Source organism: Klebsiella sp. PK01, from assembly GCF_057624675.1.
On sequence record NZ_JBYEZM010000007.1, the window covers coordinates 57,352 to 172,694 of the forward strand.

At 55.4% G+C, this 115,343-nt stretch carries 97 protein-coding genes and 1 pseudogene (2 of these 98 only partly in view); 44 read left to right on the plus strand and 54 right to left on the minus strand.

What is annotated here, in order from left to right; genetic code table 11:
* The 4 genes in view from AC22LX_RS20595 to ssuB are tightly spaced (at most 10 nt apart) and all read left to right on the plus strand, a layout consistent with a single transcriptional unit that may run on beyond the window.
* A protein-coding gene (locus tag AC22LX_RS20595) for a sulfonate ABC transporter substrate-binding protein (protein WP_045395665.1) crosses the window boundary here: on the plus strand, window positions 1-80 show its 3' portion. 883 nt of this gene lie to the left of the window's left edge; only the last 80 of its 963 coding nucleotides appear in the window; its start codon lies beyond the left edge, outside the window; the stop codon is at window positions 78-80.
* Window positions 77-1,222: an FMNH2-dependent alkanesulfonate monooxygenase gene (gene ssuD / locus AC22LX_RS20600; RefSeq protein ID WP_487334182.1), complete on the plus strand. Its 1,146-nt coding sequence runs from the start codon at window positions 77-79 to the stop codon at window positions 1,220-1,222. Before AC22LX_RS20595 ends, ssuD begins: the two co-directional genes overlap by 4 nt.
* A gap of 10 nt (window positions 1,223-1,232) precedes the next feature.
* Entirely contained in the window at window positions 1,233-2,024 is a 792-nt protein-coding gene (ssuC, locus tag AC22LX_RS20605) for an aliphatic sulfonate ABC transporter permease SsuC (RefSeq protein WP_015367447.1), read from the plus strand.
* On the plus strand, window positions 2,021-2,794 hold the full coding sequence (gene ssuB, locus AC22LX_RS20610) for an aliphatic sulfonates ABC transporter ATP-binding protein (RefSeq protein ID WP_047045623.1): 774 nt from the start codon (window positions 2,021-2,023) through the stop codon (window positions 2,792-2,794). The genes ssuC and ssuB overlap by 4 nt, the downstream gene beginning before the upstream one ends.
* A 173-nt stretch (window positions 2,795-2,967) precedes the next feature.
* Here the strand turns inward: ssuB and pepN are convergent, their stop codons facing one another.
* On the minus strand, window positions 2,968-5,583 hold the full coding sequence (gene pepN / locus AC22LX_RS20615; RefSeq protein WP_047065518.1) for an aminopeptidase N: 2,616 nt from the start codon (window positions 5,581-5,583) through the stop codon (window positions 2,968-2,970).
* Between the two features lie 328 nt (window positions 5,584-5,911).
* Here pepN and pncB point away from each other — a divergent pair, with 328 nt between their 5' ends.
* The 4 genes from pncB to AC22LX_RS20635 all read left to right on the plus strand — a co-directional run bounded on the left by pncB (window position 5,912) and on the right by AC22LX_RS20635 (window position 11,728).
* Entirely contained in the window at window positions 5,912-7,114 is a 1,203-nt protein-coding gene (pncB, locus tag AC22LX_RS20620) for a nicotinate phosphoribosyltransferase (RefSeq protein WP_047045657.1), read from the plus strand.
* Window positions 7,115-7,278: 164 nt separating this feature from the next.
* Entirely contained in the window at window positions 7,279-8,679 is a 1,401-nt protein-coding gene (gene asnS, locus AC22LX_RS20625; protein ID WP_045395701.1) for an asparagine--tRNA ligase, read from the plus strand.
* 592 nt (window positions 8,680-9,271) lie between these two features.
* Window positions 9,272-10,351, plus strand: coding sequence for a porin OmpK35 (gene ompK35, locus AC22LX_RS20630; protein ID WP_063447558.1), 1,080 nt, complete (start codon window positions 9,272-9,274; stop codon window positions 10,349-10,351).
* A 186-nt stretch (window positions 10,352-10,537) separates the two neighbouring features.
* The gene (locus tag AC22LX_RS20635) at window positions 10,538-11,728 is read left to right on the plus strand and encodes an amino acid aminotransferase (RefSeq protein ID WP_045395708.1); all 1,191 of its coding nucleotides are present in this window, start codon (window positions 10,538-10,540) and stop codon (window positions 11,726-11,728) included.
* A gap of 67 nt (window positions 11,729-11,795) precedes the next feature.
* On the opposite strand, the gene AC22LX_RS20640 is transcribed toward AC22LX_RS20635, so the two are convergent.
* From AC22LX_RS20640 to cmoM, 7 genes and pseudogenes are all read right to left on the minus strand, one after another.
* Window positions 11,796-12,443 carry an MBL fold metallo-hydrolase gene (locus AC22LX_RS20640; RefSeq protein ID WP_015367455.1) on the minus strand — a complete coding sequence of 216 codons (648 nt, stop codon included), beginning with the start codon at window positions 12,441-12,443 and terminating at the stop codon, window positions 11,796-11,798.
* Window positions 12,444-12,456: 13 nt separating this feature from the next.
* Window positions 12,457-13,008 (minus strand): peptidoglycan L,D-endopeptidase MepK, encoded by a 552-nt coding sequence (gene mepK / locus AC22LX_RS20645; RefSeq protein ID WP_015367456.1) that lies wholly within the window; start codon window positions 13,006-13,008, stop codon window positions 12,457-12,459.
* Between the two features lie 302 nt (window positions 13,009-13,310).
* On the minus strand, window positions 13,311-15,107 hold the full coding sequence (ldtD, locus tag AC22LX_RS20650; protein WP_063447559.1) for a L,D-transpeptidase: 1,797 nt from the start codon (window positions 15,105-15,107) through the stop codon (window positions 13,311-13,313).
* 184 nt (window positions 15,108-15,291) lie between these two features.
* Window positions 15,292-19,740: a chromosome partition protein MukB gene (gene mukB, locus AC22LX_RS20655; RefSeq protein WP_047045610.1), complete on the minus strand. Its 4,449-nt coding sequence runs from the start codon at window positions 19,738-19,740 to the stop codon at window positions 15,292-15,294.
* Window positions 19,740-20,444 (minus strand): chromosome partition protein MukE, encoded by a 705-nt coding sequence (mukE, locus tag AC22LX_RS20660; RefSeq protein ID WP_015367459.1) that lies wholly within the window; start codon window positions 20,442-20,444, stop codon window positions 19,740-19,742. Before mukE ends, mukB begins: the two co-directional genes overlap by 1 nt.
* Window positions 20,425-21,747 (minus strand): chromosome partition protein MukF, encoded by a 1,323-nt coding sequence (gene mukF / locus AC22LX_RS20665; RefSeq protein WP_015367460.1) that lies wholly within the window; start codon window positions 21,745-21,747, stop codon window positions 20,425-20,427. The genes mukE and mukF overlap by 20 nt, the downstream gene beginning before the upstream one ends.
* Window positions 21,744-22,548: pseudogene (gene cmoM, locus AC22LX_RS20670) on the minus strand (tRNA uridine 5-oxyacetic acid(34) methyltransferase CmoM). The gene mukF and the pseudogene cmoM overlap by 4 nt, the downstream one beginning before the upstream one ends.
* Before the next feature lie 121 nt (window positions 22,549-22,669).
* Here cmoM and elyC point away from each other — a divergent pair.
* A complete protein-coding gene (gene elyC, locus AC22LX_RS20675) occupies window positions 22,670-23,449 on the plus strand; it encodes an envelope biogenesis factor ElyC (RefSeq protein ID WP_047077864.1) in 780 nt (259 codons plus the stop codon).
* Here elyC and AC22LX_RS20680 read toward each other — a convergent pair.
* The 12 genes from AC22LX_RS20680 to serC form a co-directional block, all read right to left on the minus strand.
* Window positions 23,426-24,319, minus strand: a complete 894-nt coding sequence (locus AC22LX_RS20680) for a YcbJ family phosphotransferase (protein ID WP_045395760.1) — start codon at window positions 24,317-24,319, stop codon at window positions 23,426-23,428. The genes elyC and AC22LX_RS20680 overlap by 24 nt on opposite strands.
* Before the next feature lie 130 nt (window positions 24,320-24,449).
* A complete protein-coding gene (gene kdsB / locus AC22LX_RS20685; RefSeq protein WP_045395726.1) occupies window positions 24,450-25,196 on the minus strand; it encodes a 3-deoxy-manno-octulosonate cytidylyltransferase in 747 nt (248 codons plus the stop codon).
* Window positions 25,193-25,375: a protein YcaR gene (gene ycaR / locus AC22LX_RS20690; RefSeq protein ID WP_042892909.1), complete on the minus strand. Its 183-nt coding sequence runs from the start codon at window positions 25,373-25,375 to the stop codon at window positions 25,193-25,195. The genes kdsB and ycaR overlap by 4 nt, the downstream gene beginning before the upstream one ends.
* A 62-nt stretch (window positions 25,376-25,437) precedes the next feature.
* Window positions 25,438-26,667: a winged helix-turn-helix domain-containing protein gene (locus AC22LX_RS20695; protein ID WP_045395729.1), complete on the minus strand. Its 1,230-nt coding sequence runs from the start codon at window positions 26,665-26,667 to the stop codon at window positions 25,438-25,440.
* 54 nt (window positions 26,668-26,721) lie between these two features.
* Window positions 26,722-27,702: a tetraacyldisaccharide 4'-kinase gene (gene lpxK / locus AC22LX_RS20700; RefSeq protein WP_063447561.1), complete on the minus strand. Its 981-nt coding sequence runs from the start codon at window positions 27,700-27,702 to the stop codon at window positions 26,722-26,724.
* Window positions 27,699-29,447: a lipid A ABC transporter ATP-binding protein/permease MsbA gene (gene msbA / locus AC22LX_RS20705; protein WP_032707692.1), complete on the minus strand. Its 1,749-nt coding sequence runs from the start codon at window positions 29,445-29,447 to the stop codon at window positions 27,699-27,701. The genes lpxK and msbA overlap by 4 nt, the downstream gene beginning before the upstream one ends.
* 36 nt (window positions 29,448-29,483) lie before the next feature.
* Window positions 29,484-31,748 (minus strand): ComEC family protein, encoded by a 2,265-nt coding sequence (locus AC22LX_RS20710; RefSeq protein ID WP_049060240.1) that lies wholly within the window; start codon window positions 31,746-31,748, stop codon window positions 29,484-29,486.
* Window positions 31,749-31,953: 205 nt separating this feature from the next.
* Window positions 31,954-32,241, minus strand: a complete 288-nt coding sequence (gene ihfB, locus AC22LX_RS20715; RefSeq protein ID WP_004100704.1) for an integration host factor subunit beta — start codon at window positions 32,239-32,241, stop codon at window positions 31,954-31,956.
* 150 nt (window positions 32,242-32,391) lie between these two features.
* Window positions 32,392-34,065, minus strand: a complete 1,674-nt coding sequence (gene rpsA / locus AC22LX_RS20720) for a 30S ribosomal protein S1 (RefSeq protein WP_015367470.1) — start codon at window positions 34,063-34,065, stop codon at window positions 32,392-32,394.
* Between the two features lie 137 nt (window positions 34,066-34,202).
* The gene (gene cmk, locus AC22LX_RS20725) at window positions 34,203-34,886 is read right to left on the minus strand and encodes a (d)CMP kinase (protein ID WP_045395738.1); all 684 of its coding nucleotides are present in this window, start codon (window positions 34,884-34,886) and stop codon (window positions 34,203-34,205) included.
* A gap of 194 nt (window positions 34,887-35,080) precedes the next feature.
* Window positions 35,081-36,364, minus strand: a complete 1,284-nt coding sequence (aroA, locus tag AC22LX_RS20730) for a 3-phosphoshikimate 1-carboxyvinyltransferase (protein ID WP_045395741.1) — start codon at window positions 36,362-36,364, stop codon at window positions 35,081-35,083.
* Window positions 36,365-36,439: 75 nt separating this feature from the next.
* Complete coding sequence (gene serC, locus AC22LX_RS20735) at window positions 36,440-37,528, minus strand: 3-phosphoserine/phosphohydroxythreonine transaminase (RefSeq protein ID WP_045395743.1); 1,089 nt, start codon at window positions 37,526-37,528, stop codon at window positions 36,440-36,442.
* A gap of 448 nt (window positions 37,529-37,976) precedes the next feature.
* On the opposite strand from serC, the gene AC22LX_RS20740 reads away from it, so the two are divergent.
* The 5 genes from AC22LX_RS20740 to pflA all read left to right on the plus strand — a co-directional run bounded on the left by AC22LX_RS20740 (window position 37,977) and on the right by pflA (window position 44,607).
* The gene (locus AC22LX_RS20740) at window positions 37,977-38,204 is read left to right on the plus strand and encodes a hypothetical protein (protein ID WP_045395746.1); all 228 of its coding nucleotides are present in this window, start codon (window positions 37,977-37,979) and stop codon (window positions 38,202-38,204) included.
* Window positions 38,205-38,341: 137 nt separating this feature from the next.
* Window positions 38,342-40,102 (plus strand): 30S ribosomal protein S12 methylthiotransferase accessory factor YcaO, encoded by a 1,761-nt coding sequence (gene ycaO / locus AC22LX_RS20745; RefSeq protein ID WP_045395749.1) that lies wholly within the window; start codon window positions 38,342-38,344, stop codon window positions 40,100-40,102.
* A gap of 381 nt (window positions 40,103-40,483) precedes the next feature.
* Window positions 40,484-41,341, plus strand: a complete 858-nt coding sequence (gene focA, locus AC22LX_RS20750) for a formate transporter FocA (RefSeq protein ID WP_015367477.1) — start codon at window positions 40,484-40,486, stop codon at window positions 41,339-41,341.
* Window positions 41,342-41,392: 51 nt separating this feature from the next.
* The gene (pflB, locus tag AC22LX_RS20755; protein WP_015367478.1) at window positions 41,393-43,675 is read left to right on the plus strand and encodes a formate C-acetyltransferase; all 2,283 of its coding nucleotides are present in this window, start codon (window positions 41,393-41,395) and stop codon (window positions 43,673-43,675) included.
* 191 nt (window positions 43,676-43,866) lie between these two features.
* Window positions 43,867-44,607: a pyruvate formate lyase 1-activating protein gene (gene pflA, locus AC22LX_RS20760; protein ID WP_015367479.1), complete on the plus strand. Its 741-nt coding sequence runs from the start codon at window positions 43,867-43,869 to the stop codon at window positions 44,605-44,607.
* Between the two features lie 156 nt (window positions 44,608-44,763).
* On the opposite strand, the gene AC22LX_RS20765 is transcribed toward pflA, so the two are convergent.
* From AC22LX_RS20765 to lrp, 9 genes are all read right to left on the minus strand, one after another.
* Entirely contained in the window at window positions 44,764-45,912 is a 1,149-nt protein-coding gene (locus AC22LX_RS20765) for an MFS transporter (protein WP_045389472.1), read from the minus strand.
* 273 nt (window positions 45,913-46,185) lie between these two features.
* Window positions 46,186-47,049: a dimethyl sulfoxide reductase anchor subunit family protein gene (locus AC22LX_RS20770; RefSeq protein WP_045395752.1), complete on the minus strand. Its 864-nt coding sequence runs from the start codon at window positions 47,047-47,049 to the stop codon at window positions 46,186-46,188.
* A 1-nt stretch (window position 47,050) separates the two neighbouring features.
* Complete coding sequence (locus AC22LX_RS20775; RefSeq protein WP_487334183.1) at window positions 47,051-47,668, minus strand: DMSO/selenate family reductase complex B subunit; 618 nt, start codon at window positions 47,666-47,668, stop codon at window positions 47,051-47,053.
* A gap of 10 nt (window positions 47,669-47,678) precedes the next feature.
* Window positions 47,679-50,117 (minus strand): dimethylsulfoxide reductase subunit A, encoded by a 2,439-nt coding sequence (gene dmsA, locus AC22LX_RS20780; protein WP_487334184.1) that lies wholly within the window; start codon window positions 50,115-50,117, stop codon window positions 47,679-47,681.
* Between the two features lie 194 nt (window positions 50,118-50,311).
* Window positions 50,312-51,604, minus strand: a complete 1,293-nt coding sequence (serS, locus tag AC22LX_RS20785) for a serine--tRNA ligase (RefSeq protein WP_015367484.1) — start codon at window positions 51,602-51,604, stop codon at window positions 50,312-50,314.
* Between the two features lie 92 nt (window positions 51,605-51,696).
* Window positions 51,697-53,040 (minus strand): replication-associated recombination protein RarA, encoded by a 1,344-nt coding sequence (gene rarA, locus AC22LX_RS20790; RefSeq protein WP_045396235.1) that lies wholly within the window; start codon window positions 53,038-53,040, stop codon window positions 51,697-51,699.
* An 8-nt stretch (window positions 53,041-53,048) separates the two neighbouring features.
* A complete protein-coding gene (lolA, locus tag AC22LX_RS20795) occupies window positions 53,049-53,660 on the minus strand; it encodes an outer membrane lipoprotein periplasmic chaperone LolA (RefSeq protein WP_015367486.1) in 612 nt (203 codons plus the stop codon).
* A 122-nt stretch (window positions 53,661-53,782) separates the two neighbouring features.
* Window positions 53,783-57,826 (minus strand): DNA translocase FtsK, encoded by a 4,044-nt coding sequence (ftsK, locus tag AC22LX_RS20800; protein ID WP_487334185.1) that lies wholly within the window; start codon window positions 57,824-57,826, stop codon window positions 53,783-53,785.
* Window positions 57,827-57,961: 135 nt separating this feature from the next.
* Entirely contained in the window at window positions 57,962-58,456 is a 495-nt protein-coding gene (gene lrp, locus AC22LX_RS20805; RefSeq protein ID WP_000228469.1) for a leucine-responsive transcriptional regulator Lrp, read from the minus strand.
* 532 nt (window positions 58,457-58,988) lie between these two features.
* Here lrp and trxB point away from each other — a divergent pair.
* The 5 genes from trxB to infA all read left to right on the plus strand — a co-directional run bounded on the left by trxB (window position 58,989) and on the right by infA (window position 64,885).
* Window positions 58,989-59,957, plus strand: a complete 969-nt coding sequence (gene trxB, locus AC22LX_RS20810; protein ID WP_045396241.1) for a thioredoxin-disulfide reductase — start codon at window positions 58,989-58,991, stop codon at window positions 59,955-59,957.
* A gap of 114 nt (window positions 59,958-60,071) precedes the next feature.
* Complete coding sequence (gene cydD, locus AC22LX_RS20815) at window positions 60,072-61,838, plus strand: heme ABC transporter permease/ATP-binding protein CydD (RefSeq protein ID WP_487334186.1); 1,767 nt, start codon at window positions 60,072-60,074, stop codon at window positions 61,836-61,838.
* Window positions 61,839-63,560, plus strand: coding sequence for a heme ABC transporter ATP-binding protein/permease CydC (gene cydC / locus AC22LX_RS20820; RefSeq protein WP_045396247.1), 1,722 nt, complete (start codon window positions 61,839-61,841; stop codon window positions 63,558-63,560).
* Window positions 63,561-63,602: 42 nt separating this feature from the next.
* Entirely contained in the window at window positions 63,603-64,307 is a 705-nt protein-coding gene (gene aat / locus AC22LX_RS20825; RefSeq protein WP_045396250.1) for a leucyl/phenylalanyl-tRNA--protein transferase, read from the plus strand.
* 359 nt (window positions 64,308-64,666) lie between these two features.
* Complete coding sequence (gene infA / locus AC22LX_RS20830; RefSeq protein ID WP_001040187.1) at window positions 64,667-64,885, plus strand: translation initiation factor IF-1; 219 nt, start codon at window positions 64,667-64,669, stop codon at window positions 64,883-64,885.
* Between the two features lie 77 nt (window positions 64,886-64,962).
* Here infA and AC22LX_RS20835 read toward each other — a convergent pair whose 3' ends face one another.
* From AC22LX_RS20835 to clpS, 3 genes are read right to left on the minus strand one after another with little or no spacing between them, the layout of a single operon-like run.
* On the minus strand, window positions 64,963-65,523 hold the full coding sequence (locus AC22LX_RS20835; protein ID WP_213292667.1) for a hypothetical protein: 561 nt from the start codon (window positions 65,521-65,523) through the stop codon (window positions 64,963-64,965).
* Window positions 65,524-65,542: 19 nt separating this feature from the next.
* Window positions 65,543-67,822, minus strand: coding sequence for an ATP-dependent Clp protease ATP-binding subunit ClpA (gene clpA, locus AC22LX_RS20840; protein WP_015367493.1), 2,280 nt, complete (start codon window positions 67,820-67,822; stop codon window positions 65,543-65,545).
* Window positions 67,823-67,852: 30 nt separating this feature from the next.
* Window positions 67,853-68,170: an ATP-dependent Clp protease adapter ClpS gene (clpS, locus tag AC22LX_RS20845; RefSeq protein ID WP_015367494.1), complete on the minus strand. Its 318-nt coding sequence runs from the start codon at window positions 68,168-68,170 to the stop codon at window positions 67,853-67,855.
* A 325-nt stretch (window positions 68,171-68,495) separates the two neighbouring features.
* Here clpS and cspD point away from each other — a divergent pair, with 325 nt between their 5' ends.
* A complete protein-coding gene (gene cspD / locus AC22LX_RS20850; RefSeq protein WP_015367495.1) occupies window positions 68,496-68,717 on the plus strand; it encodes a cold shock-like protein CspD in 222 nt (73 codons plus the stop codon).
* A gap of 68 nt (window positions 68,718-68,785) precedes the next feature.
* Here the strand turns inward: cspD and macB are convergent, their stop codons facing one another.
* The 3 genes from macB to AC22LX_RS20865 form a co-directional block, all read right to left on the minus strand.
* The gene (gene macB, locus AC22LX_RS20855; RefSeq protein ID WP_487334187.1) at window positions 68,786-70,732 is read right to left on the minus strand and encodes a macrolide ABC transporter ATP-binding protein/permease MacB; all 1,947 of its coding nucleotides are present in this window, start codon (window positions 70,730-70,732) and stop codon (window positions 68,786-68,788) included.
* Window positions 70,729-71,844, minus strand: coding sequence for a macrolide transporter subunit MacA (gene macA / locus AC22LX_RS20860; protein ID WP_487334188.1), 1,116 nt, complete (start codon window positions 71,842-71,844; stop codon window positions 70,729-70,731). Before macA ends, macB begins: the two co-directional genes overlap by 4 nt.
* 154 nt (window positions 71,845-71,998) lie before the next feature.
* Window positions 71,999-73,657 (minus strand): ATP-dependent endonuclease, encoded by a 1,659-nt coding sequence (locus tag AC22LX_RS20865; protein ID WP_045396265.1) that lies wholly within the window; start codon window positions 73,655-73,657, stop codon window positions 71,999-72,001.
* A gap of 395 nt (window positions 73,658-74,052) precedes the next feature.
* Here AC22LX_RS20865 and aqpZ point away from each other — a divergent pair, with 395 nt between their 5' ends.
* The 4 genes from aqpZ (at window position 74,053) to hcr (ending at window position 78,541) form a co-directional block, all read left to right on the plus strand.
* Window positions 74,053-74,748: an aquaporin Z gene (aqpZ, locus tag AC22LX_RS20870; RefSeq protein WP_015367500.1), complete on the plus strand. Its 696-nt coding sequence runs from the start codon at window positions 74,053-74,055 to the stop codon at window positions 74,746-74,748.
* Window positions 74,749-74,865: 117 nt separating this feature from the next.
* Window positions 74,866-75,765: a LysO family transporter gene (locus AC22LX_RS20875; RefSeq protein WP_045396267.1), complete on the plus strand. Its 900-nt coding sequence runs from the start codon at window positions 74,866-74,868 to the stop codon at window positions 75,763-75,765.
* 143 nt (window positions 75,766-75,908) lie between these two features.
* A complete protein-coding gene (gene hcp / locus AC22LX_RS20880) occupies window positions 75,909-77,561 on the plus strand; it encodes a hydroxylamine reductase (RefSeq protein WP_045396269.1) in 1,653 nt (550 codons plus the stop codon).
* A gap of 11 nt (window positions 77,562-77,572) precedes the next feature.
* Window positions 77,573-78,541, plus strand: a complete 969-nt coding sequence (gene hcr, locus AC22LX_RS20885; RefSeq protein ID WP_063447685.1) for an NADH oxidoreductase — start codon at window positions 77,573-77,575, stop codon at window positions 78,539-78,541.
* Window positions 78,542-79,186: 645 nt separating this feature from the next.
* Here the strand turns inward: hcr and AC22LX_RS20890 are convergent.
* Window positions 79,187-79,621: a DoxX family protein gene (locus AC22LX_RS20890; RefSeq protein WP_289577042.1), complete on the minus strand. Its 435-nt coding sequence runs from the start codon at window positions 79,619-79,621 to the stop codon at window positions 79,187-79,189.
* Between the two features lie 152 nt (window positions 79,622-79,773).
* Between AC22LX_RS20890 and poxB the strand changes: the two genes are divergently transcribed.
* The 4 genes from poxB to AC22LX_RS20910 all read left to right on the plus strand — a co-directional run bounded on the left by poxB (window position 79,774) and on the right by AC22LX_RS20910 (window position 85,086).
* A complete protein-coding gene (gene poxB, locus AC22LX_RS20895; RefSeq protein ID WP_045396281.1) occupies window positions 79,774-81,492 on the plus strand; it encodes a ubiquinone-dependent pyruvate dehydrogenase in 1,719 nt (572 codons plus the stop codon).
* A gap of 38 nt (window positions 81,493-81,530) precedes the next feature.
* Window positions 81,531-82,532 carry a low-specificity L-threonine aldolase gene (gene ltaE, locus AC22LX_RS20900; protein ID WP_049060066.1) on the plus strand — a complete coding sequence of 334 codons (1,002 nt, stop codon included), beginning with the start codon at window positions 81,531-81,533 and terminating at the stop codon, window positions 82,530-82,532.
* A 10-nt stretch (window positions 82,533-82,542) separates the two neighbouring features.
* Window positions 82,543-83,985 (plus strand): SDR family oxidoreductase, encoded by a 1,443-nt coding sequence (locus tag AC22LX_RS20905; RefSeq protein WP_487334189.1) that lies wholly within the window; start codon window positions 82,543-82,545, stop codon window positions 83,983-83,985.
* An 87-nt stretch (window positions 83,986-84,072) separates the two neighbouring features.
* Window positions 84,073-85,086 carry an NAD-dependent epimerase/dehydratase family protein gene (locus AC22LX_RS20910; protein ID WP_045396289.1) on the plus strand — a complete coding sequence of 338 codons (1,014 nt, stop codon included), beginning with the start codon at window positions 84,073-84,075 and terminating at the stop codon, window positions 85,084-85,086.
* A gap of 45 nt (window positions 85,087-85,131) precedes the next feature.
* Here the strand turns inward: AC22LX_RS20910 and AC22LX_RS20915 are convergent, their stop codons facing one another.
* Together AC22LX_RS20915 and AC22LX_RS20920 are read right to left on the minus strand one after the other, a co-directional pair.
* Window positions 85,132-85,974: an N-acetylmuramoyl-L-alanine amidase gene (locus AC22LX_RS20915; RefSeq protein ID WP_045396293.1), complete on the minus strand. Its 843-nt coding sequence runs from the start codon at window positions 85,972-85,974 to the stop codon at window positions 85,132-85,134.
* Window positions 85,962-87,101 (minus strand): membrane-associated sensor domain-containing protein, encoded by a 1,140-nt coding sequence (locus AC22LX_RS20920; protein WP_487334190.1) that lies wholly within the window; start codon window positions 87,099-87,101, stop codon window positions 85,962-85,964. The genes AC22LX_RS20915 and AC22LX_RS20920 overlap by 13 nt, the downstream gene beginning before the upstream one ends.
* Before the next feature lie 364 nt (window positions 87,102-87,465).
* Between AC22LX_RS20920 and yahO the strand changes: the two genes are divergently transcribed.
* The 8 genes from yahO (at window position 87,466) to artJ (ending at window position 93,895) form a co-directional block, all read left to right on the plus strand.
* Window positions 87,466-87,738: a DUF1471 family periplasmic protein YahO gene (gene yahO / locus AC22LX_RS20925; RefSeq protein ID WP_045396302.1), complete on the plus strand. Its 273-nt coding sequence runs from the start codon at window positions 87,466-87,468 to the stop codon at window positions 87,736-87,738.
* 299 nt (window positions 87,739-88,037) lie between these two features.
* Window positions 88,038-89,225 (plus strand): OmpP1/FadL family transporter, encoded by a 1,188-nt coding sequence (locus AC22LX_RS20930; protein ID WP_045396305.1) that lies wholly within the window; start codon window positions 88,038-88,040, stop codon window positions 89,223-89,225.
* Between the two features lie 146 nt (window positions 89,226-89,371).
* Window positions 89,372-89,887, plus strand: coding sequence for a lipoprotein (locus tag AC22LX_RS20935; RefSeq protein ID WP_487334191.1), 516 nt, complete (start codon window positions 89,372-89,374; stop codon window positions 89,885-89,887).
* A gap of 226 nt (window positions 89,888-90,113) precedes the next feature.
* Complete coding sequence (artP, locus tag AC22LX_RS20940; protein ID WP_045396312.1) at window positions 90,114-90,842, plus strand: arginine ABC transporter ATP-binding protein ArtP; 729 nt, start codon at window positions 90,114-90,116, stop codon at window positions 90,840-90,842.
* 19 nt (window positions 90,843-90,861) lie between these two features.
* On the plus strand, window positions 90,862-91,593 hold the full coding sequence (artI, locus tag AC22LX_RS20945) for an arginine ABC transporter substrate-binding protein ArtI (RefSeq protein ID WP_015367516.1): 732 nt from the start codon (window positions 90,862-90,864) through the stop codon (window positions 91,591-91,593).
* Window positions 91,594-91,599: 6 nt separating this feature from the next.
* Window positions 91,600-92,316: an arginine ABC transporter permease ArtQ gene (gene artQ / locus AC22LX_RS20950; protein WP_015367517.1), complete on the plus strand. Its 717-nt coding sequence runs from the start codon at window positions 91,600-91,602 to the stop codon at window positions 92,314-92,316.
* Window positions 92,316-92,984, plus strand: a complete 669-nt coding sequence (gene artM, locus AC22LX_RS20955; RefSeq protein WP_015704859.1) for an arginine ABC transporter permease ArtM — start codon at window positions 92,316-92,318, stop codon at window positions 92,982-92,984. The genes artQ and artM overlap by 1 nt, the downstream gene beginning before the upstream one ends.
* A gap of 179 nt (window positions 92,985-93,163) precedes the next feature.
* Window positions 93,164-93,895 (plus strand): arginine ABC transporter substrate-binding protein ArtJ, encoded by a 732-nt coding sequence (gene artJ / locus AC22LX_RS20960; protein ID WP_015367519.1) that lies wholly within the window; start codon window positions 93,164-93,166, stop codon window positions 93,893-93,895.
* Between the two features lie 62 nt (window positions 93,896-93,957).
* Here artJ and AC22LX_RS20965 read toward each other — a convergent pair whose 3' ends face one another.
* The 12 genes from AC22LX_RS20965 to AC22LX_RS21020 form a co-directional block, all read right to left on the minus strand.
* Entirely contained in the window at window positions 93,958-95,430 is a 1,473-nt protein-coding gene (locus AC22LX_RS20965; RefSeq protein ID WP_045396315.1) for a sensor histidine kinase, read from the minus strand.
* Window positions 95,427-96,143: a response regulator transcription factor gene (locus tag AC22LX_RS20970; RefSeq protein WP_015704857.1), complete on the minus strand. Its 717-nt coding sequence runs from the start codon at window positions 96,141-96,143 to the stop codon at window positions 95,427-95,429. Before AC22LX_RS20970 ends, AC22LX_RS20965 begins: the two co-directional genes overlap by 4 nt.
* 77 nt (window positions 96,144-96,220) lie before the next feature.
* The gene (gene rlmC, locus AC22LX_RS20975) at window positions 96,221-97,348 is read right to left on the minus strand and encodes a 23S rRNA (uracil(747)-C(5))-methyltransferase RlmC (RefSeq protein WP_045396317.1); all 1,128 of its coding nucleotides are present in this window, start codon (window positions 97,346-97,348) and stop codon (window positions 96,221-96,223) included.
* A 42-nt stretch (window positions 97,349-97,390) separates the two neighbouring features.
* Complete coding sequence (locus AC22LX_RS20980; protein ID WP_045396319.1) at window positions 97,391-97,879, minus strand: YbjO family protein; 489 nt, start codon at window positions 97,877-97,879, stop codon at window positions 97,391-97,393.
* Between the two features lie 58 nt (window positions 97,880-97,937).
* Complete coding sequence (gene potI, locus AC22LX_RS20985) at window positions 97,938-98,783, minus strand: putrescine ABC transporter permease PotI (protein ID WP_015367524.1); 846 nt, start codon at window positions 98,781-98,783, stop codon at window positions 97,938-97,940.
* Window positions 98,780-99,733: a putrescine ABC transporter permease PotH gene (gene potH, locus AC22LX_RS20990; protein ID WP_015367525.1), complete on the minus strand. Its 954-nt coding sequence runs from the start codon at window positions 99,731-99,733 to the stop codon at window positions 98,780-98,782. Before potH ends, potI begins: the two co-directional genes overlap by 4 nt.
* 10 nt (window positions 99,734-99,743) lie before the next feature.
* The gene (potG, locus tag AC22LX_RS20995) at window positions 99,744-100,877 is read right to left on the minus strand and encodes a putrescine ABC transporter ATP-binding subunit PotG (RefSeq protein WP_015367526.1); all 1,134 of its coding nucleotides are present in this window, start codon (window positions 100,875-100,877) and stop codon (window positions 99,744-99,746) included.
* A 123-nt stretch (window positions 100,878-101,000) separates the two neighbouring features.
* On the minus strand, window positions 101,001-102,113 hold the full coding sequence (gene potF / locus AC22LX_RS21000; RefSeq protein WP_032711260.1) for a spermidine/putrescine ABC transporter substrate-binding protein PotF: 1,113 nt from the start codon (window positions 102,111-102,113) through the stop codon (window positions 101,001-101,003).
* Between the two features lie 330 nt (window positions 102,114-102,443).
* Entirely contained in the window at window positions 102,444-102,929 is a 486-nt protein-coding gene (locus AC22LX_RS21005; RefSeq protein ID WP_015367528.1) for a type III secretion system chaperone family protein, read from the minus strand.
* Between the two features lie 88 nt (window positions 102,930-103,017).
* Complete coding sequence (rimK, locus tag AC22LX_RS21010) at window positions 103,018-103,920, minus strand: 30S ribosomal protein S6--L-glutamate ligase (protein ID WP_015367529.1); 903 nt, start codon at window positions 103,918-103,920, stop codon at window positions 103,018-103,020.
* 66 nt (window positions 103,921-103,986) lie between these two features.
* Window positions 103,987-104,709, minus strand: a complete 723-nt coding sequence (gene nfsA / locus AC22LX_RS21015; protein WP_047049066.1) for a nitroreductase NfsA — start codon at window positions 104,707-104,709, stop codon at window positions 103,987-103,989.
* On the minus strand, window positions 104,693-104,983 hold the full coding sequence (locus AC22LX_RS21020) for a YbjC family protein (RefSeq protein WP_045396326.1): 291 nt from the start codon (window positions 104,981-104,983) through the stop codon (window positions 104,693-104,695). The genes nfsA and AC22LX_RS21020 overlap by 17 nt, the downstream gene beginning before the upstream one ends.
* Window positions 104,984-105,169: 186 nt before the next feature.
* Between AC22LX_RS21020 and AC22LX_RS21025 the strand changes: the two genes are divergently transcribed.
* A complete protein-coding gene (locus AC22LX_RS21025; RefSeq protein WP_045396328.1) occupies window positions 105,170-105,433 on the plus strand; it encodes a GrxA family glutaredoxin in 264 nt (87 codons plus the stop codon).
* Between the two features lie 6 nt (window positions 105,434-105,439).
* On the opposite strand, the gene AC22LX_RS21030 is transcribed toward AC22LX_RS21025, so the two are convergent.
* On the minus strand, window positions 105,440-105,823 hold the full coding sequence (locus tag AC22LX_RS21030) for an inner membrane protein YbjM (protein WP_015367534.1): 384 nt from the start codon (window positions 105,821-105,823) through the stop codon (window positions 105,440-105,442).
* Window positions 105,824-106,089: 266 nt separating this feature from the next.
* On the opposite strand from AC22LX_RS21030, the gene AC22LX_RS21035 reads away from it, so the two are divergent.
* The 3 genes from AC22LX_RS21035 (at window position 106,090) to AC22LX_RS21045 (ending at window position 109,380) form a co-directional block, all read left to right on the plus strand.
* On the plus strand, window positions 106,090-107,775 hold the full coding sequence (locus AC22LX_RS21035; RefSeq protein WP_045374103.1) for an aspartate:alanine antiporter: 1,686 nt from the start codon (window positions 106,090-106,092) through the stop codon (window positions 107,773-107,775).
* A 397-nt stretch (window positions 107,776-108,172) separates the two neighbouring features.
* A complete protein-coding gene (locus AC22LX_RS21040) occupies window positions 108,173-108,871 on the plus strand; it encodes a DUF6216 family protein (protein WP_045396331.1) in 699 nt (232 codons plus the stop codon).
* 173 nt (window positions 108,872-109,044) lie between these two features.
* Complete coding sequence (locus AC22LX_RS21045; RefSeq protein WP_049061529.1) at window positions 109,045-109,380, plus strand: hypothetical protein; 336 nt, start codon at window positions 109,045-109,047, stop codon at window positions 109,378-109,380.
* A 75-nt stretch (window positions 109,381-109,455) separates the two neighbouring features.
* On the opposite strand, the gene AC22LX_RS21050 is transcribed toward AC22LX_RS21045, so the two are convergent.
* The gene (locus tag AC22LX_RS21050; protein ID WP_049061528.1) at window positions 109,456-109,677 is read right to left on the minus strand and encodes a hypothetical protein; all 222 of its coding nucleotides are present in this window, start codon (window positions 109,675-109,677) and stop codon (window positions 109,456-109,458) included.
* 211 nt (window positions 109,678-109,888) lie between these two features.
* Here AC22LX_RS21050 and AC22LX_RS21055 point away from each other — a divergent pair, with 211 nt between their 5' ends.
* Complete coding sequence (locus tag AC22LX_RS21055; protein WP_487334192.1) at window positions 109,889-110,686, plus strand: SDR family NAD(P)-dependent oxidoreductase; 798 nt, start codon at window positions 109,889-109,891, stop codon at window positions 110,684-110,686.
* Here the strand turns inward: AC22LX_RS21055 and AC22LX_RS21060 are convergent.
* On the minus strand, window positions 110,679-111,233 hold the full coding sequence (locus AC22LX_RS21060; RefSeq protein WP_045396344.1) for a TetR/AcrR family transcriptional regulator: 555 nt from the start codon (window positions 111,231-111,233) through the stop codon (window positions 110,679-110,681). The genes AC22LX_RS21055 and AC22LX_RS21060 overlap by 8 nt on opposite strands.
* Window positions 111,234-111,347: 114 nt before the next feature.
* On the opposite strand from AC22LX_RS21060, the gene AC22LX_RS21065 reads away from it, so the two are divergent.
* Together AC22LX_RS21065 and AC22LX_RS21070 are read left to right on the plus strand one after the other, a co-directional pair.
* Window positions 111,348-112,550: an MFS transporter gene (locus AC22LX_RS21065; RefSeq protein ID WP_260766173.1), complete on the plus strand. Its 1,203-nt coding sequence runs from the start codon at window positions 111,348-111,350 to the stop codon at window positions 112,548-112,550.
* Window positions 112,550-113,362, plus strand: coding sequence for a Cof-type HAD-IIB family hydrolase (locus AC22LX_RS21070; protein ID WP_045396350.1), 813 nt, complete (start codon window positions 112,550-112,552; stop codon window positions 113,360-113,362). Before AC22LX_RS21065 ends, AC22LX_RS21070 begins: the two co-directional genes overlap by 1 nt.
* Window positions 113,363-113,403: 41 nt before the next feature.
* On the opposite strand, the gene kdeA is transcribed toward AC22LX_RS21070, so the two are convergent.
* A complete protein-coding gene (gene kdeA / locus AC22LX_RS21075; RefSeq protein WP_015367543.1) occupies window positions 113,404-114,636 on the minus strand; it encodes a multidrug efflux MFS transporter KdeA in 1,233 nt (410 codons plus the stop codon).
* A gap of 303 nt (window positions 114,637-114,939) precedes the next feature.
* Between kdeA and ybjG the strand changes: the two genes are divergently transcribed.
* Window positions 114,940-115,343, plus strand: the 5' portion of a protein-coding gene (gene ybjG, locus AC22LX_RS21080; protein ID WP_045396360.1) for an undecaprenyl-diphosphate phosphatase. Its footprint extends 190 nt past the window's final position; only the first 404 of its 594 coding nucleotides appear in the window; the start codon lies at window positions 114,940-114,942; its stop codon lies beyond the right edge, outside the window.

Genomic DNA, 115,343 nt, shown 5'->3' on the forward strand with positions numbered 1-115,343 from the left:
AGAACAAGCTGGTACCGAAAAAAATCACTATTCAAAACCGTATCTGGCAGCCTGCCCCCGCACAAGGAGCGAAATCATGAGTCTGAATATGTTCTGGTTCTTACCCACCCACGGTGACGGCCGCTATCTGGGTACTGACGAAGGGGCGCGCCCGGTAGACTACAGCTATCTGCAGCAAATCGCCCAGACCGCCGACCGACTCGGCTTTACCGGCGTACTTATTCCCACCGGACGCTCCTGCGAAGATGCCTGGCTGGTTGCCGCTTCAATGATCCCCGTCACCCAGCGGCTGAAGTTCCTCGTCGCGCTGCGCCCAAGTGTGGTATCGCCTACCGTCGCCGCGCGCCAGGCAGCTACGCTTGATCGGCTCTCTAATGGCCGGACCCTGTTCAACCTGGTCACCGGCAGCGATCCAAATGAATTAGCCGGCGATGGCGTATTCCTCGACCACACCGAACGCTACGAAGCCTCCGCCGAGTTCACCCATATCTGGCGCAAACTGATGGAAGGCGAAACCGTGACCTTTCACGGCAAACATCAGCACGTACGCGGGGCGAAACTGCTCTTCCCGCCGCAGCAACAGCCGCGACCGCCGCTCTACTTTGGCGGCTCCTCGGACGTTGCCCAGGATCTGGCCGCCGAACAGGTCGACCTCTATCTGACCTGGGGCGAACCGCCGGCGCAGGTGGCGGAAAAAATCGCCCAGGTGCGTGAGAAAGCCGCGCGCCTCGGCCGCAGCGTCCGCTTTGGTATTCGTTTGCACGTCATCGTTCGCGAAACCAATGAAGAGGCATGGCAAGCGGCGGAGAGCTTAATCTCCCATCTGGATGACGAGACCATCGCCCGCGCGCAGGCAGCCTTCGCGCAAACCGATTCTGTTGGCCAGCACCGCATGGCGGCGCTGCACAACGGCCGTCGCGACAAACTGGAGATCAGCCCGAACCTGTGGGCCGGGGTCGGGCTGGCGCGCGGCGGCGCGGGCACTGCGCTGGTTGGCGATGCGGCCACCGTCGCTGAACGTATTAATGAATACGCCGAACTTGGCATCGACAGTTTTATCTTCTCCGGCTACCCGCACCTTGAGGAAGCCTGGCGAGTCGGCGAACTGCTGTTCCCGCTGCTCGATGTCAACGTTCCGACGATCCCTCAGCCGCAAAACCTGCGCCTGCAGGGGGAAGCGGTAGCGAATGAATTTATCCCGCGTAAAGCGGCGCAAAGTTAGGGAGCGAACTATGGCAGCCTCTTCGCAAAAACTTCTGTTACGCCTCGCCCCCTGGTTTTTACCGGTAGGCACCGTGCTTATCTGGCAATTGGCGTCCTCGGTAGGCTGGCTCTCAACCCGTATTCTCCCCTCTCCGGAGGGGGTACTGAAAGCCTTCTGGACGCTCTCCGCCAGCGGCGAGCTGTGGCAACATCTGGCGATCAGTTCCTGGCGCGCCTTGCTTGGCTTCGCCATCGGCGGCTCCATCGGCCTGACGCTCGGGCTCATTAGCGGGCTCTCGCGTTGGGGCGAACGCCTGCTGGATACCTCCATCCAGATGTTGCGCAATGTGCCGCATCTGGCGCTGATCCCCCTGGTGATTTTGTGGTTCGGTATTGATGAAAGCGCCAAAATATTTCTTGTCGCGCTGGGGACGATGTTTCCGATTTATATCAATACCTGGCACGGCATTCGCAATATCGATCGCGGTCTGGTGGAAATGGCGCGTAGCTATGGCTTATCCGGATTCGCTCTTTTCCGCCACGTGATCCTCCCCGGCGCCCTGCCCTCGATTATGGTCGGCATTCGCTTCGCCCTCGGATTGATGTGGCTGACGCTTATCGTCGCTGAGACCATCTCCGCCAATGCCGGCATCGGCTATCTGGCGATGAACGCCCGCGAATTTCTGCAAACCGATGTGGTGGTGGTCGCCATTATTCTTTACGCCATACTCGGCAAGCTCGCCGATTTCAGCGCGCAACTGCTGGAACGCGTCTGGTTGCGCTGGAACCCGGCGTACCGTCTTCAGGAGGCTAACGCATGAATACTGCTCGTCTTAATCCCGGGATCCCGCTGTTACTCAATGGGGTCAGTAAACGCTACGGCGACAATGTCATTCTCAATGAGCTGGATTTACATATTCCTACCGGGCAATTCGTCGCGGTGGTCGGCCGCAGCGGCGGCGGTAAAAGCACCCTGCTGCGCCTGCTGGCCGGGTTGGAAAAACCCAACGGCGGCGAACTACTGGCAGGCGCGACGCCGCTTGCGCAGATTCAGGAGGATACGCGCATGATGTTCCAGGACGCGCGGTTGCTGCCCTGGAAGACGGTTATCGACAACGTTGGGCTTGGGCTGAAGGGCCAGTGGCGCGATGCCGCCCGCCAGGCGCTGGCCAGCGTCGGGCTGGAAGAGAGAGCCGATGAGTGGCCGGCCGCGCTTTCCGGCGGGCAAAAACAGCGCGTTGCGCTGGCCCGCGCGCTGATCCATCGCCCGCGTCTGCTGCTGCTGGATGAACCGCTAGGGGCGCTTGATGCCCTCACCCGCCTGGAAATGCAGGAATTGATTGTTTCGCTCTGGCAGGAGCACGGCTTTACCGTGTTGCTGGTAACCCATGATGTGAGTGAAGCGGTGGCGATGGCCGACCGGGTGCTGTTAATAGAAGAAAAGAAAATCGGCCTCGATTTGAACGTGGATATTCCACGTCCGCGGCGGTTCGGCTCGGCGAAGCTGGCGGAACTGGAAGCACAGGTGCTTGATCGGGTGATGAAGCGCGGCGACAGCGAGCGTGCGCCGCGTTTGTTTAGTCATGGCTAACTAACGTCCCCGGCCCGCGCTTCGCTCGGCCGGACTACCAAATCGCAAAGCGCTGTAGCCCCGGTAAGCGAGTGCGCCGCCGGGGATTTTGCGGCCACCAACACCGGCAGTTTCAGCCAGCGTAGTGAACCCGGATAAGGCGCTTGCGCCGCTATCCGGGATTTGCACCGCCGTTACGCCAGCGCCTTGGCGATCTTCTCGAACAGATCGCCGGAGAGATTCTCCAGCCCTTTCAGCTGTTCCAGCGCCGCACGCATCTTGGCCTGACGTTTCTCATCGTAGCGTTTCAGACGAATCAGCGGCTCAATCAGACGCGACGCCACCTGCGGGTTGCGGCTATTGAGTTCGGTCAGCATTTCCACCAGGAACTGATAACCGCTGCCGTCTTCGGCATGGAACGCCGCCGGGTTGCTACTCGCGAAGGCGCCGATCAGCGAACGTACACGGTTCGGGTTGCTCATCGTGAATGAACGGTGCTTGAGCAATCCGCGTACCGTCTCAACCACATTGGCCGCCGGGCTGGTGGACTGCAGGATGAACCACTTGTCCATCACCAGACCGTCCTGGTGCCACTTATCGTCATACTCCTGCATCAATGCATCACGGCACGGCAACTCCGCCGCCACCGCCGACGACAGCGCAGCCAGCGCGTCGGTCATGTTGTCAGCATGATGATACTGGGCTTGCACCAGCTTATCTGCCAACTCAACATCGCCAAAAGCCAGATAGCGCAGGCAGGTATTGCGCAGAGAACGTTTACCGATATCGGCATGGTCTACGCGATAGCTGTCGAGCTTGTTGGCGTTGTAAACCACCAGCAGCTCATCGGCCAGCTCTTTCGCCAGCGTACGGGTCAGCGCTTCGCGCACCGCCGCGATGGCAATCGGATCGATGATGGTGAACAGTTCAGCGATTTCGTTGGCCGACGGCAGCGTTAAAATTTCCGCCGCCAGCGCCGGATCGATTTTTTCGTCGAGCAGGATCGCGCGGAAGGCGTCAGCGACGTGGATCGGCAGCGACAGCGGCTGTCCCTGCTGATGACGATTAACGTTGAGCTTGATGTAGGTCGCCAGCAGACTCTGCGCGGCATCCCAGCGCGAGAAGTCGTTACGCGCGTGGCGCATCAGGAACGTCAGCTGCTGGTCGCTCCATTTATATTCAAGCTTGACCGGCGCGGAGAATTCACACAGCAGCGCCGGTACCGGCTGGAAGTAAACGTTATCAAAGACGAATGTCTGCTCCGCCTGGGTCACGTTCAGCACGTGGTGCACCGGATGACCGCCCTTCTGCAGCGGGATCGCTTTGCCTTCGTTATCGTACAGCTCGATACTGAACGGGATGTGCAGCGGCTGCTTGTCGGCCTGTTCCGCGGTCGGCGGCGTACGCTGGCTGATAGTCAGGGTGTACTGCTCGGTTTCCGGGTTATAGTCGTCATGCACGGTCACGACCGGCGTGCCGGACTGGCTGTACCAGCGACGGAAATGCGACAGATCGACGTTCGAAGCATCTTCCATCGCCTGCACGAAATCATCGCAGGTGGCGGCGCTGCCGTCGTGGCGTTCAAAGTACAACTGCATCCCTTTCTGGAAATTGGCTTCGCCCAACAGGGTGTGCAGCATACGGATCACTTCCGCGCCCTTTTCGTAGACCGTCAGGGTGTAGAAGTTGTTCATTTCAATAACCATATCCGGACGGATCGGGTGCGCCATCGGGCTGGCGTCTTCGGCAAACTGCAGCCCGCGCATGGTACGCACGTTGTTGATACGGTTTACCGCACGCGAGCCGAGATCGGAACTGAACTCCTGATCGCGGAATACGGTCAGCCCTTCTTTCAGGCTGAGCTGGAACCAGTCGCGACAGGTCACGCGGTTGCCGGTCCAGTTATGGAAATATTCGTGACCAATGACGCGCTCGATGTCGAGATAGTCTTTATCGGTCGCGGTATCGGTACGGGCCAGCACATATTTAGAGTTAAAGACGTTGAGACCTTTGTTCTCCATCGCGCCCATGTTGAAGAAGTCGACGGCGACGATCATATAGATGTCGAGGTCATATTCGAGACCGAAACGGGTTTCGTCCCACTTCATTGAGTTTTTCAGCGAGGTCATCGCCCACGGCGCGCGGTCGAGATTGCCGCGGTCAACGTACAGTTCGAGCGCGACTTCACGCCCGGAACGGGTGGTGAAGGTATCACGCAGCACGTCGAAATCGCCGGCCACCAGCGCGAACAGGTAACAAGGTTTTGGGAACGGATCCTGCCACTGGATCCAGTGACGGCCATTGTCCAGCTCGCCCTGCGCTACGCGGTTGCCGTTAGAAAGCAGGTAGGGGTATTTCGCTTTATCGGCGATGATTTTGGTGGTGAAGCGCGCCAGCACGTCCGGGCGGTCGAGGTACCAGGTAATATGGCGGAAGCCTTCTGCTTCGCACTGGGTACATAGCGCTTCGCCTGACTGATACAGGCCTTCCAGCGCGGTGTTCGCCGCCGGGCTAATTTCATTGACGATAGTCAGGGTGAAACTGTCCGGCAAACCGCTAATCACCAGCTGATTGTTTTCTTCTTTATAGTCGTTCCACGGCTGGCCGTTCACCTGCAGTGAAATCAGGGTCAGGTCTTCGCCATCCAGTCGCAATGGCACATCAGACGCAGCCGCGTGACGGGAAACCTTACTCTCGGCCGTGACAACGGTTTTCGCGGCATCCAGGTCAAAGGTCAAATCAATATCGCTAATCAGATAATCCGGCGCACGGTAGTCGTGGCGGTATTTGGCTTGGGGCTGTTGTGTCATAAAAAACCTTTAGCGTGTCTGTAAAGTATCGGCTCCAGTCTATTCCTGTTGCGCAGATCGCGCTATGCAGAATCTTCATCTTTTCAACGTTCAACACGAAAATCGCTACATATTGATAACACATGAGGCACGAAATGCGCTCGACCCGGCGCAAAGCTTGTGGTGTGATCCGTGTTCAATATATTAAACTAGGCCTCGCAAATGACCGTCAGCGTTACCGTCGAGCCATCGCAGCAGGACAGCACCGGGTATTAAAGGTATACTCCGCCTCCTTTTTTCTGCTTTGGTTTGAATGGAACGCCCCAGTGAGAGGATGCTACTGCGCACCATGACACAATTCACTTCTCCTGTACTGCACTCGCTGCTTGATACGGATGCCTATAAGCTGCATATGCAGCAGGCCGTCTTCCACCGCTACTATGATGTGGAGGTGGCGGCAGAGTTCCGCTGCCGCGGAGACGATCTGCTCGGCATCTATGCCGACGCGATTCGCGAGCAGGTTGAAACCATGCGCGACCTGAAGCTGCAGGACGATGAGTATCACTGGCTGTCCACCCTGCCGTTCTTCTCGCAGGACTATCTCGACTGGCTACGCGACTTCCGCTACGACCCGAGCCAGGTCACCGTCATCAACGATCATGGCAAGCTGAATATTCGCCTCGCCGGGCCGTGGCGCGAAGTGATCATGTGGGAAGTGCCGCTGCTGGCGGTCATCAGCGAACTGGTGCACCACTACCGTTCGCCGGAAATCGGCGTCGATCTGGCGCTGGAGACGCTCGAACATAAGCTTGCCGACTTCGCCGACATGACCGCCGCCATCGATATGTCGGCATTCCGCCTGATGGATTTCGGCACCCGCCGCCGCTTCTCCCGTGAAGTACAGCAGGCTATCGTGCAGCGCTTGCAGCAGGAGCCGTGGTTTGTCGGCACCAGCAACTACGATCTGGCCCGCCGACTCAATTTAACCCCGATGGGCACCCAGGCGCACGAATGGTTCCAGGCCCACCAGCAAATCAGTCCAAACCTGGCCAGCAGCCAGCGCGCGGCGCTTGCCGCCTGGCTGGCGGAATATCCGGATCAGCTGGGTATTGCCCTGACCGACTGCATCACCATGGACGCTTTCCTGCGTGATTTCGGCCCTGAATTCGCTACCCGCTATCAGGGACTGCGTCATGACTCCGGGGATCCGCTGGAGTGGGGCGAAAAAGCAATCGCCCATTATCAGAAATTGGGTATCGACCCGATGAGTAAAGTGCTGGTGTTCTCCGATAACCTCGACCTCGGCAAAGCGGTCGAACTGTATCGCCACTTCTCCTCGCGGGTGAAGCTCAGCTTCGGTATCGGCACCCGGTTAACCTGCGACATCCCACAGGTGAAACCGCTAAATATCGTAATAAAACTAGTAGAATGTAACGGCAAGCCGGTGGCGAAACTCTCCGATAGCCCGGGAAAAACCATCTGCCACGATAAGGCGTTCGTCCGCGCCCTGCGCGAGGCCTTCGACCTGCCGCCGATTAAAAAGGCGAGTTAATTTCAACAAGGAGCCTCTCAGGCTCCTTTTTCTTTATTATTTATTGTCAAATTATCCCTTTATGATGCGAATTCTGCTTGTCTGATGGAAGATGACAGGTAACATAGATATCCCCCCGTTGAAGGGGAAGAGACTTTTTTATTGGACTATATAGAGAGAATATTATGAGCGTTGTGCCTGTAGCCGACGTACTCCAGGGCCGCGTTGCCGTTGACAGCGAAGTCACCGTGCGCGGATGGGTGCGTACCCGCCGAGATTCTAAAGCTGGCTTTTCTTTCCTCGCCGTCTATGACGGTTCCTGCTTTGATCCTGTACAGGCCGTTATTAATAATTCTCTGCCCAATTACAATCAGGAAGTGTTGCGCCTGACCACCGGCTGTTCGGTTATCGTCACCGGTAAAGTCGTGGCCTCCCAGGGTCAGGGCCAGAGCTTTGAAATCCAGGCCTCCAGCGTGGAAGTCACCGGCTGGGTTGAAGATCCGGACACCTACCCGATGGCGGCGAAACGCCACAGCATCGAGTATCTGCGTGAAGTGGCGCACCTGCGTCCGCGCACCAACCTGATTGGCGCGGTAGCGCGCGTACGCCACACCCTGGCGCAGGCGCTGCATCGCTTCTTCGACGAACAGGGTTTCTTCTGGGTATCCACCCCGCTTATCACCGCTTCCGATACCGAAGGCGCCGGTGAAATGTTCCGCGTATCGACGCTGGATCTGGAAAACCTGCCGCGTAACGACCAGGGTAAAGTCGATTTCGATAAAGACTTCTTCGGTAAAGAGTCGTTCCTGACCGTTTCCGGCCAGTTGAACGGTGAGACCTATGCCTGCGCATTGTCCAAAATCTATACCTTCGGCCCAACCTTCCGCGCCGAAAACTCCAACACCAGCCGCCACCTGGCGGAGTTCTGGATGCTGGAGCCGGAAGTTGCCTTCGCCAACCTCAACGATGTTGCCGGTCTGGCAGAAGCCATGCTGAAGTACGTCTTCAAGGCGGTACTGGAAGAGCGTGCGGATGACATGAAGTTCTTTGCCGAGCGCGTAGATAAAGACGCCATCGACCGTCTGCAGCGTTTTGTCTCTGCTGATTTCGCCCAGGTTGATTACACCGACGCCGTCACTATCCTGGAAAACTGCGGCAAGCAGTTTGAAAACCCGGTGTACTGGGGCGTGGATCTCTCCTCCGAGCATGAGCGTTATCTGGCCGAAGAGCACTTCAAAGCGCCTGTGGTCGTGAAAAACTATCCGAAAGACATTAAGGCGTTCTACATGCGCCTTAACGAAGACGGTAAAACCGTCGCCGCAATGGACGTTCTGGCGCCAGGCATCGGTGAAATCATCGGCGGCTCCCAGCGTGAAGAACGTCTCGATGTGCTGGACGCGCGTATGGCCGAAATGGGTCTGAATAAAGAAGACTACTGGTGGTATCGCGACCTGCGCCGTTACGGCACCGTACCGCATTCTGGCTTCGGTCTGGGCTTCGAGCGTCTTATCGCCTACGTAACAGGGGTACAGAACGTTCGCGACGTGATTCCTTTCCCACGTACGCCACGTAACGCCACATTCTAATCGCGTTTCGTTAAAACACTGACAAGGTCGGCGCAAGCCGGCCTTTTTTTATGTCAATTTTCGTGAGCGAATTTCAACAAACTTAAACATCAACCTTCACAATTCGTAATTATGTTACTCACTATTTCCTTACCCTTAGTACGTAGATTTCGCACCTTATGTTAAGACACAAATGAATACACTGATTGAATTGGCTATTTTTTAATCATTACGCGCACGTTATGCAAAAAAGGCGCCTGAGCGAAAAAGGAGCCAAACTGAGACAAAAAATAATCAAATCTGGCTTTAGCGAAAATATTCATAACTAATTCATATAGATATATATAAGAAGGTGACAATCTTCGCAAAGTGGAACGGAATTTTGATTGAGTTCACAAAGTTCCCAAAAATAAATATTTGGTTACATGTTTTTTCTTTTTGTAACCATTTTACTATATTGGTAGCATTTTCCGGCTAGCGAAACGGCACCACCGATGGAAAGATGCCTTCAGACACCAAACTATCTTCAATAGTTCTGTAAATTTTCATTGACGGAATTTATTGGCGGCGGTGGCAAGTGTCATATAAAAAATATTAATGAGGGTAATAAATAATGATGAAGCGCAATATTCTGGCAGTGGTGATCCCTGCCCTGCTGGTAGCCGGTGCGGCCAACGCTGCGGAAATCTATAACAAAAATGGTAACAAGCTGGATTTCTACGGAAAAATGGTTGGCGAACATGTCTGGACCACCAATGGTGACACCAGCAGCGACGACACCACCTATGCCCGTATCGGCCTGAAAGGCGAAACCCAGATCAACGACCAGTTGATCGGTTACGGCCAGTGGGAATACAACATGGATGCGTCCAACGTTGAAGGCTCCCAGACCACCAAAACCCGTCTGGCCTTCGCCGGTCTGAAAGCAGGCGAATATGGTTCATTCGATTACGGCCGTAACTACGGCGCCATCTACGACGTCGAATCCGCAACCGATATGCTGGTTGAGTGGGGCGGCGACGGCTGGAACTACACTGATAACTACATGACCGGCCGTACCAACGGCGTGGCCACCTACCGTAACTCAGACTTCTTCGGTCTGGTGGACGGCCTGAGCTTCGCGCTTCAGTATCAGGGCAAAAACGATCACGACCGCGTTATTCGTAAACAGAATGGCGACGGTTTCAGCACCGCGGCAACCTACGCGTTTGATAACGGTATCGCGCTGTCCGCAGGTTATGCTAACTCCAACCGCAGCGCCGACCAGAAGCGTGACGGTAACGGTAACAAAGCTGAAGCATGGGCAACCTCTGCTAAGTACGATGCTAACAACATCTACGCCGCTGTCATGTACTCCCAGACTTACAACATGACGCCGGAAGAAGATAACTACTTCGCGGGCAAAACTCAGAACTTCGAAGCCGTGGTTCAGTATCAGTTCGATTTCGGTCTGCGTCCGTCCCTCGGCTACGTGCAGACGAAAGGTAAAAACCTGCAGGCTCGCGGCGGCTTCGGCGGCGGCGATGCTGACCTGGTTAAATACATTGAACTGGGTACCTGGTACTACTTCAACAAAAACATGAACGTGTATGCGGCGTACAAGTTCAACCAGCTGGACGACAACTCCTATACTCGTGAAGCAGGCGTTGCCACCGACGACCAGGCTGCGGTTGGTATCGTTTACCAGTTCTAATCTGTAGTACACCCCTTCGTGATATGCCTAAAAAGCAGGACTTCGGTCCTGCTTTTCTGCGTTACTAAGACGAAGATCGTAACTTGCAAAAACCTTCTCGCTTTTTGTCGCAAACGGTTGGCAATTTGTAAATCTACCGTTACCCTGATAGCGGATTTCCCTCAGTAATCACAATGGAACCTCGTCATGTTTGAGAACATTACAGCCGCCCCTGCCGACCCTATTCTGGGCCTGGCCGATCTGTTTCGTGCCGATGACCGCCCAGGCAAAATTAACCTCGGAATTGGTGTTTACAAAGATGAGACAGGTAAAACGCCTGTTCTGACCAGCGTAAAAAAAGCCGAGCAATATCTGCTGGAAAATGAAACCACCAAAAACTACCTCGGTATTGATGGTATTCCGGAGTTTGGTCGTTGCACTCAGGAGCTGCTGTTCGGTAAAGGAAGCGCAATTATCAGCGATAAGCGCGCCCGTACCGCCCAAACCCCAGGCGGCACCGGCGGCCTCCGCGTAGCGGCTGATTTCCTTGCCAAAAACACCGACGTTAAACGGGTATGGGTAAGCAACCCAAGCTGGCCGAACCATAAAAGCGTTTTCGGCGCTGCCGGGCTGGAAGTGCGTGAATACGCTTACTACGATGCCGCTAACCACCAGCTTGATTTCGACGGTCTGCTGGCCAGCCTGAACGAAGCGCAGGCGGGCGACGTTGTGCTGTTCCACGGCTGCTGCCACAACCCAACCGGCATCGATCCAACGCTGGAACAGTGGCAACAGCTGGCGCAAATGTCCGCCGAAAAAGGCTGGCTGCCGCTGTTTGACTTCGCCTACCAGGGCTTCGCCCGCGGTCTGGAAGAAGACGCTGAAGGCCTGCGTGCGTTTGCCGCGCTGCATAAAGAGCTACTGGTCGCCAGCTCTTACTCGAAAAACTTCGGCCTGTATAACGAGCGCGTTGGCGCCTGTACGCTGGTTGCCGCCGATCAGGACACCGTCGATCGCGCGTTCAGCCAGATGAAAGCGGTTATCCGCGCCAACTACTCAAACCCGCCGGCGCACGGCGCCTCGGTGGTGGCGACGATTCTCAGCAACGACGCGCTGCGCGCCATCTGGGAACAAGAACTCACCGATATGCGCCAGCGTATTCAGCGCATGCGCTTACTGTTTGTGAATACTCTGCAGGAAAAAGGCGCCAGCCGCGACTTTACCTTTATCACCAAACAGAATGGGATGTTCTCATTTAGCGGCCTGACCAAAGAGCAGGTACTGCGTCTGCGTGAAGAGTTCGCTATTTATGCGGTCGCGTCCGGGCGTATCAACGTTGCCGGCATGACGCCTGATAACATGGCGCCGCTGTGCGAAGCCATCGTCGCGGTGCTGTAATTCTCAGCCCTGACGCATAAGAAAAAGGCCGCAAACGCGGCCTTTTTTACTTGCTTAAGGTCAGGCATTACCAGACCGGCATTTCATCCTGCAGGAACGGATTATGCAGGCGCTCATATCCCAGCGTCGATAACGGGCCATGACCGGGGATAAACGTCACGTCGTCGCCCAAAGGCAACAGTTTACGTTTAATCGCATCAATCAACTGGCCGTGGTCGCCTCGCGGGAAGTCGCTGCGCCCTACTCCGCCTTTGAAAATCACATCGCCGGAAATCAGCAGACGCGAGGCATCGTCAAAGAAAACCACGTGCCCCGGGGTATGGCCAGGACAGTGCAATACCTGCAAAGCGATATTGCCGACGGTTACCACATCCCCTTCATTCAGCCAGCGGTCCGGCTGCAAAGGCTGACATTCATCCAGCCCGAACATGCGGCTTTGCGCCGGCAATCCTTCCAGCCAGAACTCATCTTCTTTTTCCGGTCCAATAATTGGCACACCGTAATGTTGCGCCAGCTCGGCTGCCGCGCCGACGTGATCCAGGTGACCATGCGTCAACAGGATCTGCATCAGGCTGACGCCTGCCGCCGCGACTTCTTCCTTGATGCGCTCGGCATCGCCGCCAGGATCGACCAGAGCGGCAAGCCGGGTTTGTTCACACCAAATTAAAGAACAGTTCTGGGCGAACGCCGTGACCGGAATAATACGATAGTTCATGATGCTCCTTTCGTTACCAGTGCCGTACCGGACCGGTATCAATATGCACAAAGTTGCTACGTGGGTAGTATCCTACACCACCTGAGCGCATAGATAACGCCGCTTTGCGAATATTGCTTAAGGCAACGCCTTCAATGTGGAAATCCATCGCCTGACCTTTGGTGTGATAGCTATGTTTCGCTACACCACGGCTTCGTGCGCGAAGTTCATCGTTGGTATCGACGGAGCGATAACCGGAGATGAGCTGGACAGGCTTATTGGTGCCGAGTAGTCCCTGTAGGCGATAAAGCTGATCGAATAATCCTGGGTCAATAGACTTAATTTTATTCGCGCGGAAATCACGGAAAAAATGGTTAAGTCTTGCTAATTCATCCTGAATATAGCCTCTACCATCGAAAAACTCCGCCTTGAGTGATTCACCGGTGTGCAGGTTATTCAGCGTCAAAATACGCGGTCGGGGGGTCGAGAGGGTGGCAAATGCCGGCGCAGGGAGAATGGCGGCAGCACCGAGGGCAGCGCCACCCAACGCCAGCAATCTGCGGCGATTAGCGTCAAATTTGTCCATGATAATCAGGTCTACAGGTAAATGAATCGTAATATACTATTCCGCTACAACGTATTTGGCTGACGACGCGCTAACGCTCCCTTACCGCTAATAAAGCTCAGCAGGAGAGCGTTTTCGTACTGACCGCCGCAATACATTTTTGCGGATTATATGTATATGCACTTCTGGCGCACGAAAGGCACCTTACCGGGCATTATTGCCAACGTCAAGGCAGCCTCACCCCAGGAAATACGGGCCTTGTAGACGACCATGGCCCGATTTCGTTCAGTGCTAGGACAACATTTTTCGCAGAACTACTTCATTTACCTGATTAATTGTTCCGCTTTTGGCAGAATTTGTGCGCTGGATCGCGCGGTGAGATCGTAATTGTAAATATCTGTTCGATATTGTGTACGTCCATCAGCGCCAACAAAGGCAGTCAAATAATATAAATTAACCGGAATATTTTGCCGAATATTGACGTAGCGCGTATCCCCTTGTTTCAGCGCGTCGGAAATGCGTGAATCATTCCAGCCCGCATCCTGCAATAGCATATTCGCCAGTTCAGATGCTTTATTGACGCGAACGCAGCCCGAGCTCAACGCGCGAACATCTTTCTGGAACAGATTGTGGTTCGGCGTATCGTGGAGATAAATAGCATCCGAGCTTGGCATATTGAACTTATACCGCCCCAGCGAGTTGCGCGCGCCCGGCGCCTGCTGGAAACGGAACGGTAGATTCTTCTCGGTGATGGTAGACCAATCGACACCATACGGATCGATAGCTTCTTTGCTGTTCCAGCCGCGCATCAACGTATAACCATGCTGTTCCAGATAGCCTGGATTGTTGCGTACCTTCGGCAGGATATCTTTGCGCGCCAGCGTCGGCGGCACGTTCCACGGCGGGTTGACCACCACGTTGTTCAACGCGCTGCTCATCATCGGCGTTTTACGATCCGGACGACCGACAATGACCCGCGATGCCAGCACCTGACTGCCGTCCTGATAGTAGACCAGCGAGAACGCCGGAATATTGACCATGATACCGGTGGACAATTTACTCGGTAGCAAACGCAGACGCTGGATATTCAGCGCCAGCACCCCGGCACGCTGCGCCGAAGAGACGTTCAGCCAGTCACGGGTAGACTGGCCGATGACGCCGTCAGCGCCCAGCCCCTGCCAGGCCTGAAAGCGTTTAACGCCCTCGACCAGTTGGCGATCGTACACGCCACGCGCGGCAGGTTTTGTTTTCGATTTCGGTTTCGCCGATGGGCTTACCACATCGCCCGGGAGGGCGATTTTCGCCGAATCATCCAGCATGCCGGTACGCTGCAGGATTTCACGCAGCGCGCCAATATCGTTGCTCCACTCTCCCGGACGTAGCGAGGCGTTGCTGGTCAGCTGCGGCCACGGACGATTATCCGCCACCAGCGTCAGCAGCGCCTGATGCATTGCTTCATATTGTGAATGTTGCGGCGCCAGTCCGGCAATAAATTGCGCTAACGAACCGTTATCCAGCGCCAGCTGCCACTGGTTGATGACCGAGAGCGGCGGCGTCGTCATTTTGTAAGGTGTTGAGCCGTACAGCCAACGGTTCCCCTGCATCGGAATACCGCTAATAAAATGCAGATACCCCATCATGGCGTCGGAGAGCACGACATCGCGGGCCAGGCCGCTGACTGACGGATCAGTCAGTAGGCTCACCCAGGTGGTGAACTGCGGCTGGAAGCCAGCGATAGCGACCTCCGCCAGCTGCTGCTGGAAGGCCTGTACCGCTTCGCGGTTCTCCCACATGGGTTTCATGTCGCGGGCAGCGTACAGCGCTACCAGCGGATTGATATAAACCGGATGATAACCAGACGGCAGTAAGGCCTCGATTTCAGCACGGCTTTTCGCCACCGCATCCGCCGCCAGCGGCTTCTCGCCGGCCATTTGCGCGACCGCTGCGGACTGGCCGTCGCTTTGGGCTAATGCCGACGACAGATCGCCCACCGTCGCGGAACTATCTGTGGGTATAACTTCAGGCTCTGCGGCCTGGACATTGAACAGCGGAGCAAATGCAAAAGCCAGGCTCAGGCTGAGCACCGACAATTGTCGACCATACCGTTTCTTTAGCAACATCCCTTGCCCCCTGTTAACACATTGCTGCCCGCCTAATGGGGCTTATTCTCAGTATATAAAGGCGAAAACGCTTTTGCCTTACCAAATGTAAAGAAGTTTAAAGACTATACCTTGTTAGCGTACTGTACAGAAAAACAAAAAGGGCGACAAATTGTCACCCTTTTTCCTATTAATCGGCACCCTTTCAGGAGGCGTCAGCGGTTCCAGGCAGCGCTTCCGGCACCGGCGCGGCAAAACCGCGCAGGCCGACAACGTGTACGTGTTCGTGATTATTAAACACTTTACGCACCAGTTTATAAGTTGTGCCTTTTTCCGGGCTGATATTTTCAGGCGCCGCGATAATCAGCTGCATCTCCAGACGTTCGCACAGTTCGAACAGCGTGGCGATAGAGCGAGCATCAAGACGCGCTGCTTCATCGAGGAACAGCAGACGGCAAGGCGAGATATCCTTACCGCGCAGTCGACGGGATTCATCTTCCCAGCTCTGCACCACCATCACCAGAATCGACATCCCGGTACCGATCGCTTCACCGGTCGACAGCGCGCCGGACTCCGCGCGCAGCCAGCCGTCGGAACCACGGTTAACTTCCACTTCCATCTCCAGATAGTTGCGGTAGTCGAGCAGCTCCTCGCCGATGGTTTGCGGCGTACGTTGCCCCATATCAATCTGCGGATTCAGGCGCTGATAAAGTTTCGCTAGCGCTTCCGAGAAGGTCAGGCGATTACTGTTAAACAGATCCTGATGCTGCTCATGCTGTTCGGAGAGGACATCAAGCAGCGTCGAGTGGGTTTCACGCACGTTGACGTTCAGACGCACGCTGTTGACCTGACCAAACGATACGCTCTGCAGCCCCTGGTTGAGCATGCGAATACGGTTCTGCTCACGCTGAATGGTCTTGCGAATGATATTCGCCACGCTGCGTGAGCTGATCGCCAGCTTCTGCTCGCGGTTGGTCAGCTCTTCGGTCAGACGACTGAGCTCGATTTCCATCTGCTCGATCGCTTCTACCGGATCATCGGTGCGAATAATATCCTGGCGGATACGCTCGCGCAGATGCTGATAAACGGCAACGAAGAACTGAATTTTGCGCTCCGGACGTTTCGGATCTTCCGAAATACGCAGGACGTCGCGCAGGTGCTCGTTATCAGCGACCGCCAGACGCAGCGCGCCCAGCGCCTTATCCGACATCGAACGCAGTTCGTCGGCGGAGAGATAGGCCAGCTCGCGGCGGTGCAGACGACGTTCCACGCCGTTGTCTTTCACCAGACGCATCACCGCGCACCAGCCCGCTTTAGCGCTCACCACCTGCTCGCGCATTTCGCAGTAATCGCGCTCCAGCTTGCGCAGTTTGCGGGTCAGGTTGTCCATCTCCGCTTCGCAGAAGGTCAACGCTTTCTCCAGCTGATTACGGCGGGAGCGGTTGTTGCTCAGCTGCATATGCAGCTCATCACGACGCGCGCGCGCGCGCTCTTCCGCGCCGGCATCGGCACGCACGCCGATATCCTGCAGCTCTTTATACAGATCGTTGAGCAGCTCTTTCTTGGTGTCATACGAACTTTTCAGCGACGCCAGCACCTGGTTGTACTGGTTCAACTGCGCAACGTGGCTACGCATCGCTTCGCGAGCGCGGCTACGCTCGGATTCAGCTTGTTGCAGGCGCTGGCGCAGCTTCTCGTTAAGATCGCTGTTGCCGCTGAGCATCTCCGCCGAGTCAGAGTAGCTGAAGTGAGCGCGGCGCTGCACGACTTCCGCCAGCGCGAAAGCCTGCTGGCGCGCATCGCGCTGGATTTGCTGCGAATAGGCGTAGTCTTCTTTCAGCTGTTCGAACTGTTCCGGGTCGCTCTGCAGTACCGAGACAATCGGTTCCAGTTTCGCCAGCTGATTGCCATGCTGCTGGATAAAGCGCGCCGCTTCCTGCGCTTCATCCAGACGCTCCTGAATTTCATCTACGCGATCGGCCAGCGTCTCATCGGCCAGCAGATTCAGGCGCGGCAGCAGGCGGTTAAGCGCCGACACGCCCTCTTTCGCCTGCTCATACTGGACGCGGTTCTGCTGGTTATCACTTTCATGCGCATTCAGCGCGCGCTCCAGTTCGCCGCGGCGGCTATTGAGTTTGCGGATCTCTTCTTCCGGGTCGTCATCAAAGGCAACCGCCAAATGGCTACCGATGAAGCGGCTAAAGGCCTGATGCAGGCGCTGCGTTTTCTGCACGTCAAACGACAGCGTAGCAAAACGCTCGGAGAGGCTTTCACGCTCGGCGTGCAGCGTTTCGATGCGGTTTTCACGCGCGGCGCGGCCAAACAGCGGCAGCGTCGGAAAACGCGAATAGCGCCACTGGCGGTCGGCAATTTTCACGACCACCGCTTTTTCCAGCTCATCGACGCTGAAAACGCTGTCATCGAAGGACTGCGGATCGCCTTCGATCAGATACAGGTCTTCCGGGCAATCTTCCAGCCCTTCGAGCTGCTCCGCCACTTGCGACAGATCCGGAACCACGATCGCATGGCGCGATGGGCCATACAGCGCGGAGAAGTACGGGGCATCTTCGAGGCTAACGTCGTCGTAGATTTCCGACAACAGCACGCCGCCAAAGCGCTCCGCCAGCGCGTTCAGACGCGGGTCTTCAGAACCGCCCGGCTGGCTGAGACGCTCGATTTCTTCGTCGATGGCGCGCTTGCGGGCGCCGACTTCATCGCGCTCAACGATTGCTTCGCGCTCGCGCTCCAGCAGCTGCTGCAGGTACTCGGTAACGTCCTGGCTTGATTCAAACTGCTCGCCGCTCTGCTCGCACAGCTGGTTGAGGCTATTTTGCGCCGCCAGCCAAATCGGCGCCCGGCGCATCAGCGTCTGGGTACGCGACTGCAGCTGCTCCAGTTCCTGACGCAGAGCCATGCGCTGTTCCTGAGCGTTAGAAACGCTGTCGGCTAACGAAGCGATACGCGCTTCCAGCTCCTGATGCAGCGTTTCCAAATCGTCGATATCGTAGCGTTTGCCCTGGCGCTTACAGAACTCGGCCAGTTGGCGCTCGGCGTCCTGTTGTTCACGCAGGCGCTGCTCCAGCTCGTTGAGACGGCTACGCAACCCATGAGCCTGCTCAGCCAGATGACGCTGGTTGACGCCATCGCGTAGTAATTCACGCGCCACATCCCAGGCTTCATTACGCGCCAGCGGGCCGTTGATCGCCGCAACCAACTGATACGCTTGTTCAAACTGGCTGTGCGCGGTTTGCGCCACGCTCATTTTTTGTTCCAGCGACAGCATTTTTTCCGTCGCTTCCAGCTCTTTCGCCTGGAAAGTTTCCAGCCATTCGTCGGCGCTGTCGGCGGTTAAATCCGGCAGGTGACACAGCGCACGCGCGCGTTCCAGCGCCTGAAGCGCCTGATTGTACTGAATGGCGCGAGTCTGCTGCACGTCGAGCGCCTGCTGGTAATCGGCGAGCTGGCTTTTCAGCTCATCCACTTCCAGTTCGGCGGCCTCGGCGCGAGCTTCGTTCTCTTCCTGCTGGTCGGCGGCTTCCGCCACCACTTCATTTTGCTCTTCCAAACGAATCTGCAGTTCGTCGAGATCCGCCTCGTAGCGCTCGATTTTTTCCTGCTGACGCAGCGCGGTTTGTACCAGGTTCAGGTGATCGCTGGCGGCCTGATAATCAGCTTCCAGATCGCCTTCTGCGCCGTTGTGTTCCTGCAGCTCGCGCGCCATATCGACATGTTTGTACTGCTCTGCCGCCAGCTGCGAACGCGAGGTAAAGAGCTCGCGACGGTACTCCAGCGCTTTATCCAGATGGATTCGCCGCTCGTTGGCGTGGCGCATGTAGTCCGCCGCCACGTAGTTGGTGGCTTCGCTGATAAGGTGCTTAAACAGATCGCGATCGGACTGAGTTACGCGAATCGCTTCCAGGGTCATACGGTTTTCACGCAGCGCCGCTTCCATATCCTGGAACGCCTTACGCACGCCGCTGTTTTCCGGCAGCAGGTAATCGCGCAGCGAGCGGGTAATGGTGCTGGAGATCCCGCCGTACAGCGAGGCCTCAATCAGGCGGTAGTATTTGCTACGATCGGATGCAGAGCGCAGACGACGGGCCACCACGCCCAAATCAAACATCAGCGAGTGATATTCGGTGATCGAGTTGAACTGTTTGAACTGCACCCCTTCCATCGCGTCGAGCTTGTCTTTCAGCTCGTTGAGGCTCACGACGCGCGCCTGGCGCTCGTTGAGCGTTTCGGTCAACAGTTGGGTCGGCTGGATCGAGGTTGGCAATCCCTGGATGGCAAATGGCTTAATATCGACTTTACGATCGCGCCCGGCAACCTGCTGCAGACGTACGCCGACAACCACGCGCTGGTGGCGCGAGTTGATCACGTCGAGCACCGAGTAACAGACGCCGGCACGCAGTTTACCGTGCAGGCCTTTATCGCGCGAACCGCTGGTGGCGCCCGCTTCGGTGGTGTTACGGAAGTGCAGCAGGGTTAAATCGGGGATCAGCGCCGTGACGAAAGCCGCCATGGTTGTCGATTTACCGGCGCCGTTACCCCCGGAGAGCGTCGTTACCAGCTCATCAAGATCGAAGGTCCGGGCAAAAAAACCGTTCCAGTTAACCAGCGTCAGCGAGCGAAACTTACCGCGTTCAATCATTATTCTTCCTCCCCGCTATCCGGCTGATTCTCTTCATTCTCGTCATTGAGCTGCAGGTGATTCTCCAGCGCCATTGCTTCGCCGTCGCGGATCATGCGCAGCTGCGCTTCGCGCGGATCGTCGCCGACGCGCACGTCAGCGCCAAAGCGGAACACCGATTCGGTGATGCGGAATTTACTGCTGTCGTGGCCCATAAACCACACCATGCCGAGGCGACGCAGGCGGTTGAGGGACGCGCGCATTTTTTCCTGCAGCTTCTGGCGGTCGAGGTCGGAGCCGGTGGAACGGTTGTTCACCAGCTTCAGCAATTTGCTTTCGTCCGCCAGCGTCAGGAGTTCATCGTAGAGCTCCTGCTGGGTGAAGATGCCTTCATTAGCCAGACGTTCGGGGCTGAGGTAGAGGTAGCAAAGAATTTTGCCGACCATCATATCCAGCTCTGATAATACCGAGCGCGGAATCAACGTCGTAGAGCGCGGGCGCAGGTAGAAGAACCCCTCCGGCGCGCGGATCAGCTCAACGTTGTAGCGCGCATAAAACTCTTCCAGGTAATCCTGAAAATCCATCAAAAATGCGTGATTATCCAGCTCATCCAGGCCAATGTGACGACCTGCGCGCAGGGCGCTATCCAGCGCCGGAAATAACGGATTGGCCAACGCCTGCGCCAGCTTAGCTGGCATCACTTGTTCAATATTTGTCAATGACATGCGCCTGTACCTTGGCTCCGTAATCATTAATCGGCTGCCATTTTGCCGGCAGTCCGGTGAAATCTGCCTGGGCGACGCCCAGCTGTACCGCCTGGTCAACGACGATTCGCGCGACGTCAAAATGGCGCGCACGCGGATATTGCGCCAGGAACTCTCGCGCCACCAGGCCGAGATCCAGCGGCATACCTTTCTCTTTGTAGACCGCCAGCTGCGCTTCAATCAGCGCGGCCAGCTGCTCGCGAATTTCGTTGAACTCTTCGAATTCGAGGTCTGCCGGCAGCTCGCCGGTGACTTCTTCATCGCGCAACGCCATCTCTTCATCGCGCATATCCAGCAAGCGATCGGCGCTGGCGTAGGTCAGCGCCCACGGAGCATCGAAGTAGGTCTGCACCGACTGACGCAAACGCTGGGCGAAAACGCGGTTTTTATCCATATCGATGGCGGTACGGATAAATTTATGTACGTGACGATCGTAACCGATCCACAGGTCGATAGCCTGTTGGCCCCAGCTGACGATACGGTCGAGCTTGCTTTGCAGGTCGAACACCAGACGGTCGACAAAATGCAGATCGTCGCGCGCGATGGTAGCGTCCTGGATACGCAACAGGTTGGCCTGCAGCTTATCGCCCGCCGCATCCAGGGTATCCTGCAATTCGCGCAGGGTGCCGGAGGTTTCGGACAGCAGCAGTTCGCAGCTAGAAATCGCCGCGCGCCAGTCTTTGTTCAGCAGTTGGGCGATATCGTCTTTCACCTGCTGCTGCTGCTCATCCATGATGCGTTGAGTCAGATCGATACTATCGAAGATTTCCGCCACCGAATATTTCAGCGGCGCAAAAACGTTGCGATGCCAGTGGAATTCATCGCCACCCTCATCCGCGGAATCTGCAGCCCGCTTCAGTTCGCCGGCCACAATCGACAGCTGCATCGACAAACGCAGGGTGGAAAATTCACGCTGGCGAATGTAGTAATCGGTAATGCCGATACCTAACGGCGTCAGGCGATAGATAGCATTCCCTTCCGTTATTTCGCTGGTAAAGCGGTTCAGCAGACGCTGGCGCACCATATCGTTGATGGCGTTATTGGCGCGCTGGCTGATGGTTTCGCTGGTCTGCTCAAACGCATCACTAACGTGGCGGAACGCGTCCACCAGTTCTCCCTCGGTCATTTCCCCTTCCAGCCGCTCGCCGTTCAGCGTGGCGACAGCCAGCAGAAAAGAGAGTCTGTCGACCGGCAGCGAGATGGAAAAATCATTTTTCCTGGCCCAGGCAACCAGTTCGGGGACTGTCTGGGAAAATTCACTCATAGTTTATCCTTGCATCTGCGGCTGTGCGCCTGGATCTTTCTTAAGCGCAGTGACATGAATATAGCGGCCCAGGCTGATATACGGCTCCTGACGACAGTAGCGCGTTTCCAGCTCCAGCAGCACCGCAAAACTGTCATGCTGTTTACGTTTCTCACGCAGATAATCATGAAACACCCGCACGCCGGTTTTACCGGTTATCTGCCAACCGAGATCTTCCAGCCAGCCGTAAACCTGCTGCGGATCGCGCGGATAATCCGGCGACAGCGTGCGTTTTTTCTTTTTCGGCATGCCGATTTGTACGTAGTCGAAGTTTCCGGCGACCATATTGTGCATCAGCAGGCCGTTAGCATTGTAGAACATTAACGACAGCGCGCCGCCCGGGCGCAACACCGACCACAGCGTGCGCAACATTTCCTGCGGTTCCGCGACCCACTCAAGCACCGCATGAAACAGTATCAGATCGACGGGGCTTTCCAAATGCTGAGCAATATCCTGCGCCGCGCATTGTACAAAATGCATGTTGTCGATCACACCTTTATCGCGGGCGGCCTGCTGAGCGCGAGCCACCATTTCGGCGGAAAGATCGCATAGCGTGACGTGATGGCCTAATTCCGCGACGCGGATCGCCGTTTGCCCTTCGCCGCCGCCGGCATCAAGCACCCGCAACGGTCCTGGCCCCATCTGCTTAAGCAGCGGTTCCAGATCCTGCCAAAGGATCGCCTGACGCAGTTGGCCCTTGGTGGTGCCATAAATATTGCGCGAAAACTTTTCAGCGATGTCATCAAAATTGCGATCCTGCACGGACGACTCCACAAGCCAACACAAAACCGCTATTTTGTCATACCCACGGCGATAATGAAGCGATCTGTTATAAGATCCACGCAGAACTTTGCTTATATGGTTAAAAAAGGAACCATCCGGGATGCTTTTTACGCTGAAAAAGGTTTTTGGCGGTATGCTGTTGCCGCTTCCTCTGCTGTTATTGCTGATGGCGGTCGGCATCGCCCTGCTGTGGCGCAGCCGTTTTCAAAAAACCGGCAAGACGGTGGTCACCTTAAGCTGGCTGTTGCTGGCGCTATTAAGCCTGCAGCCGGTGGCTGATGGGTTATTAAAACCGATAGAAAAAAGCTACCCGACCTGGCGCGGCGGCAAATCCGTTGAGTATGTCGTGGTGCTGGGCGGCGGCTATACCTGGAACCCGCAGTGGGCACCGAGCTCCAACCTGATCAACAACAGTCTGCCGCGGCTGGCAGAAGGGATCCGCCTGTGGCGGGAAAACCCTGGCGCGAAAATGATTTTTACCGGCGCGGCGGCCAAAACCAATCCGGTCAGCACCGCCGAGGCGGGGGCGCGCGTCGCCGAGAGCCTCGGCGTACCGCGCAGCGCCATTATCGTCCTTGACCGACCAAAAGATACCGAACAAGAAGCGGCTGAAGTGAAAAAAACCATCGGCGGCGCGCCATTCCTGCTGGTGACCTCCGCCTCGCACCTGCCGCGAGCGATGATATTTTTCCGCCATGCAGGGCTAAATCCGTTACCGGCGCCAGCCAACCAGCTGGCGGTAGAGTCGGCGCTTAACCCCTGGGAGCGCGCGCTGCCGTCACCGTATTGGCTGATGCACAGCGAACGCGCGATTTACGAGACTCTGGGGCGGGGCTGGCAGTGGCTAAAGGGAGCGTCAGGCGATCCAGGGCAGGATTGATTTCGCGGCAAATGAGAAACGGGCGCGATCGAAGCGCCCGGTATTTACCAGGCTTTCGACTTCATCCCATAACTGATATAACCAGCGCCGCCAGACGAAAGACTCCGCGACCGGCGCCCGCTGCAAATAACGCCATAGCAGCTGCTCCCCTAACCCGCCGTCGGCGAGGCGGAACAATTCATACTCGCGCGGCGCCCACAGCATCATCCCCGGCCCGACCATCGCCAACAGCTGATCGGTGCGCGCGTCTTTGAGCATGCTACGTAGCGTAAAGCAGCCATGGACCAGCACGCAGTTGTCGTTGAAATCACTAAACAATTGCGGCAGGCTTTCACGACTGCGGAATAAAATGCGCTTATCCTGCATTGTCAGCCCGGTGTCATGATAGAGGTTAAGCGTGCTCCACAGCATTTCTACCCGCTGGCGATACCAGTGCGGCCAGACGTTTTCCTGGGTGCTATCGACCATTCCCACACAGCCGCCGCTGTCGTGGCGGTGCCATGCCAGTAATCCTTCGACAATCTGATCCTGCAGTTGCTCCCACCGCTCGGGCGTGCGCGCCGGCGCTTCTACTGAAACGCCGCGTAACCGTTCAATCAGCAATACGTCAGGCCCCGGATGCTCTTCATGTGTCATGACGCCGTACACCACCGGCATACGAACGGTGCCGCTACGGGCAAGCATTGAGATTTTCCACGCCAGCTGGCGCGCCACGCCCGGCGTAGTGAAGCTTTTCGCCAACAGCGGCATCGGGTTTCCCTGCGCATCATACAGCGACCACAGCGCTGACGAGGGTTTCTCGCTAACGCATTCCACGCGGCTTAGCTTCTCGCCAAGCAGGTGGCTCAGTTCGGCTCGCAACTGTTCCATCATAGATACCCTCATGAAGACTACTGTTTTCATAATGAGCGTCTGGGGGCGACTTGTCAGCGGATAAGATCAAAAATGGGCTAATTAGCGGCAGAAATATGTCCCCTCCAGGCGAAGGGGACGGCAAGAATTAACGCAGTTCGGCGCGGACGCGTTCCAGATCTTCCGGGGTATCCACGCCAGTGCCAGGAACCACTTCCGCCACCGCAACGTGAATTTTTTCGCCATACCACAATACGCGCAGCTGTTCGAGCATCTCAATTTGTTCGAGCGGGCTTGGCGCCCAGCTGACGTAGCGGCGAATAAAACCAGCGCGGTAGCCGTAAATACCAATATGGCGCAGCAGGGAATCGCCAATTTGCTCACGCGATTTTGCAAAGCGATCGCGATCCCACGGAATCGTCGCTCGTGAGAAATAGAGCGCGTAGCCGTCGGCATCCATGACCACTTTGACCGCATTCGGGTTAAACGCTTCTTCGGCATCGTGGATAGGCACCGCCAGCGTTGCCATCCCGCTGGTGCTGGCCGCGAGGTTTTCCGCCACCTGGCGCACGATCGCCGACGGGATCATCGGTTCATCACCCTGAATATTGACGATGATGGTGTCATCGCTGAAAGCGCATTTTTCAACGACTTCCGCCAGACGCTCGGTGCCGGATTGATGGTCAGCGCGGGTCATGCAAACCTCGCCGCCCGCGGCTTCAACCGCACGCGCGACATCTTCATGATCGGTGGCGACAATAATGCGATCCGCGCCGGATTCACGGGCGCGTTCCAGCACGTGGACGATCATCGGTTTACCGTTGATATCCTGCAGAGGTTTCCCCGGCAGGCGCGTGGAGGCAAATCGGGCAGGAATAATGACGACGAAACTCATGGCTGGCTCTCTTCTACCGCGAGTGAGCGCGCTTCGTTTTCAAGTAGTACCGGGATCCCTTCGCGCAGCGGGAAGGCCAGACTGTCGGCTTTGCAGATAAGCTCTTGCTTATCCTGACTGTAATACAGCTTACCGTTACAAACCGGGCAGGCGATAATTTCAAGTAAACGGTGATCCATGATTCCTCCTGATGGACCGAATAGATTTATCAGCAGCATATCACAGGATGGTAGCCGGCGTATCACGCGGCTTCAACGCCCCAACCTTGCCGCTGGTTAGCAAATAGCGTCGCGGGTAGCTGGCGCAGCACAACCTCTTCTGCACCTTGCCAGCGCGCAAAATCGTTAATTGCCCGCTGGAGTCCGCTTTCCAGCCCGGCGGTCACTTTCACGCCCTCTTCCAGCCACAGCGAAAAGATCTCAAGCATGCCGTCCTTTCGGTGCAACTTGCTGTCCATCCTGCCAACCAGTTTTCCCTGATGCAGCAACGGTAGCACAAAGTAGCCGTATTGCCGTTTCGGCGCAGGGGTATAACATTCCAGTCGATAGCTGAAGTTGAATAACTGCTCGGCCCGTTTACGGTCCCACACCACTGGGTCAAACGGCGAGAGCACGGCGCTGTGGCTGGCGGTTAACTTACCGCCGGGTGCCGATTCCAGCGCCGCTTGCAGATCGCGATGCAGCCACATTTCACCCAGTTCCTCAACCATAACCGGCACCACCAGCCCCTCATCCTGCCAGCCCTTCAGCAGCGCCGGTAATGCAGGCTGGCGTAGACGATAATAATCGGCCAGCCACTGTGGACGAAAAACGCCCAGGCTGCGCGCGCTGTTACGCAGCATAATAGACTCGGCCTCCTGGCGGGAGAGCGCGTCGCGCTCGTCATCCCAGTGCGGCATCGCCCGATGGGTTAAATCATAGACGCGATGAAAGTTACGCCGCTCAACGACCATCAGTTTGCCGGCGGTGAACAACCCTTCAAGATGACGTTTATGCGGTTTCCATTCCCACCAGCCGCTGGCTCCTTTACGCGGATGGGAAAAATCCGCTGAGCGAACCGGGCCATTTTGCGCAATATGCGCCAGCAACTCTTCTATGCTGGCGGCGTGTTCGTGCATCCACTCTTTATGGTATTTCCAACCCATCTTGTCAGGATTCAACATCCGGTGGCGCACGAGGGCGAAATCGCTACGCGGCAAAAAACAGGCCTCATGCGCCCAGTACTCCATCAGCTCGCCGCTACGCAGAGAATCATCCAACCAGTGCTGAGGATAACTGCCAAGACGACTAAACAGCACCAGATAAGGGCTACGGGCGACCACGTTGATCGTATCGATTTGCAGCAGCGACATCTGCTGAATAGTGGAAAGGATGTCAGTCTGGCGAGCGCGACGCCGGGGCTTTTTCAGTAGCCCTTGCGCCGCGAGATGAAGATGGCGAGCCTCTTTTAGCGACAATTGCAATACCGACATGCAGGTTCTCCGTAGGGGATTCAAGCACAGCGGCGAGCAAAACCAGCACCCAGGTTAACTTTGCGCCAGCGTCACTAAGTCCGCGAGCAACCGCTGTGCGCGTTCATCGGTCATTATGGCGTCAACCGGTAGATACCACCAGTTAGCGGCGGCAAATTCACGGCATTTAACCGCGTCTTTTTCGGTCATTAGCAGCGTCTGCTCCGAGCTTGCCAGTACAGCGACCGCGCTTTGACTAAGTGCCTGATGATCCGCCAGCGCCACGGTTTTCACCGGATGCACGCCGCAGCTTTCAAGCGTCGCGAAAAAGCGCGGCGGATGGCCAATGCCGGCCATCGCCACTACGTTGTCGAGGGTCGCAACATCGCGACGCTCGCCGGTAAGCAGGTTCACCGCCATGCCGGGACGCAACTGCATCGGGATTTCCCCCGGACGCGCGACGCCGCCGTTGACGATAACGGCATCGACGCTTTGCAAACGGGATGCGCGCTCGCGCATCGGACCGGCCGGCAACCACCAGCCATTACCAAAGCGGCGTACGCCGTCAATCACAACGATTTCTCTATCCCGCGCCAGCTTATAATGCTGAAGACCATCATCGGTGACGATAATTTGTAAATCGTGAGCGGCTAATAAGGCTTTTACCGCCTCGCTACGCAGTGGCGCAACCGCCACCGGCGCGCCGGTACGCTGATGAATTAACACCGGTTCATCGCCCGCCTGCGCTGTACTGGTGGCATTATCCAGCAGCAGCGGATAGCGGTCGGCTTTGCCGCCGTAGCCGCGAGATACCACGCCGACGCGTATGCCCCGCTGCTGCAGTTGTTCCACCAGCCAAACCACCACCGGCGTTTTACCGTTGCCGCCGGCGGTCAGATTACCGACCACGACCACCGGCACCGGCGCGCGCCAAGCTTTTTTCCACCCCAGTTTATAGCTGAGGCGGATGCAAGCGCTCACCAGGCCATACAGCCAGGAAAGCGGCAGCAATAACCGCCATAGCGGCGATTCGCCGGACCAGATGCGCGCTATCATTGACCGAATTGCATCTTGTGTAACTGCGCGTAAACGCCTTTATGTTCCAGCAGATCCAGATGGCTGCCGCGTTCAACGATGCGACCATCTTCTACCACCACGATTTCGTCAGCCTGTTCGATAGTCGACAGACGGTGGGCGATAACCAGCGAGGTGCGGTTTTTCTGCAGTTCATCCAGCGCCGCTTGAATTGCGCGTTCCGACTCGGTATCCAGCGCCGAGGTGGCTTCATCGAGGATCAGGATAGGGCTATTGCGCAGCAGCGCACGCGCAATAGCGATACGCTGACGTTGACCACCGGAGAGCATCACGCCATTCTCGCCGATAATCGTATCCAGTCCATTATCCATCTTGTTGATAAAGTCCATCGCATAGGCCATACGCGCCGCTTCTTCAATTTGCTCGCGGGTGTACTCTTCGGTACGCGCATAGGCGATGTTATTGGCGACGGTATCATTGAACAGATGCACGTTCTGCGAAACCAGCGCCACCTGATCGCGCAGGGAGCTCAGTTTGTACTCGCGTAAATCGTGGCCATCCAGCAGAATCTGCCCCTCGTCAACGTCGTAGAACCGGGTAATCAGGCTGGCGATGGTGGATTTACCTGAGCCTGAACGCCCTACCAGCGCAACGGTTTTCCCTTCCGGGATGCTCAGATTGATGTTACGCAGCGCGGCAACTTCGCGGCCAGGATAGCTAAAGGTGACGTTGTGGAACTCCAGGTTACCTTTGGCGCGCTCAATCACGCGAGTGCCTTCATCTTTCTCCTGCTCGGAATCCAGAATGGAGAAAAGCGTCTGACATGCGGCCATACCGCGCTGGAACTGCGCGTTGACGTTAGTCAGGGATTTCAGCGGGCGCATCAGCGCGATCATCGAAGAAAAGACCACGGTAATAGTACCGGCGGTCAGCGTTTCCATGACGCTTGGGAAGCTCGCCGCGTAGAGCACAAAGGCCAGCGCCAGAGAGGCAATCAGCTGAATGACCGGGTCGGAGATGGAGGACGCGGAGACCATTTTCATGCCCTGCAGGCGCATCTTATTACTGACCTTGTCAAAACGCTTGGTTTCAACCGCCTGACCGCCGAACATCAGCACTTCTTTATGCCCTTTGAGCATCTGTTCCGCGCTGGTGGTCACCTGCCCCATGGTGTTCTGCATATTCTTACTGATATTACGAAAACGCTTTGAAACCACCCGAATCGCCACAGAGACGATAGGCGCAAGCACGATAAGAATTAGCGACAATTGCCAGCTGTAATAGAACATCATGGCGAACAGGCCGATAATTGAGGCCCCTTCACGCACTACGGTTATCAACGCGCTGGAGGAAGATGAAGCGACCTGTTCGGAGTCGTAGGTGATACGCGACAGCAATGTCCCGGTGGACTGTTTGTCGAAGAAAGCGACAGGCATGCCCATCATATGACCGAACAGGCGGCGACGCATGGTCATCACCACTTTGCCGGAAACCCAGGAGATACAGTAGCTCGAGATATAGCTACTGATGCCACGCAGCACCATCAAACCGATCACCACCAGCGGCATCCATAACAGCACTGAGCGATCCGTTTTACCAAAACCATCATCCAATAACGGTTTAAGAAGCGATAACATGAAGGTATCACTTGCCGCGTTAAGCACCAACGCCACGGCCGCTACGATTAGCCCGGCTTTAAACGGCGCTATCATCGGCCAAAGTCGGCGGAAGGTCTGCCACGTGGAGAGATCTTTATCGTTCTGCATTCAATAAACCAGCTTATGTTGAAATAGCCGCATATTCTACCCGTTCTGCGCGTCCCCGCCAAACCACTGATGATACCAACGCGGTAAAAGTTGATCTCGTAAGCTATGGATTTGCCAACCTTCTGGAGAAAAAATAATCGTTATTTGCCCCGAGTGCGGCGTATCAAACCACCGATATCCCTGCTCACGATAGCGCTGCGCGACTTTTTGGGAAGGCATCTTCCATGCATTGTATCGCGCTGCCGAGGCGATAGCCGCCTCTCCTCCTACCCGCTGCAGCAATGTCACGCCGGATGAAGTATTGCTGCCATGGTGCGGAACCTGAATAAGTGTAGACATAAGATGCTGCCAGTAATGGCTTATCATCTGCTGTTCGGCCGGGATTTCGATATCGCCGGTAAGTAAAACGCTACGCTCGCCGTCATCGACCCTAACCACACAGGAACCATTGTTCCCTTTATGCTCACCCGCAGGCAATGGCCAAAGCGCCTGAAATCGGAGCCCTCGCCAGCGCCAGGTTTCCCCTCTGCGACAGGGTAGATGCCCGCGCGCTTTAAGCGGACTACGAATAACGAGATTGGGCCACGCCTGAATAATCGCATTCAGGCCACCGCGATGATCAAGATGTTCGTGGCTCAATATTATGCCTTCCGGATGAAGACCGCGCCAGCGTAGCCAGGGTACGATAAGCCGCTCGCCGCTATCGCCTCCCGGCCAGGCTGGGCCGGTATCGTACAAAATTGCCGCGCCCTGACGCTCGATGACCACCGCCAGCCCTTGTCCGACATCCAGCATCGTCACCCGCCACTCGCCCGGTGAGGCGGCGCGCCAGAAAGGCCAACTGAGTAGCGCCACGCCGCTAATACAGAGTAACGGCATCTGACGCCAGGCCTGAAAACGCCATACCAGAAGCGCCAGCCACGGCAGTAAACTGACCGCCAGCCAGCGTTCGTCAAGCGATACCCATCCCGCAGGCAAATGGCGTAAGAACCAGAATAAGATTGCCAGCAACCGATCGGCGAGTTGCCATAACGCCATTTCAAGCAATGCCGGACCGCTGAGATGCAGTAGCATGGCCGCTAAAATCAGCGGGACTATTAGAAATGTCACCAGCGGAACGGCAATCAGGTTCGCTATCAGTGATGTCAGACTAATACCATGGAACAGGGCTATCTGCAGCGGCGCCAATAATAGCATCAGGCCACACTGCAGGTGGCTCAGCGCCAGCAGGTGCCGCCACGGTGAATGACAGCGGTAAGGGCGAAGCGGCGCAAGCTGATACCAGAAAATCAACGCAGCAACCGCAAAGACCGATAACCACAGGCTTTCTGAAATTATCGCCAGTGGATCGGCCAGCAGTATTGCCGCAATACAACAGCAAAATATTTGCCAGGGCGACCAGCGCCTGGCCTGTAGCCGCAACAGACATCCTGCGGTTAAGGCCGCACAGGTACGTAGCGCCGGGGGTTGCATGCCGGTAAGCCAGGCGTAAAACAGCGCACAGCCTAACCCGACAAGCAGCGGTATCCGCCAGCCTATCCAGCGGCACGGAAGAAAGAACTGTATTCCGCGAACCAGCAACCAGCCAAGCGATGCCCCCAGCGCAATATGCAGACCGGAGATAGCCATTAAATGGGACGTTCCCGTCTCCTGCATTAATCTTTTTATCTCATCCGCAACTGCCAGGCGCTCCCCCATTCCCAGCCCCAGCATCACCGTTTTCCATGGATACTCAGCGAGTGCGCGGTTTAACGAGGCCAGATAGCGAGCCCGGGAGCTACAACGTGAATCAAGCGATGAGGCATTTAGAAAACGTCCGCTAAGCGGGCGATGCTGTGCAAGAGCGTAGCGCTGGCTATCGAAGCCGCCCTCATTTAACTGCCCATGTACCGGACGAGCGCGGATGGTCATCATCCAGCGCTGCCCAACGCAGCCTGCTTCAGGCAGTTCGCTGCCGTAGAGGGTAATCCCAACCGCAGGATGTAAACGCCGACCCTCAAGACGAATTATCTTACCTTGCCAGCTCGTCAGGCCATCACCGCCTACCAGCTCAATAATGGCCTGTCGGTTGTGACCGGGAATATGCTCAGTGGGCCACAGCGCTTGCCGGGCATGTAATATTCCCCATACGAAAAATAGCAACGTCAATGCGGCATACGTTGTGCAAGGTTTGCGCAGCGTGGCAATGATTAGCGCAGCGCCAATCAAGCACCAGACGCTTAGCATATTCGGTAGCGCCGGTAGCCAAAGCAGCGGCGAAATTCCGATTATGGCGCAGCCTGCCAGATGTGGTAATCGCATAACACCTCCCTGTTATCGGGGAGTGTCAGACAATTCGCCGCCGTGATCATGCATAAAAGAATGGAGTTGCGTCGCGCTATCCGGGAAATGTTGGCGCTTGCTATCGGGTAACAAAAGTTTTGCGAGCGGACGCGAAAAACAGACATAAAAAAAGCACCCTCAGGTGCTTTTTTATTAAGTAAGTCTTTGCCTGATGCGGAAAAACTTACTCTTCGTAAATATTGGCGCGGTCGCGTAGTTCTTTCCCGGGCTTAAAGTGAGGAACGTATTTACCTTCCAGTTCCACTTTATCGCCAGTCTTCGGGTTACGCCCGGTGCGAGGTGCTCGATAGTGCAGAGAGAAGCTGCCGAAACCGCGGATTTCAATGCGCTCACCTTGAGCAAGCGTTGAGGCCATATGCTCCAGCATTTCTTTAACAGCATCTTCCACCGCTTTCGCCGGGATATGAGATTGCTGGCTGGCAAGTCTTTCTATCAATTCTGACTTGGTCATTTTTCCTCCGGTTTCCTTCAAGGCAAAGTTAGCTTACAGCTTAAACAAGGGCGGCCGTAGCCGCCCTTTGTGCTTGATTACAGGACGAATCCTGCAATCTGTCAAGTAAACTCGTCATTATTCAGACCGTTGTGGCCTGAATAACTAAGATTACTCGCCTTTAGCTGCTTTGAAAGCTTCAGCCATTGCGTTGTTAGAGAAGTTTGCATCTTCCTGTTTGTTAACAGTTGCGATTGCATCTTTCTCGTCAGCTTCGTCTTTCGCACGAACAGACAGGCTGATTGCGCGGTTTTTACGATCAACGCCGGTGAATTTAGCTTCAACTTCGTCGCCAACGCTCAGAACCAGAGTTGCATCTTCAACGCGGTCACGGGATGCTTCAGAAGCACGCAGGTAACCTTCAACGCCGTCAGCCAGTTCTACGGTTGCGCCTTTAGCGTCAACTGCAGTTACTTTACCGGTTACGATAGCGCCTTTCTTGTTCAGAGCAACGTAGTTGTTGAACGGATCTTCCGCCAGCTGTTTAACGCCCAGGGAGATACGCTCACGTTCTGCGTCAACCTGCAGTACAACTGCAGCGATTTCGTCGCCTTTTTTGTATTCACGAACTGCTTCTTCGCCTGCAACGTTCCAGGAGATGTCAGACAGGTGAACCAGGCCGTCGATGCCGCCGTCCAGGCCGATGAAGATACCGAAGTCAGTGATAGACTTGATTTTACCTTCAACACGGTCGCCCTTGTTGTGGGTTTCCGCGAACTGCTGCCATGGGTTAGATTTGCACTGCTTCAGACCCAGGGAGATACGACGACGTTCTTCGTCGATATCCAGAACCATAACTTCCACTACATCGCCAACGTTAACAACTTTGGACGGGTGGATGTTTTTGTTGGTCCAATCCATTTCGGAAACGTGAACCAGGCCTTCAACGCCTTCTTCGATTTCAACGAAGCAGCCGTAGTCGGTCAGGTTGGTCACGCGACCGGTCAGTTTGGTACCTTCCGGATAACGCTTAGCGATAGCTACCCACGGATCTTCGCCCAGCTGTTTCAGGCCCAGAGATACACGGGTACGCTCGCGGTCGAACTTCAGCACTTTAACAGTGATTTCGTCGCCAACGTTTACGATTTCGCTCGGATGCTTAACGCGTTTCCAGGCCATATCGGTGATGTGCAGCAGGCCGTCAACGCCGCCCAGATCAACGAATGCACCGTAGTCAGTGAGGTTCTTAACGATACCTTTGACTTCCATGCCTTCCTGCAGGTTTTCCAGCAGCTGATCGCGCTCTGCGCTGTTTTCGGATTCGATAACGGCACGACGAGAAACAACGACGTTGTTACGTTTCTGGTCCAGCTTGATGACTTTGAATTCAAGCTCTTTGCCTTCCAGGTGCAGCGTGTCGCGCACCGGACGAACGTCTACCAGGGAGCCCGGCAGGAACGCACGAATACCATTCAGCTCAACAGTGAAGCCACCTTTAACTTTGCCGTTGATAACACCGACTACAGTTTCAGCGTCTTCGTAAGCTTTTTCCAGCGTGATCCAAGCTTCGTGACGTTTAGCTTTCTCACGGGACAGCAGGGTTTCACCGAAGCCGTCTTCTACTGCATCCAGAGCAACGTCAACTTCGTCACCAACCTGGATTTCCAGCTCGCCCTGGGCGTTTTTGAACTGCTCAGCCGGGATGGCGGACTCAGATTTCAGACCAGCGTCAACCAGTACGATATCTTTGTCGATAGCAACAACAACACCACGAACGATGGAACCCGGGCGGGTTTCGATTTCTTTTAAGGATTCTTCAAATAGTTGAGCAAAAGATTCAGTCATGTTTAATCTTCAGGTTTCATATTTAACGTCCACCTGGCTCCGTGCCGGATGGGGTTGTTTAACATACCCGCTAACACTCCGTTGCTGCGGGGGTACTGCTATAATTCGGAGGCTCGCAACGCTTTGCCGCTTAACGGTTAAGCGATAGCCAGTTTTTCGCGCGCATATTGTAGCGCTTTTTCAATTACTTGCTCAATGCTTAGTTCAGTTGAATCGAGAACTAATGCATCAGCGGCCGGGACAAGCGGCGCCACGGCACGATTACGATCGCGATCGTCACGCTCTTTTATCTCGGACAAAAGACGTTCAAAGTTAACACTAAAACCCTTTTCCTGCAACTGTAGCAGGCGGCGCTGCGCGCGTTCTTCCGCCGACGCATCGAGGAAAATTTTAACCGGCGCATCAGGGAAAACGACGGTGCCCATATCGCGGCCGTCGGCAATCAGGCCGGGCTGCTCGCGAAAGGCGCGTTGACGGCGCAGCAGCGCTTCGCGAACGCGCGGGAAGGCAGCGACTTTCGAGGCGGTATTGGCCACTTCCTGGGTGCGGATCTCCGCACTCACATCCTCACCTTCCAGCACCACTTCCAGGTTGCCGTCAGCAGAAATAAAACGTACATCGAGATGAGCGGCCAGCGGAACCAGCGCCTCTTCTGACTCGACGTCAACATGATGATGTAAGGCCGCCAGCGCCAAAACGCGATAGATAGCGCCGGAATCCAACAGATGCCAGCCAAGCGCTTCCGCCATTGCCTTGCACAACGTGCCCTTACCCGCACCGCCAGGTCCATCAATGGTGATTACCGGAACATTTGCCGTCATCTTTATTCTCCTTTAGCAAGGCGCATGAATATAAACGCCGCGCATTATACGCATCAATGCGCCAGAAAGTGAGCATTGTGTGCAAATTACGGAATAGTAGAAATTAAATGTAGAAGAATTGCGCAATTATAGCGGGCTGGCGGAATACCAGCCCGGAAGATGACAAAGCTTTACCTTATCGGACGAGACAGAATTTACGCCAGGGTACTAATTCGCGCTAACTGCTCGAAATAGTCCGGGAACGTTTTCGCCGTACATTTCGGGTCAAGGATAGTGACCGGCGTTGCCGACAGCGCCACCAGCGAGAAGCACATCGCCATGCGGTGATCGTTGTAGGTACCGATTTCAGCAAATTTCAGCGTATCAGGCGGCGTGATGCGAATATAGTCTTCGCCCTCTTCCACTTCGGCGCCGACTTTACGCAGTTCAGTTGCCATCGCAAACAGACGATCGGTCTCTTTCACCCGCCAGTTGTAAATATTGCGCAGCACCGTGGTACCTTTCGCAAACAACGCCGCGGTAGCGATGGTCATGGCGGCATCCGGAATATGGTTCATATCCATATCAACGGCATTCAACTCACCGCGTGTACAGGCGATAAAATCGTCGCCCCAGACAACCGTCGCGCCCATTTTTTCCAGCACGTCGGCGAATCGAATATCGCCCTGTACGCTATTGCGGCCAATACCGGTCACTTTCACCGTACCGCCCTTAATAGCGCCGGCAGCGAGGAAGTAAGAAGCTGAGGAGGCATCCCCTTCCACCAGATAATCGCCCGGCGACTGATATTGTTGCCCACCGCGTACGACAAAGCGCTGATAGTTGTGGTTTTCAACGTTAACGCCGAAGGTTTTCATCAGGTGCAGCGTGATGTCGATATAAGGTTTAGATACCAGCTCGCCTTTAATCGCGATCGTCGTGTCCTGCGGCGCCAGCGGCGCAGTCATCAGTAAAGCGGTAAGGAACTGGCTGGAGACGCTGCCATCAACTTCCACCTGGCCGCCGTTGAAACCACCGCGCAGGCGCAGGGGCGGATAGTTTTCCTGCTCCAGATACTCAATTTGCGCGCCCCCCTGGCGTAACGCATCGACCAGGTGGCCTATCGGTCGCTCTTTCATTCGCGGTTCGCCGGTCAGCACAATATCGTTGTGGCCGAGGCACAACGCCGCCGCCAGCGGACGCATCGCCGTACCAGCATTACCGAGAAACAACTCCAGCGCGCTGCTGGCCTGAAGCGGACCGCCGTTGCCGGTGACTTCACAACGAGTGCGATCGGCGGACAAGGTGTAGTGAACTCCCAGGGCGTTAAGCGCATTGAGCATATGGCGAACATCATCGCTGTCCAGCAAGTTGGTCAGCACGGTGGTGCCGTGGGCTAATGCCGCCAGCAGCAAAGCGCGGTTAGAGACACTTTTTGACCCGGGTAGGTTTACGGTGCCATCAACGCGCGCAATGGGTTGTAACGTCAGGGATTCCATGAAACTCGACTCTCAAAAAAACAGAATAAAAACCCCGCAGACCGGCCGCGGGGATGAAAATAAAGCGCTCAGCAATTAGCCGCGACGACGTTCGAAGTCCTGCATAAAGTCGGTGAGCGCCTTGACGCCGGCCAGCGGCATCGCATTGTAGATAGAAGCACGCATACCGCCCACCACGCGGTGGCCTTTCAGCGCATGCAAACCGGCCGCAAAAGACTCTTCAAGGAACAGTTTGTCCAGCGCGCTATCCGCCAGCTGGAACGGCACGTTCATCCGCGAGCGGTTGGCAGCGGCAACATCGTTACGATAAAAATCACTGTTATCAATCACGCCATACAGCAGGTCCGCTTTTTGGCGGTTGATTTTATCCATCGCGGCCACGCCGCCCTGCTCTTTCAGCCATTTGAATACCAGCCCCGCCAGATACCAGGCGAAGGTCGGAGGCGTGTTAAACATTGAGTCATTGGCATTCAGCACGGTGTAATCAAGAATTGATGGGCAGGCGACGCTGGCTTTACCCAGCAGGTCTTCACGCACGATAACCAGCGTCAACCCTGCCGGGCCGATATTCTTCTGCGCGCCAGCGTAAATCACGCCATAACGGCTGACGTCGATTTCATGGGACAAAATACTGGAGGAGTAATCCGCGGTGACGACGACATCTTTGTCAAAATTCGGCGTTTCGTGAATAGCGATACCATCGATGGTTTCATTTGGGCAGAAGTGCAAATAGGCCGCGCCCGGCGTCAACTGCCATTCGCTCATCGGTTTAACGGCTCGCAGGCCGTCAACGGTAGTTTTCGCATCGATAACGTTCGGCGTGCAGTATTTTTGCGCTTCTTTCACCGCACTTGCCGCCCAGTAACCGGCGTCCACATAATCTGCTGTCGTTTTATCACCCAGCAGATTTAACGGGATCCCGGCAAACTGTCCGCGACCGCCACCATGACAGAACAACACTTTATAGTTGGAAGGGATATTAAGCAGATCGCGGAAATCCTGTTCTGCCGTTTCAGCCACCTGGATAAACTCCTTACCACGGTGGCTGATTTCCATTACCGACGTCCCCAGACCGTGCCAGTCGCACAGTTCCTGTTGCGCCAGTTTGAGAACTTCTGCCGGCAGCATTGCCGGGCCCGAACTAAAGTTATAGACCTGAGCCATTTCCCCTCACCACGTTGCTATATTGTCTGCACGCGAACCGTCGCGGGCATAAGTTATTCCTGTGGCTATCGGTTTTATCATTCAGTGACACACACCGCAACGAGTAAAACTAAGCGGCCCACAAACGAGGCCACCGTCACACAAAAGAATCAACCAGCTTGACGTCATTAAACCGACATAATCGCTGCGAGCAGATCGCTTTTTCCTCCCTCTTCCGCCGTCCATTCCGGATTTGGACTGACGGCATAAATAATTATCATCTACGTTCACAGGAAACGATCTCGCCGTAGCTCCCCCCGTCAACTCATTTAATACTTGAATATTATCTTAATTCTTCATGAATTATGTTTCCGCGAGAGCACCGTCATTTACCGTCGTATTTCCAGATCATTAAAATTTTCGAACCAGCCAATGAAGACTGGTATTAATCACTTTTAAAGGAATATTTATGCGTGAATTAACCTATAACGAAATGTCTGATGTGAGCGGCGGCTTTGGCCTGTTGTCCATTCCTGCGGCAGTTGGTTTACTGGTCAGCATTCCGACGATTGTCATCGGAGCGATAACCGGGCCCTTTACGCTGGGCGCAGGCTTCGCGGTAATGGCGGCAGGCATCGTCGGTACCAGTCTTGCCGGCGCGGCAATGATCGTTAGCATTTGTACGCCGATTCTGTAACTTGCTACGGCATGTGGAGTTTCTCCGCATGCCATTTACCGCTCTTCTCTTTTTATGCATTGCCGCGGCTAACGACATAGCCACTTACCGGTAAAACCCGTATCATTGCGCATCCTGCCAACAATAAACGAATTGCTATGACCCAGACATTTATCCCCGGCAAAGATGCCGCCCTGGAAGATTCCATCGCTCGCTTCCAGCAGAAACTGCTCGACCTCGGATTTGATATCGAAGAGGCCTCGTGGCTGAATCCGGTACCACACGTGTGGTCCGTTCACATTCGCGATAAAGAGTGCGCGCTGTGCTTTACCAATGGTAAAGGCGCAACTAAAAAGGCGGCGCTGGCTTCCGCGCTGGGCGAATATTTCGAACGTCTGTCTACCAACTACTTCTTCGCGGACTTCTGGTTAGGCGATACCATCGCCAACGGTCCCTTCGTTCATTATCCGAACGAAAAGTGGTTCCCGCTGACGGAAGATGATGAAGTACCGGAAGGCCTGCTGGATGCCCGCCTGCGCGCCTTTTACGATCCGGACGATCAACTGACCGCCAGCATGCTCGTGGATCTGCAATCCGGCAACGACGAGCGCGGCGTCTGCGGCCTGCCGTTTACCCGTCAATCAGACGGCGAAACCGTCTATATTCCGATGAACATTGTCGGCAACTTGTACGTTTCCAACGGCATGTCAGCGGGTAATACCCCGAATGAAGCGCGCGTGCAGGGCTTGTCTGAAGTCTTTGAGCGTCATATCAAAAACCGTATCATCGCAGAGAGCATCAGCCTGCCGGAGATCCCGGCTGAAGTCATGGCGCGCTATCCGGGCGTCGTTGAATCTATCGCCAAACTGGAAGCCGAAGGTTTCCCGATCTTCGCCTACGATGGCTCTCTTGGTGGTAAATATCCGGTTATCTGCGTAGTCCTGTTTAACCCGGCTAACGGCACCTGCTTCGCCTCTTTCGGCGCCCATCCGGATTTCGGCGTGGCGCTGGAGCGTACTGTTACCGAACTGCTACAAGGCCGCAGTCTGAAAGATCTCGACGTCTTTACCCCTCCGACCTTTGATGACGAAGAAGTTGCCGAGCACGCCAACCTGGAAACTCACTTCATTGATTCCAGCGGCCTGATCTCCTGGGATATGTTTAAACAGGATGCCGACTATCCGTTCGTTGACTGGAATTTCTCCGGCACCACTGAAGAAGAGTTCGCCACCCTGATGGCTATCTTCAAAGCCGAAGATAAAGAAGTCTATATCGCCGACTACGAACATCTGAGCGTCTACGCCTGCCGGATCATCGTTCCGGGGATGTCCGATATTTATCCGGCGGAAGACCTGTGGCTCGCTAATAACAGCATGGGCGCACACCTGCGCGACACTATTCTCTCCCTGCCGGGTAGCGAGTGGGAAAAAGAAGATTATCTGGCGCTCATCGAGCAAATGGACGATGAAGGACTTGATGATTTCACGCGCGTCCGCGAACTATTAGGCCTGGCAACCGGCAAAGACAATGGCTGGTATACCCTGCGTATCGGCGAGCTGAAAGCGATGCTGGCCTTGGCCGGCGGCGACCTTGAACAGGCGTTGATTTGGACAGAGTGGACCATGGAATTCAATGCCTCCATCTTCAGCCCTGAGCGCGCCAACTATTATCGCTGCCTGCAAACGCTGCTGTTGCTTAGCCAGGAAGAAGAGCGCCAGCCGCTGCAGTACCTGAATGCCTTCATCCGTATGTATGGCGCGGATGCTGTGGAAGCCGCTAGCGCCGCCCTGAGCGGAGAGGCGCCATTCTATGGCCTTCAGGCGGTCGATAACGATCTGCGCGCTTTCCCGGCACATCAGTCTTTACTGAAGGCCTACGAAAAGCTGCAGCGGGCAAAAGCGGCCTTCTGGGCCAAATAACCCATTAGGGGTAAACCATAACGTTACGGGGCCGCCAGCGGCTCCGTTTTTTTATGATTTGCTCCAAAACCACGCCATTTTGTAGGTGCAAAGTTAACTATAAGTAAAATCCAAACATTGATGATATTTAGATTGTTAATTTTAATAAAAATACTCCATTTTAATTAACCGTAAACAATGGTCACTCATGGAAATTTTCAACATTATTTGCAAATATTAAAATTTAGTTTTTCATTAAAAATCAAAAAGATAAAGCCACAACAGGCTAATTCCACACGCAAAATGGGCCTATGACTCCGGTAGGATATGATCTACATCAAATTCCCTTCTATAATGCTTTGTTAGTATCACACCGCCAACTTATATAAAGAGAGAGTTAGTGTGAAAGCTGACAACCCTTTTGATCTTTTACTCCCTGCCGCGATGGCGAAAGTCGCCGAAGAAGCAGGTGTCTATAAAGCGACGAAACATCCGCTGAAGACGTTTTATCTGGCGATTACCGCAGGTGTCTTCATCTCCATCGCTTTTGTGTTTTATATCACGGCGACCACCGGTACTGCCGCAATGCCTTTCGGGATTGCCAAACTTATCGGCGGGGTATGCTTCTCACTAGGTCTGATTCTTTGCGTCATCTGCGGTGCTGACCTTTTCACCTCGACCGTACTGATCGTCGTGGCGAAAGCCAGCGGGCGTATTACCTGGGGTCAGCTGGCAAAAAACTGGCTTAACGTCTATGTTGGAAACCTGATCGGCGCGCTGCTGTTTGTACTGTTAATGTGGTTATCAGGCGAATATATGACTGCCAACGGCGGCTGGGGCTTAAATGTTCTGCAAACTGCAGACCACAAAATGCACCACACGTTTATTGAAGCCGTCTGCCTGGGTATCCTGGCTAACCTGATGGTGTGTCTGGCAGTCTGGATGAGCTACTCCGGCCGCAGCCTGATGGACAAAGCGATGATCATGGTGTTGCCGGTTGCGATGTTTGTCGCCAGCGGCTTTGAACACAGCATCGCTAATATGTTTATGATCCCGATGGGTATCGTAATTCGCAACTTTGCAAGCCCGGAATTCTGGACCGCTATCGGTTCAACTCCGGAGAGTTTTTCTCACTTAACCGTTATGAACTTCATCACTGATAACCTGATTCCAGTCACTATCGGAAACATCATCGGCGGTGGTTTGTTGGTTGGGTTGACATACTGGGTCATTTACCTGCGTGGCGACGATCATCATTAATGGTTGTCTCAGGCAGTAAATAAAAAATCCACTTAAGAAGGTAGGTGTTACATGTCCGAGCTTAATGAAAAGTTAGCCACAGCCTGGGAAGGTTTTGCGAAAGGTGACTGGCAGAACGAAGTCAACGTACGTGACTTTATCCAGAAAAACTACACCCCATATGAAGGTGACGAATCCTTCCTGGCTGGCGCAACTGATGCGACCACCAAGCTGTGGGACAGCGTAATGGAAGGCGTTAAACAGGAAAACCGCACTCACGCGCCTGTTGATTTCGACACTTCCCTCGCATCCACCATCACTTCTCACGACGCGGGCTACATCGAGAAAGCGCTCGAGAAAATCGTTGGTCTGCAAACTGAAGCCCCGCTGAAACGTGCGATTATCCCGTTCGGCGGTATCAAAATGGTTGAAGGTTCCTGCAAAGCGTACAATCGCGAACTGGACCCGATGCTGAAAAAAATCTTCACCGAGTACCGTAAAACTCACAACCAGGGCGTTTTCGACGTATATACCCCGGACATCCTGCGCTGCCGTAAATCCGGCGTACTGACCGGTCTGCCGGATGCTTACGGCCGTGGTCGTATCATCGGTGACTATCGTCGCGTTGCGCTGTACGGTATCGACTTCCTGATGAAAGACAAATTCGCCCAGTTCAACTCGCTGCAGGCGAAACTGGAAAGCGGCGAAGATCTGGAAGCAACCATCCGTCTGCGTGAAGAAATTGCTGAACAGCATCGCGCGCTGGGTCAGATCAAAGAGATGGCGGCTAAATATGGCTACGACATCTCCGGTCCGGCGACTACCGCTCAGGAAGCTATTCAGTGGACCTACTTCGGTTACCTGGCCGCCGTTAAATCTCAGAACGGCGCGGCAATGTCCTTCGGTCGTACTTCCAGCTTCCTGGATATCTACATCGAACGTGACCTGCAGGCGGGTAAAATCACCGAGCAAGACGCGCAGGAAATGGTTGACCACCTGGTCATGAAACTGCGTATGGTTCGCTTCCTGCGTACCCCGGAATATGATGAACTGTTCTCCGGCGACCCGATTTGGGCAACGGAATCTATCGGTGGTATGGGCGTTGACGGCCGTACTCTGGTAACCAAAAACAGCTTCCGCTTCCTGAACACCCTGTACACCATGGGGCCGTCTCCGGAGCCGAACATCACCATCCTGTGGTCTGAAAAACTGCCGCTGAGCTTTAAGAAATTCGCCGCTAAAGTATCCATCGATACCTCTTCTCTGCAGTACGAGAACGATGACCTGATGCGCCCGGACTTCAACAACGACGATTACGCTATCGCATGCTGCGTAAGCCCGATGATTGTTGGTAAACAAATGCAGTTCTTCGGCGCTCGCGCTAACCTCGCGAAAACCATGCTGTATGCTATCAACGGCGGCGTTGATGAAAAACTGAAAATGCAGGTTGGTCCGAAATCTGAACCGATCAAAGGCGACGTCCTGAACTTCGACGAAGTTATGGAGCGCATGGATCACTTCATGGACTGGCTGGCTAAACAGTACGTCACCGCGCTGAACATCATTCATTACATGCACGACAAGTACAGCTACGAAGCCTCTCTGATGGCGCTGCACGACCGTGACGTTATCCGCACCATGGCGTGTGGTATCGCAGGTCTGTCCGTTGCTGCTGACTCCCTGTCTGCTATCAAATATGCGAAAGTTAAACCGATTCGTGACGAAGACGGTCTGGCTGTTGACTTCGAAATCGAAGGCGAATATCCGCAGTTTGGTAACAACGATGCTCGCGTCGATGACATGGCCGTTGACCTGGTTGAACGTTTCATGAAGAAAATTCAGAAACTGCATACCTACCGCAACGCTATCCCGACTCAGTCTGTTCTGACCATCACTTCTAACGTCGTGTATGGTAAGAAAACCGGTAACACCCCAGACGGTCGTCGCGCTGGCGCGCCGTTCGGACCAGGTGCTAACCCGATGCACGGCCGCGACCAGAAAGGTGCTGTTGCTTCTCTGACCTCCGTTGCTAAACTGCCGTTTGCTTACGCTAAAGATGGTATCTCTTACACCTTCTCTATCGTACCGAACGCGCTGGGTAAAGATGACGAAGTTCGTAAGACTAACCTGGCTGGTCTGATGGATGGTTACTTCCACCACGAAGCGTCCATCGAAGGTGGTCAGCACCTGAACGTGAACGTCATGAACCGCGAAATGCTGCTCGACGCGATGGAAAACCCGGAAAAATATCCGCAGCTGACCATTCGCGTATCTGGCTACGCGGTACGTTTTAACTCCCTGACTAAAGAACAGCAGCAGGACGTTATTACCCGTACCTTCACTCAGACCATGTAATTCCCTGTCTGACTGAAAAAGCGTACAATAAAGGCCCCACATCAGTGGGGCCTTTTTAACAAGTGATTCCCTGCCCCAGCCTGCTTTGCCAGTTATCTATACTTTGGGTACCTGTCAAAACAGACTTAACACAGCCGGTTTGAGCTGTGCATCATAGGCCCTGGAGGGCCGAATCCGGAGATATCACCGCAATGTCAACTATTGGTCGTATTCACTCCTTTGAATCCTGTGGCACCGTCGATGGCCCAGGTATCCGCTTTATTACCTTCTTCCAGGGCTGCCTGATGCGCTGCCTTTACTGCCATAACCGCGACACCTGGGATACCCATGGCGGTAAAGAAATCACCGTTGAAGAATTGATGAAAGAAGTGGTGACCTATCGCCACTTTATGAATGCTTCCGGCGGCGGCGTCACCGCCTCCGGCGGCGAGGCGATCCTGCAGGCGGAATTTGTCCGCGACTGGTTCCGCGCCTGTAAAAAAGAAGGTATCCACACCTGTCTGGATACCAACGGCTTCGTACGTCGCTACGATCCGGTGATTGACGAACTGCTGGAAGTCACCGATCTGGTGATGCTTGACCTTAAGCAGATGAACGATGAAATCCACCAGAACCTGGTCGGCGTTTCTAACCATCGTACGCTGGAGTTCGCCCAGTATCTGTCGAAGAAAGGGATTAACGTGTGGATCCGCTACGTCGTGGTTCCCGGCTGGTCTGATGATGACGATTCCGCGCATCGTCTGGGTGAATTTACCCGCGATATGGGCAACGTCGAGAAAATCGAACTCCTGCCCTACCACGAGCTAGGTAAACACAAATGGGTCGCGATGGGCGAAGAGTACAAGCTTGACGGCGTACATCCGCCGAAGAAAGAGACCATGGAGCGGGTGAAGGGTATCCTTGAGCAGTATGGTCATAAGGTGATGTACTAAACCGACAGCGGGCCGGAGGTGCTCTCACGACGGCCCGCAACTATAATAGAACCAATCCCGTCGATAACGGCACACTATGAACGCAATACCGTCTGCCCACAGGAACATTCATTTCATAAACGGACTACGCGCGGCCTTCGCCGCGCGCCAGAATGTTTACGCGTGTGCCACCGGCGTCGGATGATGCCCGGCTTTGCGCAGCAGCGTCAGCAGGTAAATAAACGATACGCTGGCGATCATAATAAACAGTAGGTTATCAGAGAAGTTCTGCATCAGCATTGCCGTCAGGGTCGGCCCCAGCAGGCTGCCGATGGTATAACTCATCAGCAACGCCTGGTTCATCGCTACCAGTTGATGGTGTTCAACCTTCTCGCAGGCCCAGGCCATCGCCACCGGATACAGAGTAAAACCGGATGCGCCGAGCACAAAAAGCGCTGGCGCCATTGCCGCCTGGCTCAGCATCGCCAGACAGCCCAGAATCACCACAAAGACCTGTACGCGCAGCACCAGCAGGCGGCCATAGCGGTCAGCCAGACGCCCGACCGGCCACTGCCCGAGAATGCCTGCGCTAACCATCACCGCCATCCAGAAACCAATACCGGAATCGCTGACGCCCTGGTGGTTCAGCCACAGCGGCATCAGGCCGTATAGTGAACCAAGCACGATACCGGAGATAATGCAGCCATTCACACCGTGGCGCGCCTGACGCAGTTTCAGCATCGGCCAGATACGTACCGTTTCATGCGGTTCGTCCGCCTGGCTCATAATACGCGTAAACAGCAGCGGCAATATTGCCGCCAGCGCCAGACCGGTAACCCACGGCAGCACGCTCATTAAATCGGTCGGTAATTTGCTGACCATCAGTTGACCCAACACGGTACCGACGTAATAGACCATCATGTATGCCGCCAGCAGTCGACCGCGGCTGCGGGAGGTACCGCTGCACACCAGGGCGCTTTCCACCACCACCCAGATCATCGCGCAGCCCACCCCGGCAATAAAACGCCAGCTCAGCCATGTCCAGAAGCCGAGAGTAATACCCAGGCCAACGCAGCCAACGGCAAAAATTAATGACGCCAGGTAATAGCTACGGTTAAACCCCAGACGTTTAATGACCCAACCGGCAAATAACGTGCCCACCAGATTGCCGGTAAAATAAGAGGAGCCGACCATCCCAACCTGCCAGGTTGGCATATTTTCATGGGCGAGCCAGAGCGGGACAAGCGTATTTAAAACCGCGATTGCCAGCGTCAACAGAAGCAGGCCACAGAGCAACATTTGCACTGGGCGAGTGTAGATGGTCATGGGTGTTAACCGTGAGGAAGTTCAGATTTCGTGCGCATCATGACACCGCTGTAAACATTGTCAATCCGCCAGAATTCAGGCCTGACGCGGTTTTCAGGGCAACGATAGAAGTTTTTTATCCAGCGGAACGGTAACGGAATTATTCTTTATATTATTCCATTGTTTTTATTAATTTATTGGAAAACGAAGAAGGAAATATCAGTAGAAAAATTTCATCAATCAACCGCATTTTTTAATCACGCCGGAATAAACTTCCGGCGTGATTACTCGCGATTAACTGGCGATTGCCATACCGACGGTCATATGCAGACCATAGAATACGCCGCGACCAATCATCTCACCAACCAGCACCAGCGCAAACGCCAGGCCCAACAGCGGCAATGCGGGCTGATAACCTTTAAGCTGCGGTACAATCCAGCAGACCAGCGCCAGCACTAATGCGACCGTCCGCCATGCCATCAATGAACCATAATCCGGCACCAGCGCGGAAGCCTGTTGAATCGAACTATGGATAGTCGCCAACTCGCTGCCCTGGATCAGCGCGACGGTCACGCTAATCACCAACGCCACCAGCATAATCACCGGCAATAAACGCATCGCCCAACCATCTACGCCCGCGACACGCAGCAGCAGATAACCCAACAGCGGCCCACCGATAAACAGGGTCAGGAAGAAGTTGAGCGGCGTCCAGATGGTGTACCAGGTGGGCACCGTATCGATGGTGTTATATACGCGGATCATCATCCAGACGAAGATGACGCCGAGGATCATGGTGACGACCAGCCACAGACTACGCAGCCCAGACGACAGTTTATTTACCACCGCCAGCAGCCAGCCAATCCCACCGACGGCAAAGAAAAGCGCGCCGCTGGCGATTTCATTGCTTAACGATGATGCGCCAACGCGGTTCAGCGAATTGAACGCGCGCATAGGTGAACCAAGGTGCATGGTGGAGGCGATAAAGCCGATCCCCATCAGCACCCATAGCCCAAACATGCTCATTATCACCCGCTGCTGCTGCTCGCGCGAAAGTTCGCCCTTCATCAACGCCAGCGCGAGAACGATAAAGCCCCCGGCGACGCATTGGCCAAAGACCGTGAAAATCATCAACGGCCATTCATGCCATCCATTTCCCATTTCAGACCTCCTTCGGATTGGCCAGATAGCCGGTGGTATCCCCACACGGACGGCTGTTGGCGTTAGGTTTTATCACAATGCTCGGCCTGGTGAAGTGCGCTGAAGGCAGCGGCGCCACGGCGGCCAGCTGGCCGTGTTTTTCCCGCAGTTCGGCAATCGGCCCGAAGTCCAGCGCGCGCAGCGGGCAGGACTCGACGCAAATCGGTTTCTTGCCTTGTGCGATACGCTCGTGACAGCCGTCGCATTTGGTCATATGTCCTTTAGCGGCGTTGTACTGCGGCGCGCCATACGGGCAGGCCATATGGCAGTAGCGACAGCCGATGCACACCTCTTCATTGACCACTACAAAACCGTCTTCGCGCTTGTGCATCGCCCCGCTCGGGCAGACCTTGGTGCACGCTGGGTCTTCACAGTGGTTACAGGCGATAGAAAGGTAATAGGCAAAAACGTTCTGATTCCAGACGCCGTTGTCCTCCTGCCAGTCGCCGCCGGCATACTCATAGATACGACGGAAGCTGACGTCCGGCGTCAGGTTCTTGTAGTCTTTACAGGCCAGCTCGCAGGTTTTGCAACCGGTGCAACGGGCGGAATCGATAAAAAATCCATACTGAGTTGTCATCGGTTACTCCTTACAGCTTTTCAACCTGGACGAGGTTGGTATGCGATGGGTTGCCTTTCGCCAACGGCGACGGACGTTGAGTCGTCAGCACGTTAATGCTGCCGGCCTGATCCACGCGTGAAGCGTCCGGGTTATACCAGGCGCCCTCGCCCAGCGCGACAACGCCCGGCATCATACGCGGCGTCACTTTCGCTTCGATATGCACTTCGCCGCGGTCGTTGAAAATGCGAATGCGATCGCCGTTGGCGATGCCGCGTGTGTGCGCATCGATCGGGTTAATCCACATCTCCTGGCGGCAGGCTGCCTGCAGGACATCAACGTTGCCATAAGTTGAGTGGACGCGAGACTTGTAGTGGAAGCCCGTCAGCTGTAGCGGATATTTGGCGGACAACGGATCGTTGTAGTTTTCAAACCCCGGGGTGTAGATCGGCAGCGGATCGATCACATCGCCTTCCGGCAGTTCCCAGGTCGCGGCAATTTTGGCAAGCTCCTGGGAATAGATTTCGATTTTGCCCGATGGCGTAGTCAGCGGATTGGCCTGCGGATCTTCACGGAAGGCTTTATACGCCACATGATGCCCCTGCGGGTCACGCTGCTTGAAGATCCCCTGCTGGCGGAAAGTATCGAAATCCGGCAGTTCGGGAATCGCTTTACGCGACTGCTCATACAAATAGCGCATCCAGCCTTCCTGAGTGCGGCCTTCGGTAAACTTCTCCGCCACCCCCATGCGTTTCGCCAACTCGGAGGTCATCTCATAGATGGTTTTGCATTCGAAACGCGGTTTAATCGCCTGGTCGGCAAAGATGACGTAAGACATATTGCCGCAGGAGGCATCCAGCGCGAAGTCCATCTGCTCCGAGGCGGTACAGTCCGGCAGCAGAATATCGGCGTATTTCGCAGACGACGTCATGTGGCAGTCGATTACCACAATCATTTCGCACTTCTTATCGTCCTGCAGGATTTCGTGGGTGCGGTTGATCTCGGAGTGTTGGTTGATCAGGCAGTTACCCGCGTAGTTCCAGATCATCTTGATCGGTACATCGAGCTTATCTTTGCCGCGTACGCCATCACGCAGCGCGGTCATTTCCGGACCACGTTCAATCGCGTCGGTCCACATAAACATGGAGATGCTGGTCTCTACCGGGTTATCCAGCGTCGGCATGCGCTCGAAAGGCAGGCTATATGATCCTTCACGCGCGCCGCTATTACCGCCATTGATCCCAACGTTACCGGTCAGAATGGCGAGCATGGAGATGGCGCGGGTGGCGATTTCGCCGTTGGCGTGACGCTGCGGTCCCCATCCCTGGCTGATATACGCCGGCTTCGCCGTCGCAATCTCGCGAGCCAGTTTCACAATGCGCTCACGCGGGATCCCGGTAATGGTGGATGCCCACTCCGGCGTTTTAGCGATACCGTCGGAGCCCTGACCAAGGATGTAAGCTTTATAATGTCCATTAGACGGCGCATCGGCAGGCAAGGTCTTCTCGTCGTAGCCGACGCAGTATTTATCGAGGAAGGGCTGATCGACCAGATTTTCAGTAATCATCACCCACGCCAGCGCTGAAATGAGCGCCGCGTCGGTTCCCGGACGAATTGGGATCCATTCATCTTCACGCCCGGCTCCGGTGTCGGTATAGCGCGGATCGATAATGATCATGCGGGCATTGGATTTCTGCCGCGCCTGCTCAAGGTAGTAAGTGACCCCGCCGCCGCTCATGCGCGTTTCGCCAGGGTTATTGCCGAACAGCACCACTAACTGACTATTTTCGATATCCGACGGGCTGTTGCCATCGGCCCAACCACCATAGGTGTAATTCAAACCAGCCGCAATCTGCGCCGATGAATAGTCGCCATAATGATTGAGATAGCCGCCGCAGCAGTTCATCAGACGAGCAATCAGGGTTTTACCCGGCGGCCAGGAGCGAGTCAGAGTCCCGCCGAGCGTACCGGTTCCGTAGTTCAGATAGATAGATTCGTTGCCATAATCTTTAATCAGGCGCTGCATATTGCTGGCGATAGTGTCGAATGCCTCTTCCCAGCTAATTTGTTCGAATTTTCCTTCACCGCGTTTGCCGACGCGCTTCATCGGATATTTCAGCCGGTCGGGGTTATAGACGCGGCGGCGCATAGAGCGGCCGCGCAGACAGGCGCGAACCTGATGCAGACCGTCATAGTTATCGTCGCCGGTATTATCGGTTTCTACATACTTAATCGCGCCGTCAACCACGTGCATACGCAGCGGGCAACGGCTGCCGCAGTTAACGGTGCAGGCGCTCCAGACCACTTTCTCACTGACTGGCGCCAGCGTATCAGCGGCGTGCGCAATACGCGTGAAGGGTAAGGTCAATGCGTTGCTGGCCATCGCCAGACCGCCTATCGCCGTGGTTTTCATCAAACCACGTCGGCTAACTTCGGCAGCCAGTAAAGCATCGGGTGCTTTGATTTTCATAGATACTCGCTTTGGTTGCTCACAATAAGCTGACAATCGTTATATAATTTTATATATATCGGATTTTATTGGCTTTTTATGCTGTATTAATCCAAAGGGAGTATCACCGGATTTACTGAGGGGATTATTGCCCGGTATCAATAAGGATATAAAAAAAGCGCCCGCAGGCGCTTTTAAGGAAAGAGCAGAAAAGATTACCCGATATACTCGAGGCCGCGCATATACGGGCGCAGGACTTCCGGGATCTCGATACGGCCATCGGCCTGCTGATAGTTTTCCATCACCGCAACCAGCGTACGGCCAACCGCCAGACCAGAACCATTCAGAGTGTGAACGAGACGAGTCTTTTTGTCGGATTTGCTGCGGCAACGCGCCTGCATACGACGCGCCTGGAAATCCCAGACGTTGGAGCAGGAAGAAATTTCGCGATAGGTATCCTGCGCCGGAACCCACACTTCGAGGTCATAGGTTTTACAGGCGCTAAAGCCCATATCGCCGGAACACAGCGCTACCTTACGGTACGGCAGACCCAGCAGTTGCAGAACCTTCTCAGCGTGGCCGGTCATCTCTTCCAGCGCCGCCATAGAGTCTTCCGGACGTACGATCTGCACCATTTCAACTTTGTCGAACTGGTGCATACGGATCAGACCGCGGGTATCACGACCATACGAACCCGCTTCAGAACGGAAGCACGGCGTATGGGCGGTCATTTTAATCGGCAGATCGTCTTCGTCGATGATTTCGTCGCGGACCAGGTTGGTCAGCGGCACTTCGGCGGTCGGAATCAACGCATAGTTGCTGCTATCGGCTTCTTCTTCCAGCGGACGAGTATGGAACAGGTCGCCGGCGAATTTCGGCAACTGGCCAGTACCATACAGCGTGTCCTGGTTCACCAGATAAGGAACATAGTTCTCGCTATAACCGTGCTGTTCGGTGTGCAGATCCAGCATAAACTGCGCCAGCGCGCGGTGCAGGCGGGCCAGTTGGCCTTTCATCACCACGAAACGGGAACCGGTTAGCTTAACGGCGGCGGCGAAGTCCAGCCCCCCGTGCATTTCACCCAGCGTAACGTGGTCGCGCACCTCGAAATCGAACTGACGCGGTGTACCCCAGCGGCTGACTTCAACGTTGTCGTTTTCGTCGCGGCCAACCGGCACGTCATCGTGAGGAATGTTCGGGATCGCCAGCGCGATATCGCGAATTTCCGCCAACAGCGTTTCCAGCTCGGACTTTGCGGCATCCAGCTGTTCGCCAAGCTTGTTCACTTCCAGGCGTAATGGCTCGATATCTTCCCCGCGCGCTTTCGCCTGGCCAATGGATTTCGATCGGGAGTTACGCTCCGCCTGCAGGTTTTCGGTTTGAACCTGCAGAACTTTACGACGCTCTTCAAGAGCGCGCAGTTTATCTACATCCAGCTTAAAGCCCCGGCGTGCCAGTTTTTCTGCGACTGCGTCTGGCTCGGTACGCAGCAGATTGGGATCGAGCATGCTTATCCTGTGCTTATCGAATTTAAATAGGAAAAATGGCCGCAAACTACGGCCACGGAAATATAGGTAATAACCTTACCGCAACGCCACAATTAGCGGTAGCGTTTTATCTGGCTATTTTGATCCAGTTCGGCAAGCCAGGCGAGCTTTTCAGCGATTTTGCCCTCGAGCCCCCTGTTTGTTGGCTGATAATAGCGCGTTTGCGCCATTTCCTGCGGGAAATACTGCTCGCCGGCGGCGTAGGCGTTAGGTTCATCGTGCGCGTAGCGGTATTCCTGACCATAGCCCATCTCTTTCATGAGTTTGGTCGGCGCATTGCGTAAATGAACCGGCACGTCGTAATCAGGGCGATCGCGGGCGTCGGCCAGCGCAGCCTTAAAGGCGGTGTACACCGCATTACTCTTCGGCGCGCAGGCCAGATAAACAATAGCCTGAGCAATAGCCCGTTCGCCTTCTGCCGGCCCAACGCGGGTAAAACAATCCCACGCGGAAATGGCCACCTGCATAGCCCGGGGATCGGCGTTGCCGACATCCTCAGAAGCGATAGCCAGACAACGGCGCGCAACATACAGCGGGTCGCCGCCCGCGGTAATGATCCGTGCGTACCAGTATAATGCCGCATCCGGGGCGCTACCGCGCACCGACTTATGTAACGCGGAAATAAGATCGTAAAAACGGTCGCCTTTATTATCAAAACGCGCGCTACGCTCGCCGGCAATTTCGGTAAGCAGTTCGGCTTTCAGCACTCGCTTGCCCGAATCGTCGCTTTCAGCCATATCGGCCATCATTTCTAACGTGTTCAACGCCCGACGCGCGTCGCCGTTGACCAGTTCGGCAATAGCCTTGCGAGTTTCATCTGGCAGGACAATATCTTGCCCGCCGTAGCCGCGCGCTTTATCGCCCATCGCCTGGTTAAGCACCTGCTCGATATCATCCGTGGTCAGCGACTTAAGTAAATAGACGCGGGCGCGGGAAAGCAAAGCGGAATTAAGTTCGAATGACGGGTTTTCGGTCGTCGCGCCAATAAAAGTAATGGTGCCATCTTCGATGTGCGGCAGAAAGGCGTCCTGCTGACTTTTATTGAAACGATGCACTTCGTCTACAAACAGGATAGTGCGCCGACCGGCGTTGCGGTTTTGCCGCGCGCGCTCGATAGCTTCGCGGATCTCTTTGACGCCAGAGGTGACGGCCGAGATACGTTCGACATCGGCATTGGCGTAGCGTGCAATCACTTCCGCAAGGGTAGTTTTACCGGTGCCCGGCGGCCCCCACAGGATCATCGAGTGCAGATGCCCGGCCTCAATCGCCCGCGGTAGCGGTTTACCCGGCGCCAGCAGGTGCTGCTGGCCAATGTACTGCGCTAAATTTTCTGGCCGCATACGGGCGGCCAGAGGTTGAAACGCGTTATCGGAAAAATCGAGCGAAAAGTTGCTCACATTCGCCTCTACTTACGTTGATCGTCCACCGTCACCCCTTGCGGCGGTGTAAAAGTGAACTTAGATGCGTCGACGGCGCCATTCTGCTGCGACTTCAGCTGGTAGCTGCTGCGCTGATCGTCTTGCTCAACAGCGCTGAACTGATGGATAGTGCCGTCACGGCCCACATTGATAGTGAACTGCTTCAGGTTGCCGTTACCGCTTTTCGGCGTCAGCACAAAATCATCGCCGTTTTGCTTGATGTTGTATTGCTGCCAGTCCGCTGACTGGTTGCGGGCGATCAGCATGAACGGCGTGTTGCTGGTCGCGTTTTTCAGCCAGGTCGCGGTTGCCTGCTCGACAAACGGGTTGTAGAACCACAGCGTTTTCCCATCCGACACCAGAATACTTTCATCCGGCTGGGTCATATGCCAGTTGAACAGATTCGGGCGTTTCACCCACAAATCGCCCTGCCCGTCCTGCACGGCATTGCCGCTTGCGTCGGTTACTTTCTGAGTGAAGCTGGCATGGAAGCTGCTAACTTTATCCAGACGGCTTTTTAAGTCGCCGGCAGCGTCTGCCCAAACCTGGCTTACCACGAAGCCAGACAATAATGCACAGGTGATGGCAAGTTTCTTCATTGTTGATCCTTATTGTGCGTCACTCCCGACGCGGGAGCCTGTTCTGTCTCTACTGTAGAGCCGTTGATAACAACGGAATAGCAGAACAGGCTGATTTTGCGCTTATTTACCGAACTTTGCACTTACTCGAAGGGCGGCGGCGCCAGGACTTCACGGTTACCATTATGGCCCTGCTCACTGACGATCCCCTGGGCTTCCATCTGCTCAATGATACGCGCCGCGCGGTTATAGCCGATGCGGAACTGACGCTGTACTCCGGAGATCGAGGCTTTGCGTTTCTCGGTCACGAAGTTGACCGCCTGGTCGAACAGCGGATCCAGCTCTTCGCCGCCATCAAAGCCGCCACTACCGCCTTCGCTTTCACTGTCGGAGGTAATGCCGTCAACATACTGCGGACGACCGCGCGCTTTCCAGTCCTGAACCACGGCGTGTACTTCCTGGTCACGGACAAACGCGCCATGCACGCGAACCGGCATCGTGGAGTTAGGCCCGGAATAGAGCATATCACCCATGCCCAGCAGCGATTCTGCGCCGCCCTGGTCAAGGATGGTGCGCGAGTCAATCTTGCTTGATACGGTAAAGGCGATACGCGTCGGGATGTTGGCCTTGATAAGACCGGTAATCACGTCAACTGACGGACGCTGGGTCGCCAGCACCAGGTGAATACCCGCCGCGCGCGCTTTCTGCGCCAGACGCGCAATAAGCTCTTCTACCTTCTTACCGACGGTCATCATCAGATCGGCGAATTCATCCACCAGTACCACGATATACGGCAGTTTTTCCAGCACCGGATGTACGGCATCCATGCTGTCGCCCGGTTTCCAGTACGGATCCGGGATCGGACGTCCCATACGCGCGGCTTCAGCGATCTTCTCGTTGTAGCCCGCCAGATTACGCACGCCCAGCGCCGACATCAGCTTATAACGGCGTTCCATTTCGTTGACGCTCCAGCGCAGCGCATTAGCGGCGTCTTTCATGTCGGTGACCACTTCCGTCAGCAGATGCGGGATACCTTCGTACACCGACAGCTCAAGCATTTTCGGGTCGATCATGATGAAACGCACGTCTTCCGGCTGCGCCTTGTAGAGCATGCTGAGGATCATGGCGTTCACGCCAACCGATTTACCAGAACCAGTGGTACCGGCAACCAGCAGATGCGGCATTTTCGCCAGATCGGCCACCACCGGATCGCCGGCGATATCTTTACCCAGCACCACGGTAAGCGGCGATGGGTTCTCGCGGAATTTCGGACAATCGAGCACTTCGCGCAGGTATACGGTCTGGCGTTTTTTGTTCGGTAATTCCAGGCCGACGTAAGGTTTACCCGGAATGACTTCCACCACACGCACCGCCACGGTCGACAGCGAACGCGCAAGGTCGCGCGACAGGTTAGAGATTCGCGCGGCCTTCACCCCAGGCGCGAGGTTCAGCTCGAAGCGGGTGATCACCGGGCCAGGCGAGTAGTTCACCACATCCGCTTTGATGCGGAAATCGGCGAGACGCGCTTCGACCAAGCGCGCCATCTGCTCAAGCGCAAAGGTATCAACAGGTTCAACTTCGCTCGGCGGCGGCGTCAGGAGATCCAGCGACGGCAGCGGAGTCGTCGGTCTTTGCAGCGGACGGCTGTCGCCATTACGCATCAGCAATGGATGAATAAGGCTATCCTGTGGCTGCGGCGCGGGCGGCTGATAACCCTGCGGAGCAACCGGCTGTTGCTGCTGCACTGGCTGTTGAGCAGTCTGATAAGCCTGCGGCTGCGGCGCTACCGGCTGATGGTGTACGGGCGGCTGCGCAGGTTGATAACCCTGCTGCGGCGCGGCTGCCGGTTGTTGGTAGTGCTGAGCCGGTTGCTGGGGCTGCACTTCCGGCGTCGGCATAAACAGCGGCTCGCTCGGACCATCATTGACCAGCGTTTTCATCGGCGAGAACTCATAGTCCGCCGGTGAGAAAGGATTGGCTCCCGGCGGCTGCTCGCTGGCATAGCGCTGCTGCTGGGTCGCGGCAAACTGGCGAGCCAGTTCCGCTTCAGCGGCTGCGTCTTCGTCCTGCTCATCGCTTTCTGACTCCCAGGACTCGCCATAGCGCTGTTGCTGGGTTGCGGCAAACTGGCGCGCCAGCTCGTCTTGTTCCAGCGCATCGGCTTCTTCGTCGCTCAACGGCTCGTTATCGTAATGCTGTTCCAGCTCGGCCCGACGCGCGCGCTCTTCAGCAATACGCTGAGACGGCAGCTTAATGCCATAGGAAGCAAGCTCCCGACGCGTCGGCACGCGGACGCGATTCGGACGCGGCAATTTCGGACCGATGCCTTCTTTAACCTGTACCCGCGGGCCGCTGGATGCCGGGCTGAAAACTGGCGCTGCGTCGGCGGCGGCTGACGCCGCTGAAGCGGCTGCGGCTGCGCTGCCAGACGTCGTGGCCTGATGAACGCCAGCGGCGACGGCGGTCACAGCGGCGGCATCGACGGACGGCATGGATGGGGCAGCCGGGGCGGTTATCGGTTTGGTTGCTACCGGGCTCGCCGGTTCAGGGATTGGCTGATACCAGGACTCCAGCAACTCACGCTCGCGCGCACGTTTCTCTTCGACTTCCTCGAAGTAGTACATCGGCGGGCGTTTAGTTTCTTCCTGAGGCGCTTCAGGCTCAGCGGCAGGCGCCGGTTCCTGATGGTAAACAGGCTGTTGAACAGCCGGTTCAGGCTGATAAACCGGCGGCTGCTGCGGCGCGTACTCAGGCTGATACACCGGTTGCTGCGGATGCGCGGCTTCCGGCTGGTAAACCGGCGGCTGCTGCGGCGCGTATTCAGGCTGATACACCGGTTGCTGCGGATGCGCGGCTTCCGGCTGGTAAACCGGCGGCTGTTGCGGGGCGTACTCAGGCTGATACACCGGCTGCTGCGGATGCGCAGTTTCCGGCGGGTAAACCGGCGGCTGCTGCGGCGCGTATTCCGGCTGGTACACCGGCTGCTGCGGATGCGCGGCTTCCGGCGGGTAAACCGGCGGCTGCTGCGGCGCGTATTCAGGTTGATACACCGGCTGCTGCGGATGGGCGGCTTCCGGTTGATAAACCGGTGGCTGCTGCGGCGCGTATTCCGGCTGATACACTGGTGGTTGCAGGTGGGCAGCCTCCGGTTGATATGCCTGCCCTGTCCCCTGCTCCGCCCATGCCTGCGGCACAGCTGCAGCGGCGGAAGCCGCGCCGATCGGGTCGGCAACCGTATGGCCATTCAGTAGCGGATCGTAAGGGTCTAAATCGCCAGGACGCGCGGCGCTGGCGCCTGAGAACAGGACATCATCGGCCGCGACAGGCGCGCCGCTGGCGCTATATTGTACGGCTTCCGCATCATCCATACGTTTACCGGAGAACAGTGCGGCATCCGTTTTACGCCCCATCGGGTTGGCGAATTTTTCCGCCAGACGCTTACGACGCGCTAACGCGCTGCGCAAAATGCGGGCACGACGCGATTCCCGCGGCTGCGCGGTATCGTCGTCGTCTTCATCTTCATATTCCTCATCTTCATATTCGCCTTCATCAACCCAGGTATCGTCCCGACGGGTACGATTACTGGCAAAGGTCAAAATAGAAAGGATGGCGCCGCCGAGTTTCTCGGCAATGCTGACCCATGACCAGCCGGTGAACAGCGTTAAACCGGCGGCCCAGATGCATAGCAGAGCGATTGTACCGCCGCTGCTGTGCAGCAAAGGTTGCAATGTGGTGCTAAGCAGGCTGCCAATGACGCCGCCGGAGGCAAAGTACCAGATATCATCGGCGTTGATCGCCGCCAGACCGCAGGAGGTGAGAATGAGCGCCAGCGCGCCGATCAGGCGCAGCGAAACAGCAAAGTAATCGACGTATTCGTCATTTTCCTGATGACGCCATGCAAACCAGCAGCCGCCGATGATAATCACGGGGATGGTGTACGCCATTACGCCAAAGATGAAAAATAGCGTGTCCGCCAGCCACGCTCCGGGCATGCCGCCCAGATTATGGATAGGCTCATGCCAGGCGGTCTGTGACCAACTGGGATCGGATGGATTAAAGCTCAGTAATGCCGCCATCAGCCAGATGGCAAAAAGAGAGCAAAGGATGAGTAACGCCTCAAGAACGCGGCGCCCGCTGCTTAGCTTCGTTAGTTTGACTTCTTTGTCTTCGGTGTATTCCTGGCTCAAGAAAGGCTCTCCAGGTATCAGGCAATTTCCTGCCTGCTGCTAAAACGGACAACAGCGCCGGGTCTCCCCGGCACTGTTGCTGTATGGATTAACAGGAGTGTAATCAAACTACGTCGATTTTGCACCTGTTCCGTGTTAGCGCGTCTTGATTACCAGGCGATTACTCTGCTTGACTTCTTCCATAACCACGTAGGTACGGGTGTCGTTTACGCCCGGCAGGCGCAGCAGGGTTTCGCCCAGCAATTTACGATACGCTGACATGTCCGGTACGCGGGTTTTCAACAGATAGTCAAAATCACCGGATACCAGATGACACTCTTGAATTTCTTCAAGTTTTTGCACTGCGGCGTTAAATTGCTCAAACACATCCGGCGCACCACGATTCAGAGTAATCTCAACAAATACCAGAAGTGATGCATCCAGATAATGCGGGTTGAGCAGCGCCGTATAGCCCTGAATAAAACCCTGTCTTTCCAGTCGACGCACGCGCTCGAGGCAAGGCGTCGGAGAAAGTCCCACCCGTTTGGAAAGCTCGACGTTGGAAATACGCCCGTCTTTTTGCAGTTCATTCAGAATGTTACGATCGATGCGGTCGAGATCTTTGCCAGGGCGTTTCTTGCTATCTACCATTATTATTGTCTCTCTGTATTCCTTCCCTACTCCTGTTCTGACTCTGCGCCTTCACTGCCAGAGCCCATCCCGTTATTACCCGTACGACGTTGAGTAACCCAGGGGTACGTGAGAAGCCCGTTGCCTGATGGCAGTCACCGACATCACGCATGGCGTCTGTCCACACCATGCGTAGATTTCGCTGACCCGGATAAAAATGGCATTTGCGTGCATGAACATTCGCCACACGCTAAACACTGCTTTTCTTCTTCCATGAATGTTTTCGCAAAAGCACAGGGGATTGTCAAAGCAAAACATCGATTTTTAGTACAAGATGCCAGATATTCATCATCAACCCCCTCTGAATCTCATGTTTTCATCTTATAATCAGGGCGCTAACAGTAGAATTAATTATATTTTCCGCTCGTTAAATCGCCAATTCATCGGCGGGTTCTATTGCACATATCGTTAACAAAATCGCTACGCTCTTTTTTTACGCCCGCAAATTCCCTACAATCCAGCGCAATGTATGCCAATAAAATATGGGGATCTCATGGGCACAGCCAAACACAGTAAACTGCTTATTCTAGGTTCTGGACCTGCAGGATATACCGCGGCGGTCTATGCTGCGCGCGCAAACCTGCAGCCGGTGCTGATCACCGGCATGGAAAAAGGCGGTCAGCTGACCACCACCACTGAAGTGGAAAACTGGCCAGGCGACCCAAACGATCTGACCGGTCCGCTGCTCATGGAACGTATGCACGAGCATGCCACCAAGTTCGAAACTGAAATTATTTTCGATCACATCAGCAGCGTCGATCTGCAGAACCGTCCGTTCCGCCTGGTCGGCGACAGCGGCGAGTACACCTGTGACGCGCTGATTATCGCTACCGGCGCTTCCGCCCGCTATCTGGGTCTGCCTTCTGAAGAAGCTTTTAAAGGCCGCGGCGTCTCTGCCTGCGCCACCTGCGACGGTTTCTTCTATCGCAACCAGAAAGTCGCGGTTATCGGCGGCGGCAACACGGCGGTTGAAGAAGCGCTGTATCTGTCCAACATTGCTGCTGAAGTGCATCTGATCCACCGGCGCGACTCCTTCCGCGCGGAAAAAATCCTCATCAAACGCCTGATGGATAAAGTGGAAAGCGGCAACATTGTCCTGCACACCGATCGCACACTGGAAGAGGTCACCGGCGACCAGATGGGCGTCAGCGGCCTGCGTCTGCGCGATACCAAAAACAGCGATAACGTTGAGACTCTGGAAGTTGCCGGCCTGTTCGTCGCCATTGGACACAGCCCGAACACCGCTATCTTTGAAGGTCAGTTAGCGCTGGAAAACGGTTATATCAAAGTACAGTCCGGCATCCACGGCAACGCCACGCAGACCAGTATCCCTGGCGTCTTCGCGGCAGGCGACGTGATGGACCATATCTACCGTCAGGCGATTACCTCCGCCGGTACCGGCTGTATGGCCGCGCTGGACGCGGAACGCTACCTGGATGGTTTAGCTGACGCTTGCAAATAATCTTTACAAGTCAGTAACAAAGGTAAAGAAGGCGACGAAAAGTCGCCTTTATTTTTGCCTCGTTGTAACATTGCCGTGCCCAAAAATCTCATAACGAAACCTGCTAAGCGCGCAATGAATAAAACCCGTCAACAAGAGTTAACCCGCTGGTTAAAAGAAAAAAGCATTATCTCCCGTCGCTGGTTGATGATTTCTCGCCTGCTGGGCGTCGTGAGCGGTCTGTTGATCGTCGCTCAGGCGTGGTTTCTGGCGCGAATACTTCACCGAATGATTATGGAAAATATCCCGGCGACGGCGCTGCTGCTGCCGTTTACCTTGCTGGCGCTGGTGCTGATCCTGCGCGCCTGGGTGGTGTGGCTACGTGAACGCGTCGGCTTCCACGCCGGCCAGCATATCCGTTATGAAATTCGCCGCCAGGTGCTGGACCGCCTTCAGCAGGCGGGCCCGGCCTGGATTCAGGGAAAACCCGCCGGCAGTTGGGCGACGCTCATCCTTGAGCAAATCGATGATATGCATGATTACTACGCGCGCTATCTGCCGCAGATGACGCTGGCCGCCTGCGTGCCGCTACTAATTGTTATCACTATCTTCCCCAGCAACTGGGCTGCCGCGCTAATTTTGCTCGGCACCGCCCCGCTGATCCCGCTCTTTATGGCGCTGGTAGGAATGGGTGCCGCCGATGCTAACCGGCGTAACTTCCTCGCCCTCGGTCGCCTTAGCGGCCACTTCCTCGACCGCCTGCGCGGCATGGAAACGCTGCGCCTGTTCAACCGCGGCGAAGAGGAAATCAGTAATATTCGCGACGCATCGCAGGATTTTCGCCAGCGGACGATGGAAGTCCTGCGTCTGGCCTTTCTTTCCTCCGGCGTGCTGGAGTTCTTTACCTCGCTTTCCATCGCGCTGGTGGCAGTCTATTTCGGTTTTTCCTACCTCGGCGAGCTCGACTTCGGACACTACGGCGTCGGCGTCACGCTGATGTCCGGTTTTTTAACCCTGATTCTGGCGCCGGAGTTTTTCCAGCCGCTGCGTGATTTAGGTACATTTTACCATGCCAAGGCGCAGGCTATTGGCGCCGCGGATAGCCTGAAGACCTTTATGGAAACTCCGCTGGCGCAGGCTCAAAGGGGCGAGAAAACGCTGAGCGATCATGAACTGATTCGCCTTGAAGCCCGCGATCTGATAGTCAAATCACCGGATGGCAAAACGCTGGCAGGCCCGCTTACTTTCACCCTGAACGCCGGAGAACGTGTGGTACTGGTTGGCCAGAGCGGCTCCGGTAAAAGCTCGCTGCTGAATACGCTGACCGGCTTTCTTCCCTATGAAGGTTCGCTACAGGTCAACGGCGTCGAGTTGCGCGAACTCGATGCTGAACGCTGGCGTCGGCTAATTAGCTGGGTCGGACAGAACCCGCAGCTGCCCGCCGCCACTCTGCGGGAAAACGTGCTGCTGGCGTGGCCAGAAGCCACGGAAGCGCAGCTACAGCTGGCCCTGGATAAGGCCTGGGTTAGCGAGTTTATCTCCCAACTGCCGCAAGGTATTAATACCCCGGTTGGCGATCAGGCTAGTGGCCTTTCGGTCGGCCAGGCCCAGCGAGTTGCCGTTGCACGCGCGCTGCTGGTACCGTGCCGCCTGTTGCTACTGGATGAACCAGCAGCCAGCCTTGATGCCCATAGCGAACAGCGTGTCATGCAGGCGCTATCTAACGCGTCGACCGAGCAGACCACGCTGATGGTCACTCACCAACTGGCAGGACTGGTCGACTGGGATGCTATCTGGGTAATGCAGAATGGTCAGATTGTCGAGCAAGGCGACTATGCGCAGCTTTCTGCCGCCGGCGGCGCGTTTGCCTCACTGTTAGCACATCGCCAGGAGGAAATTTAAATGCGCGCACTATTACCCTATCTGGCGCTATACAAACGCCACAAATGGCTGCTGACTCTCGGCGTGGTGCTGGCTATCGTCACTCTTTTGGCAAGTATCGGGCTGTTGACGCTTTCCGGCTGGTTCCTGTCTGCCTCCGCCGTGGTCGGGGTCGCCGGCATTTACAGTTTTAACTATATGCTGCCCGCCGCGGGCGTTCGCGGCGCGGCGATTATTCGTACCGCCGGCCGCTACTTTGAGCGTCTGGTAAGCCACGACGCCACTTTCCGGGTATTGCAGCATCTGCGCGTCGCCACGTTTAGCAAACTACTGCCGCTCTCTCCCGCCGGGCTGGCGCGTTTTCGCCAGGGCGAGTTACTCAACCGCATCGTGGCTGATGTCGACACGCTGGATCACCTCTATCTGCGCGTGATTTCGCCGCTGGTTGGCGCGCTGGTGGTCATCCTGGTGGTAACCATCGGCTTAAGCGTACTTGACGTCACCCTGGCGCTGACGCTTGGCGGCATTATGCTGGCGACGCTACTCCTGCTGCCGCCGCTGTTTTACCGTGCAGGTAAACCGACCGGGGAGCAGATCACCCAGCTCCGCGGGCAGTATCGCCAGCAACTCACCTCCTGGCTACAGGGGCAAGCCGAGTTAATGCTGTTTAATGCCAGCGATCGCTACCGTAAACAGATGGAAAAAACGGAACAGCGCTGGCAAGAGGCGCAGCGCCGCCAGGCTGAGCTCACCGCCCTATCGCAGGCGCTGATGCTGCTGATTGGCGGCATCGCGGTGATCGCCATGCTGTGGATGGCATCCGACGGCGTTGGCGGTAATAGCCAGCCGGGGGCGCTCATCGCCCTCTTCGTTTTCTGCGCCCTAGCGGCATTTGAAGCGCTGGCGCCGGTCACCGGCGCCTTCCAGCATCTCGGCCAGGTCATCGCGTCAGCGCGTCGCATTACGCAGATCACCGAGCAGCAGCCCGAAGTGACGTTCAGCCAGCAGGCGCCGCAAAGCATCTCCCGGGTAGCGCTTACCCTGGACGAGGTAACCTTCCGCTATCCGCAACAGTCGACACCGGCGCTGAACGATATTTCGCTACAGGTCGCGGCGGGTGAGCATATCGCCATTCTTGGCCGTACCGGCTGCGGTAAATCGACTCTGCTACAGTTATTGACCCGCGCCTGGGATCCGGCCAGCGGCCAGATTCAGCTAAATGGTCAGCCTCTTAGCGATCTGTCGGAAACGACTCTGCGCCAGGCGATGAGCGTCGTACCGCAGCGGGTACATCTGTTCAGCGCGACGCTGCGCGATAATCTGCTGCTTGCCGCACCGCAGGCCAGCGACGGCGAGCTCAGCGATACGCTCAAGCGCGTCGGTCTCGACAAACTGCTGGAAGATGGCGGCCTGAATAGCTGGCTCGGCGAGGGCGGTCGTCAGCTTTCCGGCGGCGAGCTACGTCGACTGGCTATCGCCCGCGCGCTATTGCACAATGCGCCGCTAATGCTGCTTGATGAGCCTACCGAAGGCCTCGATGCGACAACGGAAAGCCAGATCCTTGATTTACTTAGCGAAGTGATGCGCGATAAAACCGTGTTGATGGTCACCCACCGCCTGCGTGGACTGGCGCGGTTTAATCAGATAATAGTCATGGACAACGGACAAATTATTGAGCAAGGTAGTCACGCAGAGCTGCTGGCGAAACAGGGCCGCTATTACCAGTTTAAGCAACGTCTGTAAGCTATTATTGTCAACAATTGCTGGTGCGTATTGAGGTCAAAAATGCGTCTGGTTCAGCTCTCTCGTGACTCTATCGCCTTCCCTTCCCCGGAAGGCGCCCTGCGTGAACCAAATGGCCTGCTGGCGCTGGGCGGCGATCTGAGTCCCGCTCGCCTGCTCATGGCCTATCAGCGCGGTATTTTTCCATGGTTTTCTCCCGGCGACCCTATTTTATGGTGGTCGCCCGACCCACGTGCCGTGCTGTGGCCGGAGCAATTCCACTTTAGCCGCAGCATGAAGCGCTTTCATCAACGCTCTCCCTATCGGGTGACGCTTAACCACGCCTTCGGCCAGGTTATCGAGGGCTGCGCCAGCCATCGTGATGAAGGCACCTGGATCACTCCCAGCATCGTTCAGGCCTATCACCAGTTACATGAACTCGGTCATGCTCATTCAATAGAAGTGTGGGATGAGGAGACGCTGGTCGGCGGCATGTACGGCGTGGCGCAGGGGGCGCTGTTTTGCGGCGAATCGATGTTCAGCCGGGCGGAAAATGCCTCTAAAACCGCGCTGATGATCTTCTGTCAGGCTTTTGCCCAGGATGGCGGTAGATTAATTGACTGTCAGGTACTTAACGCGCACACCGCCTCTTTAGGGGCGATTGAAATTCCGCGCCGCGATTATCTCGATTACCTTTCCGTATTACGCACCTACCGCTTACCGGAGCGATTTTGGGTACCACGGGTGCTATTTACCGGTAATGGATAAATGTTTTCAGCACATTTCTTAGCGTGGTGGTATAATTGCGCGGTAGAGTAGCTTCTGCCTGTTGCCCCGCCGCCGTTTGGGAATAATAAGAGTCAGATAACGCCCATCGTTCTGTCACTGCCCTTTACGTTTGCGCCTGTCATGTGGTTTCACCGCGTGTATTCCGGGCAATGCGCCAAAACTACTTCGGCGATTTATACCCGTCATGTTTTAAGCTACAGGCGCTGGCTGCGCGTAATTATTTATCGCCAGCCTGCGACGCGAACTGTTTTGGGTATACGTAAAACTTTACATACTTGATGAACTTCGGCATTATCTTGCCGGTTCAAAACTACGGTAGTGATACCCCAGAGGACTAGATGGCCAAAGAAGACAATATTGAAATGCAGGGCACCGTACTTGAAACGTTGCCTAACACTATGTTCCGCGTAGAACTGGAAAACGGTCACGTGGTAACTGCGCATATTTCCGGTAAAATGCGTAAAAACTACATCCGCATTCTGACGGGCGACAAAGTGACTGTTGAGCTGACCCCGTACGACCTGAGCAAAGGCCGCATTGTCTTCCGTAGTCGCTAATTGTTTCCGCCGCTAAGGCGTCAGATGCTGAAGGCCGGGCAATGCCCGGTCTTTTCATTTCTGCCTACCGCGCCGATTTACTCAGCCATCTCTTTAGCTATCGGTAGGGTATTGTTTAGCGCTTCTTTCGGCACATGGGCGCTCAGTTTATCGACACCGATAAAGTCTGAGGCAAAGCCGGAATACACCATTAAGCCATAATCGGTAGTAATAGTTTTCTCCGTCATATAGTTTTGTGACTGGCTCATGGTGTTAATTTTCTTTCCCTTCTCCATTTTTACCAGCATTCCTGCCCCTTTGAGCAACAGGGCGCACGCGGGAATTTGCTCCTCTTTGCGTTTTTCCGCAGGCACATCGACGCTGCGAGAGTGCACATATTTATCCGAACCGGCGGGAAAATAGGCGTGATAGGTTGACTGCCCCGAGATTTTGACCAGGTAAAACGGGCTATCAGCACCGCTAAAGCGGTAGCTACCCGTCATATCCGGACATTGCGCCAGAGCATTAAAAGAAAGCAGCACCAGCGAGGCGCAGCACGACGTTTTTGCACATTTCATCATTTCGTCCTTGTGGTTACATCCATCCGTTTTAACGCTAATAAAAAAAGACCGGGCTGTCACCAGCCCGGTCTTTATCACTGAACAATTCAGAATTTATTTAATGCGCCGCTTCCGGTTTGTGCTTTTGCGCGCTGTGGAAGCCGTAAGTCAGCACGTTATTAGCTTTATCCAGCTCAACGGTGACCTGACCGCCGTCCACCAGCGAACCAAACAGCAGCTCATTCGCCAATGGTTTCTTCAGGTTGTCCTGAATCACCCGCGCCATTGGACGCGCACCCATTGCCCGGTCATAGCCTTTCTCAGCCAGCCAGTCACGCGCTTCCTGACTCACTTCCAGCGACACGCCTTTCTGATCCAGCTGTACCTGCAGCTCGACGATAAACTTATCGACCACCTGATGGATCACGGTCGTAGAGAGGTGATCGAACCAGATGATGTTGTCGAGACGGTTACGGAACTCCGGCGTAAAGATCTTTTTGATCTCTTCCATCGCATCGGTACTGTTATCCTGCTGGATAAGACCAATCGATTTACGCTCGGTTTCACGCACCCCGGCGTTGGTGGTCATCACCAGCACCACGTTGCGGAAGTCCGCTTTACGGCCGTTGTTATCGGTCAGCGTACCGTTATCCATCACCTGCAGCAGGATATTGAAGACATCCGGATGCGCTTTTTCGATCTCATCAAGCAGCAGCACCGCGTGCGGATGTTTGATCACCGCATCGGTCAACAGCCCGCCCTGATCGAAACCGACGTATCCCGGAGGCGCGCCAATCAAGCGGCTAACGGTATGACGTTCCATATACTCAGACATATCAAACCGCAACAGCTCAATGCCCAGCGCTTTCGCCAGCTGCACGGTGACTTCGGTTTTCCCTACCCCGGTCGGCCCGGCGAACAAGAAAGAACCAACCGGTTTATGCTCATGGCCAAGCCCGGCACGCGCCATCTTGATCGCTTCAGTCAGCGCTTCAATCGCCTTATCCTGACCAAAGACCAGCATTTTCAGGCGATCGCCAAGGTTCTTCAGCGTATCGCGATCGCTGCGGGAGACGCTCTTCTCCGGAATACGCGCGATGCGCGCAACCACGGACTCGATATCCGCCACATTGACCGTTTTCTTGCGTTTGCTCACCGGCATCAGCCGCGCCCGCGCGCCCGCTTCGTCGATCACGTCAATCGCCTTATCCGGCAAATGACGATCGTTGATGTATTTCACCGCCAGCTCGACCGCCGCACGTACCGCTTTGGCGGTATAACGCACATCGTGGTGCGCTTCGTACTTCGGTTTCAAGCCGTTGATGATCTGCACCGTCTCTTCGACAGAAGGTTCGGTCACGTCGATTTTCTGGAAACGACGCGCCAGCGCGCGATCTTTTTCAAAGATGTTGCTGAACTCCTGGTAAGTCGTGGAGCCAATCACCCTGATCTTGCCGCCGGACAGCAACGGTTTGATAAGGTTAGCCGCATCAACCTGACCGCCCGAGGCTGCGCCTGCGCCGATGATGGTATGGATCTCATCGATAAACAGGATGCTATTGGTATCCTGCTCAAGCTGTTTCAGCAGCGCTTTAAAGCGTTTTTCAAAATCGCCGCGATATTTGGTCCCAGCCAGCAGCGAACCGATATCCAACGAGTAAATGGTGCAATCCGCCATCACTTCCGGTACGTCGCCCTGGACGATACGCCAGGCGAGCCCTTCCGCAATCGCGGTCTTGCCGACGCCGGATTCACCCACCAGTAGCGGGTTGTTCTTACGGCGGCGGCACAATACCTGTATGGCACGCTCCAGCTCTTTATCGCGGCCAATCAGCGGATCGATGCCGCCCACGCGCGCAAGCTGGTTAAGATTGGTGGTGAAGTTTTCCATACGATCCTCCCCGCCTGCTTGCTCTTCGTTACCCGGCTGGCTCGCGTTGTTTTCCGAAGGCTGGCTGGGCTCGTCTTTGCGCGTGCCGTGAGAGATGAAATTCACCACATCAAGGCGGCTGACTTCATGTTTACGCAGCAGATAGGCGGCCTGCGACTCCTGCTCGCTGAAAATCGCGACCAGTACGTTGGCGCCGGTCACTTCGCTGCGACCGGAGGATTGGACGTGAAAAACCGCACGCTGCAGCACGCGCTGGAAGCTTAGCGTCGGCTGGGTGTCTCGCTCTTCTTCCGTTGCCGGAAGGACGGGAGTGGTCTGTTCGATGAAGGCTTCAAGTTCCTGACGCAAAGCGACCAGGTCCACGGAACAGGCTTCCAGCGCTTCGCGTGCCGAGGGGTTGCTGAGTAAAGCCAGCAACAAGTGCTCGACGGTCATAAATTCATGACGGTGCTCGCGCGCTCTGGCGAAAGCCATGTTTAAACTGAGTTCCAGTTCTTGATTGAGCATAGGCACCTCCCCCAATTTTCATGCCTGTAATCAGGCTTTCTCTAGCGTACACAGCAATGGATGCTCGTTCTCCTTCGCGTACTGGTTCACCATAGCGACTTTGGTTTCCGCAACTTCGGCGGTGAAAACGCCGCAAATCGCCTTACCTTCATAGTGAACCGTGAGCATCAGTTGCGTTGCACGTTCTACATCATAAGAAAAGAATTTTTGTAACACGTCAATAACAAACTCCATTGGAGTGTAGTCATCATTGACTAATATCACTTTATACATAGATGGTGGTTTAAGCGCATCACGAACTTCATCTTCTACCAGTTGATCGAAGTCCAGCCAATCTCTCTTACTCATCGTCAATGTTCGTCATCGGTTGCTGTTGCCAACAGGCCGCGGCCTGTCGATGATCTGAGGTTATGCACGTTACAAATCTACAATAGATCATAGATAACTATCATCTATTGCTTCCATCCGCGACGCCTGTCACATTCCCCAGCAATAGCGTTAACTGCTTCAAATTTTGACGCATTTTTCACCGTTCACCCTCGTCAATTGCTTGACGCATTTCCGTATTTCTCTAAATTGTACTGGCGAGAGTTGGCGAGCAATTGTACAACTCGTGACTCCCCTACCGGTTCATTCCATCTTACTTATAAAGATTTACGAAGGATGTCGAAGTATGGAAATGGGTACTGTTAAGTGGTTCAACAATGCCAAAGGGTTCGGTTTTATTTGCCCTGAGGGCGGCGGCGAAGACATTTTCGCCCATTACTCCACCATCCAGATGGATGGTTACAGAACGCTAAAAGCCGGGCAATCCGTTCGGTTTGATGTTCACCAGGGGCCGAAAGGCAATCACGCCAGCGTGATTGTTCCTGTGGAAGCAGAAACGGCTGCATAACTCTTTTGCTTCATTGTGTACATCCTGCTAATAAAATGCCAGTCCTTCTGACTGGCATTTTTATCTCATTACTCCCGCGCCAACGCATCCACCGGGTCTAATTGCGCCGCATTACGCGCCGGCAACCAGCCAAACAGCACCCCGGTTAACGTCGAACACAAAAATGCGGTCAACAGCGCCAGCGGCGAAAAACCGATTTCCCAACCGGGTAAGAACAGTTGCAGAATGAACGCGATCATCAACGACAAACTCACTCCGATGGCGCCGCCCACCAGGCAAACCAGTACCGCTTCAATAAGAAACTGCTGCAGTACATCCCGGGCCCGGGCGCCAACCGCCATGCGGATACCGATTTCACGGGTGCGTTCCGTGACTGACACCAGCATGATATTCATTACCCCAATCCCGCCGACGACCAGCGCGATCACCGCCACCAGGGTCAGGAACAGCTGTAAAGTATGTGTGGTCCTTTCCGCCGTTTTCAAGATACTGTCCATATTCCAGGTGAAAACATCTTTTTTGCCATGGCGGAGTTCCAGCAACCGCACCAGCTGCTGCTCAGCGGCGGCGCTATCGTAGCCCTCCTGCACGCGGACGGTTATCGAGTTAAGCCACGATTGCCCCATCACCCGTCCGGCCATAGTGGAATAAGGCAGCCAGACGCGGAGAATTTTGCTGCTGCCGAACATCGATTGTTTCTCATCGGCCACGCCGACAATCGTCGCCGGCATATTACCGACCAAAATCACCTCGCCGACCACTTTTGCTTTATGGGGGAATAACTGGCGACGGGCGTTGCTATCCAGCACCACCACCTGCGCCCGGCTATTCAGCTGCAGCTCATTGAACGTATTTCCCTCGCTGAACGTCATGCCGTAAACGTTGAAATATTGCGCGCCAACGCCTTCGGCGCTGGCGGCCACGTCGATGTTATTGGCGCGCAGGCGCAGGCTTTTCGATACCGCCGGCGTTGCGGAGCTCACCCACGGCTGTTTTTGAATCGCCAGCAGATCGTCATATTTTAACGCCTGCTGATAACGCGGATCGTCGTCGCCGAAATCTTTGCCGGGATAAACATCGATGGTATTGGTGCCAATGGCGCGAATATCGGCTAAGACCAACTGTTTCGCGGCATCGCCGACGACTACGATAGAGACTACCGAAGCGATACCAATGATGATGCCGAGCATGGTGAGCAGCGTACGCATTTTATTCGCCGCCATCGCCCGCCAGGCCATCACCAGCGCCTCGCGAAAACCACCGCTGAACTGACGCCAGATGGAAGGCTCCGCACGGTCTTCGGCGCGAAGCACGCCGCCTTTCTCCAGCGATAACGGCGGTGGGTTACGCACAATTTCACCGTCACGCAGTTCGATGATTCTTTCCGCCTGCGCCGCGACCTGCGGGTCGTGGGTGACGATAATCACCGTATGCCCTTGCGCCTTAAGCTGATGCAGGATGGCCATGACCTCTTCGCCTGAGCGGCTATCCAGCGCCCCGGTCGGTTCATCGGCGAGGATCACCTCACCGCCGTTCATCAGGGCGCGGGCGATACTCACGCGCTGCTGCTGGCCGCCGGAGAGCTGCGAAGGGAAGTATTCCGCCCGCTCGCCCAGCCCCAAACGAGAGAGCAAATCGCGCGCGCGTTCAAGGCGAACCCGTCGTTCTTTACCGGCATAGATGGCAGGAACCTCGACGTTTTGCGCCGCCGTCAGATGCGACAACAGATGGTAACGCTGGAAAATAAAACCGAAGTGCTCACGGCGTAGCCTGGCCAGTTCATCGCCGCTCAGATGCGCCACGTCGACCCCGGCAACCTGATAGGTGCCGCTGGTGGGCTTATCAAGGCAGCCAAGGATGTTCATCAGCGTTGATTTACCGGAACCGGAAGCCCCAACGATTGCCACCATTTCCCCTGCGGCAATACTGAGGGTGATGCCCTTTAGCACTTCAACTTCGCCGCCGCCCGAGGGGTAACTGCGGCGAATATCACGCAGTTCGAGCAGCGCCGTCATTTTGCCGCTCCGGGCGTGCTTTCGCTGATAATGACCTCATCGCCCTCTTCCAGCCCTTTCGCCACCGCCACATCGGTATCGTTACGCGCGCCGATAACAATTTCACGCTCTTTCACTTCCCCGTTGCGCAGCAGACGCACGTTGTAGCGGTTATCGCCGATGGCGTCGCCCAGCGCGCTGAGCGGAATAGTAATCACATTTTTCACTTCCGCCAGTTGGATATGCACCTGCGCGGTCATCTCAAGACGCAGGATCCCCTGCGGGTTAGGGACTTCAAAACGCGCATAATAAAATATGGCATCATTGACCTTTTCCGGCGTCGGCAGAATATCCTTCAGCGTACCTTCGTAACGGGTCAGGGGGTCGCCGAGTACCGTAAACCACGCCTTTTGCCCCGGCTTAAGATGGATTACGTCCGCTTCCGAAACCTGGGCCTTCACCAGCATGGTACTGAGATCAGCCAGGGTCAGAATATTCGGCGCCTGCTGGGCGGCAATCACCGTTTGCCCCTGCAGGGTGGTAATTTGCGTCACTTCGCCGGACATCGGCGCCAGGATGCGCGTATAGTCGAGGTTGGTTTTCGCGGTGTCGAGGGTCGCCTGGTTGCGCTTGATCTGCGCCTCGATGGTGCCGATTTGCGCCTCTTTCACCGCCACATCGGTGGCGGCGGTATCCAGATCCTGGCGTGATACCAGCTGGCGCTGCGCCAACTGTTGCTGGCGCGCTAAGGTTACCTGCGCAAGCTTACGTTCGGCCTGCGCCTGTTTAAGCTGCGCCCGCAGCTCCATGAGCGTCGCTTCGACTTCTTTAATCTGGTTTTCAGCCTGCTCCGGGTCGATAACCCCCAGTAACTGGTCCTTCTGTACTTTATCGCCAATATTGACGCGCAGCGTCTTCAACTGGCCGCTGACCTGCGCGCCGACGTCGACTTTACGCAGCGCATCTAACTTGCCCGTCGCCAGTACGCTCTGCTGCAGATCGCTTTTACGCGCCACCAGCGTTTGATACTGCGGCAACGGCACGTTCAGAATCCGCCATCCCCAGATAGCCGCAATAACCACCACCAGCGCCAACAGCCACCAGACTTTCCTGCGTTTTCCATTCAATGTCATAAAAAATTCCTGATCTATTCCCCGCAGCCCGGAAGATGATTCTAACGGAAGCGGCGGCGAACAGAAGCCAGAATTTTAGCAATGCTTAATGTTTATTGATGTTGGGCTGCGGCTTTGTCTTGCGGCGTAACATGGCACGGTTTTCGCCGCTGGGCTAATCAGCGCGCCCGCGCGCCAGCCACAGCACGCGGGAAAACATCTTTTTCAGCAACGTCGGGACGGCGTCAATTCCCCGCCGCCCAGCCTCCATCGCGACCTCTATCGCCAGATCGGGTTTCGATGAACGATGTATGGCTTTAGTGATCACCCGGCGCATGTTCATCGGCATATTATCCGGGATCTGCGCCACCCGATGATAAACATCGTCGAACCCCTGACGATACATAAAGTGTTCCATATCCATCGCCGGAAGCATGGTTAAGTGCACGCGTTCCAGTTCGTTATCGTTGTTGAGTAGCCCGCGCACCGTAGCGGCATACTTCTTACCGGCCTCATCGCCGTCAACCAGCACATGCCACTCAATCCCCATCCGGCGGGCGAATTTAATCAGCGGCTTAAGCCCGGACTGGGCAAACTCGATAACCTTCACCCCTTCAGCGTCGAAATGATGCCCGCACTGGCGCGCCAGTTCGTTGATAACCCAGGTTTCCGTTTCGCCTTCCACCAGCAACCAGCAGCGGGCGAACAGCGATGACGCGCGGTTGAAGCGAATGTGAAACGCAATGCGGCGACTATCTTCCGCATTCATCCCGCCGGGACCGAGCCGCCACGCCGAGACGCGGGACGATTCACGTACCAGCCGACACACCTGTTCAACCGGCGTTAAAGACAAAAGTTCGCCGGAATTGGTTGTGGTGACTCGCTGCAGCGGCAACAGATTCAGTAAATGCCAGGCGACCGAAAGCATGATCGGATGCAGACGCGTTTCCGGGTCCTCAATCAGCAGCAGCGGCCGCGCATCGCGATCGAGGCGGACGGTCCCCTTCGCCTGCAATAAAGTGGAGAACAGCCCAAGCAGGATCACCCGGTGACTACGACCGCCGGGTTTATCAATCATTCGGTTAATAATATCGAGATAACGCCAGCTGCGTTGTTCATCATGAGAACGTCGGCGCATCAGGCGATTGCGGCTTTGCGCGCTGCTCTGCTCGGCGAAATAATGTTCTAGCAGTTGCACCATCGCCGACAGCCCTTCGCGGATTTGCCCATCGGTGAGATTTTGCGGGTGATTAACCAGCTCGCGGGAGAGAAAATCCAGCTGCCGGGCGGTAATTTCAATTTGCGGCGAATGCGGCACGGTACCGTTGTGAATTCGGCGCATAAAGCGGGCGTCGCGCAGGCGCAGCACCGGCATCAGGCGTACCAGGTGGCGCGCCAGATCGTCAATATCATGCAGCTCCAGCGCCTCTCCCTGGCAGTTAATAAAACTACGCAGGGTCATCACGCTGCCGTCATCCGCCAGCTCGCCCTCAAGGCGATAGAAAATACGCTGATAGCCGTCATCGCACGGCACCCAGCAATCGCTAAGCGGACGAAAACGGCGCACGCGATGGCGCCCGGGTTCATTCTCGCGGAAAGTTAAAATGATATGTAGATGATGCTCCCGCCCCTGAATATCGCCGGGGGGAAACCAGAAGTCATCGCGCACGAAATGGTACAGGTCAAACTCAGGCGATAAAAGCAGCGTCAGAGCGTCCAGCAGGCTGGATTTACCCCATGCGTTTTCGCCGATTAGCACATTGTTTTGCTCGAGCATCAACGATAAACGGTTGATACCGCGAAATCCGACGATCTCTACACGCTCAAGATGCATATCCCCTCCGCCTGGCCCACATTCTCCTTCAGTAATCAGCAGTATAGCGAGGCGCAGACGACATGGCACCCCCTGCTTCCCACGCCGACAATGGAATCAAGAAGCAAATGAGTTTGTAAGGTATCGGCTCTTGATTTCATATAATTAATAAATTAATTCATCTTCGGTAGTAGTTTATTTTTCAGCGTTGTGTTCTACACTTGCATAAATCATGCATGGTGAAAGGAAAATCATCTCATTGCTCTAAATCAAATTACATCAATTTATTTAACTAGTCCGAGGGTGGCGTTCGTCCCTAAAATAGCGACGCTTTATTTTTATCGTCATCCTTTGCGTCGATAAATAAAGACCGGCACGTCATAACGTGTTCGTTTACATTATTATTTGAGGTGGTTATGTTCAGAAAATTAGCAGCAGAGTGCTTCGGCACATTCTGGCTCGTATTCGGCGGCTGCGGCAGCGCAGTGCTGGCAGCAGCGTTCCCGGAATTGGGAATTGGTTTTGCCGGCGTTGCCCTGGCCTTCGGTTTAACCGTATTAACCATGGCTTTTGCCGTGGGTCATATTTCCGGCGGTCACTTTAACCCGGCGGTCACTTTAGGTCTGTGGGCCGGCGGTCGTTTCCCGGCTAAAGACGTCATCGGTTATATTATCGCCCAGGTGGTCGGCGGTATTATTGCCGCCGCGGTGCTGTACGTTGTCGCCAGCGGTAAAGCCGGTTTTGACGCTGCCGCGAGCGGCTTCGCTTCAAACGGTTTCGGCGAACACTCCCCGGGTGGCTATTCGATGCTGTCCGCTATCGTTATCGAAATCGTGCTGACCTGCGGATTCCTGCTGGTTATCCACGGTGCGACCGATAAAAACGCCCCGGCGGGCTTTGCGCCGATCGCCATCGGCCTGGCGCTGACCCTCATTCACCTGATTAGCATTCCGGTCACCAACACGTCCGTAAACCCGGCGCGTAGCACCGCGGTCGCTATCTTCCAGGGCGGCTGGGCGCTGCAGCAGCTGTGGCTGTTCTGGGTGATGCCAATCATCGGTGGTATCCTCGGCGGCGTGCTGTACCGCACCCTGCTCGAAAAACGCGACTAATCCTCGCAAGAAGCCCGGCGATGCCGGGCTTTTTCTTTTTGCCGACAGCTTTACTCGGCCTGGCGAATTGGGTAGTGTCATTGGCGCTATTCTTAATTTGCAAGGACCTTGCCGTTCATGTTTTCGGGACTATTAATCATTCTGCTGCCGTTGATTGTCGGCTATCTGATTCCTCTGCGTCACCCTTCCGCACTGAAACTGATTACCCGGCTGCTTAGCTGGATTGTTTACGTCATCCTCTTTTTCATGGGGATTAGCCTTGCCTTCCTCGATAATCTCAGCAGCAATCTGTTATCAATACTGCATTACTCCGCGGTCAGCATTGTGGTAATTATTCTGTGCAATATTGCAGCACTGCTATGGCTGGATAAAAAAATGCCGTGGCGGGTTAAGCATCGTCCTGAAAAATTACCCTCGCGCCTGGCGATGGCTCTCGAGTCGCTGCAGCTGCTTGGCGTCGTGCTAATTGGTTTTCTGTTGGGGTTAAGCGGCCTCTCTTTTTTACAACATGCGACCGAAGCCAGCGAATATACTTTAATTTTCTTATTATTCCTTATCGGTATTCAGCTACGTAATAATGGAATGACATTACGGCAAATAGTCCTTAATCGTCGTGGCATGATTGTCGCGGTAGTGGTCGCAGGCAGTTCATTATTTGGCGGAGTGATTAATGCCCTTATTCTTGGTCTGCCCATTAAAACCGGTCTGGCGATGGCGTCCGGATTCGGCTGGTACTCCCTTTCGGGGATCCTGATGACCGAATCCTACGGTCCGGTCATAGGCAGCGCCACATTCTTTAACGATCTGGCCCGTGAGCTGCTGGCTATTATGCTGATCCCGGGCATGGTAATGCGTAGCCGCTCCACCGCGCTTGGGTTGTGCGGCGCAACCTCGATGGACTTTACTCTGCCGGTGCTACAGCGCTCCGGCGGCGTGGAAATCGTGCCTGCAGCCATCGTACACGGTTTTATCCTCAGCCTGCTGGTGCCGGTGCTGATGGCGTTCTTCTCAGCCTGATCCCCCTGTGGCGGTAGATCCCTACCGCCAAAATTGCGCTAAATCAATCTCCCTTTAAGTTGTGTCAGAAATACCTTTTCTCCGTACAGCCACAGGCATAACCTTAAACATGTATCTAAAATATAACTTTAAAGGGTGTGATCATGTTTTGTGTGCAATGTGAACAAACTATCCGTACGCCGGCAGGAAATGGCTGTTCTTACGCGCAGGGTATGTGCGGTAAAACCGCTGAAACCTCCGATTTACAGGATCTGCTGATTGCTTCGCTGCAGGGCCTATCCGCATGGGCCGTTAAGGCACGTGAATACGGCATCATCGATCATGAGGTGGATAATTTCGCCCCGCGGGCGTTCTTCTCTACTCTGACCAACGTGAACTTCGACTCGCCGCGTATCGTCGGCTACGCCCGTCAGGCGATCGCGATGCGCGAGGCGTTGAAAGCACAATGCCTGAATATTGACGCCAACGCCGCCGTCGACAGCCCGGTCGCCGATCTGCAGCTGGTTAGCGATGATCTGGGCGATCTGCAACGTCAGGCGGCGGACTATACGCCAAATAAAGACAAGGCCGCGATCGGTGAAAATATCCTCGGCCTGCGCCTGCTGTGCCTGTACGGCCTGAAAGGCGCTGCGGCCTATATGGAACACGCGCACGTGCTCGGCCAGTACGACAACGACATTTACGCCCAGTACCATAAAATCATGGCGTGGCTGGGGACCTGGCCTGCCGATATGAACGCTCTGCTGGAATGTTCGATGGAAATCGGCCAGATGAACTTCAAAGTGATGAGCATCCTCGACGCCGGTGAAACCACGAAATATGGCCACCCGACGCCGACTCAGGTCAACGTTAAAGCCACCGAAGGTAAGTGCATCCTGATCTCCGGCCACGATCTGAAAGATCTTTATAACCTGCTGGAGCAGACCGAAGGTACCGGCGTTAACGTCTATACCCACGGCGAAATGTTGCCGGCGCACGGTTATCCGGAACTGCGTAAGTTCAAACACCTGATCGGTAACTACGGCAGCGGCTGGCAGAACCAGCAGGTTGAATTCGCCCGCTTCCCGGGCCCCATCGTAATGACCTCCAACTGCATCATCGACCCGACCGTCGGCGCTTACGACGATCGCATCTGGACCCGCAGCATCGTCGGCTGGCCGGGCGTCAACCATCTGGAAGGCGAAGATTTCTCCCCGGTTATCACCCAGGCGCAGCAAATGGCCGGCTTCCCGTATAGCGAAATCCCGCATCTGATCACCGTCGGCTTCGGCCGCCAGACGCTGCTCGGCGCGGCGGATACGCTAATTGATCTGGTCAGCCGTGAAAAACTGCGCCACATCTTCCTCGTCGGCGGCTGCGACGGCGCGCGCGGCGAACGTAACTACTTCACTGATTTCGCCACCAGCGTACCGGACGACTGCCTGATTTTGACTCTCGCATGCGGTAAATACCGCTTCAACAAACTGGATTTCGGCGATATCGAAGGCCTGCCGCGTCTGGTCGACGCCGGTCAGTGTAACGATGCCTACTCGGCGATTATTCTCGCGGTAACGCTGGCGGAAAAACTGGGCTGTGGCGTAAACGATCTGCCGCTATCGTTGGTGCTCTCCTGGTTCGAACAAAAAGCCATCGTCATCCTGCTGACGCTGCTGTCGCTCGGGGTGAAAAACATCGTCACCGGCCCGACCGCGCCAGGCTTCTTCACCCCGGACCTGCTGGCTGTCCTCAACGAGAAGTTCGGTCTGCGTTCCGTCACTACCGTAGAACAAGATATGCAGCAGTTGCTGAGCGCATAAGGAGTCACCGCATGACAATGCCAACTCAACAGTGCCCGTGGCGAATGCAGGTTCATCATATTCAGCAGGAAACGCCGGACGTATGGACGATTTCGTTGCTGTGCCACGACTACTATCCCTATCGCGCCGGGCAGTACGCGCTGGTTAGCGTGCGCCATTCGGCGGATACGCTGCGCGCCTACACGCTCTCCTCAACGCCCGGGGTCAGTGAATACATTACGCTGACCGTTCGTCGTATTGATGATGGCGCAGGCTCACAGTGGTTAACCCGCGACGTAAAACGCGGCGACTATATCTGGCTGTCGGATGCGATGGGCGAATTTACCTGTGAAGATAAAACAAGCGATCGTTTTCTGATGCTGGCCGCCGGCTGCGGCGTGACGCCGATTATGTCGATGCGCCGCTGGTTGGCGAAGTACCGCCCGCAGGCGGATGTGCAGGTTATCTTTAACGTGCGTTCGCCGAAGGATGTGATTTTTGCCGAAGAGTGGCGTCAATACCCGGTCACGCTGGTGGCGGAAAACGACGCGACGCCGGACTTTATCGCCGGGCGCCTCACCCGCGAGCTGTTGCAAAGCGTGCCGGATTTAGCCAGCCGTACCGTGATGACCTGCGGCCCGGCGCCTTATATGGAGATGGTGGAACAGGAAGTGAGGGCGCTTGGCGTGACGCATTTCTTTAAAGAGAAGTTCTTTACCCCGGTGGCGGAAGCCGCTACCGACGGATTGAAATTCACTAAGCTGCAGCCGGCGAAAACGTTCTACGCACCGGTCGGCACCACGTTGCTGGAAGCGCTGGAAAGCAATAAGGTACCGGTGACCGTCGCCTGCCGCGCTGGCGTCTGCGGCTGCTGCAAAACCAAAGTGGTCGCCGGCGAATACAGCGTTACCAGCACCATGACGCTGACCGATGCGGAAATCGCCGATGGCTACGTGCTGGCCTGTTCCTGCCACCCGCAGAGCGATCTGGTTCTCGCCTGAGGTCAAAATCCCCGGTGGAGCTAGCGCTTACCGGGGCTACAGGGCCGTAGATACTGTTATCGGTTTGCAACGGTTTTGGTCGGGGAAAACATGTGCTTAGTGCTAATTCTGAGCACATTGCGCTCCGATATTTCTTCTGCGTTATGCCCCTCATGGCGCAGGGAGCGTACAGGGGGCGGCCAGTCGCCGCCGCCCCCTGTACCCCCGGGCTCTGGCCGCCAAAATCGCCACTTCGTGGTACCTTCGACTTATCCCTGCAGGCTTCGGGTCGGGCCGAGGCAGCGTCCTTGCAAAACACGGCCCTCAGCCCGCATCCATGCGGGCTGCCCCGGCCTTCCGGGAACGTCTCAGCAATTTTGAGGCCGCCAACACCGACAGTTTCAGCCAGCATGGTGAATAAATTAAAGGCAGGCCGCACTGTTATCGGTTTGCAACTTTTTTAAGGGTTTTCCCGGACGCGGCGCGTTGCGCCTTCTCCGGGCTACCAAATCGCATCGTGCTGTAGCCCCGGTAAGCGGTAGCGCCACCGGGGGATTTTGAGATCACCAGCACCAATAGTGTCAGCCAGCGTGGTGAATAAATTAAAGGCAGGCCGCACGGACCGTAGGCCGGATGGCGGCATTAATGCCGCCATCCGGCACTTTTTTACCGCCAGGCCGACTGACCGGCCAACGAATAACGCCCAGCCCCTAATAGCGCAATCGCCAACGCGCCGATAAAGAAATAGACCAGGCTTTCAATCGCCCATGCGCCGACGGCATCCAGCGCGAAAGTTTTACCCGTCCCAACCATCAACCAGGCGACCGCCATGGTGAACGCCAACATCAGCGCCGCCGGGCGCGTCAAGACGCCAAGAATAAGTAAACAAGGCGCGACGACTTCCCCCACCAGCACGCCGTAGGCAATGAACCCCGGTAGCCCTTTCGCGACCAGCATCCCGCTGATGCCATCCACGCCGTCGATTAGCTTATGCAGACCGTGAAACAACATTAAGCCGCCAACGGCAAGTCGTAACAAGAGTTTACCGGCATCTTCATGCGATAGCGTTTTATTTACTGTGTTTAACAATCCCTTAACCATTTGATGTGCTTCCTGTTTTACACCCTATGTGTTCCCAGAGTATGCGCAATATTCCGCCAATAAAACCAGCGAAAAATAAGGGGCAATCGGCAACGCGACCTGTAGTTTCATCTAAGCTTGATAGCGTTATCACAAAAAGGAGATGGAAAACCATGAAACAGACCGTGGCGTCATATATTGCAAAAACCCTTGAACAAGCTGGCGTTAAACGTATTTGGGGCGTAACCGGGGATTCCCTCAACGGCTTGAGCGACAGTTTAAACCGCATGGGGACCATCGAATGGATGCCGACCCGGCATGAAGAGGTTGCCGCCTTTGCCGCCGGTGCCGAAGCCCAACTCACCGGCGAGCTGGCGGTGTGCGCCGGTTCCTGCGGGCCGGGCAACCTTCATCTGATTAACGGTTTGTTCGATTGCCATCGCAACCACGTACCGGTGCTGGCCATCGCCGCCCATATTCCCTCGAGCGAAATCGGCAGCGGTTATTTCCAGGAAACCCATCCACAAGAGCTGTTCCGCGAATGCAGCCACTACTGCGAGCTGGTCTCCACTCCGGAGCAAATTCCGCAGGTGTTGGCTATCGCCATGCGTAAGGCGGTCATTAACCGCGGCGTTTCGGTAGTTGTGTTGCCCGGCGACGTAGCGCTGAAACCGGCTCCGGAAAGCGCCAGCAGCCACTGGTATCATGCGCCGCAGCCCACGGTCACCCCGGCGGACGAAGAGTTGCACAAGCTGGCGCAGCTTATCCGTTACTCGAGTAATATTGCCCTGATGTGCGGCAGCGGCTGCGCCGGCGCGCACCAGGAGCTGGTGGAGTTTGCGGCGAAAATTAAGGCCCCTATCGTCCATGCTCTGCGCGGTAAAGAGCACGTCGAATACGATAATCCTTACGATGTTGGCATGACCGGGCTTATCGGCTTCTCTTCCGGTTTCCATACCATGATGAACGCCGACACGCTGATCCTGCTCGGCACCCAGTTCCCCTATCGCGCGTTCTATCCCACCGACGCCAAAATTATCCAGATCGACATCAACCCCGGTAGCATCGGCGCGCACAGTAAGGTGGATATGGCGCTGGTGGGCGATATCAAATCGACCCTGAAAGCGCTGCTGCCGCTGCTGGAAGAGAAAACCGATCGCCGCTTCCTCGATAAAGCGCTGGAGGACTATCGCGAAGCGCGTAAAGGGCTTGACGATCTCGCCAAACCCAGCGAGAAAGCGCTCCATCCCCAGTATCTGGCGCAGCAGATAAGCCGCTTTGCCGACGACGACGCGATCTTTACCTGCGACGTCGGTACCCCTACCGTCTGGGCGGCGCGCTATCTGAAAATGAACGGCAAACGCCGCCTGCTGGGTTCGTTTAACCACGGCTCGATGGCCAACGCCATGCCGCAGGCTATTGGCGCCAAGGCGACCGCGCCGCATCGCCAGGTCATCGCGATGTGCGGTGATGGCGGCTTCAGCATGCTGATGGGTGACTTTTTATCGCTGGCGCAGATGAAGCTGCCGGTAAAAATCGTCATTTTTAATAACAGCATTCTCGGCTTCGTGGCGATGGAGATGAAAGCCGGCGGCTATCTGACCGATGGAACCGAACTGCACGACACCAACTTCGCCCGCATTGCCGAAGCCTGCGGGATCAAAGGGATACGCGTCGAGAAAGCCTCTGAGGTTGATGAGGCGCTGCAGACCGCCTTTAGCACCGACGGTCCGGTATTAGTCGATGTAGTTGTCGCTAAGGAAGAGCTTGCTATCCCGCCGCAAATTAAGCTGGAGCAGGCTAAAGGCTTTAGCCTGTATATGCTGCGCGCGATCATCAGCGGACGCGGAGACGAAGTCATTGAACTAGCGAAAACCAACTGGCTCAGGTAAAACAATGCTATCACCCTGAATCAGAACAAGGATATGCCGTGATAGATCTTCGCAGTGATACCGTAACCCGCCCCGGGCGCGCCATGCTGGAGGCCATGATGGCCGCCCCTGTCGGGGACGATGTGTATGGCGACGACCCGACCGTCAATGAACTCCAGCGCTATGCCGCTGAGCTCGCAGGTAAAGAGGCGGCGCTGTTTCTGCCTACCGGCACCCAGGCCAACCTCGTTGGCCTGCTTAGCCACTGTCAGCGCGGCGAAGAGTACATCGTCGGCCAGGGCGCGCATAACTATCTGTATGAAGCCGGCGGTGCTGCGGTGCTGGGCAGCATTCAGCCGCAGCCGATCGATGCCGCGGCGGACGGTTCGCTGCCGCTGGATAAAGTCGCGGCCAAAATTAAGCCCGACGATATCCATTTCGCCCCCACCCGCCTGTTAAGCCTGGAGAACACGCACAACGGTAAGGTGCTGCCACGTGGCTATCTGCAAGAGGCATGGGCGTTCACCCGCCAGCGCAATCTGGCGCTACACGTCGATGGGGCGCGTATCTTCAACGCCGTTGTAGAGTACGGCTGCGAGCTGCGCGATATCGCGCAGTACTGCGATTCGTTCACCATTTGCCTGTCAAAAGGGCTCGGTACGCCGGTCGGTTCTCTGCTGCTGGGCAACGAAGCGTACATCCGCCGCGCCATTCGCTGGCGTAAAATGGTCGGCGGCGGGATGCGTCAGGCAGGCATTCTGGCCGCCGCCGGTCTGTATGCTCTGCAGAATAACGTTTCCCGTCTGCAGGAGGATCACGACAACGCCGCGTGGATGGCGGAACAGCTTCGCGCCGTCGGCGCTGACGTGATGCGCCACGACACCAACATGCTGTTCGTGCGCGTCGGTGAGGAGCAGGCTCGGGCGCTCGGCGAATTCCTGCAGGCCCGCGACGTGTTGATCAACGCCTCGCCTGTCGTGCGTCTGGTCATGCATCTCGATGTTAACCGCCAGCAGTTGACGGAAGTGGTCGGTCACTGGCAAGCCTTTTTACAACGCTAAGGAGTCAGGCGTGTCGCAATCTATTCTGGTGCTTGGCGCCAGCGGCTATATTGGCCAGCATCTGGTGCGCGAATTAAGCGCGCGAGATTATCCGGTGTTGGCGGCGGCACGCCATATCGACAGGCTGCAGAAGCTCGATCTTCCCGGCGTCACCTGCCACGCTATCGACCTCAATCAGCCGCAGGATCTCCCTGCTCTGCTTCGCGGGGTCGATACCCTTTACTACCTGGTGCATGGCATGGGCGAAGGCGGTGATTTCATCGCTCATGAACGCCGGGTCGCCGTTAACGTGCGCGATGCTTTGCGTCAGACGCCGGTGCGCCAGGTGATATTTCTCAGCTCGCTGCAGGCTCCGGCGCAGGAGCAGTCCGACCATCTGCGCGCCCGCCAGGTGACGGCCGATGTTCTACGCGAGTCAGGGATCCCCGTCACCGAGTTACGGGCGGGTATCATCGTCGGCGCCGGATCCGCCGCTTTTGAAGTGATGCGCGACATGGTTTACAACCTGCCGGTGCTGACGCCGCCGCGCTGGGTTCGATCGCGCACCACGCCCATCGCGCTGGAAAACCTGCTCTACTATCTGGTGGAGTTACTCAACCATCCGGCCCGTGAACACCGCGTTTTCGAGGCCGCCGGACCGGATGTTCTCAGCTATCAGCAGCAGTTCACCCATTTTATGGCGGTCAGCGGTAAGCATCGCCTGTTGATCCCTATCCCCTTTCCGACCCGCTGGATTTCGGTGTGGTTCCTCAACGTTATCACCTCGGTGCCCCCCACCATCGCTAAAGCGCTGATTCAGGGGCTCAAGCACGATCTGATCGCCGACGATCGTTCGCTACGCGCGCTGATCCCGCAAACCTTGATTCCCTTCGATCAGGCGGTGCGTCGTACCCTGAAAGAGGAAGAACAGCTGGTGAACTCCAGCGATTGGGGCTACGACGCTCAGGCTTTCGCCCGCTGGCGGCCGGAGTATGGCTACTACCCCAAGCAGGCAGGCTGCACCGTTAGCACCCGGGCGAGCCGTAAGGCGCTGTGGCGAGTGGTGAACCAAATCGGCGGCAAAGAGGGGTACTTCTTCGGCAATATCCTGTGGAAAATCCGCGGCGCTATGGACCTGTTGGTCGGCCACCGCCTGGCCAAAGGGCGACCGCGGCATGACTATCTGCAAACCGGCGATACGGTCGACAGTTGGAAAGTGATTATTGTGGAAGAAGAACAACAGTTAACCCTATTGTTTGGCATGAAAGCTCCCGGTCTTGGTCGTTTAAGCTTTACCATTCGCGATAAAGGCGACCATCGCGAGCTCGACGTTCGCGCCTGGTGGCATCCACACGGCATGCCCGGCCTGTTCTACTGGCTGCTGATGATCCCGGCGCATCTGTTTATTTTTCGCGGCATGGCGCGACGCATCGCCCGCCAGGCCGAGCAAATCACAAGCAAAAACGAAGATTAAGCGTTATTCTTTCATGATTCTCATTGCATACTCGGGAGAATCACGGAAAAATGCGCACGAAATTCTTTTCTGGGACAGTAGATTGATATGAAGGTACTGGTTACCGGTGCGACCAGCGGATTAGGCCGTAATGCGGTGGAATATCTGCGCAACAAGGGCATCAGCGTGCGAGCGACCGGGCGCAACGAAGCGATGGGTAAGCTTCTGAGCAAAATGGGCGCGGAGTTTATTCCCGCTGATCTAACCGAACTGGTCTCTTCGCAGGCTAAAGTGATGCTCGCCGGTATCGATACGCTATGGCACTGTTCCAGCTTTACCTCGCCGTGGGGAACCCAGCAAGCCTTCGATTTAGCCAACGTTCGCGCAACGCGCCGCCTTGGCGAATGGTCCGTGGCCTGGGGCGTACGCAATTTCGTCCATATTTCATCGCCTTCGCTCTATTTCGATTATCACCACCATCGCGATATTCAGGAAGATTTCCGCCCGCACCGCTTCGCCAATGAATTCGCCCGCAGCAAGGCGGCCAGCGAAGAGGTTATCAATCTGTTGGCGCAGGCGAACCCGCATACCCGCTTTACGATATTGCGCCCGCAAAGCCTGTTCGGGCCGCATGATAAGGTCTTTATTCCGCGAATGGTGCAGATGATGCGCCACTACGGCAGCGTGCTCCTGCCGCGCGGCGGTAACGCGCTGGTGGATATGACCTACTACGAAAATGCGGTGCATGCGATGTGGCTGGCCAGTCAGCCGCAGTGCGACCACTTACCTTCCGCGCGGGCGTGGAATATCAGCAACGGCGAGCCGCGGACGCTGCGAAGCATTGTGCAGAAGCTTATTGACGAGCTGGGCATCAAGTGCCGAATCCGTTCGGTGCCCTATCCGATGCTGGATATTATCGCCCGTAGCATGGAGCATTTCGGTAATAAATCGGCAAAAGAACCGGCCTTCACCCATTACGGCGTCTCAAAGCTCAATTTCGACTTTACCCTCGATATCTCCCGCGCCCAGCAGGAACTTGGCTATCAGCCGATCGTTACCCTGGATGAGGGCGTTTCGCGCACCGCAGCGTGGTTAAAAGACCACGGTAAACTGCACGATTAAAACCGTCGATTACGGCAGCAAACCATCCTGTTTGCTGCCAAATGTTCACCCCTGCCCATATTTTTCCAGCAACGCCTCGGCGATGGCCTGCGTTTGCGCATCGGCCACGCCGTCCCAGCGTGATGGCCTGAAGTGCATCTGGAAAGCCATGATCACCCGTTTTTGCTGCGCCGGGGTCATCTCCGGAGTGACCTGATAGCCGTAGCGCGACAGCAGGTCTAACAATTCGCCGCGATCGACCGGCTGCCAGCTCGGGCGCCCTTGCAGATAAAAGGCGACACGCGCATCATCGGGCCAGGCACCAATCCCCTGCTGCGCCAGCGCTCGCCACGGGAACAGCGGGCCGGGGTCGTCCTTACGCTGCGGCGCGATATCGGCATGGGCGACGACGTTCTGCGGCTGAATGTGATAGCGGGCGATGATATCTTTCGCCAGCGGGATAAGCGCTGCAATTTGCGCTGGATTAAATGGGGTAAAACTTTTTATATCGCCGTTTTTTTGCCAGCCGCGATTTTCCAGCTCAATACCAATCGACGTATCGTTGATCCGCGTGCTGCCGCGCCAGAAGCTGATGCCGGCGTGCCAGGCTAAATCTTCCTCCGGCACCAGTTGCCAGATACGCGGTTTACCGTGGCGCAGCGGCGGCTGCTCGGGAATTAAATAGTGCGAACTGACCTCTTTATCGGTCAGGGTCGCCAACGAGACATCAAAGTTATCGGCGGTATAGTGAATGACCAGGACCTTAATACGAGGATAAGCCGCCTGCGCCGGATGACGGGTATCCAGCTGATAACCCTGTTTGTCGACAATGCCCTGCTCCTGCGCACAGCCTGCCAGCAGCAACGCGGCAAGCGCAAGCTGGATAATGCGCTTTCCTAATAAGACCATCGATTACGCCCTTCTTGCTTAGCATTATACAGCGCCGCATCCGCCTGCGCGATCAACTCTGAAGGCGGGGTGCCTCCCTCTGAAGCGACAATCCCCATACTGACCGTCACCAGCGGCCCAACATCGGATTTGGCATGCGGCAGCGCCGCTTCGCGAATTTTCTGTTGGATCCGCTGCGCCACCGCCGTAGCGCTATCTAATGATTGCAGCGGCAGGACAATCACAAACTCCTCGCCGCCATAGCGCGCCACCATATCATCCTGCGCGCGCACCGACATCTTCAGCACTGAGGCGATGCAGGAGAGGCAGTAATCACCGGCCTGGTGACCGTAGTGGTCGTTATAACGTTTAAAAAAGTCGACATCGAGAATGATCAGCGCCAGCGGCTCTTTCCGTTCCCAGGCCTGAGCCAAAAAATTGTCCAGCGCCCGACGGTTAGCCGTCGCCGTCAACGCATCCTGATTAGCCATGTTTTCCAGCCGGTTAATCAGTTGCATATTCTCCTGATGGGTATTCCAGGCTTCATCATACCAGCGCTGTAATATCTGACGGCCGTATACCATAATAGCGGTACAAATTACCCAAAGAATTAAAAAACGTAAATCGACGCCGTGATGTATTTGCACCCCAGCGAGTAATGAAGTACCCCATAAAGGAACAAGGTAAGCTACAAGGCCCACCGGGAAATAATAGAGCGCGGCAAGACCGGTGGTCATTAAAATAACCAGCAGCGGCCAGGCGAACGGTAGCGACCATAAAATGATGAAACAGTAACTACTCATCGCCCAACATAAGCTGAGGATCAATAAGATAGCAGAAATCACTTTAGTGGCATAAATACCACTTAATATTCGCCCGGAGATAACCATCACGCAAAGCGCCAGCGAGAAAACGATAATGACCCCAAGCGCCATCTCCAGATAAGGGATAATATCTGGATTAGTCAATCTTTGATGATTGAACTCGGTGAACAGAACGTTGCGGAAGATGACCATCAAGGCAAAGGCAATATTGACGAACGCCAGCCACGGCATGCTGCGCGACAGCGCGTGTTTTTGCACATTTTCGCGACTGGCCCACAGCATCGTTCGATTTTCGCGCGGATCCAGCCGTTGTTCTGTCGGCATAGCTACTCCTTTTTCAGCATCTGGACAATGCGTTAAGCTGCCCGCGGTAACTTTTCTATATGATAAACCATCAATCCGGGAATGTCTGTTGCCGGCCGCTTCAGCCACTCGCCGCTTAACGTCATTTTCAGCTAACGACAGATGAAAAAGATCTTACGCCCCGATACAGTCTATTGCGCAATAAAAAGCAAGCGTTATCAATGAGAACCACGTCATCTTTTCTTTAAAAAATCGTTAATTAAAGGTCATAAAAATGCAGCATTTCGCTTGAAAAAAAGACGGGCTTGATTCAATCTGATGGCGCTCATTGGTTAGTTAAAACAAGGGCATGATGATAGCAAGATAAACAATGGAGATTAATAATATGAAATATGCAGCTTTAGTGGCAGGTGCAGCATTGTTTTTAACCGCGAACGCATTTTCTGCAGAAATTCTGAGCAAAGAAGATTTCGCTAAAGTACAGGGTCAATACCACAAAATTGGTACCATCTCCTCTACCGGTCAAACTGCGCCAAGCGATGCGCGCGAAGAACTGATCAAAAAAGCCGATGAAAAAGGCGCTGACGTTGTAGTTCTCTCTTCCGGCAATACCGACAAGAAACTGCACGTATCCGCGAATATCTATAAGAAGAAATAATTAGTTTTTCGCATTATAAGAGCATTATCATCTGAGGATGATAATGCTTCTTTTTAATTTTCCTGCGAACATTTATTTTTATACGCCTTTCTCATTTACCATCCGCGACTAGTCATATCAAATATGCGCCTTCATCAGGATGCTAATCCGGATAACGTCTAAAATAGTTAATCCACTCCGTTATCGGACTCGCAATATATCCCCCTGGACTATCAGTATAAATTCGACGCCAAAAAGAGATGTCCTCTATACTTTTGGGCATAAGAAGATGCTCGCGTTTAAATTACCGCAGGTGGCAAATGAAAAAAATCGCATTTCTTATTTCTGGGTTGCTCTGCTCTGGCTTTACCCATGCCAGCGCGCTCTATTTTTATGAAATCGGCACCGAAGACGTCGGCCTGGCAGGCGCAGGCCAGGCCGCCCGCGCGCAGGATGCCTCCACCATCGTCACCAATCCTGCCGGCATGACCCGGTTGCCTGACCATATGTTTACCGGCGGCGCGCAACTGATGGGCGGCGATATCTCCTATCAGATGAATAATGACCACGGCGGCAATAGCCCTGGAAACGTGATGAATCTGTTTCCTAACGCCAGCGGCTTTTATGCGCAGAAGATTAATGATGAGGTGTATGCCGGGATCGGCCTGTACGGCAACTACGGTTTAGGCATCGATTTTGGCAACTGGGCCGGCGATCGTCTTATCAAGAAAAGCACCATGGTGGCGATGACGCTGAGCCCGTCGCTGGCGTGGAAACTTAACGATCGTCTCTCTGTCGGCGCCTCCGCCAACCTGAACTATGGTTATTTATCGCTGACGCGTAACGTCGACGGTAATGACGAGAAAGATAAAGACCATGACTGGGCGATGAGCTACCGTCTGGGTCTGCTGATGCAGTTAACCGAACAGACCCGCGCTGGCATCACCTGGAACAGTAAAACCGATTATGACTTTAACGTTAAGGGGAAAGCGCGTTTCCCCAATTTACCGAACGTTTCGTATGATTTGCCTATCTCCGCCCAGGTCCGCGCGCCGCAGCAGATCATGCTCAGCCTGGTGCATGACATCAATAAACAGTGGTCGGTGATGGGCGATCTCGGCTGGCAGGACTGGAGCCAGTTCGGCAGCCCGCAAATCACCGTTGCCGGTCACGAAAGTAGTAAAAATAACCGCCTGAAGGACTCCTGGCATACCGCCGTCGGCGTACAGTACCGGCCGACCGAGCAGTGGCGTCTGAACGCCGGTGTCGGTTTCGACAGTACGGTTTATGATTCGCAAAGCGACACGGCGCTTTCCCTGCCAACCGGCGATGAATGGCGCTTCGCCACCGGCGCGCAATACCAGATAACCCCCGCCAGCAATATCGGCGTCGCGGTCTCTTATCTGCACATGCAATCTTCCCACGTAAAATCACCGGAACTCATCGCCGGCAGCTACGATCACCCTTACCTGTGGTTCGCCAGCGTCAACTATAGTTATCAGTTCTGATGCGCCGGCTGCCTGCGCAAACAGCGCGGGCAGCCGATGGTCGTTGTCACATCAAGGTCTTAGCTCTTTGCGTCAAGTACAATTGGCGCGCTTACGCTATGCTTTAGCAGAATCTAACAACGTAGTGAGTTCATAAGGAAATCATCATGCGCTACAACATTCTTGCACTTGTTTTGCCTTGCGCACTGGCGCTGAGCGCCTGTACCACCGTGACCCCGGCTTATAAAGACAACGGCACCCGCAGCGGTTCCTGCATCGAGGGCGGCCCGGACGAGGTAGCGCAGCAGTTCTATGATTATCAAATCCAGCACCGAAATAACGATCTCACCGCGCTGCGCCCGTATCTGAGCGACGATCTGGCTAAACTGCTGAACGACGCCCGTCAGGATCCATCGCGTAACGCGCTGCTGCAATCAAATCCATTCTCCAGCAGCTCCACCCCGGCGGATAGCGCCGACGTCGCCAGCGCCTCGACCATCCCGAACCGCGATGCGCGCAATATTCCGCTGCGCGTCGAATCGAAACAGGGTACGCAGAGCTGGAAAGATGAAGTGCTGATGATTCAGGAAGGCCAGTGCTGGGCGGTTGACGATGTCCGCTACCTTGGCATAAACAGCCACGCTCCGGCGGGTACGCTGCGTCAGAGTCTTGAGAAACGCTGATTTCGGCGTTAAAGCCACCCCGCTGAAACGATAACCCCGGTAAAATGTCGGTATTCCGTGCGGTAATGCCGACATTTGTTCCCCCCTACCACACGAACCCATATTTTGTGCTAACTTTAGTGATAAATGTGGTTTACATTTAACTTTTAACGCATAAATATTGCATAACTATTCTGTCAAAGGTACTATTTGCGGCCTCAATAGCTATTCGTATCAGACTGCCCAGATGAGTATTAAACTAAACGGCATTAATTGCTTCTACGGCGCGCACCAGGCGCTGTTCGACATCACGCTGGATTGCCCGCAGGGGGAAACGCTGGTGCTCCTCGGCCCAAGCGGCGCCGGTAAAAGCTCGCTGCTTCGCGTACTCAACCTGCTGGAGATGCCGCGTTCCGGTACCTTAAACATCGCCGGTAATCAATTCGACTTCACCAAAGCGCCGTCTGACAAAGCTATTCGCGAGCTGCGCCAGAATGTCGGGATGGTCTTCCAGCAGTACAACCTGTGGCCACACCTGACCGTGGTGCAAAACCTGATCGAAGCCCCGTGCCGCGTGCTGGGCTTAACCAAAGATCAGGCGCTGGCGCGCGCCGAAAAACTACTCGAGCGTTTACGCCTTAAACCTTACAGCGACCGCTATCCGCTGCATCTGTCAGGCGGTCAACAGCAGCGCGTAGCGATTGCCCGCGCGCTGATGATGGAGCCTCAGGTGCTGCTATTTGATGAACCCACCGCCGCGTTGGATCCGGAAATCACTGCCCAGATCGTCAGCATCATTCGCGAACTGGCGGAGACCGGAATCACCCAGGTTATCGTTACCCACGAAGTGGAAGTGGCGCGTAAAACCGCCAGCCGCGTGGTGTATATGGAAAACGGGCATATCGTTGAGCAAGGGGATGCTAACTGCTTCACGCATCCGCAAACCGACGCCTTTAAAAACTATCTTTCACATTGATGTTTTCGGGGAAATAACGATGAAAAAAGTACTGATTGCCGCTCTGCTCGCGGGCATGAGCCTTTCCGCTACCGCAGCCCAGACCATCCGTTTCGCCACCGAGGCCTCCTACCCTCCGTTTGAGCTGGTAGACGCCAACAACAAAATCGTCGGCTTTGACGTCGATCTGGCTAACGCGCTGTGCAAAGAGATGGACGCGACCTGCACCTTTACTAACCAGGCTTTTGATAGTCTGATCCCAGGGCTGAAATTCCGCCGCTTCGACGCCGTCATGGCCGGTATGGATATCACCCCTGAGCGTGAAAAACAGGTGCTGTTCAGCACCCCGTATTATGAAAACTCGGCGCTGTTCGTCGGCCAGCAGGGCAAGTTCACCGGCATTGACCAGCTTAAAGGCAAAAAAGTTGGCGTGCAGAACGGCACTACCCACCAGAAATTCATCACTGATAAGCATCCGGAAATCACCACCGTTCCTTACGACAGCTACCAGAATGCCAAACTGGATCTGCAAAACGGCCGCATTGACGCCGTCTTCGGCGACACGGCGGTAGTGACCGAATGGCTGAAGAGCAATCCGAAGCTGGCGCCAGTGGGTGATAAAGTGACGGATAAAGACTACTTCGGTACCGGCCTCGGCATTGCGGTTCGTCAGGGCAATACCGAGCTGCAGCAGAAATTTAACGCTGCGCTGGAAAAAGTGAAGAAAGATGGGACGTACCAGACCATCTATAGCAAATGGTTCCAGAAGTAACGCTGAATGAACGAATTTTTTCCATTAGCAAGCGCCGCCGGGATGACCGTCGGCCTTGCCGTTTGCGCGCTGGTCATCGGCCTGGTGCTGGCGATGCTTTTCGCCGTACTGGAGTCGGTGAAATGGCGTCCTGTGGCATGGCTGGCGACCGGCATCGTCACGATTTTACGCGGCCTACCGGAAATTCTGGTGGTGCTGTTTATCTACTTTGGTTCCTCACAGCTGCTGCTGACGCTGTCTGACGGTTTTACTCTCAATCTTGGGTTTGTGCAGATTCCGGTACAGATGCAAATTGAGAATTTCGACGTCAGCCCGTTCCTCTGCGGCGCCATTGCGCTTTCCCTACTGTATGCCGCCTATGCCTCGCAGACCCTGCGCGGCGCCTTGAAAGCGGTGCCGCAGGGGCAGTGGGAATCCGGACAAGCGCTGGGTTTGTCGAAGGCGGCGATATTCTTTCGCCTGGTGATGCCGCAGATGTGGCGCCATGCTCTGCCGGGTCTGGGCAACCAGTGGCTGGTGCTGCTGAAGGATACCGCGCTGGTCAGCCTTATCAGCGTCAACGACCTGATGCTGCAAACCAAAAGTATTGCTACCCGTACTCAGGAGCCGTTTAACTGGTACATCATTGCGGCAGCGATTTATCTCGTCATCACCCTGTTGAGTCAATACATCCTCAAGCGTATTGACCAGCGTGCGACGCGCTTCGAACGGAGACCAGGTTGATGCTCGATTACTTACCCGAACTGCTGAAAGGGCTGCATACTAGCCTGACGCTGACCGCGGCATCGATCGTCGTGGCGCTGATCCTGGCGCTGATCTTTACCATCGTCCTGACGTTAAAAACGCCGGTGGTGGTGTGGATCGTCCGCGGCTATATCACCCTGTTTACCGGGACGCCGCTGCTGGTGCAGATCTTCCTGATCTACTACGGGCCAGGACAGTTCCCGTCATTGCAGAATTACCCGGTGCTGTGGCATCTGATTTCTGAGCCCTGGCTGTGCGCGCTGATCGCCTTATCGTTAAACAGCGCGGCTTATACTACCCAGCTGTTCTACGGCGCCATCCGCGCCATTCCGGACGGCCAGTGGCAGTCCTGCAGCGCGCTGGGGATGAGCAAGAAGGATACGCTGGCGATTCTGCTACCGTATGCTTTTAAACGCGCCCTCTCCTCGTACTCTAACGAAGTGGTGTTGGTCTTTAAGAGCACCTCGCTGGCTTACACCATCACCCTGATGGAAGTGATGGGTCATGGTCAGCTGCTGTACGGGCGCACCTATGACGTGATGGTCTTCGGCGCAGCCGGTATCATTTATCTGGTGGTGAACGGCCTGCTGACGCTGCTGATGCGTCTGGTGGAAAGAAAAGCGCTGGCCTTCGAGCGTCGTAACTAACATTACGAAATGCATAAACAGTAAATAATGAAACGGGTAAGTGCCAATGCTTACCCGTTTTTTTTATAATAAATAAAATAAACATACAACTTTATTGCATATAAATTCATTTAGTGGCATTGTGAACTTCAGCCGTAAACCGGCACAACATCATAAGATTGACCGACGGGAGTCCCACTATGAAAAAGTTAGTTCTGGCCGCTCTGCTTAGCTCTTTCGCCTTTGGCGCCGCTGCCGCGGAAAAAATCAGCTTTGGCGTTTCCGCGACCTATCCGCCATTTGAATCCATGGATGCGAATAACCAGATTGTCGGTTTCGATCTCGATCTGGCTAAAGCCCTGTGTAAGCAAATGCAGGCCGACTGTACTTTTACCAACCACGCTTTCGACAGCCTGATCCCGGCGCTAAAATTTAAAAAGTATGATGCGGTAATTTCCGGCATGGACATCACGCCTGAGCGTAGCAAACAGGTTGCGTTTACCGACCCGTACTATGCCAACTCGGCGCTGGTGATCGCCAAAAAAGACGCGTACCACTCTTTTGATGACCTGAAGGGTAAGCGTATCGGCATGGAAAACGGCACCACGCACCAGAAATACCTGCAGGATAAGCACCCGGAAGTCAAAACCGTCGCTTACGATAGCTATCAGAATGCCATTATCGACCTGAAAAACGGCCGTATCGATGGCGTCTTCGGCGATACCGCGGTGGTCAACGAATGGCTGAAGACCAACCCGCAGTTAGGCGCGGCGACGCCGAAAGTGACCGACCCGCAGTACTTCGGTACCGGTCTCGGCATTGCGGTGCGCCCGGATAATAAAGCGCTGCTGGAAAAACTCAACGCCGCGCTGAAAGCGATTAAAGCTGACGGAACCTACCAGAAAATTAGCAACCAGTGGTTCCCGGAGTAAGACCTGCGCTTCCCGGCTTACGGCGCAACCGCCTGAGCCGGGTCAAACGGCAACGCTCCCCCTTACAGCGGCAGGGTAAACTGGAAACACGCCCCTGCCGGTACTTCCAGCAGGCGAATATCGCCCCCGTGCAGTTGCAGCATCCGCCGAACAATCATCAACCCCAGCCCGCCTCGTGAGGCGCTCTGCTGCCCCGGTTCCAGTACCGATGGCCGCTCAAACAGATTGGCCCGTAATTCACCGGCGACGCCCGGGCCGCTATCGGCCACCTCAACCACCACCTGTGCCCCCTGCTGGCGCGAGGAGAGACGAATTTCGCCCCCGTGCGGAGTATGGCGAATGGCGTTATCCAGCAGATTAGTTAATACCCGCTCCATCATCGAAAGATCCGCCTCAACTAACGGCAAGCCTGACGCCAATTCCAGGCGCAGACGGATTTCGCGGGTGGCAATCGCCAGATCGAATTTTTGCGCCACGTCCTGAATCAGCTCGGCAAGGATAAACTTTTCCGGCTGCGGCTTAATACCGCCATGTTCAAGGCGCGCCAGCTCAAATAGCTGTTGTGAGAGATGACGAACTTTATTTCCCTGGCGTAGCGCGATATTCAGATACTGCTTGCGCTCCTGCGCCGTCAGGCGATCATCCTTAAGCGATAGCGTCTCCAGATACCCCAGCAGCGAAGTCAGCGGCGTACGCAGGTCATGCGAAATATTGGCAATAAACTCCCGGCGCTGACGATCGCTATCAGCCAGCCGATCCCACTGCCCGGCGATCTGCTGCGCCAGTTCGATAAAACGGTTATGCAGCAGCGCCACTTCATTTCCGGGATACGGGTCCGGCGCCTGCGCCGCCAGCGCTTTGATTGCGCGAATGCTGTCGCTATCCCCCGCCGCCACCAGCGCCGTCAGCTGGCGTACCGGGCGCGTTACCCAGTACCACGCCAGGCCGCCGGCCAACAGGCCAAATAGCGCCACCAGCAGCAGGGTCCATAGCAGCAAGCTCCACAGCGTCTTCTGCCAGGCGCTCTGCGCCAGTTCATTAAACGTTTCGCCCTGCAGAATAATATAAAGATAGCCACGTAGCTGGCCGTCAAGGCGTAGCGGCGCGGCGCTAAACACTTTTTGCTGGTCCATGCTGCGCGGATCGTCGCCATAAATCGGCCACGCGCCGCCGGAGAGAAACGCCTGCACCGGCGCCATGGCAATGCGCTGGCGTTTAATGTGCCCCGGCGGCGCGGCATCCGCCAGCAGCTCGCCATCCGGCGAAACGAGGTACAGCTCGACGCTTGGGTTAAACACCATCAGACGGTCAAATAGTGGTTTCAATGCCGCGCGATCGACCTCGCCGCGGGCGTTGAGCAGCGGCTCGCGAGCGGCAATCTGCTGCGCCAGCCCGGCGGAAAGCCGCTGCACCATGACGTTACCGTACTGCGCGCTGCTATAGAGCTGGAGCAGGCAGACGGAGAGCGCGCACAGCAGCAGCAAGCCGATAAACACCAACGACAGCCGTTGGCTGAGGCTGAGTCGGCGGATCATGACTGCGCCCCGGCGCTGTAGGGGGCAAATTTATAGCCCTTCCCCCAGACGGTAAGAATAATGTCCGGCTCTGCCGGGTCGCGCTCTATTTTCGTGCGCAGACGATTAATATGCGTGTTGACCGTATGTTCATAGCCTTCATGCTGATAGCCCCAGACGCTATCCAGCAGCGCCAGGCGCGAAAAAACTTCGCCGGGATGGCGGGCAAAGTAATACAGCAGATCGAATTCGCGCGGCGTGAGGTCCACCAATTCACCGCGCAGCCTGACTTCCCGGGACAGCGGGTCGATATTCAGGCCGTGGCAGGCGATACGTCCGGCATCCATCAAGAGATTTTGTCCCATTGCTTCCTGACGGCGGAACACCGCCTTCACCCGGGCAATCAGCTCCAGCAGAGAAAAAGGTTTCGCCAGATAATCATCGGCGCCCATCTCCAGCCCCTGCACGCGTTGGGTTTCGCTAGAACGGGCGCTAATAATAATCACCGGCAGATAGCGCGTTTGCTGGCGGATGCGGCGGCAAATCTCCAGCCCGTCGACGTTAGGCAACATCAGGTCAAGAATCACCGCGTCCCAGACGCCGTTATCCAGCTGTCGCAGCGCCTGCGCGCCGTCCGCTTCATGCACGATTTGATACCCTTCATCCTGCAGATTCAGGCGCAACAAAGCTGCGATATCATCATCATCTTCCACCAGCAGGATTTTTTTACTCATCAGATTCGCTCCACGAATTTCACGCTCGTTTCATAAAGCTTACCCGATTTCAGCCGCTTAAAGAGTTCACATTTTGTTTAAACTTCACGAACCAGCAGCGTCAGCACTTCATAATGCGCGGTATGTGGGAACATATCGAACAACTGCACCCGCTCAACGCGATAGCCCTGCAGACGATCAATATCTGCGGCCATCGTCCGCGCGTTACAGCTCGAATAAATGATATACGGCGGCGCCATGCGGCTTAGATAATCGCACAGTTCGGCGCCGATGCCGCGCCGCGGCGGGTTGACCAGCACCAGCTGTGGAATATCGTCTTCATGCGTCGCGAATTGCGTGGAATCCAGCGCCTGAAAATGAAGATTGGTTAATCCCAACTGGGTCGCGGATTGCTTCGCGCAGGCGATGGCTTCCGGGGCGATTTCGATACCGGTAAGGCGCATCTGCGGGGTTGCGCAGTGCAGGCCGAAACCGCCGACGCCGCAAAACAGATCCCACATGTGGTTGACCGGCTGCGCGCGTACCCAGTCGCGGGCGGTAGCGTAGAGCTGTCTCGCCACCGTCGGGTTGGTCTGAAAAAAGCTTTGCGGGCGGATCCACAGCGGTACGCCGTTAAAGTTCTCCGCCAGCGCCGGTTGATCGCTGAGGAAAATCTCCTGCTCCCCTTCCATGATAGCCATGTGCACGGGCTGAATATTGGCGGTAATCACCTTAAGCTGCGGCAACTGCTGCTGCAGCAACGGCAGCGCGGCGCGCAGTTGTGCAAGCTTATCCGCAGAGCGCAGGACGAAACGCAACATCATGCCGCCCTGCTGGCTTTCGGTCAGCAGCAAATACTTCAGCTCGCCGCGCTTGCGGGCAACGTTATAGGGGGTGAGTCCGGCGCGGGCGATAAACGGCTTCAGCGCGGCGAAAACCGGCGCGAAACTCGGCGGGTACAGCGGGCAATCGGTGAGATCTTCCGGCGTGCCATCGCGATGCAGCATGCCGAGCAGCGGGCGCTCTACGCTACCGCTTACGACCATTTTCGCTTTGTTGCGAAACGCCGTCTCCGGACCTGAGACCGGAGCAAGCCATGTCATCACCGGCTGACCCGCCAGCAGTTCGCGCAGGTTCGCCATTTTATCGGCGAGCTGTTGCGTCAATGGCAATTCCAGCCACTGACAGGAACGGCAGCGGCCCGCGTCGTAAAGTGCGCAGTGCATAAGAAGACCTTCAAAAAAACCGGGGCGGGGATTGTATCACCGTTATTGCAAGCGGAAAAACCGTCGGCACGACGCCGGGATAAACAATAGCGCCAGCACCAGCAGATCCGGCAGCTTCTGCAGAAACAGCGCATGGAGAATTTCCCGCTTTGACTCCCCGGCCACGCTGAACAGTTCCGGATAGCCATAGCCAATCGAGGCCGCCCACAGATAAGAGATGACGATAATTTGCGTCAGCAGGTAGAGCCAGCGCGCCCAGTTACGGCCTTTCACCAGCGAAAAGGCGCACCAGATCTCGATAAACACCAACGCCAGACTCGCCAGAAACACCAGCGTCAGGGCCCAGGTTTGCACGCTACGATGGATAAAATCGGCAATTCCCTGCACGCCAAGCTGATTGAGGATCATTAACAGGTCGAGACCGCGAATTAAGATAATAGCAAAGGCCGCCACCTGTACCAGCACAGGGACGTTAAGACGAGCATGAGACGATCGAGTTTTTGTAAACAATCCCAACGTAAAGTCATCCATGAAAACGGCGCCACGTGTGCGGCGCCGATAATAGGCTCTGTTAGCGATTTTAGTGGGTTCAGCCCCTTCTTGCACGCTGGATATCGCGCACGCGCTGCTTTTCTGCGCGAGCCATTAAATACCAGGCGATAAAACCGACAATTCCCACCACGCCGAGGATTAAGGTCGCCAGGGCGTTAATTTCCGGGTTAACGCCCATACGCACGCTGGAGAAGACCAGCATCGGCAGCGTCGTCGCCCCCGGCCCGGAAACGAAGCTGGCAATCACCAGATCATCAAGCGACAAGGTAAAGGCCAGCAACCAGCCGGAAATGACCGCCGGCATAATCATCGGCAAGGTTATCACGAAGAACACCTTCAGCGGCGCGGCGCCGAGATCCATCGCCGCCTCTTCGATTGACCTGTCCAGCTCGCGCAGACGTGAAGAGATCACCACCGCCACGTAGGCGGTACAGAAGGTGACGTGCGCCAGCCATATCGTCAACATGCCGCGATCCGATGGCCAGCCGATGGAATGCCCCAACGCGACGAACAGCAGCAGCAGCGACAGCCCGGTAATCACATCGGGCATCACCAGCGGCGCGGTGATCATAAAAGCAAAACCGTTGGAACCGCGAAAACGGCCAAAACGCACCAGCACCACCGCGGCAATCGTACCGAGGATCGCCGCCGCCGTCGCCGCACAGGCGGCAATGGTCAGGCTTAACCCCACCGCGCTCATCATCGCGTCATCATGAAACAGCTCGCTATACCAGCGCGTCGACCACCCCGCCCATACCGTCACCAGCTTCGAACTGTTAAATGAATAGATAACCAGCATCAGCATCGGCGCATACAGAAAGGTAAAACCGAGCACGAGGATCAGAATTCGCCATGGCGAACGTACTACCGGTAAGTCATTCATCCATGATCCCCCATCTGTTTTTGCTGATGTTTGTGGAACCACATGATCGGCACGATCAACAGCAGCAGCATCACAATCGCCACCGCCGATGCTACCGGCCAGTCGCGGTTATTAAAGAACTCCTGCCACAGCACGCGGCCAATCATAATGCTGTCAGGTCCGCCGAGCAGCTCCGGGATGACGAACTCGCCCACCGCCGGAATAAACACCAGCATCGAGCCGGCGATAATGCCGCCTTTCGTTAACGGAACAATCACCTGGAAGAAGGTCTTTAACGGCCGGGCGCCGAGATCCAGCGACGCTTCCACCAGCGAATAGTCGATACGCGTCAGCGCGGTATAAATCGGCAGCACCATGAACGGCAGGTAGGCGTAAACGATACCGATGTACACCGCCAGGTTGGTATGCAAAATCTCCAGCGGTTGATCGATAACTCCAAGCCATAACAGGAAGTTATTGAGCACCCCGTTGCTTTTCAGCAGCCCCATCCAGGCGTAAACGCGAATGAGGAATGAGGTCCACGAAGGTAATATCACCAATAGCAGCAGGATATTGCGCGTCGAGGGCTTGCTATGCGCCACCGCCCACGCCAGCGGATAGCCCAATAGCAGACAGCAAAAGGTGGAAATTGCCGCCACCTGCAGCGACTGCAGATAAGCCTCAAAGTACAGCGGATCGTCGGTCAGCTGCAGGAAGTTGCCGAGATTAAGCGTCAACGTCAATTGACCGTCGGCCCACGACAGTAACTCGGTATAGGGCGGGATCGCCCGCGCCATTTCGGCCAGGCTGATTTTAAAAACGATCAGGAATGGCAGTAAAAACAGCAGGATTAACCACAGATACGGCAGCGCAATCACCAGCTTACGCCCGTGGGCCATCTGCTGGCGCGCCAGCCACAGGGCAAAACCGCCGGGCTTTTTGCCGCCGGCTGGAGGTTCTAATGTGCTCATCGCCCTCTCCTTACACCGTCAGAACAACGCAGCTATCGGCGTCCCAGCACAAGCGAACTTCATCACCCCAGGTCGGCATGCCTTTGCGATGGCGATGTTCGTTTTGCAGCTGGGCGCTAATCATCTGCCCGCTTTTCAGACGGACATGATAGATAGACAGATCGCCGAGGTAGGCAATATGGATAACCTCGCCTACCGCAAAGTTAAAGCCGTCCGCCGGCGGTTCGTCGCAGAGCATGATTTTCTCCGGACGCAGCGCCACCCAGACCGGCACGTTATCCACCACCGAGGCATCCGGATCGACTTTCAGCGGATGCACCAGCCCCGGCGCATTCAGTACCAGACCATCTTCCAGTCGCTCTTTGACCAGCCCTTCGAAGACGTTTACCGAACCGATAAACTCGGCGCTATAGCGGGTCGTCGGATGTTCATAGATCTCCTCCGGCTCGCCTATCTGCACGAACTTACCGCGGTTCATGATGGCGATACGGCCCGCCATGGTCATCGCCTCTTCCTGGTCATGGGTGACCATCACGCAGGTGACGCCGACGCGCTCAAGAATATCCACCACCTCAAGCTGCATCCGGTCGCGCAGTTTTTTATCCAACGCGCCCATCGGTTCATCAAGCAGCAGCAGTTTCGGCCGCTTCGCCAGGCTTCGCGCCAGCGCCACGCGCTGACGCTGGCCGCCGGAAAGCTGGTGCGGCTTGCGTTTGGCGAACTCCTGCATATGCACCAACGCCAGCATCTCCTGGACGCGGGCGTTAATCTCCGCCTTCGGCAGCTTGTCCTGCTTGAGACCAAAGGCGATATTTTGCTCAACAGTCATGTGGGGAAACAGCGCGTAAGACTGGAACATCATATTGATCGGCCGCTGATACGGCGGCACGCGCGCCAGGTCGACGCCATCCAGCACAATCTGCCCGGCGGTGGGCAACTCAAAACCTGCCAGCATGCGTAGCAACGTCGATTTACCGCAGCCGGACGCGCCCAGTAAGGCAAATATTTCACCTTTATAAATAGTGAGATTGACATCATCGACGGCGTGTTGCCCATCGAAGGATTTGGTTAAATTACGGATTTCCAGCAGCGGGGTCAGCGCTTTGGGGGCTTTCGCCTGTGGGCGGGGCATTGCGTCATTCACTCGGGTGCTCTCCGGCAAATACAATCACCGTATGGCCCGGTTGCCATACATTCTTCAGTTCTATGTTCACCAGCGAACAGTCGGTCAGGCCTTTACAGGCCCGGCGTACCGGGCCTGATGGCGTTATTTTCCGCTTTTCACTTTGGTCCACGCGCGGGTGCGCACGCGGTCAATCTTCGGATCCTGCACCTTGAGGGTGAACAGCTTGGCGAAGACATCCTCCGGCGGGTAAATCGCCGGATTGTTGCGGATGTCGGCGCTGACCAGCGGCGTCGCTTCTTTGTTGCCGTTAGCGTAGTAGACGTGATCGCTGATGTGGGCGATGACCTCCGGGCGCAGCAGATAGTTCAGGAACTGATAGGCTTCGTCTTTATTTTTGGCATCCGCCGGCATGGCGAAGACATCAAAGAAGGCCAGCGCCCCCTCTTTCGGAATAAAGTAGGAGATATTGACGCCGTTCTTCGCCTCTTTCGCCCGGTTCGCCGCCTGCCAGACATCGCCCGCCCAGCCGATAGCGACGCAGATATCGCCGTTTGCCAGGTCATTAATATATTGCGAAGAGTGGAAGTAACGGATATTGGGCCGCAGCTTCAACAGCAGATCGGTTGCCGGTCCGGTGTAATCATCGGCTTTGGTGCTGTTTGGATCTTTGCCGAGATAGTTCAGCACCGTCGAGAAAATCTCTTCGGGGGCATCAAGGAAGGAGACGCCGCAGCTTTTCAGCTTCTCAAGGTTTTCCGGTTTGAGCACCAGATCCCAGCTGTTCAACGGTACGTCTTTACCCAGCGCCGCTTTCACTTTATCGACGTTATAGCCGATGCCGGTGGTCGCCCACATGTATGGCATCGCATATTTATTATCGGGATCGTGACGCGCCACCAGTTGTAAAACTTTCGGGTCGAGGTTTTTCCAGTTCGGCAGTTTGCTTTTATCCAGCGGTTGGAATACCCCGGCCGCCAGCTGGCGTTCAAGGAAGCTTGCCGACGGCACCACCAGATCGAACCCGGTGCTGCCGGCCATTAATTTACCTTCCAGCACCTCGTTGGAATCAAATACGTCATACACCACTTTAATACCGGTCTCTTTTTCAAAATTGGCGACCGTGTCCGGCGCAATATAATCAGACCAGTTATAGACGTGCAGCGTTTTTTGTTCCGCTGCGAGCGAGCCGGCAGAAACGGCCATCAGCGCACCCGTAATCACACCTGTTAACCATTTTTTACCCAAGGCGGTCATATCTCTGTTTCCTTCTCAAGGCCCGTTAATTCACGGACGCAATAGACGAACCTGAACGCATGCAAGAATCATGCGTATTTTTCATTGCCTGAGATAAGGAGAGGAAACCTCTCCCTGATTGGCTGCCCGCAAATGGACGCCTCGCCAGAATAACTGTAGCCAGAATAAGAGGATATAGCCCAGGCAAAAAAACGCCCTGGATCATATTTCCAGCCAATAAAGGTCTACGAGATAAAAGCGAAGCGCTAAAACAGCAGTGAATAATTCTTTAAATGAGGGTTTGTGACAGAATAAATAAGCAACCGCCGTCGCAGCGGCTGCTTTTATTAGTTAGTGCAGAAAATGGTATTGCACTTCTTCGGCTGCGGCCTCTTCTTCCTGCTCTTCCGCTTTATACAGCAGCTGATTGGCGCCGGCTTCCAGAATGACCATCGAGACCTGCTCTTCGCTCTGGCGGAAGAACCAGGCAAACTGTTCGAGAGTGACGCCCGCGCCAACGGGCAGCGCCTGGCAGACCACCAGCTTCGGCAGGTTATCATCCTGAATATCAAGGAACGCTTTTACGGTCAGCGAACTGGCGTTGATCGCCGACAGGTCCGCCGACAGCGGCAGCAGCGCAGAAGGCTTCACTTCCGCCAGCGCCGAAAACAGCACCACGTTGTCCAGCAGGTCGATTTTGGCATCGAAAATACCGTCGAAATTCTGCATATGCGGCAGGTGCAACGCCTGGCAGGAGTCGCACTCAAAAAAACTGATGCCTAACTCGTCGAGCCAATGACGTAATGTATCAAGACCCGGAACGACCAGTGAATCCATAGTGCCTGTGACCTCTTGCTGGATAAAAAACGACGCATAGCTTACGCAAAAAATGCGTCGCATTCCATGAAAGGATAACGAAGTGACGCTACCCTCCCATTTTTAGACAATATCCAGGCGTTGCCTGACGCTCGATCCACGCGATCATTCGCCCGGCAATATCGACGTGAGTGGTGGTTTCAATCCCTTCCAGCCCCGGCGAGGCGTTAACTTCCATCACCAGCGGGCCGCGGTGGGCGCGCAGAATATCCACGCCTGCCACGTCCAGACCCAGCGTTTGCGCCGCTTTAATCGCCATCTCCCGCTCCTGATCGCTAAGCGTGGCCGTAGTGGCGACGCCGCCGCGGTGCAGGTTAGAGCGAAAATCGCCCTCCTTCGCCCGCCGTTCAATCGCCGCCACCACCTCATCGCCAACCACCAGGCAGCGGATATCGCACCCTTTTGCCTCAGCGATATATTCTTGCACCAGAATGTGCGCATTGAGACCCCGGAAGGCGTCAATCACGCTTTCCGCCGCCTGTCGCGTTTCCGCCAGCACCACGCCGATCCCCTGCGTCCCCTCGACTAACTTCACCACCAGCGGCGCGCCGCCGACCATCGCGATCAGATCGCTGGTGTCGTCCGGCGAGTGGGCAATACCGGTGACCGGTAGATCGATTCCCTGACGCGCCAGCAGCTGCAACGAGCGCAGCTTATCGCGGGCGCGGGTAATCGCCACCGACTCGTTTAGCGGATAACTGCCCAGCAGCTCGAACTGCCGCAGCGCGGCGGTGCCGTAATAGGTGATGGCCGTGCCGATACGCGGAATGACTGCATCAAAATGGGGCAACTGTCGCCCTTTGTAGTGAATTGAGGAGGCAACCGGGCTGACGCTCATATAGCAGGAGAGCGGATCGAGGATCTCGACCTGATGCCCGCGTTTTTGCGCGGCTTCACGCAAGCGGCGGCAAGAATAAAGCGTTCCATCCCGGGATAATATAGCGATTTTCACCCAACACCTCTTAGAAAATAACTGGCAGCCAGCACACTGCGTTTGCAGGGTGAAGTGTATAGGGAATCAGCGCGTTGCCCAGCCCTGTTTATGCAAATAGTCGAGAATAAACGGCCGGCTCTCTTTAATGATGGTGCGGCGGATATGGTCGCTCCAGGTATCGCGGCGGGTATTACTGCCGCGCGACAGATAATAATCCGCCAGCTGTTCGTCATACTGCGCCAGCACCTGTTGATCAAGCGGCTGGTAGTGATTCTCATGCACCAGCATCGCAGGCGGAATACGCGGCTTAACCTGCGGGTCGTCAGCAGGCCAGCCAAGGCACAGGCCAAACAGCGGCAACACGTGCTTCGGCAGCTGCAGCAGCTCGGTTACCGCGTCAATGTTATTGCGCAGGCCGCCAATATAAACGCCGCCTAATCCCAGGGATTCGGCGGCGATTAAGGCATTCTGCGCCATTAGCGCGGTGTCGACGACGCCCAGCAGCAGCTGTTCAGCCAGCCCCAACTGCGCTTGTGGGCAAATTTGCAGGTGGCGGTTGAAATCGGCGCAGAACACCCAAAACTCCGCCGCCTGCGCCACGTGCTGCTGGCCGCCGGTCAACGGAACCAGCTGCTCACGCAGCTGCGGGTCGGTAATGCGAATAATCGAGGTACATTGTAAAAAGCTGGAGCTGGACGCCCCTTGCGCCCCGGCGATGATCGCCTCACGCTGTTGGTCGCTAATCGGCGCGTCGGTAAAATGGCGGATGGAACGGTGGTGGCGCAGCAGATCAATGGTCGGCGTCATGGCGTTTTTCTCTTTCGGACGGGGTAGAAGATGAGGTCTTATTATCGGTCAACTGCGGCGCGACAATTTTCGCTATTCGCCACATTAAGGCTATCGCCGCCGGGATCATCAGCAGGATCCCGGCAAAGATCATGATAAGCGCCGCCGTCGGGCTGGCAAACGGCGCCGGCAGCTGAACATAGTGGTTCAACGACAGCCAGGCCAGCGTCAGCAGCGCCATGCCGACGAGCTCAACAATCAAAATGCTTTTGGGTAATGCGGCAGGCGATCGCATAACGCTCCTCAATATACTCATGCCACGCGCATCGCTGGCGCGTCTGTGTAGGGTCTTGCAGCAGATGATATTTATCAAGCATAACCCGCAACCATCGCTATAAAAGGTAAAACCTGCTTTCCCTTGTTAACGGAACGCGGCATCATAGCCACATTCGCCATCCGGCTGAGATTTAAGGAGAGAAGCATGTTTACCGTTATTTTTGGTCGCCCAGGTTGCCCGTATTGCGTTCGCGCCAAAGAGCTGGCCGAGAAACTAAGCAACGAGCGCGATGACTTCAGCTATCGCTACATTGATATCCACGCGGAAGGCATCAGCAAAGCCGATCTGGAAAAAACCGTCGGTAAGCCGGTAGAAACCGTACCGCAGATTTTCGTCGATCAGAAACACATCGGCGGCTGCACGGATTTCGAAGCCTGGGCGAAAGAGAATCTCGGCCTGTTCGCTTGAGAATTTTTACTCTTCCGTTGAGTGCCTGCGTCTGGCGTCCAGCCAGACGCAAATAAATAAAAAGCATAGCGCCCCAAGCGCGCACCAGAACACCGCGCTAAATAACCACGCCAGTTCTTGCCAGAACGATCGATGAGTAATAAAGAACATCCGCATCACCACCAGACAAACCGGTGCCGCCAGCATGGCGCCAATCAGCGGACGTATGACGCGCCGGCCTGGGGATAAACAGCTCGCCACCGCCCCAGGCAGCACAAAGAAAAGCAGCCCAAGCTCGGGGTTGCCCGTTTGCCGAAAAGCCCCTTTCATATGCAGCAACAGCGATAAACAGACCACAATAAACAGAAAGAACCCACAAATTATACCGGCCCACGCGCGCTCAGATTTCACGACATCCTCCTGATTTCGCCTCTAACTATCTTTCACTTCATCCAGTCAGAAATAGCATTCTGGCAGTCCATGCTTATAACGCTCCCGTCAGAGTAAAACGATTGTGACTAGCCGCAGCAACCAGGAAAGATTAAACTAGCGGCACTGTTTTATCGGTATTAACGGGATGCCAGAATAACGTTCGGCATAGTGCGAACGCTTGAGCAACCTTAGACCAAAAAACCATTTCCTTCAACAACTTACTAGTAAACGAGAAGTTGGCTTTCGTGAATATAAACGTCGCAGATTTGTTAAACGGGAATTACATCCTGTTATTGTTTGTTGTACTCGCACTGGGTCTTTGCCTGGGGAAACTTCGCCTCGGGTCAGTACAACTTGGTAATTCCATTGGCGTTTTAGTCGTTTCTTTATTATTAGGTCAGCAGCACTTCGCCATTAACACTGATGCGCTAAATCTTGGCTTTATGCTGTTTATTTTCTGCGTCGGCGTCGAAGCTGGCCCCAACTTTTTTTCGATTTTTTTCCGCGACGGCAAAAACTATCTGATGCTGGCGCTGGTGATGGTGGCCAGCGCGATGTTAATCGCTATGGGGCTGGGCAAATTGTTTGGCTGGGACATAGGCCTGACCGCCGGGATGCTGGCGGGCGCCATGACCTCCACCCCGGTGCTGGTGGGCGCCGGCGATACCCTGCGCCACTTCGGCATGCCCAGCGATCAGCTGGCGCAGTCGCTTGACCACCTGAGCCTCGGCTACGCCCTGACCTACCTGGTTGGCCTGGTGAGCCTGATCGTCGGCGCGCGCTATATGCCGAAGCTGCAGCATCAGGATCTGCAGACCAGCGCCCAGCAGATCGCCCGCGAGCGCGGTCTGGATACCGACTCCAAGCGTAAAGTCTATCTGCCGGTTATCCGCGCCTACCGCGTCGGCCCGGAATTGGTCGCGTGGGCGGACGGCAAAAATCTTCGTGAGCTGGGGATTTACCGCCAGACCGGCTGCTATATCGAGCGTATTCGTCGTAACGGTATCCTGGCGAACCCGGATGGCGACGCGGTACTACAGATGGGCGATGATATCGCGCTGGTTGGCTACCCGGACGCGCATGCCCGTCTCGATCCAAGCTTCCGCAACGGTAAAGAGGTGTTTGACCGCGACCTGCTCGACATGCGTATCGTCACCGAAGAGATTGTGGTTAAGAATCATAACGCCGTCGGCCGCCGCCTGGCGCAGCTGAAGCTGACCGATCACGGCTGTTTCTTAAACCGGGTGATCCGCAGCCAGATTGAAATGCCAATCGACGATAATGTGGTGCTTAACAAAGGCGACGTGCTGCAGGTGAGCGGCGACGCCCGCCGCGTAAAAACCGTCGCTGACCGTATCGGCTTTATTTCGATTCACAGCCAGGTGACCGACCTGCTGGCTTTCTGCGCCTTCTTTATCGTCGGCCTGATGATCGGCATGATCACCTTCCAGTTCAGCTCGTTCAGCTTCGGCATCGGTAACGCCGCCGGCCTGCTGTTCGCCGGCATTATGCTCGGTTTCCTGCGAGCTAACCATCCGACCTTCGGCTATATCCCGCAGGGGGCGTTGAATATGGTGAAGGAGTTCGGCCTGATGGTGTTTATGGCCGGGGTCGGCCTGAGCGCCGGCGCGGGTATCAATAACGGTCTGGGCGCCATTGGCGGGCAAATGCTGGCCGCCGGCCTTATCGTCAGCCTGGTGCCGGTGGTGATCTGCTTCCTGTTCGGCGCCTATGTGCTACGCATGAACCGCGCGATGCTGTTCGGCGCGATGATGGGCGCGCGTACCTGCGCCCCGGCGATGGAAATTATCAGCGATACCGCGCGCAGCAATATTCCCGCGCTCGGCTACGCTGGCACCTACGCTATCGCCAACGTGCTGCTCACCCTTGCCGGTACGTTGATCGTCATCATCTGGCCGGGCCTTGGCTAGCCCCGGCCGAAAATTTTTAACTTTTTCGCAAAAAAATCGGTGATGAACAGAACTTTTTCCCAGGACGTCAGTCATAACTAGTGCCACTGCTTTTCTTTGATGTCCCCATTTTGTGGAGCCCATCAACCCCGCCGTTTAGGTTCAAGGTTGATGGGTTTTTTGTTGCCTGAAGTTCAGCTTCCTTAGAATCAACCTCTTAGCAGACAACTCGTTCCTGAATGGCGATGACCCTCCCGTGAAAACCGCGCCCGTCTTAACAGCAGTGTCTGGTCTTGCTTTCTCCTCGCAGAAAAGCGCTTCCTCAACGTCCGATAGTTACTGCTATTGAATTGACGTACTTATCCTGCTATGTAAAAACGTAGTGTTGATACTTTACTTCTACTGATAAGGAATTCAGATGTTAACTCAAAGTCTTATTAATATATTCAGTAAAGAAATGATAGGGACGATTATTGCCGCCCTGCCCATCATAAAAGCCATTTTAAATTACTTAAACAAACCTTTAGATGACATCGATGATATATATAAAAAAGCCAAATTAAGCACATGGAGAATTCGCTTTTTCATGATCAAAATATCAACAAAGGAGATACCCAGACTGACTCGCGCAAATGTGATATTGTTTTCTGTCGTGTTATTATTTCTTTTAGCCAGTTTCGCAACCAGTTCATATTATGGCGTCAAGCTATTACAAATACGTCCGGGCTGGACATCTTTAATTCTTAAAGAAACGGATGAATGGTTTTTAATCTCGGAAACAGAAGCATCAGAACACGCATTCCATCCCTCCTGGCATCTCACAGAAAAAAGCTGTATCTCTGGCGAGGCCACGCAACTGGCAAATGACAAAATAATAACACCACAACTAGGGAAATTTATTTGTGAATCCTTCACCAATACAGATGACAAAAACAAAATAAAGAAATCCATTAAAGATACCACTCACAATAAACCTATCATCACCTTTCTCATCTCGATCATTACCGTTGGCTGCATATGGTTCATAATTAGCTTAATATTGACGTTAATATATACTCTCAGACTTAAAAAATTCATTATCCGGGAGCATGAAAAAGCCTATGACTATCTAACATAGCACTCCAACCTTTAGCTTAGGGGGTGAGAACTCTGTTACATTTGTCATTTGCACGACGTATATTACCAGTTCCGGTAATATTGTTACTGGAACTGCAGAGCCTATCATCCTGTGATAATTGTTGATATTATTATCCGCAACGATTAACAGGTATATCGGTTGAAGGTAAAAACATGATTGATGTACAGCAGGAACAAAAACTTCAGGAGCACGGTTTTACCAGCAAAGAGATCAATGTGCTGCGTAAAGGACTTGAGAGTCCACAACGTAAAGATCAAAGCCTGCAGGCCTTGTTGAAAGAGCTGAGGCGTCGTTTTTACATGTCCTGTATCATTATCATTGCCCTGATTATCTTTTGCAGCTACGCGACGCTGACTAATGATACCGGTAATGGGCTGGCTTACTTTGCTGTCACTGCAGTTTGCTGCGCCTTTGCACTATTAGCAACACCTTACCCGCTTTCATGGAAAGCGATAACATTCTTAAGAAAGAAACTCTACGCAAATTAATTTAACAAGCAGTTTTTTCATTAGTACGATACGTTCTCCCTATGTTGTATAACTGATATGTCCTCAACATGCCACTTAAATATCCCCTCTTAAATAATCGGCGATAAAGCTTATCAAGCACACCAGCGTAAAACAGATGGCGAAACCACCCAGCTTGAATAACCAGCCATCCAGAGCAACAAAACAAACAAAAGCGGCGATAGAGAAGCAGCCCGTTCCGATGGCTTCAAACATATTGATTGCATGAATGCAGATCTTTTTACAAACATAGCTTGAAGAGAATCTTTTTGGTTTCATTGGCTCTCTCTTATCCCTACATCAGGTAACCCAAGGCTAATCGAAAGCATGCTCATCATCCAGTCATAAATTAAATTTTTTACTATTAAATCAACATGTTAAATAAACCACTAATAAAAAAAATCAATCGTTAAATGTCAGCTTTTCACCCTTGCACAGTCTATTTTTTCACCCATACTTTGCTGATCCACTCCCACATAAGGCGTTCTCCATGTTGCTTAAAGATAAGACCGTGGTAATTTTCGGCGGCAGCGGCGCGATTGGCCGCGCGGCGGCGCTTGCCATGGCGAGAGAAGGCGCGCGGATCTTTCTGGCCGCCCGGCAGGCGGATAAGCTGGAAAAGGCGGCGGCTGAGGTTCGCGCCGCTGGAGGTATCGTCGAGACTCTGCAACTGGATGTGCTGGATGGCGGGCAAACCGCCGGGCAGGTGGCCAACCAGGCCGGGAGAACCGGCGGGATTGATATCGTAGTTAATGCCACCGGCTTTCTCCACGATCAGGGGAAAACGCTGGCACAATTATCCCTTGCCGAGTATCGCCAGGGTTTTGTCCCCTTTCTCGATGCCCAATTTATTATTGCTAAGGCAGTGGCGCCGTGGATGGGTGGCGAACGCGAGGGCGTCATTATTACCACTATCCCTCCTTCCGCGACGATGGCCATCCCTGGACACCTCGGCCATATCGTCGGCTGCGCCGCAATGGAAGCCTTTATCAAAGCGCTGGCCAGCGAACTGGGAGCGAAAAATATCCGCGTGCTCGGCGTGCGGTCACACGCGATTGCGGATGCGGTGCTGGCGGGCTCTTATACTGCCGAGGTGTTTGCGCCTAAAGCGCAGGCGCTGGGCTTGAGCGTTGAACAGTGGCTGGGCGGTGCGGCGCACGGCACGATGCTACAGCGGTTGCCGACGCTCGCGCAGATAGCCGGGGTTATCACCTTTCTCGCCTCACCGTCGGCATCGGCGATGACCGCCACGGTGGTTAACGTCACCGCCGGGGCGACGCTTAGCTAGCGCTATTCTCCCCCGCCAGCCGCCCGACCATCAGACGAATGGCCGCTTTCGACAGCGGCGCGCTATCGGTCACGAAGTGTAGCGTCATACCCTCGATAAACGCATCCAGCCCGCGCGCCGTCGCCGGTTCAAACCACTGCTCAAGCGTCTGCTGGCTGCGTAGCATCCAGCTCTGCATGACCGCTTTCAGCGCCGGTCGGCTGCTGCAAAATGCGTATAGCTGGTACATTAACTCCATATTGCGCGCGGTGGTCACCTGGGCGCTGAAGATAAGCTCGGCGATAGCGTCGCAGGCCTGCTCGCGGCTACCGACGCCGTTGAAGAATTGCTGATACTGCGCCGACATTTCGACGGTGAAGTTACGAAACGCTTCCTCAATCAGCGCCTCAATACCGCTAAAATAATAGGTCAGCGAGCCCAGCGGTACCCCGGCGCAGCTGGCGATTTTACGGTGCGTCACCGCGTGAATACCGTGCGCGGCGATGGTATCCAGCGTCGCCTGCAGGATGCGCTCGCGCCGCTGCGGATCGTTCGGTCTGCGGGTCATCGGTGTGTTTTTTCCCCTCTGTGCGCTATGCAGGTCAAGCGATAGCGGAATGTGTACAAATGTACACAACCTTGCTACTGTTGTCTGCAACTCTTCTTTCTCGGGCGTTTATGGATGACGGCGCAAACTTCTCGCAAAGCTCTCCAGCTTCGGCTGTGGGCGCTATTTATGTTCTTTTTTATTCCCGGCTTATTGATGGCCTCCTGGGCCACCCGTACGCCCGCGATTCGCGATTTACTGACGCTTTCCACTGCTGAGATGGGAATGGTGCTGTTTGGCCTGTCGATCGGTTCAATGAGCGGCATTCTCTGTTCTGCATGGCTGGTTAAGCGCTTCGGCACCCGTAAAGTCATCCGCACCACCATGCTATGCGCCGTGGCGGGCATGCTGGTGCTAAGCCTCGCGCTGTGGCTCGCCTCCGCGCCGCTGTTCGCCTTCGGACTGGCTATCTTCGGCGCCAGCTTCGGCTCGGCGGAAGTGGCGATTAACGTCGAAGGCGCCGCCGTTGAACGGGAAATGAATAAAACCGTGCTGCCGATGATGCACGGTTTTTATAGCTTCGGCACCCTGGTGGGCGCCGGCATCGGTATGGCGGTGACCGGTTTTGGCCTGCCCGCCGCGCCGCATATTCTGATCGCCGCGCTGGTAGCGATTGCTCCTATCCTTATCGCCATTCGCGCCATCCCCGACGGTACCGGCAAAAACGCCGCCGAATCCGCCCATAGCGAGGCCAAAGGCCTACCGGTCTGGCGCGACGTGCAGCTATTGCTGATCGGCGTAATCGTGCTGGCGATGGCCTTTGCCGAAGGTTCCGCCAACGACTGGCTGCCGCTGCTGATGGTCGACGGCCATGGCTTTAGCCCCACTTCCGGTTCGCTGATTTACGCCGGTTTCACCCTCGGCATGACCCTCGGCCGCTTCACCGGCGGCTGGTTTATCGACCGCTACAGCCGCGTCGCCGTCGTACGCGCCAGCGCGGTAATGGGCGCGCTGGGCATCGGGCTGATTATTTTTGTCGACAGCACCTGGGTCGCCGGGGTATCGGTACTGCTGTGGGGGCTCGGCGCGTCGCTTGGTTTCCCGCTCACCATTTCCGCCGCCAGCGATACCGGCCCGGATGCGCCTAAACGCGTGAGCGTCGTGGCGATTACCGGCTATCTGGCTTTCCTCGTCGGGCCGCCGCTGCTGGGCTTCCTTGGCGAACACTTTGGCCTGCGTAGCGCCATGATGGTAGTACTGGGACTAGTCATGGTGGCGGCGCTGGTAGCCCGCGCGGTAGCTAAACCGCAGCCCGAACCTGTGATGGAGAATAGCTAATGAGCATCAAACTGATTGCGGTAGACATGGACGGCACCTTTTTAAGCGATGCCAAAACCTATAATCGCCCACGTTTTCTGGCGCAGTATCAGCGCATGCGCGAACAGGGCATTCGCTTCGTGGTCGCCAGCGGCAACCAGTATTACCAGCTGATATCGTTCTTCCCGGAGCTGGTCGATGAAATCGCCTTCGTCGCCGAAAACGGCGGTTGGGTTGTAAGCGGTAAAGAGGATATCTTTAACTGCCAGCTGCCGACGACGCATTTCAACGCCGTCGTCGACCACCTGCAAACGCTGCCGCATATCGAAATTATCGCCTGCGGCAAACGCAGCGCCTATACGCTCAATAGCTATAACGACGAGCTAAAAGCGGTGGCGGCGAAGTACTATCACCGTCTCGAACTGGTGGATGATTTTAACCATCTCGATGACGCGATCCTCAAATTCGGCCTGAACGTGCCGGATCATCTGATTCCGCAAATTCAGCCGAAGCTACACGCGGCGCTGGGCGATATGGTTACCGCCGTCGCCACCGGTTACGGCAGTATCGATTTAATCATCCCTGGCGTGCATAAAGCCAACGGCCTGCGCATTTTGCAGGAGCGCTGGGGTATTGATAATCATGAAGTGGTGGCCTTCGGCGATAGCGGCAATGATATTGAAATGTTGCAGCATGCCGGCTTTGGCTTCGCCATGGCGAATGCCAAAGCGGAGGTCAAAGCCGTCGCCAGCCATCATGCGCCGCATAATAACGAAGAAGGCGTATTGCAGATTATCGATAAGGTATTGAATCGCGAAGCGCCGTTCGCCTGATGAATCCCCGGATGCCTTTGGGCATCCGGGTTTGCTACGTATCACGCCTGCTGCGAACTGCCGACGCTTTTATCTTTCAGGAAGTAAATAATCAGCCCCAGCCATAGCACCCCGCCCAGCAGGTTAAACAGGCTGAACAGGCCGTTACCGCCAAGCTCATAAGCATGCTTGCTAAGCTCAATGCCCACGGTAAAGATCAGCATCTGCAGCATGCCCATCGCCGCCGAAACCGTTCCTTTACTCATCTCGCTGGCGAACAGCGTTAAGCGCACCAGCCCGGCGTTAGCCAGACCAATCCCGAAAGCGTAGAAGCTCAGACCGGCGGTCATCCACAGATAAGCATGGGACGAGACGACCGTGGCCGCCGCCGACAGAAGCAGGCCAAACATTATCGGCCAGCCGCCCATAATAATCAGCGAGCGTACCGAACGGCGTGAAGTCAGACGCGCCAGTACCAGGTTGCCGGCGATCAGCGCGCCGAAAATCGGCACCTGCAGCATACCGTACTCATAGCTGGTGGCCTGCTCGCCGCTAATAATAATGACCGGCGATTGCGCAATCCACGCCAGCAGCGGCAGGCTAACAAAACCGGTCGCCAGCGCCCCGGCGACAAAGCGCAGGTTTTTCAACACCAGACGATAGTCGCGCCCCAACTCTTTTACCGACAGTTTTTCCCCCATCCGCGTCGCCGTTTCCGGCATCGCCCGCTGTAGCCCGACAAAGGAGATGGCCGCCAGCACGGCGAACAGCACGAACATCATCTCCCACGGCAGCATATGCACCCAGGCGGCGCCGACCAGCGGCCCGAGCAGCGGCGCAATCAGCGCGACGTTAGCCATCAGGGCGGTAATTTTGATACACACCGCCTCCTCAAACGACTCCTGGATAGCCGCATAGCCCACCGCGCCGATAAAGCACAGGCTGATGCCCTGCAGGAAACGCAGCAGGGTAAATTGTTCAATGGTCTGCGCCAGCAGCGTCGCCAGACAAGTGACGATAAACCACACCACCCCGGTCAGCATCACCGGACGGCGGCCAATACGATCCGACAGCGGCCCCAGCAGCCACTGCAAAAACATCCCCCCCGCCAGATAGGCGGTCATAGAGGTGGGGACCCACTCATTGCCGACCTGAAACTCCTGCACCACCGCGAGCATACCCGGTTGGATCATATCGTTGCCGATATAGGTGGAGAATTCATATAACACAAGGCACAGCGGGAACAGCAACGCCTGACGACCGAGGCGTTTACCTGATAGCGAATAATTCTGCATGCAATCTCTTAATTAAAAAAAAATCGCGCAAAGTTTAATGAAAGTCGACCCGTGGAGATAGTGAATTGTGAGTGACAATGAAAAATATCGCCAGCCCGCAGTCCGGCATGAAACGAATATTTATATTTCGTTTATGTTTCAATGAGATTACAGCCGATATACTTGCTATGGCGAAATACCGGCAAGGGCATCTCACGGCTATATTTCGTAACAAACTGATAATTAAGACAATGCTGCTTTACCCCATCGTTACCTTTCAATAAGGTGAGCGGCTTATTGCTATCGTAACCAGAGACTGGAAGCATGCTGGAAAATATCAACTACGCGCTGTTTGCCCTGATTAACGCCACCCCGGCCTCCTCGTGGTGGGCAATTGAGGTCGCCACGTTTATTGCCAAAGACTTAATTATCATTGTGCCGCTGCTGGTGGTGGCGCTGTGGCTGTGGGGGCCAAACCAGCGTCAACTGGTATTCAAGGTCATGCTGGCCCTGGCCCTGAGCCTGTCTATTTCGTGGGTTATCGGTCATCTGTTTCCGCATGACCGGCCGTTTGTTGACGGCGTCGGCTACAATTTCCTGCATCATGCGGCGGATGATTCATTCCCAAGCGATCACGGCACCGTCATCTTTACCTTCGCGCTGGCGTTTTTGTTCTGGCACCGCGTGTGGTCCGGCGTGCTGCTGCTGGTCATCGCTTCGGCGATTGC

Coding starts and splice junctions, on each gene's coding strand:
- AC22LX_RS20980 (WP_045396319.1), bottom strand. CDS start 97,879: ATGGATGACTTTACGTTGGGATTGTTTACAAAAACTCGATCGTCTCAT.
- cydC (WP_045396247.1), top strand. CDS start 61,839: ATGCGCGCACTATTACCCTATCTGGCGCTATACAAACGCCACAAATGG.
- AC22LX_RS20970 (WP_015704857.1), bottom strand. CDS start 96,143: ATGAGTAAAAAAATCCTGCTGGTGGAAGATGATGATGATATCGCAGCT.
- nfsA (WP_047049066.1), bottom strand. CDS start 104,709: ATGACGCCGACCATTGATCTGCTGCGCCACCACCGTTCCATCCGCCAT.
- poxB (WP_045396281.1), top strand. CDS start 79,774: ATGAAACAGACCGTGGCGTCATATATTGCAAAAACCCTTGAACAAGCT.
- elyC (WP_047077864.1), top strand. CDS start 22,670: ATGCTTTTTACGCTGAAAAAGGTTTTTGGCGGTATGCTGTTGCCGCTT.
- cspD (WP_015367495.1), top strand. CDS start 68,496: ATGGAAATGGGTACTGTTAAGTGGTTCAACAATGCCAAAGGGTTCGGT.
- AC22LX_RS20775 (WP_487334183.1), bottom strand. CDS start 47,668: ATGACAACTCAGTATGGATTTTTTATCGATTCCGCCCGTTGCACCGGT.
- kdeA (WP_015367543.1), bottom strand. CDS start 114,636: ATGCAGAATTATTCGCTATCAGGTAAACGCCTCGGTCGTCAGGCGTTG.
- ssuB (WP_047045623.1), top strand. CDS start 2,021: ATGAATACTGCTCGTCTTAATCCCGGGATCCCGCTGTTACTCAATGGG.
- potH (WP_015367525.1), bottom strand. CDS start 99,733: ATGAGCACATTAGAACCTCCAGCCGGCGGCAAAAAGCCCGGCGGTTTT.
- AC22LX_RS21070 (WP_045396350.1), top strand. CDS start 112,550: ATGAGCATCAAACTGATTGCGGTAGACATGGACGGCACCTTTTTAAGC.
- AC22LX_RS21045 (WP_049061529.1), top strand. CDS start 109,045: ATGATTGATGTACAGCAGGAACAAAAACTTCAGGAGCACGGTTTTACC.
- artQ (WP_015367517.1), top strand. CDS start 91,600: ATGAACGAATTTTTTCCATTAGCAAGCGCCGCCGGGATGACCGTCGGC.
- ldtD (WP_063447559.1), bottom strand. CDS start 15,107: ATGTTGCTAAAGAAACGGTATGGTCGACAATTGTCGGTGCTCAGCCTG.
- AC22LX_RS20865 (WP_045396265.1), bottom strand. CDS start 73,657: ATGCATCTTGAGCGTGTAGAGATCGTCGGATTTCGCGGTATCAACCGT.
- mukB (WP_047045610.1), bottom strand. CDS start 19,740: ATGATTGAACGCGGTAAGTTTCGCTCGCTGACGCTGGTTAACTGGAAC.
- artM (WP_015704859.1), top strand. CDS start 92,316: ATGCTCGATTACTTACCCGAACTGCTGAAAGGGCTGCATACTAGCCTG.
- msbA (WP_032707692.1), bottom strand. CDS start 29,447: ATGCAGAACGATAAAGATCTCTCCACGTGGCAGACCTTCCGCCGACTT.
- AC22LX_RS20635 (WP_045395708.1), top strand. CDS start 10,538: ATGTTTGAGAACATTACAGCCGCCCCTGCCGACCCTATTCTGGGCCTG.
- ssuD (WP_487334182.1), top strand. CDS start 77: ATGAGTCTGAATATGTTCTGGTTCTTACCCACCCACGGTGACGGCCGC.
- AC22LX_RS20740 (WP_045395746.1), top strand. CDS start 37,977: ATGCGTGAATTAACCTATAACGAAATGTCTGATGTGAGCGGCGGCTTT.
- asnS (WP_045395701.1), top strand. CDS start 7,279: ATGAGCGTTGTGCCTGTAGCCGACGTACTCCAGGGCCGCGTTGCCGTT.
- AC22LX_RS21065 (WP_260766173.1), top strand. CDS start 111,348: ATGACGGCGCAAACTTCTCGCAAAGCTCTCCAGCTTCGGCTGTGGGCG.
- macA (WP_487334188.1), bottom strand. CDS start 71,844: ATGACATTGAATGGAAAACGCAGGAAAGTCTGGTGGCTGTTGGCGCTG.
- AC22LX_RS21040 (WP_045396331.1), top strand. CDS start 108,173: ATGTTAACTCAAAGTCTTATTAATATATTCAGTAAAGAAATGATAGGG.
- aqpZ (WP_015367500.1), top strand. CDS start 74,053: ATGTTCAGAAAATTAGCAGCAGAGTGCTTCGGCACATTCTGGCTCGTA.
- AC22LX_RS20930 (WP_045396305.1), top strand. CDS start 88,038: ATGAAAAAAATCGCATTTCTTATTTCTGGGTTGCTCTGCTCTGGCTTT.
- lpxK (WP_063447561.1), bottom strand. CDS start 27,702: ATGATAGCGCGCATCTGGTCCGGCGAATCGCCGCTATGGCGGTTATTG.
- artI (WP_015367516.1), top strand. CDS start 90,862: ATGAAAAAAGTACTGATTGCCGCTCTGCTCGCGGGCATGAGCCTTTCC.
- lrp (WP_000228469.1), bottom strand. CDS start 58,456: ATGGTAGATAGCAAGAAACGCCCTGGCAAAGATCTCGACCGCATCGAT.
- ycaR (WP_042892909.1), bottom strand. CDS start 25,375: ATGGATCACCGTTTACTTGAAATTATCGCCTGCCCGGTTTGTAACGGT.
- clpA (WP_015367493.1), bottom strand. CDS start 67,822: ATGCTCAATCAAGAACTGGAACTCAGTTTAAACATGGCTTTCGCCAGA.
- dmsA (WP_487334184.1), bottom strand. CDS start 50,117: ATGAAAATCAAAGCACCCGATGCTTTACTGGCTGCCGAAGTTAGCCGA.
- lolA (WP_015367486.1), bottom strand. CDS start 53,660: ATGAAGAAACTTGCCATCACCTGTGCATTATTGTCTGGCTTCGTGGTA.
- AC22LX_RS20875 (WP_045396267.1), top strand. CDS start 74,866: ATGTTTTCGGGACTATTAATCATTCTGCTGCCGTTGATTGTCGGCTAT.
- AC22LX_RS20695 (WP_045395729.1), bottom strand. CDS start 26,667: ATGTCGGTATTGCAATTGTCGCTAAAAGAGGCTCGCCATCTTCATCTC.
- hcp (WP_045396269.1), top strand. CDS start 75,909: ATGTTTTGTGTGCAATGTGAACAAACTATCCGTACGCCGGCAGGAAAT.
- AC22LX_RS21060 (WP_045396344.1), bottom strand. CDS start 111,233: ATGACCCGCAGACCGAACGATCCGCAGCGGCGCGAGCGCATCCTGCAG.
- AC22LX_RS20710 (WP_049060240.1), bottom strand. CDS start 31,748: ATGCGATTACCACATCTGGCAGGCTGCGCCATAATCGGAATTTCGCCG.
- AC22LX_RS20935 (WP_487334191.1), top strand. CDS start 89,372: ATGCGCTACAACATTCTTGCACTTGTTTTGCCTTGCGCACTGGCGCTG.
- serC (WP_045395743.1), bottom strand. CDS start 37,528: ATGGCTCAGGTCTATAACTTTAGTTCGGGCCCGGCAATGCTGCCGGCA.
- AC22LX_RS21005 (WP_015367528.1), bottom strand. CDS start 102,929: ATGGATTCACTGGTCGTTCCGGGTCTTGATACATTACGTCATTGGCTC.
- AC22LX_RS20890 (WP_289577042.1), bottom strand. CDS start 79,621: ATGGTTAAGGGATTGTTAAACACAGTAAATAAAACGCTATCGCATGAA.
- AC22LX_RS20915 (WP_045396293.1), bottom strand. CDS start 85,974: ATGGTCTTATTAGGAAAGCGCATTATCCAGCTTGCGCTTGCCGCGTTG.
- AC22LX_RS20910 (WP_045396289.1), top strand. CDS start 84,073: ATGAAGGTACTGGTTACCGGTGCGACCAGCGGATTAGGCCGTAATGCG.
- infA (WP_001040187.1), top strand. CDS start 64,667: ATGGCCAAAGAAGACAATATTGAAATGCAGGGCACCGTACTTGAAACG.
- mukE (WP_015367459.1), bottom strand. CDS start 20,444: ATGTCATTGACAAATATTGAACAAGTGATGCCAGCTAAGCTGGCGCAG.
- ompK35 (WP_063447558.1), top strand. CDS start 9,272: ATGATGAAGCGCAATATTCTGGCAGTGGTGATCCCTGCCCTGCTGGTA.
- ihfB (WP_004100704.1), bottom strand. CDS start 32,241: ATGACCAAGTCAGAATTGATAGAAAGACTTGCCAGCCAGCAATCTCAT.
- serS (WP_015367484.1), bottom strand. CDS start 51,604: ATGCTCGATCCCAATCTGCTGCGTACCGAGCCAGACGCAGTCGCAGAA.
- AC22LX_RS20640 (WP_015367455.1), bottom strand. CDS start 12,443: ATGAACTATCGTATTATTCCGGTCACGGCGTTCGCCCAGAACTGTTCT.
- ycaO (WP_045395749.1), top strand. CDS start 38,342: ATGACCCAGACATTTATCCCCGGCAAAGATGCCGCCCTGGAAGATTCC.
- aroA (WP_045395741.1), bottom strand. CDS start 36,364: ATGGAATCCCTGACGTTACAACCCATTGCGCGCGTTGATGGCACCGTA.
- cydD (WP_487334186.1), top strand. CDS start 60,072: ATGAATAAAACCCGTCAACAAGAGTTAACCCGCTGGTTAAAAGAAAAA.
- AC22LX_RS20770 (WP_045395752.1), bottom strand. CDS start 47,049: ATGGGAAATGGATGGCATGAATGGCCGTTGATGATTTTCACGGTCTTT.
- aat (WP_045396250.1), top strand. CDS start 63,603: ATGCGTCTGGTTCAGCTCTCTCGTGACTCTATCGCCTTCCCTTCCCCG.
- AC22LX_RS20765 (WP_045389472.1), bottom strand. CDS start 45,912: ATGACCATCTACACTCGCCCAGTGCAAATGTTGCTCTGTGGCCTGCTT.
- pncB (WP_047045657.1), top strand. CDS start 5,912: ATGACACAATTCACTTCTCCTGTACTGCACTCGCTGCTTGATACGGAT.
- macB (WP_487334187.1), bottom strand. CDS start 70,732: ATGACGGCGCTGCTCGAACTGCGTGATATTCGCCGCAGTTACCCCTCG.
- kdsB (WP_045395726.1), bottom strand. CDS start 25,196: ATGAGTTTCGTCGTCATTATTCCTGCCCGATTTGCCTCCACGCGCCTG.
- artP (WP_045396312.1), top strand. CDS start 90,114: ATGAGTATTAAACTAAACGGCATTAATTGCTTCTACGGCGCGCACCAG.
- rlmC (WP_045396317.1), bottom strand. CDS start 97,348: ATGCACTGCGCACTTTACGACGCGGGCCGCTGCCGTTCCTGTCAGTGG.
- mukF (WP_015367460.1), bottom strand. CDS start 21,747: ATGAGTGAATTTTCCCAGACAGTCCCCGAACTGGTTGCCTGGGCCAGG.
- mepK (WP_015367456.1), bottom strand. CDS start 13,008: ATGGACAAATTTGACGCTAATCGCCGCAGATTGCTGGCGTTGGGTGGC.
- pflB (WP_015367478.1), top strand. CDS start 41,393: ATGTCCGAGCTTAATGAAAAGTTAGCCACAGCCTGGGAAGGTTTTGCG.
- AC22LX_RS21020 (WP_045396326.1), bottom strand. CDS start 104,983: ATGCGATCGCCTGCCGCATTACCCAAAAGCATTTTGATTGTTGAGCTC.
- AC22LX_RS20920 (WP_487334190.1), bottom strand. CDS start 87,101: ATGCCGACAGAACAACGGCTGGATCCGCGCGAAAATCGAACGATGCTG.
- pflA (WP_015367479.1), top strand. CDS start 43,867: ATGTCAACTATTGGTCGTATTCACTCCTTTGAATCCTGTGGCACCGTC.
- AC22LX_RS20680 (WP_045395760.1), bottom strand. CDS start 24,319: ATGGAACAGTTGCGAGCCGAACTGAGCCACCTGCTTGGCGAGAAGCTA.
- hcr (WP_063447685.1), top strand. CDS start 77,573: ATGACAATGCCAACTCAACAGTGCCCGTGGCGAATGCAGGTTCATCAT.
- yahO (WP_045396302.1), top strand. CDS start 87,466: ATGAAATATGCAGCTTTAGTGGCAGGTGCAGCATTGTTTTTAACCGCG.
- cmk (WP_045395738.1), bottom strand. CDS start 34,886: ATGACGGCAAATGTTCCGGTAATCACCATTGATGGACCTGGCGGTGCG.
- AC22LX_RS21055 (WP_487334192.1), top strand. CDS start 109,889: ATGTTGCTTAAAGATAAGACCGTGGTAATTTTCGGCGGCAGCGGCGCG.
- clpS (WP_015367494.1), bottom strand. CDS start 68,170: ATGAGTAAGAGAGATTGGCTGGACTTCGATCAACTGGTAGAAGATGAA.
- AC22LX_RS20965 (WP_045396315.1), bottom strand. CDS start 95,430: ATGATCCGCCGACTCAGCCTCAGCCAACGGCTGTCGTTGGTGTTTATC.
- potI (WP_015367524.1), bottom strand. CDS start 98,783: ATGAATGACTTACCGGTAGTACGTTCGCCATGGCGAATTCTGATCCTC.
- AC22LX_RS21025 (WP_045396328.1), top strand. CDS start 105,170: ATGTTTACCGTTATTTTTGGTCGCCCAGGTTGCCCGTATTGCGTTCGC.
- pepN (WP_047065518.1), bottom strand. CDS start 5,583: ATGACACAACAGCCCCAAGCCAAATACCGCCACGACTACCGTGCGCCG.
- rpsA (WP_015367470.1), bottom strand. CDS start 34,065: ATGACTGAATCTTTTGCTCAACTATTTGAAGAATCCTTAAAAGAAATC.
- ssuC (WP_015367447.1), top strand. CDS start 1,233: ATGGCAGCCTCTTCGCAAAAACTTCTGTTACGCCTCGCCCCCTGGTTT.
- potF (WP_032711260.1), bottom strand. CDS start 102,113: ATGACCGCCTTGGGTAAAAAATGGTTAACAGGTGTGATTACGGGTGCG.
- artJ (WP_015367519.1), top strand. CDS start 93,164: ATGAAAAAGTTAGTTCTGGCCGCTCTGCTTAGCTCTTTCGCCTTTGGC.
- AC22LX_RS21050 (WP_049061528.1), bottom strand. CDS start 109,677: ATGAAACCAAAAAGATTCTCTTCAAGCTATGTTTGTAAAAAGATCTGC.
- trxB (WP_045396241.1), top strand. CDS start 58,989: ATGGGCACAGCCAAACACAGTAAACTGCTTATTCTAGGTTCTGGACCT.